We start from the raw sequence: 86,425 nt of genomic DNA, 5'->3' as shown, positions 1-86,425 counted from the left end.
ATCCTCATCTGCTACAAGCATCTGGCCAAGCACAGCGAGGACTTTTGAGATGAGCTCTAAGAGTTCACGGGCTCTGGTGTTCGGGAAGTTCTTGCTTCTGCTTCCTTACGGACGTGTTTGGCCCACCTCCGGTTCGTGTTGGGCACACCGTAGGCCTTACACAGCTCCCGTTCGGAGCGCCGTGGGCCGCCTGCACGGAGCACCGCCTTCTCTTCTTCGACAGCACGCTCGAAGATCCTCGGGTCCCGGGCCGGAGGAATCAGGACATCAGCCAGGGTGGAGTCCTGCTCCGCGCGTTCCTTGCTCTGGTTCTCGGCAATGACGTCGTCCACCATGTCGGCGGCCTCAGGGATCCGGCCCCCGGCGGAGACGGATTGAGACGGTCGCAGGTACCTTCCACGCCCAGAAGAGTCCGAACTCTCGGCGCAGACGGTGGATTGCTTCGAGGCGGATCATGTGCAGTTCCAGGGCATTCTCCCAGTCGGCACGGCCCAGAGCTGCTGGCGGCGGGTGATACCGGCTGAACCGAGGGGGTCCCACAACCACCGTGCTCGGGGAACGGAGCATCCGGTAATCGCCTCCTGGGCCTGCTTCCACGTCTTCCCGTGGGAGACAAGGAGGGTTTCCAGGAGTAGGGCGGTGATGAGGCGGATAAGGAGGAGGGGGATGAGAGCTACCCCGGTGAGAAGGGGGGGTGAGGCCCAACCAGGGGATTGTGGTGGCCGTTTCGAGAACAGCGACGAACGATTGTTCATGCTCGTTCCCTGCGCGTGTGGATCGGATGGGGCAGGGATCATCGGAGGCGACATCAACCACGGTCGTTCCCTGCGCGTGTGGGTCGGACTCCTCGGCCTTCTCCACCGTCCGCGCGTAGGTCGGTCGTTCCCTGCGCGTGTGGATCGGACCTTGCTCTGTGGCGAAGAGGAGCTGCTGATGCCGGTCGTTCCCTTCGCGTGTGGGTCGGACGCCGCCGCTGGTCGGCATCCTCGACCACGCAACGGTCGTTCCCTTCGCGTGTGGATCGGACGATCGAGGATCCGACCTCCACACACCTAGGCACGGTCGTTCCCTTCGCGTGTGGGTCGGACCTGGCCCGGCTGGTCGACCGCACCATCCGCCGCGGTCGTTCCCTTCGCGTGTGGGTCGGACGGAGTTGTTCGCGGAGTTGCCTCCGGGCTCCTCGGTCGTTCCCTTCGCGTGTGGGTCGGACAGGAAATGACCTGCGACAACGCAGCCCGTTATCTTCGCGAGATGTGGGCTAGGGGAACGTCGGCGGGTCGCCCCGCCGAGGTGGCGCTGTCCCCGAGGAGACAGCGCCTTCCCGTTTCAATGGCAGCGGCCCGGGCTCTCGAAGGAGCCCAGGAGTTACGCCTCCTCCACGGGCATTCACGGATTCCCCTCTACCAGGGGCACCGGCGCCGCTATCCGGCGCTACCGCATGAGCGGCGATGTTGTCGGCCGCGTTCAGGTCACGGTCCATCCGCAACCCGCACTCAGCACACACGAACTCCCGCTCGGAGAGGGCCAGGCTTGGGTTTCGCCACCCGCACCCCGAGCAGGTCTTACTGGAAGGGAACCAGCGGTCCAGGATCGCGACCTCGGATCCGTACCAGGAAGCCTTGTATTCCAACTGACGACGCAGCTCAGCCGGGGCCGCGTCCAGAATCGACCGATTCAAACCGGCCTTGGAGCGCACGTTCCGCCCCGGCTTCCGCACCGTCCCCCGAGCGCTCCGGGTCATGCCCGACACGTTCAGGTCCTCGATGGCCACACACGCGAACGTCGTGGTCAACCGCTTGGAGAGAGTGTGCAGGAACGTGGCTCGTTGCTCGGCCACCCGATGATGAAGCCTGCCCACCCGTACCGCGGCCTTACGGCGACGAGCCGAACCCTTCTGGGTCCGCGACAAAGCACGCTGGGCCTTGAGCAACCGTTCGGAGGCCTTACGCAGATGACGAGGGTTGTCCACCAGCCGACTACCGTCCAACGGCTTGGACAACGCGGCCAGATGACCGAGCCCCCAGTCGAGTCCCACACGCCCGTTCGCCTTCTGCCGACGGGTCGGTGTGGACGGATCGACCTCGACCTTGCACAGCACGCTGGCGTACCACCGGCTCCCGCCCCGAGAGACCGTTACCGACTGCACCACGGCCCTGCCTGAAGAGACCAGCCGGTGCAGCGTCTTCGCCGATCCGTGCAAACGCACGGTCTGGAGCGCACCACCCAACCGAAGCCGCCGATATCCCTCCAACCGGAGAGCGGGCTTGGGCTTCTTGGCGTCATGGTGCAGGCGGAAGGAATCACGAGAGCGGAACTTCTTCTTGAACCTGGGGTAGCCCACCCGACGACCGGCCCGTTTACCGGTGTAGGAGTCGAGCCAGTTCTTCCACGCCCGATCCGCGTCATCGAAAGCGGACTGGAACACATAGGTGGAGACCTCAGCGTGCCAGGGAGCGATCCCGTCGATCCCCTTGGCCTCATCGCCGCGCACATGCTGGAAGGCCTTGTACACCGCGGGCTTGGTGGGGATCTTGTGCGTGCCCTTGAGACGGGCACGCGCCTCCTTCGCCTCCAGCCCCTGGGCCAGGAGGGTGTCGAGCTCATCGCGCCAACGCTGGTGGGCGTCCTGTTTCATCGCGAGCGCGAAGTTGAACGCCAAGCGGGAGTTACCAGCCCACCGCCGCAGGAGCTCGACCTGGGCCGAGGTGGGGTCCAGCGCGTAGCGGAACGCTTTGAGCACCTGCGCCATGACCCACCCCTCTCTGAAGTCGCACCGCGGTTCGACGTGTTCGAACCCAGCAAGGACGACTCTAGATCAGGGCTACGACAAACCAGCGACCGTCCGAAGAACGGGGCACTCTCATGGACTGGCGAAGATGCTTCGCGGGCGGATAGGACCGTCTACCGGTGAGCGCCGGAGCAGCTCTACTCGACAGCACCATAGAGGTCGGTCCCCAAGAGGTCTGCGATCTCGCAAGCGCCTTCAGGGCCGACCTCACGCAGGAGTTCTGCCAGACAGGAAGCCTTGGATTCAGGCGAACTGCCTACTCACGCCACCCCATTCCTGCATCATGATCATGGAAGGGATGTGCCCCATGGCCACCACTTTCTTGGAGCCCTACGTCCACTCATCGGAGGAGCTGACCATGACCGCATCTTGCAGTGTTTACCTGTACGGCACACTGCCTGAGAACGTTCGTCTGCTGGCTGACTGGGCACCACGGCTACACGATGGCACCCCGGTGGCCGTCTACATCGAGCCCACCGATGACAGATTCGCAATCTCGGTGGAAGTCGATGACGTGGACAGCGGGATCGCTGTCATCCATGAGCTACGCCGAGTGTGGCAGCAAGCCCGCCAGGTCTTGGGCCCCAACAGCTTGCCGCTCACCCAGGTCATCATCGAGCACGAAGATTCTCACCAACATTGGAAGGCCATGGACTCATGGCGTCAGGACAAACGCCTGGCCGACTTGCACGCGGATGGGTTCAACGGCATGACCGAAGCCAGCCGTCGTGCCCAAGATTCGTAAGTGCGGTCGCAGGTTCGAATCCTGTCGAGTTCGCCACAAAACCCCAGTTCAGAGGGGTTGCTTAGCCTCACCTGAAATGGTCTCCTCTGTTGATGGGGCCAGGGTAGGACCGAGGTGGGGCCAATTCGTCCCTTATGCCTCGCAAATGCCCTTGTTGATGGGCTCTGCCAGCATCCTGCGCCGTCCCCAGAGGTTGGCACGGCTTCAGAGGCGGTTATCTCCTTGGTGTCCTGCTGTGAGTGGTCATCAACCACTGTGTCCCTTTCCTCTTGCGGCGCTGCCCTGCGGACAGGGTAGTGGCGAGTACCGACATGCACGGGCGTTTCCCCTGGTTCTCATCGGTGTTGTCAGTATTCCCTGCAATGGCCGTCCCTTTCTGCTGCTTCCTCGAGGTGCCGTTGAGCACCGAGTGCTTCCGGGTGACCCAAGGCGGCTGACAGCTGGAACCGTTGTGCGCTGACGGAGCACACACGCAAGAGAACGAGAGCCATCACCCGAAAACCTCGCCTTCGTCCATCGGATGCTTTACCGACTTGTGTGCTCCGTTCGTGCTCTGCAGTTTTGGACCGGGACGTCAGCAGACGACACAGCGCGGCACGAAACGACATCCGGATTCGGATGGTGCGGGACGGAACGGCACGTAGCGACACGTGGTGGTACCAGGGCGCCGGACTTCTAATCCGACGGTCGCGGGCACACCATGATGTCCTGCACCGCAGGCCTCAGATTGTCTGCACTTCGGAAGGCCACATCGCTTCGACGATGAGCGCGCCGTGGCCTTCTTGGAGGCCTTGAACGGCATGGCCAGCCGATCCCAGGGGGTGGTGTTCACCCACCACGCCGACCTGGCCGAGCGGTTGCGCTCCTGCATGCGCTGCTTCTCTTCGAGCCTCCGCTACGCAGCGTCGCCGCTCTTGGAGGTGGAACATCGGTGATGACAGTCGGGCCAACACCCCCGTCCGCGGTGGCCACTGCCTCCTCCCAGGTGAACACACCTGCCGTGACTGCGGCAGCACGTTCATCCACCGCAAGCGTGGTCACCCGCTGGTTCTGTGCCCGAAGCGCCGAGAGAACGCCTGAGAAGCAGGGGATCTGAGGACAACGTGAGTGACACACCATGAAATTCAGACCATTCAGCGGGCACACCCGCGAGGGTGCACCAAACCGACTAAGAGCGCGCACCCTGAGGCTGCACGCTGCCCAGTGGAACGCAGGGCAACCAGGTGAACACCTCCCCCACGACCTGCGAATTCTCGCATCATAGCAGGTCATCCCACTTCCCCATCAGCAATTGCCTCCCGTCACTCGAGGTACCGGAACACGATCATCTGTAGGCGGACCAGCAGGTGATGTCTCCGATTTGCCGGAAGTGGAGTTCTCGTTTCCACCGGGAATGCCTCACCGGGGCTCATCCGAGGCATCGGCGTCTTCGGGAGCCTCGGTGTTGACCGTCCGAAGCCGGCGCGACTGGTACAGGTACGCACCGATGAGGCGGATGAACTCGTCAGCGCGATCACTCTCCCCAGTGAGCGCACCGGTCAGCTTGCCGAACGCCCCCTCGTTCAGCACTGCTGCGTCGGTCAGGGTTTCTCGCAGCACGGGAGAGGCCATGAACTGATCGAGCGCATTGTGGTCGATCTGATCAGCGATGCGCGAGTCCTCCTCAGCCATGCCGGCCGCCGCGACCACGAACCCCTCAATCTGCGGATCGGCAAACTCCGATCCGAACAGCGCGTTGATCCGAGCTACCACATCCGAGAGCAATTCCTGTTGTGGATCCTGCCGCGACATCCCTGTTCCGACCCCGGAAATGCCAGCCAAACTCGGTGTGTCATGGTCCCCGGACAGTCCGATATCGGCTTTGCCTTGATCAATCTGCCGGACCCTGCGCAGCTCGAGCCCGGACACGTCGGCGTCCGCGCTCGGCTCGTCGACCGCGAGTAGCCGGACCAGCTGACGAAGGAACTCGGCCAACTTCTCCAAGTGGCTGGTGCCGTAGTCGACTACCTGGGACATAAAGTCGTACAGGCGCACGTAGGAGCCACAGTCCTTGCGGAAGGTCTGCAGCTCACCGAGCGCCTGGCCATCGTTCCGCTCGGTCGCATCCGCCCATCGGTTCAAGAACTCATCCCGCGCTGGTGTGACCGCGGCAGCGAGAGCTGCATGGGACTGGGCCGGTGCCCACCAGGCCTCGGCGTAGCGTTCAACGTCCGCTGACGTGTAGATTCGCGCCTGGGCCAGCTTGGTCGCGAGCCGGTGGACGAGGTTCGGGTCCGTCGCTGTCTCAACATGCGCCTCGAGGTAATAGGTGAGGAACGCCTCGCGGATCTCTTCCGGATCGTTAACGAAGTCGAGCACGAACGTCCGGTCCTTCACCTCACCCGAGGGCGCTCGGTAGATGCGGTTAAGCCGCGACAAAGTCTGCACCGCGTGCACGTCGGGAAGCCGCTTATCCACGTACATGGCGCACAGCAGCGGCTGGTCGAAACCGGTCTGGAACTTATCGGCGACCAGCATTAGCCGGTACTCCGGTCGACGGAATTCCCGCGCCAGGTCCGAGCCCAAGTTGGGATTCATAGATGCCTCGGTGGCATCGGCCAGTCCGTAGACGTCGTCGCCGATCTTCCCGGAGAACGCCACGATGGTCCGGTAACCGTAGCGCTTCTGCGCCAAGTATTTGTCAATCTCCATTTTGTAGCGGACGGCGGCTTGGCGCGAGTCGGTCACGACCATGGCCTTCGCGTGCCCGTCAAGAAGGGGGGCAACGTTAGCGCGGAAGTGCTCGACGATAATCTCGACCTTCTGCCCTACGTTGGTTGGGTGGAGGTTCGCGAACCGCATGATCTTCCGCGACGCCACTTTCGGATCGACAAGCCGATCTGATCCGTCATCGGCTCCTTCACTCCCGGCAATACCGGCGACGACGCCGCTCTCGCCGTGCAGCTCGATCTCGAAGGCGGTCCTGTAAGTCTGGTAACCACGCAACACGTCGAGAATGAACCCCTCCTCGATCGCCTGCCGCATCGGGTAGACGTCGAACGCGACTGGCTTCCCTTCGTCGTTATCGCGCCCGAAAAGCGTCTTCGTCTTCGTCTTGGGGGTCGCCGTAAAAGCCAGCAGCGACACGTTGCGAGCCCTGACCCGCGCAGCAGTCTCGGCAGCGATCCGCTGTTCGCGGGCGACACCAGCCTCCACCACTTGGTTGACAATGTCTTGGCTGTCGAGCTCGTCCTCGTCAGTGACCTGTCCCCCCTCGGTGAGGACCTTCTTCAAGTCAGCAGCCGTCTTACCCGATTGCGAGGTGTGCGCCTCGTCGACGATCACCGCGAAGTTCTGATCGCTTAACGTCGTCTCTAGGAGTCCCTTGACGTAGGGGAATGTCTGGATAGTGACGACCACGATCAGCTCCGAGCCGGTCAGCGCGTCCAACAGCGCTCGCGACTTGGAGCCGCCGGATCGGCGTACTGCCGCGGAGTCGATGACCGCGACAGTGCCGACCGTGTCATCGACTTGCTCGACCGCCTGCTGCAGCTGTGCGTCCAGGACGCGGCGATCCGAGACAATCAGGACCTTGTCGAACACTTTTTCGTTCGACTGATTGTGGAGCCGGGCCAGGCGGTGCGCTGTCCAGGCGATCGTGTTTGTCTTACCCGAGCCGGCCGAGTGCTCGATCAGGTATCGGCGACCGGGGCCCTCCTCAGCGATCGTGCCGACGAGCTTGTTCACCGCGCGCCACTGGTGGTAGCGCGGAAACATCAGTGCCGTGGACCGCTTGATCTTGCCTGTTATGGGATCCTCGTCGGCCTCGGTCTTGAGGAACATCTGGGACCCGAGGATCGCAAGCCAGTTGTCGCGCTGCAGGACCTGTTCCCACAGGTACGACGTCGCAGCACCGTTCGGGTTGGGCGGGTTCCCAGCTGCACCGGTGTCCTCATGGCCACGATTGAAAGGCAGGAAGTACGTCTTCTCACCGGCCAGCTTCGTGGTCATGTGGACTTGGTTGTCGTCGACAGCAAAGTGCACCAAGGCACGGGTGCCGAACCCAAGTAGCGGCTGGCCCGCCGGGTTGCGGTCGTTGCGGTACTGGCTGACTGCTGTGCGCCACTCCTGCTTGAAAAACGACTTCAACTCACATGTGGCTACAGGTAGGCCGTTGACGAAGAACACCAGGTCGATCGACCGCGAATCGTTTCGCTTTGGTGAGAAGTGCACCTGCCGGACCACACGCATCCGAACCTTCCGGTACTGCTTGCTGACGTCCCGGTTCAGCGTCGTAGCTGGCTTGAATTGGCACATCCGCAGGTGCGCTGTCGCCCCTCGGGTGTGGGAGAACTTTCTTCGCAGCACGTTCAGTGTGCCACCACCGGAACTCATAGGCGTGTCCAGGCGGGTAACGAGGGAAGCCAGCAGTGCCTCGCGGTCAGCGGCTTCGGCAGGGGTGCCGACTCGCACGACCTTGGCATACTCATTGGGCTGCGTCTCTGTCAGCCACCAGTGCACGTCATCGGGCCAGATCGCCCGCTCGGCGTCGTAGCCGTCGTCGGTCTCGCTGTACTCCCAGCCGTGCGCGGCGAGGTACTCGGCGATTTCGATCTCGAAAGCCTTCTCGTGTGTCCCGTCAGGTGCAGCCAACGTTCTCAGCTCGCCTTTCTCGCCGTGCGTACGTCGATCTGTCCAGTCACCGCCGCTGCGATCAGCGCAGTACGCCGCTCCTTGGCCAACGTGATGTGTTCCTCAGCCTTGGCGATAAGGGCATCGATTTGCGTTGTCTGTTCGTCAAGCTCGCCGAGGATCAACTTCTGCTCCTCAACATCAGGGAGGGGCATCGGAAGGTTCGCGATGTCGTCTTGGCTGATGTTCAGCATCGATGAACTCGCGCCTGTGGCCTTCATCTCGATGAGCTCCCGCCACCGCCGACTTCCGAGTACTGTCGCGACAAATCGCGGCAGAGCCTGGCTGCGGTCTAGGTCGAATGCGTAGAGCTTGTCGCTGAGCATGAGACGGGGAAAGTTGCCCTGTGCTACAGCCGCGCTGCCGACAAGGTCACGAGTATTTGCGCGAGAGACAATGAGGTCTCCGGAGCGCACAACGGTTCTCGGGCGAGGAGCCTCACCGGCAGGCAACTCCTTGTTTTCGAATGGGCGGAAGACACCTCCGTTCGCAGCTCCCGCCTTCAAGACGGCCCAGCGTTCTACCCCATCGGTTGACCACGTGTAGCACTGAGGGCTCCAACCTTGGCGAATCGACCGAGTGATGTGCTTCAGCCTCCGACCACGGACTTCGAGTCGAGATACCGCCAGCTCATTCGCTGTTTGTCGTCGCTCCCGCAGTAGCCCGATAAACTCCTCCTGCTTCGCCACGAGAGAGTCGATCTGGCTCGTCTCCTTGTCCAGGTAGTCGGCGATGACCTGCTGCTCGTCGAGCGGCGGGAGCGGCATCGTGACCTTGTTCAGATCAGTGCTTCGAATGCCGACACGGGTCACACCCGCCGCTATGACGCCCCACTGGCGTGCAATGGGATCAGAGTTGAGCACCCAGTACAGGTACTTAGGAAATACCCTTCGCAGATCGGGTCGGACAATGGCCAGGTGGTACCCGCAGATCAGGTCATCAGCTTCATATTCTACGAAGGCTGGGATGCCGATATCGTCTGCAGTTTCGGAGTCCTTGGTGATGAGCGTATCGCCGACATGGATTCGGAACTTCTTGATCTGCTCGCGCGTAGCTGTAGCTGTCATGAAGTCGAGCGAGCTGACGATGGAGTCGTTCTTGTAGACGTCTACGTAGTTGCAGAGCCTGACGGGTGGCTGTCCCTCGACAGTGTGTTTGTCTGCGTTGCTTGGCCAAGCATCTGCGACCTCGAACAGACGAGCACCTGTCCATCCTGACGGGATGCCCCCGAGCCACTTGCCGACCCGCACTGTGACCGGGTCTGCAGCTTCGATACTCACGACTCCACCTCCCGCAACAAGGTCATGATCTCGCCAACGACACGCTCGAGATCCGTGTCGATCTCCTCGAGCGACCGAGGAGGCTCGTAGGTGTAGAAATGGCGGGTGAACGGGATCTCGTAGCCGGTCTTGGTCTTGTCCCAAGCGATCCAGGCGTTGTTGACGTGTGGTTTCACCTCGGCATCGAAATAAGCCTGGACGGTCTTCTCGAGAGCCTCGTGCGTCTTGGGGAATCCGCCCCATCCGAACGGGACGTTTTCGGTGTCACGCAGCGCCGGATTCGGTTCTATCTCGCCCTTCCGAGCACCCGAGGTGTACCGACAGATGTCGGCGGTTTCATCGTGAACGCCGATGGTCTGCCACAGCGCCTTGCGCTGCGCTGTCGTCAGGCCGACACCGTGATCACGGAGGTGTCCGGAAAATTCCTTAATGAACTTCTCACGGTTCAAGTACGGCTGATCTCCGAATGACTCCAGTGCCTCGGTGAGGCCAGTGATCTGGCTGAGATTCTTGTGCTCGGCAACCGCTCCGATGGTCTCCGGTGTGCAGTCGAAACGGAGCTGTAGCGGGCGTTCGACCGTGATGGTCCAGTATGCGAAGTCACGGTTCGCGAACACCTTGACCGGCAACATTGCCTCGTCGAGTCCGGTCTCGTCACCGACAAAGGCCCGCACGATGTCCTTACGGTGCGCCTCGGAGATCTCGATCCGCTTCGATCCGATCGACTTCCGCATCTTCGCCCCCAGCCTCTTGGCGTCGATGAGCTGCACCGTGCCCTTACGCTCGGGAGACTTTGAGTTCGACAGGATCCACAGATACGTCGGGATTCCGGTGTTGTAGAACATGTCCTTGGGCAATGCCACGATAGCCTCGACAAGGTCGTTCTCCAACATGTGGCCTCGGATATTCGACGGGCCGGAGCCTGCACCGCCGTTGAACAGCGGAGAACCGTTGAGGACGATGCCAGCCTTACCGCCACGGCCCGTACTGTCGACGTCGCGCATCTTCGACGCAGCATGTAGTAGGAATAGCATGGCTGCGTCACTGACGGCTGGCAGACCCGGGGCGAAACGGCCCTGGCCGCCACGGGCGTGCTCGTTCTTCACGTTGGATTCGACAGCTTTCCAGTCGGTCCCGAACGGCGGATTGGACAGTACGTAGTCGAAGCCCTGCTTTTCGAACCGATCGACGACGAGCGTGTCACCCTGACGGACGTTGGACGGGTCTTGGCCCTTGATGAGTAGGTCAGCTTTGCAGATCGCGTAGGTACGCGGATTGATCTCCTGGCCGAACAGAGCCGTCGAGGCGTCGGGGTTGAGCCCGTGCAGGTGCTCCTCGGCGACGGTGAGCATCCCACCGGTTCCGACCGTGGGGTCGTAGATCGACCGCACGGTGCCGCGATCACGTAGCGCCTTGGTGTCCTCCGCATAGACGAGGTCGACTAGGAGCCGAACGACGTCACGCGGCGTGTAGAACTGGCCAGCACCGTCGTTGGCAGACTCGGCGAACCGGTAGATCAGGTTCTCGAACAGGTCACCCATGTCGGCGTTGGACACCGCGTCCGGCGATAGGTCGATTTTCTCGAAGTGGCGGGCGACCTGGGCAAGACGCTCGCGGGCATCGAGCGTACGGATCACGGTCTCGAAGTTGAACGACTTGAACACGTCCAAGTTCGCGGAGAACCCGCCGACATAGTCGATGAGGTTCTCAGCCAGGTTGTTTGGGTCCTGCAATGCCCTCTTGAGTGTGTAGTCACTCGTCGTCCAGAAGGACAGCCCCGCGCTGTCCGCAGTGCGAGTGTTGAGCTTCAGGTGCGTGCGCCGCTGTTGCTCCCCTGGGTACTGCATCATGATTTCGGCCATCACCTCGCGGTGTGGGGCCATAACGCACTCGAGACGGCGCAGCACTGTGAAGGGGAGGATGACCGAGCCGTACTCGGCCTCGGCGTACGGGCCTCGCAGGGTGTCGGCGACGCTCCATACGAAGCTGGACAGGACTGACACGGCGGAAAGTTCTCCTGGTTTAGGAAGGGAGTGGACGGCTCGCCTCAGCCTATCGGCGCGCTCCGACAGCCAAGAGACGTTAAGGGATATGGGCTCCTGACCTTGTCACGTGCTCACGGAGGGGCGTGTAATAACCGTTGGCTGTCGTCAGCGCGAGACATTCGGCCTGTGCACGCTGTTCGTGGAGGGGGATGGGCCTGCGGCCTGGCTGGTGGGGTTAGAGCTCATCTTCATTTGGTGAGTCGGCGGTAGCAGATCAGCGTGCAGGCGATGCCAGCGAAGGCCAGGAAGTGGTCTGCCTTGCGCTCGTAGCGGCGGTGCAGACGGCGGCACCCGGCCAACCAGGCCATGGTGCGCTCGACCTGCCACCAGTGCCTGCCCAACCACTGCGAGGACTCCACGCCCCGGCGGGCCAGGCGGTGCACGACCCCCCGGCGCCGGAGCCAGCGCCGCAGGTGCGCGTAGTCATAGCCCTTGTCGCCGTGCAGCTTGCCCGGTTTGCGCCGCCGGGGCCCACGACGGGAGCGAATCGGAGCGATCCCTCCCCAAGGGCTGCAACGCTTGGCTGTCATGGGTGTTGGCCCCCGAGATCGCCATGGACAGGGGCAAACCTCGCCGGTCGGTGATCAGGTGGATCTTCGACCCCTTCTTGCCCCGGTCGACAGGATTCGGACCCGTCAGGTCCCCCCTTTGAGGGCCCGCATGTTCACCGAGTCGATCGCGCACCGCGACCAGTCCAGCTCGCCACGGGAACCGAGCTCGTCCAAGACCAGGCGGTGGAGCTTGGCCCAGACCCGGGCCCGGGTCCACTCGGTGAAGCGCCGGTGCGCGGTGGGCCCGGAGGGGCCGAAGACCGGCGGGAGCTGGGCCCAGGTACACCCGCTGGTGGCCACGAAGATGATCGCGTCCAGCACCTGGCGGTCGCCGTGTCTGCGCCGCCCGCCGCCTTGCGGGCGGGTGGGCGCCTCGGACACCACCCGCTGGAACAGTTCCCACAGCTCGTCCGGCACCAGCCGTTCCACCATCGACACAGGAGCAGGCTATCGAGAACCCAAATGAGATGAGCTCTGAGACAATTCAGCGGGTGCACCAAACGGGCTGAAGGCGTGCACCCTGAGGGTGCACGCTGCCCAGTGGAACACGGGGCAGCCCAGCGCAACCAGGTGAACGCCTCCCCCATGACCTGCAAATTTTCGCATTACCGCAGGTCAGACCACTCCCCCACCAGCATTCATATCCCGTCACTCACTCCAGAATCCCAGAGCTTTGACCTGGGAAAACGTGGCACTTCGAGGATCTATTTCAGATTGGGGTGCACCGGTATCCCCACAGCGAAGACCTTGCCATAGGACGCACCCCACCCCTCTGATCTCATCGCCAGTCAGCAGCCTCGTGGGGCCCCTCGACTCCCGCCGAGAGGCCCCCACGTCACCCGTCAGAAGAGGGCCATCTGCTGTGACTCTTCATCGTCACTGAGGTCGACGGCTGTATCGTCCTCCGCGTCCTCGTATGGGATGGCGTACTCGTTGGCCTTGCTCGCCAGGTGGAGGAGGACGGGAAGTTTCAGGTGCTCCCGGTAGTCATCACCTTCCCGCTGCTCATGCAGGAAGCGTGCCCACGCCGCTGGATCATCATCGGGAAGAAGCCCAGTAAGGGTGAACTGCACCAGCTGCGGAGTGCGAGCCTCGGCCGAAGGAACGTGAAGGTCGCGTGTCTTCGGAGTCCCGTCCTCAGCGAACTTGCCCGTTTCGACGGTGCGGGACGTCAGCTTGGCGACTCCCTTGGGCGTCTGAGCGCTGCTGGGCTTTCGGCCCGTGCTGTAGAAGACCCGGCCTCTGGTATCGTCCCCGGCCCGCCACAGTCCTTCGGTGAAGCCCGAGTCCTTGCCTTCAACGGGCGCCCACCACTGCGGTACCTCAGCCCGATCAGATGAAGCGACCCGGATCACGCGCATCCGCTTTCCGAGCACAGCCAGACGCTGGTCCGGCCCGTGTCCCAGCTTGATCCGATCCTGGAGAAGCCCGGCGTTACCCAACCACGGCCACCGGTTCCGGGAGTTCTGCGCGTGCAGAAGGACCAGCGTGTCCGTGAACTTGTACGGTTGGAGTGTCGTCCGGACAAAGGAGGCGACGGCGGCGATCTGATCCTGCTCATTACGTGGCGACTCGACCTGTCCGGTCAGGTCACACAGCAGGTCTCGGTAAGACACCCAGCCCTGGGTGTCGGGGCTGCACCCCATGATCTGCCCCTTGCCCCGGTTGAGTAGGGCGATGGGGGTGAACTGGGAGAAGCTGCTCTTACTCGCGACGTTGCGGCGTACCATCCAGAACGCGATTTGCGTGAGGTTCGCCGGGATGGCCCCGCCCTCTCCGGCACGCGGGACGAACGTGGCCCCGAGCTGACGCAATCCGTCGCTCCATGCCGACTCGATACGGTGCCGTGCCTTTTCTTCCCGCTCTTCTGGCGCGTCTTGTGGGTCGTAGGGCTTGGCGAACTGGCTCACGATCCGCGCTTGAGCAGCACCTGCCCGGATGGCGCCCTTTGGGTCCTGGGTGGGGGCGAAGATCCGCTTACCTGTGGAGGTCTTTACCCCGTCCAGCTCCACGTAGGCGACTTGAACGCCCCCACCGCTGTCGGAGAGGATCTCCTGCACAGTCTCCTTCACCAGGTCACGACGTTTGGCGGCTTCCTCCTTGAACTCGCCCCCTCGCTTCGGTGCGGTGGCCTCACCCAGGGGTCCTGTGATCTCGCCGGCCAGGCGAGCGGTGATTCGGACCGTTAGGTCGGGTGCCCGCCAGACCCAGGTGTCGGGTCCCTGGCCGTCCCGGTGGCCAGCGAGGTCCAGCGAATCCTCCGCGGCCTGGATCATCTGATCGCGGATCCCGGAATTCTGGTACAGAACCATGGCCGATAGGTCCGCGCCCTTGAGAACCTCGGCCAGATGGGCCCTGCGCTGCCGGGCGTTGCGGCTCTCGAGCCGGCGGTTCTCCTCCGCCAGCGCCATCTTCTTCGCCTCGTCGCCGGTCAGCTTCTTGGGCTTCTCCAGGGCTCGGTCGATGACGACCGTCCCCTTTGGCGGCTCCGCCCTGACCAGAGCGGGGATGGGCACGAACTCCGGCTCTAGGGCAGCGGCCACCCATTCCATGAGGCGACGGCGTTCTTCGGGCATGATGCCGGATCCGACCGAGTGCCTGCCCATGGTCGTGTGGTAGGTCAAGGCGAACTGTGGCCCTTGCCCCACGGTCAGCCACTGTGTCCCGTCCTTGACCAGACTCTCCGGGTCCGGGAACTCGTCGGTGATCGCGAGGTTCTCCAGCATGTTCATCGGTCCGCCAGTGCGCCACTCCGGGCGTTTGGTGCGCGGGTCCCACTGGAGGTAGGCGACGGCGAGCCGGTCGGGGGTGGGCGCCTGGGGCAGCAGCGTGGCGTCGGCCCTCAAGTAGGCGCTGGCGCCCGTGGTGCCTTGGAGGTTGGCTTTGCCACTGGTCCAGCGTCGGATCCCGGTCTCCACGTGTAGGCGGGGCACCGTAGAGAAGGGTTCGGTGCGCAGGTAGAAGCGCAGGTAGCCGGAGTAGTACCAGGGGTTGCCCGTGTGGTCGCGGCTCTTGGGTGTGTAGCTGAGGACATCCGAGATGAGTTCGGCTTCTTGGTAGCCCGCGGCACGATGCCAGTGAACCTCCTCCCCTGCGAACCGGTAAGGGCCCGAGGCGACGACCCGAGATGCGGCGTACTCGGGCAGGAGCCGGTACAAGGATGAGTCGGGGAGCAGAGTTCCACCCTCCGACACCGTGCCGCGGAGCAGTTCGACGGGCGTTCGCTCCCAGTTCAGGGTGGCTGGGTCCATCGTCCGCAGGGTGTCGAGCAGGGGGCGGTGCGAACCCGCAACGGTCCGTTGCGTCCCCTTCTCCTTGGGGGCCATGTCCTTCAGCCAGGCGCTGACGTAGTTCATCAGGGCCTGGGGGGAGAATTCCTTCTCCGAGTACAACCACGGCTGATCGGTGTTGGTCGGTGCCCACCGCCCGATGGAGACCAGGCCTGGGGCGACAACTCGCAGCAGATGATTGAGGCGCTTTATAGGCACGCTCTGGTGTTCGAGGACCTCGCTGCGTCCCTTTTCGGAACGTGTCTGTGCGTAAAAGTCCAATACGGCTTGACGCCAATGCTCGGGGAAGGTGAGGGTGTTCAGCTCGGTAGACAGGGTGTCGAGCCCGTCAGCGGGGACGAACGCGGCGGTGTGGATTTCCTGGTAAGCCATGGGCCTGGGGACTCCTTCTCGTGGTGACGGGCTCGTCAGTCCAGGTCTTCGAGGGCCCGATAGAGAGGGCCGTAGAGTGCTTCGACCAGTGAGCGGTCGATGGGCTCCGTCGACGGGTCGTCGGCGATGTAGGGGCGCAGGACTTCCCGCATGGCCACGAGAAGTCCGGTCTTGGGGGTGTCGATCAGGTTGCGGGCCTCCTGTGGGTAGAACGCCGAGTCGACGAACACCGCGCGCGCGGGGACGCCGCCACGTACGAGGCGGCCGATGACCTGCCAGATGACCACGAGCTGGTCCCAGGTGAAGGCGACCTTCTCCGTGCTGTTGAGGCTGGTCCAGGACATCCGCCGGGTGAGCAACCTGGTCCATTCCCTGCGGGCCCTGGCTCGGAAGTGTCGTCCCGCCAGGTCGGGGGTTCCGGCCGCTTTGGCCCTCTGGCGGAACTCAGGATCCAGGCCGCGGATCTGGCGGACCGCCCAGTCATGGATGGTCTGGACGGCGAGGGAGATGTCGTCGGGTCGAGGGTGGGGGCGGACCAGGAAGTACACCGTGCCGATGGCGGCTCGGCCGTCGGGCTGGACGATGTTGTGGCCGCGTTCGACGGACAGCAGTGGTGCGATGAGGATCTGTCCGTCTTGCCGGGGGAAGTCGGCGACGTCGCCTCGGCGCAACGTCATGGTGGTGTCGTCCAGGTCGGCATCGTCGGAGACGAGCCGTACTACGCGGCCGCGCCATTCGGGTTTCCGGTTGAGGTGTTCCCATGCCTTCGTGGCCTGGTCGTAGCTACCGACCAGCAGGAGGACGCGTTTACGCCCCTTGGGTAGGTTCTCCAGTTCCTGCTCCAAGAGACTCGGGATCTCTGGGAGCTCGGGGTCTCCGACGGCAAGCCGGTTGAGCATCTGTTCGAGGGTCTTGTCCCGTTGCTGTTGGGAGGGGTTGCCGGACAGCCGGAGCGGCTCTGCTGTGCCCGGCCAGGTCAGGATGAGCTTTTCGAACTCGGTTTGCTCGATGGCGGCGACTTCGTCCCTGTGGGGGCGCAGCACGGCGTGGACAGGGACGTGGAGGTGGTACCGGGTGGACTGCCCTGCCCAGCTCGTACCCGACATCAAGAGGACGTTGGGCCCTGGCCGGTCGTCTACCTCGGGCAGATGCGGTAGGGCTGTGAGGAGTTCACGTCCGACACCGCCGCAGCGGAAGAAGCGCAGTTCTCCGCTGCGGCTGCCGCCTTCCTGGACGCGTTCGTCCTGTTTGAACTGGAAGCCGAGGACGTTGCCCATCGGGGACTCGGGGATGACCGGATCGTAGTCACGCGAGGGCCTGCGAGAGAGGACGTTGGAGGTGCCCTGGAGGTTTAGTGCCGCTTCGACCCGGGGCCACAGGGTGGTCATCGTGTTGAGCCGGTGGTGCAGGACGGCGAGCATGAGGGTGAACTCGAACAGAACGGTGTAGGTGTCGATTTCCGCGGTGACCTCGCCGTCTTCTCCCAGCAGCTCGGTGAGCAGCTGTTTAAGGCGTGGGCGGGCGGTGGTGGACCGCTCAGAGGTCAACAGCTCCAGAGCCAGGTAGACGAGCCTGTTGACCCAAGGTGTGATGGTGTCGTCGTCTCCCGTGGACTCGTGCTCCTCGAGCGGAGCGTCCCGGAAACGATTGAGGATTTTCTCGACGTGCTCCATCGCGGCGGCGCGGGACGAATCGGGTGGTGTCTCCGCCTGGGTGCGGGCGACATCTGGGAACCAACTCCCGATGAGCAATTCGTGAAGCGTGAGGGCGCTGAAGTAGTCCTGGGCGATCCACTCGCGCAGTTCGGGGTTGCGGACCAGGAGTGAGTAGCACCGGTTCGTGGCTTTACTGGCGGTCTCTGAAGCGCTCGTCCAGTCGTCCACATCGCGTTTGGTCAGGTGCAGGCGACCGTTCTGGCCAGCGAGCTCGGATACGCGCCGATGATCGACCTCGTCCAGCCAGGAGTTCGTTGGACTGCCGATCAGAGTGGCTGAAGGCGCGAATGCGTCGTCCAGGCGCAGCTGGACTTGGTCGGCCTCGTCCACGATCATCAGGTCGCTGCGGCGGCAGGTGAGCTCGGCATAGCGTAGGCGCTCGCTGCCGGTCTGTACGGGGACTCCGCTGTGTACCAGCCCGGCGGCGGTGGTGACCCACACCGAAGCGGTAACGAGTGCACGTGAGGAGTGGTGGCGGGGGCAGGCTTTCCACAGTGGGCAGGTGTGCGGTTTCGGGGTTTTCTCGTCCTCGTCCTCGTCCACGGCTTCCGTCAGGGTGAGCGGATCCATGTCCACTGCCGCCTGGCTGGTCCCGACGGGGAACAGGCCTTGGCAAGGTGCTTGACCGATCTCCAACGGGGAAGTGGCGTCGAGACCGCGCAAGGCGTCCACCGGACAGGCGCTGCTCAGGTGGGCGAAGGAGGGGTCGTCATGGTCCAAGAGTGACCCTGCCCCGGCGCTGGCGATCCGGCGGTGCTGCCGGTGCAGGTGCTTGCCTCGGGTGGTCGCGCCGAGCACGGGCGCGGTGGCCACGCCCAGTCGGGTGAAGCGGTCAACGGTGTGCAGTGTCTCGGCGACGTCGGGGACGACGATGGTGACGCGCAGTCCGCGCTCTGTGACGGCCCAGAAGGTGAGAATGTCGCGGAGGGTGGACTTGCCTGCGCCAACCATGCCCACCAGGTGGCACAGACCTTCGATGGTGAAGATGTCCTGCTCCCCCTGTTCTCGGAAGCGGCCCTCGGTTTCGTCGCGCAGGAGCAGTTCCACCCTTTTCAGGCGTGCGACCCACTGTCCGGGTTTGGTGGAGGAATCGAGGGCTTCCAGCTCATCCATGCGATGAGCGGCATCCCTGAGCTGGGCGAGTGTCACCCGGATGGGCTCGCCTTTGCCCGGGGGAAGAGCGTCCAGGTCATGGACCGGGATCTCTTCACCCGAGTTGATCTGCTGCAGGAGGTTCTCATCGAAGGTGACCGCGTGGCGGGTTTCACCGGTACTGAACCGGTAGGATCCGGCACCCGCCACAGGAAGCTTGCGACGGCTGAAGGGGACAGGCGTGGTCAGGACCCGTTCGAATTCGGTGAACCTCTTCGGTGCCCATGACACCTCCTTGCGTTGAGGTGGGCCACCCGTTTCCTCGACCTCGAATCCGCGCAGCTCGACGGGGAGACGCTGGTAGTCCTCGAGGGCGCGAATCCACTCGTGGGGACGGGTGTGCTCGGTCAGGTAGTAGCGGGCCCGGCGAATCCTCATCCGGTTGGCGTCGGTCAGCAAGGGGGCGAAGACGTCGCTGTAGGGGTAGCCGCCCAGGAGCGTCCAGGTGTCGGCGGCGGCATAGCCTGGCACCGTGGTCGTGATCAGGTACAGGCCGAGTTCGACATCGAGCGCTTCAGCACGGCTGAGCGGTGCCTGTTCCGGCCACTTGGATCGGAGCTGAGAGGACAGGTTCTGGCGCCACTGTGTACGGTCACGCATGGGCGTTGATCTCCTCTTTGGCCAAAGTCAGAAGTGCGGTGTCACTGAGCAGCTCGACGCGACCCTTCATGGCATCGTCCAGGTGGTGGTCGAAGACTCTCGCGTAGTCCTCCCGGTCCTTGAACCGGTAGGCGGGAACCACCAGGAAAGCGCGGTCGTGCGGCGGTCGTATGGGAAAGGCGCGTGTTCCCCGACCGAGGAGGGCGGGGTTGGCCCTGTCCTTGACGTCGATGGCCCACACTGGCCCGTGGGGAAAGGTGACGCGCAGGTCGTAGGCGTCGAAGTCGGGCCACATCTGTACGCCCAGATCGAGATCGTGCAGAGCCTGCTCCAGGTCTATCTCGGCCAGTCCTGGTCCTGTGATGAACGTGCGCAGGGGGCGCTCCACCTGGTACACACCCGTGCGTTCCGCTGCGTCAATCGGTTCTGCCGGACGCACCGGCCCACTTCGTGAACATCGGTCGAGTTCGCAGAACCAACCGCCGTCCTCTTTCGGGACCAGGAGCAGTCCGCAGCGCGCGCAGGGCACGTAGGTGCCCTTGTGCAGATGTCGGGGGTTGACCGGTTGCCAGGACTTACGGATCTCGTCGTCCAGGAAGTTGAGGGCGGGATCCGCAATCAGCTCACTTCGACGTTGTCCTGTAAGCACCGGGTCGCTGATGACCGAGCGACGGAAGAGCTCATAGGATTCCGGCGCCTCCCTAGCTCGGGTGAGGTCGAGAACGTTGTACATGATCTCGTTCTCGAACAGCTCTCCCGCTGCGTCTTTGGCCGAGACCGCCCATTCCAAGCACTGCTGAGTGGGTGTCCGGGTATGGGGGTCGAGCAGGAGCGTCTCGGGCGGGACGGATGCGTCGATCTGGATTGGCCAATGCCCCAGAGGGGTGCTCGCCGCCCACCGGACGAGGTCGGGGACGCTGATCGGTGAAGGTGTCCCGGAACGCATGCATTCGAGGACTACGTGGTCGTAGGCCCTTTGGACCGTGGCGTCGTAGACGGGGTCTCGGGGTTCACGTACACGTGACATCCGGATGAGTGCGGTCGCGACCAGCCTGAGCAGACGCTCGCCCGTGAAGAAGTGGTCAGTCAAGCGATGTCCTTCATCTGATCAGGGCACCAGCGGGCCACGGGGCAGGTGGCGCACGCAATGCCGGGGCGCGTGGGAAAGGCCTGCTCGCGGTGCCAGGCCATAGCGAGGTCGTCGAGGACCTCTCGGGCACGTTCGACCTCGGCGGAGTCCCCCGGGTCGAGGGAAAACACGTCGCAGCCGTCGCTGGTGAGGACTTCCAGCTCCACCAGGCTGTCTTCGGGGGTGTTGTTCAGGGCCTTCTGAGCGAGTAGGACCACGGCGAGCGCGAGCTGGGGGAAGCTACGGAACAGCTTGTCGTGGCGAAGTCGTGCACTGTGCAGGGTCTTGGTCTCACGCCAGATCAGGACCCCGTCCACGCTGTAGAGAAGGTCAGGTTTTGCTTGGACGACCGTGTTCGCCTCGGTGTCGAGAAAAGCCAGAGGGGGTTCAGGTTCAGCGTGGGTGACATCTGCGAGCAGGGGGCAGATCTGGGTGTGGTGGCCGATCATGTGCCTGCCCAGCCGAGCTTGTTCCTCGTCCAAGTCGTGACCGGTCTGCTCCCACCAGTCCTCGGGGATGTCCTCGACAGTGCAGGGCGAGCTGTCCACGGCGGCGTGCTGGGCCTCCAACCAGGCGTGGACCGCGTGGCCGCGACGGTTGGCTGGTGTGTACTCGTGCTCCTTGGGAAGCCGCAAGTCCCTGAGGTGTGCCTGAGCCGGGCATCGGGAGATGTAGCGCAGAGCGGATGCCGATACGTGGCGAGGGCGGCCCTCGAGCGGCGGGACGTGCAGGACACCGGTAGTTCTTCGGAGGTCCGTGCACACGTGGAGCCGCTTACACGAAGCGCAGTCCGCCCCCGGCGTGGGCATGATCGTGTTGACGACCTCACGGACCCGCTCTTTCGCGTGGCGCTGATAGAGGGTGTGTGCCTCCTCGGGCGTTCCATCGAAGAGGTCGTCGCGAGAGCCGTCGAGCAGACCGATCTCGGCTATGCGCACTCTGGCCACTGGTGCGTTGGGGCGTGTTACGTGGAACGGCTCACGCCACTCCCTTCCACGAGGTTTGGGAGCAAGCGAGCCGTATGCGGTGACGAGCGCGGCCAGTGCCGTCTCAGCCTTGCTACGCCGTGCCCCATCAGCCTTGCCCATGCGCAGGAAGCGGAATTCACGCACGGTCCCGTCGGGGCTCTCGTACAGACGTCCCCAGTGGAAGGCCTCCCACAGCGTCCCGCCGCTCTCGTTTCCCCCGTGCTCATTGAGCACCCAGTGACCGCGGACCGGGCGCAGGTGCCGGTCCTGAAGTGTCCGTATGTGGGGACGATACGAGGCGACGGCGTGGACGGTGAATCGGGCAAGCCCTGTGTGCCGTTCCGCTTGCGTGGTGAGGTAACCCCGGTTGCGCCCTTGGTCGTGGGGGCTGAACTCGATCAGGTCGATGCCGTCCTGGACGGGCCCCAGAGCGAAGTCTTCGCCGCGGTTGCTGCCCCGAGGGAAGTCGATGTCCGGGACGAGAGCAGGCCTGGCTTTGACAGCGCGAGCAGCCGAGCAGGAACCAGGTGTCTTCGCGAGGTAGGAAGGGCTAACCCGGATGTGCGTGGGGTCTCCACGCAGGCCTGAAAGAATAGATGATTCAGACAAGAGGGACTCCAGGAACATTGGACGCATGTGCAACAGGAGATCCAAGCGCAACACCAGAACCACGTGTTTATGCCACTCAAGGACTGATCCGCGCCGGTTGCCCCTGACTTACCACACATGAAGATTGCTTACGTTGCTTTTTCGCAATCTGGACAAGTGTCCGCATTCGGGCACAGTGGGGATCCCGGGAGCGGGAGCTTGATCAGAGGTCACGCACACGAGGGTGTACGACGCCACTGACATTCTGGCCGCCAAGGCGACGACCTGGGCACTTCGCCGGTACGCCGAAGAGGAACGTGCCCAACGCCCGGGCCAATGGACACCCCGTCCGCAGGTGCTTCGCAACATCAACCCCGACCAACCTGCCCTCGGGTGATTACCGCTAGAACATCTGTCTTCCAAAAGTCCCGAAGCACACAAAACGAACAAGCGGGAACATAAGTCCTCTTCGACCGCTTGATCTATTCCGCTGTATTGGCACTCACTCGCCGTGGTGCACCCGGGAGGGTGCACCAAACGGGTTGAAGGCGTGCACCCTGAGGGTGCACGCTGCCCAGTGGAACACGGGGCAACCCAGCACAACCAGGCGAACACCTCCACCACGACCTGCAAATTCTCGTATCGCCGCAGGTCAGCCCACTCCCCCACCAGCATTCAAGTCCCGTCACTCACCCCAGAGCCGGAGGGCCCTGATCCAGCGGATCAGGGCCCTCCGGCGTTTCCACCCCCTCCGGCCGAAGCGCCCGCCACGCCCCTCCGTCTCGGAAGGCCGGGCTCCCCCTCGTGACATCCCGCGTCCGCCGTCCCTATACTCACCGGATCGGTCGGACCTCGAAATCGCTCGTGCCCGAGCACGGAGCAGCACCGGCGGACGGTTCGGGCTCGAGAAAGAGAAGGCGACCCGAGATACCCCGAACTGAGCGAAGGCGCAGTGCGAACATTTTTGGGAGCGCTTCCATGACGGTGGACCGGCCGAACCCGACGCGAACGGAAGGCATCATGACCGACCAGTCACCGCCCCGGTTCCCCCCGGACTTCCTCTTCGGCACGGCCACGGCCGCCTACCAGATCGAGGGTGCCGCCCGAGAGGGCGGACGAGGGCCCTCCATCTGGGACACCTACTCCCGCACCCCCGGAAAAGTGGCCCGAGGCGAGAGCGGCGACGTCGCCTGCGACCACTACCACCGGTACGAGGAGGACATCGACCTGCTCAAGGAGCTGGGCGTGGACACCTACCGCTTCTCCATCGCCTGGCCTCGCGTCATCCCCGACGGCGCCGGCGAGGTCAACCCCGAAGGCCTGGCGTTCTACGACAGAGTCGTCGACGCCCTGCGGGAGGCGGGCATCGAACCGGTGGCCACGCTCTACCACTGGGACCTGCCCCAGGCCTTGGAGGACGGCGGCGGTTGGAGGGTCCGCGAGACCGCGCACCACTTCGCCGCCTACGCGCGCGTGGTCGCCGACCACCTCGGCGACCGCGTCGAGCGCTGGATCACGCTCAACGAGCCCCACTGCACCGCGTTCGTCGGCCACGCCGTGGGACGTCACGCCCCCGGGACCCGTGAGGGCACACCCGCCCTGGCCGTGGCCCAGCACCTGTTGCTGGCCCACGGGCTCGCGGCGAGGGAACTGCGGGCCTCCGCCGCCGAACACGGACGCGAAGCCGAGGTCGGCATCACCCTCAACCCCGACCGGCTACTGCCCGCGACCGACTCCCCCGAGGACGCCGCGGCGGTCGACCGCGCCGAGACCCTGCACAACCGCGTGTGGCTGGACCCCCTGTTGCGCGGCGTCTACCCCGACAACGAGGAGGCGACCTGGGGTCCGATGGCCGACGGCGGCTACCGCGAGCCCGGAGACCTGTCGATCATCGCCCAACCCCTGGACTTCCTGGGCCTGAACTTCTACCGACCCATCCGGCTCCGCGACGCCCCGGTCCCCGAGGGGCCCGACCGCACCGCCGTGGACATCGGGGTGGAGGAAGTACCGATCGAAGGGGTACGGCACACCACCATGGGTTGGCCGGTGGTCCCCTCCTCCTTCACCGACCTGCTCGTGGACCTGCGCCGGCGATACCCGGAACTGCCTCCGATCCACATCACGGAGAACGGCTCCGCCGAACCGGACGAGCCCGACCCCGACGGGGTCGTGCACGACACGGACCGCATCGACTACCTCCGGGACCACCTCGGCGCCCTCGCGGACGCCCTCGCGGCCGGGGTCGACGTGCGCGGCTACTTCGTCTGGTCGTTGCTCGACAACTTCGAGTGGGCCTATGGCTACGAGCGCCGCTTCGGCATCGTCTCCGTGGACTACGACACGCTGACACGCACCCCCAAGGACAGCTACCACTGGTACCGGGACCTGATCCGGGAGCACAAGCGGCGCCGCGCCTCGATCGGCTGACCCTCACCACGCCGCGCTCCCGGTCGGACGAAGAGCGCGCACGCTCGACGAGGGGACACCGGACCGAGGACCGGCGGCCCTTCGCGCGGACGCGCCGACGGCGGTCCGGAACCCTCCTGTGCGGTGCCCGTGCGCACAGGTGGTTCCGAACCGCTACGGCCTCCCGCGGTGGAGCCCCCACCGGGCTCCGTCACGGGTGTGTCCGGCTTCGGGACGCGCGTCCCTCGTACCGGCGTGGAAACGTGCCGTCTCCGCGTGCGGTCACTGCGCCCTGCGACCGGCGCGCGGTGACGGTACGGCCTCCTCGACCGCCTCCGAGCCCTTCCCACCCTGGGGGCTCGGGGTCGGTCGGCCCGTTCTCGCCTCGGGCCGCCATCGACACGTCGCTCCGCCCGACCGGAGGGCGCGTCGTAGAGGGGGGATGCCGTCATCCGTCGACCGTTCTCCCTCGATCCGTGGATCGGGAGAGGTCTGTGTGAGGCCCGGGTCTCGGGGGGCCTCGTGCACAAGGGGAGGACGGCTCGTCCTGGACCCGCTCCGCCGTCGGAACGATCGGGCCGCCGACCCGTTCGTACCGCCGGAGAGCGGACCCACCGTGCGACCGGCCCTCGTCGGCGACGTCCACGACACGAACGCCGTCGACTCCCCCACCTCTGAGGACGACGACGTCCGAGAGGGCCGGGGACCGCACGGTCGAGGGGGATGAAGGGGTGGAGTGGCTCTCGTGCGAGGCCGCGGCCTGGTGGACGACCGGTGCGGTGTCCACCGCCTCGTCTCGCGTCCTGTCAGTGGCAGGGCCTCGAGGCACGTCATGGTCGACCAAGAGTGTCGGCGCGGCCTCCGCGACGTCGAAGCGGCGCCATGCCTCGCTCCGTTCCTCGTCGCGTTCGCCGAGTCGAAGATGGAGGTGGTCCTCCCCCGCCTCCGCCGCCCGGCGATAGGCCTCGGTCACGTCGAACTCGACGCCGCCGTCCACGGAACAGGCCTTCCGCCCGCCCTGGAGAGTCCGGGTGTCGAGCAGGGTGCGGGCCTCGGGCTGGTCGTTCCAGGTGACCCCGGTGTCGAAGGGGTCGACCCGGTACAGCTCCATGGAAGAGGAGCCCGCGCAGTCGTAGGACCACACCACCTCGGCGCGGAGCACGACCGAGTCCGCCACCGCTCCGAGGTCGGGGTCGACCGGGAAGCGGAAGAGGACCCTGCGTGTGTAGGAGCGGTCCCATTCGAGGTGCCCCACACCCACACTGGAGATCTCGGCGTCCTCGTAGGAGCGGTCGGGAAAGGCGCGGTCCACGTAGGTCCAGGAGGAACTCTCGACCTCGGTCCGGCCGGTCCCGGTGCCCTCCGAGACCGACGTGTCGGCCGCGTGGGCGACGTCGAGGTCATCGGGTCGTTGACCCTCTCCGTGGTGGAGGGAGGTCTTCGTCGTGTCGACGGCCCGGTTCTTCGAGGCCGCCGTGACGTCATCGAGGGTGGATGGCTGTTCGGTCGCCGTGGCGGGGGCGGTCGCCCCCAGCGAGAGAAGCAGGGAGCAGGCCGACAGAACCGCCGTCGCGCGGGTCAGGGAACGACGCATTACGGATGGTGCCTACACATTCAAGCTATGACCGAAAAAGAATTCGGGTGGGGCTCTTCCGCCCCCTTCCAACTGCAAAGAAGTTATCAAATTCCCCCAGCGGACGACAAACGATGGCGACATAAACACCGACCAAAAAACACGATGAGCATCAACAGAAACCCGGACCCATCAAGGCCTCGGAGACGCCGTGAAAAATCGAACACATGAGCGAATTTCATTCGGCGATCGCCAAATCAGGATTCCCATCCGGCCGAAAACCCTCTCCCTCGATCCCTGACCGAACCGCCCGCACAGCGGCGACTCTCGAGTCGATCCGACACGCGAGCTCCCCTCCCACTCGAACGCCGACCCACCTCACCCCCACCCCGACCATGAAGCAAGGGAAATCTCCCCATAACCGACAAAAGCCATCGAATGACACACCCCTATTCCCCACCGACCCCCCATTCCGAGAAGAAGGAAACCCCATCCCCGCGAGAAGGGGGTCGAGCACGCGACCCCCACCCGTGATAGGCACCGAAGGGGAATCGAAGAACGAGACGGGATCCGCCGGTGGACACACGCGCCCGTTTCGACCATGACCCGGACGAGCCCCGACAGGCCGACACGAGGAGCGCCCTCGAAGGACACCACCCCGACCCGGTTATGGACGATTCGTTCCAGAACCGTGTAGGGTGACGCCCATGGCGAGACCACGAGCCTTCGACCAGGCGGAAGTCGTACGCTCCGCGACGCGACAGTTCTGGCGGCACGGCTTCCACTCCACGAGCGCCGAGGACCTCTGTCGAGCCACCGGCCTCGGACGCAGCAGCCTCTACAACACCTTCGGCAGTAAGGACGGACTGTTCGCCGCGTGCCTGGAGGGCTACCTCTCCACCACCGGCGCACGCACCGCCGAGATGTTGGGCGACCCCTCACGGGGCCCGCTCGAACGGATCGAGTCCCTGCTCACGATGATGGCCGAGGAGGAGGCCGACCGCGCCGAGAACGGTGACCCGAAAGGCTGCCTGGCGGTCAACACCGTCGCGGAACTGGCCGACGATCCGGACCGCGCGGCCAGTGTGCGGAGCGTTCGCCAGGACACCGAGACGCGCCTGAGCCTGTTCGCCGACGTCCTGCGCACGGGGCAGGCCACCGGAGAGGTCACCACCGCCTCCTCCCCCGAGGGACTGGCGGCCTACCTCAACGCGGCGATCGCCGGACTCCGGATCTCCTCCCAGGGCGGGGCCTCTCCCGAAGCCCTGCGGGAGATCGTCCACACCACGATCCGCGGCCTGCGCCCCGCCTGACCTCCACTTCGACCACTCGTCCCACATCTCACCCTCGTTCTGGCCATTCCATTCCAGAACCAGGGTGCCCACTTCGCGCGCCTCCGTCGCTCGATTTTGAACCGATCATTCCAGAACTGGGGAACCCCAAGTGACCACCACACCGACCACAGGGCGCGTGCCCACCGCGGTCTACGTCCTCGCCGCCGGCATCTTCGCCATGGTGACCAGCGAGTTCGCCGTCGCCGGACTCATGCCCCAACTCGCCGAGACCCTGGGCACCGGCATCGAACAGATCGGTTACCTCGTCACCGTCTTCGCCGTGGCGATGTCCGTCGGCGGCCCGATCATGACCCTCGTCCTCCTCCGGCTTCCACCGAAGAGCGCCCTCATGGTGATCTTCGGCGTCTTCCTCGCCGGCAACGTCCTCGCCGCGCTCGCCACCACCTACCCCGTCATGGTCATCGCCCGCGTCATCGGGGGCATGGCCTCCCAGGCCTTCTTCGGTCTCTCCCTGTCCCTGTGCGCCCGACTCGTGGACGAGCGCATGCGCGGCCGCGCGGTGGGGGTCGCCATGAACGGCCTGATGCTCGGCACCCTGCTCGGTCTACCCTTCGCGACGTTCATCGGCGGCCGCTTCGGCTGGCAGTCCGCCTTCTGGACGATCTCCCTGCTCACGGTGGTGGCGGCGATCCTGACCCTCGCCTTCGTCAAGACCCCCGCCCCCGACGGCACCGCCGCCCGGCCCACCGCCTCGGTCGCCGAGGAACTCGCCGTACTGCGCCGACCGCGTTTCCTGCTCGCGATCGTCTCCAGCACCCTGATCATCGGCGCGACCTTCTCGGTCTTCAGCTTCTTCACGCCGATCCTCACCCGGGTCACCGGTTTCTCCGAGGGCACGGTGCCGCTCCTGTTGCTGGCCTACGGCGCCGCCACCCTCATCGGCAACACGGTCGTGGGCCGGCTGGCCGACCGGCACACCATCTCCACCCTGGTGATCGGCACCGGACTCAACGTCCTCTTCCTCACCGGGTTCGCCCTCTTCACCGACCTTCCTCCGCTGGCCCTGGCCTTCATGCTCGGTATCGGCCTGGTCGGAGTGACCATGAACCCGGCGATGGCGGTCCGTGTCCAGCGGGCGGGAAGCACCACACCGCTGGTCAACACGGTCCACAGCTCGTTCATCACGCTCGGTGTCATCGTCGGTTCGGCCTTCGGATCGGCGCTGATCCCGCACTACGGCCTTCGCGCGCCCATCGTCCTCGGTATCGGGCTGGCGCTACTGGCCGTCCTGGCCATCCTCCCGGCGCTCGCCGACCCCTACCTGCGCAACGGAACCCGGCGTGAGGAGACCGAGAGCGCTCCGGTCGAAGGCGAACTCGTCGGCCGTTGATCGCTTCGGCGGGGCGGGGACGTTCGCCGTTCGAGGGACCATCGGCCCGTTTCCCCGCTCCGCCTCTCGGGCACCCCCAGCGTCGTCCGTTTCCCCCCGCGCGGGCACCGGACAACCACTCCCCCTCCCCTAGGAAGGCGACGAGAATGTTCGGTGCCGAGCTCCGCCGACGACGGCAGGAGGCCCGGATGTCCCTGGCCGATCTGTCCGGGGTCACCCACTACAGCAAGGGGTACCTGAGCAAACTGGAGACAGGGGCCAAACCACCGACCTCCGAGACCGCCGTCATCTGTGACAACGCGCTCGACGCGGGCGGAGCGCTACGCGCGCTGGCCCCTTCCCGGACCCCGTCCGGCGACCCCGAGCCGAAGGTGCCCTCCCACAGCCAGGAGGTGTGGATCCTTCGCATGGAAGCCGATGGCAGTACCGAATTCAGTGGGATGGACCGTCGTACCGTGTTGTCCGCGGGGGCCGCGTCGTTGGTGACGGCGGCGGCCGGGCCCTCCCCCGTCTCTCCCGCCTCCCCCGAGACCCTGGTCTGGTTCCGCGAGCAGTTCGCGGCGCTTCGCGCCCTCGGGCAGCGGGCCGCGCCCCGGGTCGTCCTTCCTTTGGCGGTGGCTCAGGCCAACGCGTTGCGCCAACTGGCGGCCGGGACGAACGGACGTTCGGCGGAGGAGGCCCTGGGCCTGGCCGCCCGGTTCGCCGAGTACGCGGGTTGGATGGCGCAGGAGGCGGGCGACGACTCGGCGGCGTTGTGGTGGACCGACACCGCGGCGACGATGGCGGCGACCGCCGGCGATCGTGAGATGTGCGCGTATGTGCACGTGCGCCGGGCTCTGGTCGCGATGTACGCCCACGACGGGGCCCGGACGATCGGACTCGCCGAGCGGGTGCGCTCCGAACCGGGGGCCTCGGCGAGGGTCCTGGGGTTGGCCGCCAAACGTGAGGCCCAAGGGCACGCTCTCGTGGGCGACCTCGTGTCGTCCGAACGTGCCCTCGAACGCGCCCGCGAACTGTTGCCGGTACCGAAGGGAACGCCCTCTCCCCATGTCCTCGGCTCCTCCCACGTGGCCGACCCCGTGGGGGTGGCCCGGGGGTGGTGCCTGGTGGACCTGGGCCGTTTCGAGGAGGGCGCGCGGGTCCTGGACGAGGAGGTGGCCCGGCTGCCGGGGTCGGCGGTGCGGGCACGGACCAGGTTCGGGGTACGTCGGGCCCTGGCCCACGCCCTGGCCGGGGAGGTCGACCACGCGTGCGCCCTGACCGGAGAGCTGCTGGACGGTGTGGCGGCCTCCGGTTCGGCCACGGTCACGGCCGATCTCCGCCGGCTGTCCCAGGCGTTGACCCGCTATCACGGGCACGGGGCGGTGCGCGACCTGGGCCCTCGGCTCGTGGCCGCCCTGCACCGCCCCTGAAAGGGGACGCCCGCCCATCGTCGATGGGCGGGCGCGGTCCTCGTCTAGAACGGAGGAACGGACCCCGCCTCCTCCGGAGGGTCGTCGTCCTCGCGAGGTTCGGACCGCTCTTCGTTCCCGGCGGCGCCGGGCAGACCGAACCTCTCGCGCAGCCGAGGCGCCATGGGGCCAGGGGGCTCTGTTCCAGGACACGGGTGATCCGGTCGGCGGTCATGGTGCGCTTGTCATCGTCCTCGATGGAGGAGATCAGATCGACGAGGGTCTCTTCCGGGTCCTCACGGACGACGGTGGTCCCCGGGATCTCCTCCTCGACGTACCAACCTCCGGGGCCCCTGTCCCCCTCCGTCCTGAGGCCCGAGCCCTCCTCCGCTCCGATCCCCTCCAGGGCCGAGGCCAGATCGGGGTCCCATCCGCGCAGCCGTTCACGCAGGTCGTCCAGGTCCTTGCCCTTGCCCGCCTCGGACAGGTGGGCGAGCGAACCCACCCTCCTCATCGTGGTCTCGACGTCGGCGTCGTTGCGCACCAGGTCCCAGATGACCGCGTTGCCCGGCGTGGAGAAGACGTCCTCGGCGAAGTAGGTGCGTTTGGTCCGTTCGACGAAACGCTCCATCTCCCACCGGTTGTTCTCCTTGCGCATGTCGGCGATCCGCCTGAGCCGTTCGGCGTCCTCCTCCATGAGGCCGAGCGTCACGTCGTCCGCCCACACCTCCAAGAGGCCGTTGTAGACCGACGCCGCCTCGCCCAACCTCGCGGCCAGGGAGTGCAGGGCCATGTCCACCTCGTCGGCCCGGTAGCGTCCCACCTCGGCCTGGGCCTTCGTCACGATCACGTTCGCCGCGGCCCGTTCCGGGTTGCGCAGCCTCTCGTCGGGCTCACCGACCCATCGCCATCGCACGTCGGCGGAGAACACGAACTCGTAGTCCTCGGTCAGGCTCGCCATTCGTGTATCGCGTACCCGGATCGACCGGGTCTCCCGCCGTTCGTCCGGGCGGTCGGGTACGGGCGGGGGTCCCATCGTCATGGCCGTCGAGGTCAGGCGGGGGTCCTCTCCGCCGATGGCGGTCATCAGCAGCACCAGGGCGAGGAGCATGAGCAGCAGCGGCGCCCACACCCACGTCCATGGCCCGGCCAGCGGGTGGACGGCGAGGGGGACGACCACGGCCGCCACCACCATGATCAGGAGGCGGTTGCGCGCTTTGGGGCTCACGAGGGGGGTTCCTTTCATGCGAGGGGTCGGGGGGACAGATCGAGCCCTTGTGCCGCGTCGATGTGTCGCAGGAGCGCGTCGGCCCGGGAACGGCGGGAACCGGACTCGCCGCCGGAGGCCCAGCGCAGGGCCGCCGCGTAGAGGGAGGAGAGCCGTCCTGAGTCCATCGCCGCCGTGACCAGCCACCGGGCGAGGATGTCGGCCAGGGCTCCGGGATGTTCCAGGAGCCGCTCGCAGTAGCGGGAGGCCGCCGCGGCATCACGGAAGAGCACGACGGGAAGCCCCGCGCGGGTCCACGCTCCGACGTCGGGTCTCCTCGCCTGCGGTCGAGGACCGTCGACGAGTCTGGCGGGTGTGGTCAGATCCTCGAACAGGTCCCCGTCGATCGGCCTGTTCCTCCGGTCGGGGCCGGCCAGTTTGTTGCTCACCCGGCGCAGCAGCCGTCGGTACAGGAAGGGGTCCTCGGCCAACCGGAGCAGCGCCGAACGGGCGGCCGCCGCGGCGTCGGGGTCCTTGTTGCCCGCCAGGTGGTGCAACCGGACCAGGGCCTGATCGGGGTGGGTGGTGACCAGGACCTCCGAACAGACCGCGACCAGGACGTAGGCCGTGGCGCCCGGAAGGGCCTCGGTCCGCGCCCACCTGTAGATCTGCTGCCGCGCGGCCCCTCCGTGCCGGGTGTCCTCCAGGACCGAGGAGAGCAACAGCGCCGCCTGCGGACCGTGTTCGAAGGACCACTTGTAGACGCGTTCGAAGAGCTCCTCCAGCCGTTGGGCGCGCAACGCCTGGCCCGCCCAGCGTTCGGCGACGGCGTCCCGGTCGACCGGGGACAGCCCCGAGTCGTCCAGGCAGGTGTCGATCCACGCGGCGAACTCGCCCTGGAGGTGCGGATAGGAGTCCCAGAAGGCCTCGCGGACGGCACGACCGTAGCCCGGCGAGGAGAACCCGATCCGGCGTTCCTCGTCCAGGGTGACCCCCACACGGGCGATCTCCTCGGTGAAACCCGCCCTCTCCAGCGGAGGGGTCTCGTTCTCGGGGGTACGGACGATCGGCAGGAGGCGTTCGACGGCGGCGGAGTGGCGGTCGAGCTCGGCTCCTTCGAGGAAGGCGGCGGCCAGCAGGATCGCGCGGCCCCGCCCCTCGGCCTCGGCCACGGCCTTGTCCGCGGCCGGATGACCTTGCCCGAGCGCCCGTTCGAGCCGCTCCCCGAGGCCGACTCTCCCGCCCTCGCTCTGGTGGTCCTCTCCGGCGCGACGCGCCAGACCTTCGATCTCCGACATCGAGGCCCGGCCGAGCCACTCCACCACCGGTCCGGGGAGCAGGGGGAGCTCCAGGGGAAGAACGGTGCTCTCGTGCCGGTGATCGGGCAACAACCCGTATCGGACCAGGTGCCGGTACAGGACCTTCGTGCCGTGGGGACGGCGCAGGGTGACCGACCGTTCCCGCAGCTCGTCGGGGAGGTCGCGGACATCCTCCTCCTCCGCGAGGAGGATCAGCCGCGCCTTCACGTTCTGCGCCTGGGAGGCGAGGGAGACCAGGCTCGTCCGTAGTTCGGAGACCGAGCAGGTGAGCCCGGTCAGCTCCACCATGAGCCGTTCGCCTTCTTGGATCTCTCCGGCGTCGAGGGTGGGACGCGGATCGACCTCCACCTGGACCTCGCGCAGGTCGACGAGGCCTTCGCTCCCCTTCGGCACGAGGGTCAACTGGGCGCAGGTCCGTTTGCCCACGCCGGGAGGTCCGGTCAGGACCAGGACCCCGTGCTCCTCCAGCTCCCTTCGACGCTTCTCCTCGTCGTATCCGGGCGGGGCCACGTAGTGGGCGCGCAATTCCTCCAGGCGTTGCGAGGCGACCACGGTGCGGGGGCGCCGCAGTCGCCCTCGGTCGTCCATGGCGAACCTGGCGGCCTCGGCGGAGCCGGAGAAGTAGTGGTGGTGATTGATGTCGCCGGTGCCGTGGTGCACGGAGGCATCGTTGTACTGAGACCCCTCGCCGGTGTTCACCGCACCGTCGTTGCCCGAGATGATCCTCGTGGGGGGCGTCTCCACCGGTTTCACCCGGCCTCCCCACGGTGACGCGGGGCGTGGAGGTTCTGGACCCCGATCTGGTCACCGGTGCCGTGGTGCACGGTGGAGCCGTTGTACTGGTCGCCGCTTCGGTTGTGCACGGTGGAGCCGTTGTACTGATCGCCGGTTCCGTTGTGCACGGTGGAACCGTTGTACTGGGTTCCGGAGCCGGTGTTCACCGCCCCGGAGTTGCCGAAAACCACGTCGCGGGTCGTCCCGCTGATCTCGTTGACGCCCTGGAACTCGCGGGCCTGGGCGACCGTTCCACCGCTCACGTCGCGCATGGTGTTGGCCACCTCCGCGATCGGAGAGGAAACGGACCCCTCCTCAGCGGGCCGTTCGCCGATCTCGCCGAGCCGGGGCACGACCACCTCCACCGCCTCGATGACCTCTTCCAGATCGCTGTCGACCGAGCGGTGGTGGAACCGGCGGTACTGGCACCGGGCCAGGCCCCGCATGTCCTCGGGCAGATCCGCCTCGCGCAGTCGAGGGGCGTCGTCGAACAGGACGGGGATCACCGGGGTGCCCAGGGACAGGGCGGTGGCGATCTCACGTCGGGTCCAGTCGTCGGGGTCGTCGAGGGCCCGACCCACCCCGTCGGAGCGGTGCGGGCTGTCCAGCCAGGCCGGTCCGATGATCGCGATGAGGACGTCGCAACGGCGTACGGCCGCGTCGAGGGTCCGTACATAGTCCTGTCCGGCCTCGATCGAGCGGCTCGCGCGGAACGCCTCGTCCGGCCCGAAACGCCGGCCGAGCTCGCGGTCGATCAGCGTGGCCACGTGCTCGCCGTCGCCCGTCCTGTAGTTGATGAAACATCCCGGCATGGAGAACCCCTTCCGATCGGTCACCGGGGCACGCGGGCCGCGTACCCCGGTGACCGATCCTGGAGTGCCTTCGGCGGCCGGAAAAGGCCCAGGGACCCGTTTTCCCGAGGCCCGTCCGGTGGGAAACGGGAAACCCCGCGAAAAATCCTTCCGGGGAGCTCGGTTTCACCCGTGAACGGCCACATTCGGCCACCGGAAAAGTTGTGCCCCCGTTCGGAACACGAGATCCATCGAATGCACGTTCGACACGAGAGGGGTAGATGTCTCCAAGAGCATCACCCCTTCGGAGAGGCGACCCCACGGCGTTCATCTCCCGGTTCATCCAGAGGAGAGCCGATCGTCACCGGAATAGTGCGCACTCCCGATAACGCGCCCCTCCGCACCGGCGATCCCGAAAGGGTTTTTCGCCCCCCCGAGGAGGAAACCATCGAACCCTTCACCCGATTCATCGTCGACGCCGTCCACGGGTTCGGGTCGGAACCGGTGGCCCCGCCGTACACGGGGAGAGAATCGCCCTCGCCGGCGGAAAGGAACGTCGATCTCGGGAAACGCCCGCGGGCACCGGGGGCGGTGATGTCATCGGGCTCTCAGGGAACGGGCGATGACCAGAGCCAGAAGGAGCGGCGCGACCCCGAGGAGAGGGAGCGTTCCCGGCCCGAGCGGGCCGGACGAGACCACCCCGCCGAGCCGGCCCGCGGCGGCGATGCCGACGTTGAAGGCGGAGCTGTTGACGGCGAGCGCGAGGGCGGGCGCGATGCCCTCGGCCTTGGTCGCGATCCAGGTGTTCAGGGGCGGAAGGGTGGAGAAATAGGCGAACCCGACCAGTGCCAGACCCATCGCCGCTCCCGGCCCCGTCCCCGAGACGAGGGCCGCGATGACGAGGGCGATCGCGGTCATGGACAGGGAGAGGGTGAGCGCCCGAGGCAGGTTCCGGTCCGCGAGGCCCCCGCCGACGAGGTTTCCCGCCAGGCAGGCCGCTCCTTGGAGCAGGAGGATCGGGGCGACGGCCCGATCGGGCACACCCGCGCCGTCGGTGAGGAACGGGACGGCGTAGGCGAGCAGTGTCATCGCGCCGAGCCCCGCCGCCGCGCTCATCGCCACTCCGCCCAGGACCGACCCTCGGGTCAACACGCGAAGGGAGCGCGGACCGGTGGAACCGCGAGGGGCCTCGTCGCGGGGGAAGGAGATGAACACGAGCACCAGAGTGACGAGGATGGACAGCGTGATGAGACCGAAGGCCCACCGCCATCCCAGGGTCTGGGCCAGCAGGTTTCCGAGCGGAACCCCCAGAACCGTCGCCACTCCGAGGCCCAGGGTGATCCGGCCGACCTCGCGCCCCCTGCGGTCTTCCGGGGCGAGGCGGACGGCGGAGAGCATGAACGTCACGAGCACCGTGGTGTGCAGGGCCCCGGTGATGATCCGCGCGGCCATGAGCGTGGTGTAGGCGGGGGCGATGACCGCCACCACGGTGCCCGCTCCGTACAGGGACAGCGCGAGGAGGGCCAGACGTCGTAGTGGGAGTCTCCCCGTCACCAGGGACAGGAGCGGTCCGGCGACGACCGCCGTGGCCGCGTAACCGGTGACGAGCAGGCCGATGGTGGAGACCGGGACCGCCAGGGCCGTCGACAGGTGGGCGAGTACCCCGGCGATCACGTTCTCCGAGGTCCCCAGGGCGAACGCGCCGAGTACGAAGGCCCCGGCCAGAGGACGGGGCACACCCGTGGCACGGGGTGTATCGAGGGTTTGCGACATGCCGCCGACGCTAGACTCTGACATCGATGTGAGAGTCAAGTCGAAGGGCGGGGTCGTGCGTATCGGTGAGCTGTCCCGACGGTCGGGGGTGAGCGTTCGTTCCCTGCGCTACTACGAGCAACAGGGGCTGCTGCGTCCGGAACGTCTGCCCAGCGGGTACCGGATCTTCGATGAGCACGACGTGGTCCTGGTCCAACGCGTTCGTTCCCTCCTCGAAGCCGGTCTGAGCACCCGCAAGATCGTGCACATCCTGCCGTGCCTGGCTCAACACGAGGACGGGATCGGTCTGGCCTGCGCGGATCTGTACGACGAGCTCGTGACCGAACGGGACGGACTGTTGGAGCGCATCGACACGCTGCGCGCCTCGGTGGAGGCCCTGGAGGCCGTCATCGCCGCGAGCCCGCGAAGGACCGTCGAACCACTGTGAGCGGCCTTCGCCACGCTCGTGAAGACGCCCTGCGGTGGCCTTCGAACGGGGTCAGCGAGGGTCGACGCGTAGTTCCCGGTGGTCGTCCTGGAGCGCGTCGACGAGCGCCCGTACCGCCGGGGAGAGGGAGGTGCCGCGGGTCATCAGGACGAAGGTCGTCTCCGGAAGGACGGGCAGACCGTGCTCTCGGTCGACGAGCCCGTCCGGGGTGAGCGAACGCGCGAACGGCATCACGCCGAGTCCGGCCAGGGCGGCGGCGCGAAGCCCGCTGAGACTTCCCGAGGTGCAGACCACACGGTGCGCGCGCCCGACCGACATCAGCGCGTCCAGTGCCGCGTCCCGGGTCAGGCTCGGCCTGGGGTAGAGCACCAGGGGCACCGGCTGATCCTCCTCGATCTCGACCCCGGGCGCCGAGACCCACACCAGAGGGTCGCGGAACAGGGTGCGCGGCCGAAAGGCGTCCACACCCGTGGTGGCGTTCAGGCGCATCGCGAGCACCGCGTCGAGTTCCCCGGCCCGGAGTCTGCGGTGCAGCATGACGCTGAGCTCCACCGTGAACTCCAGATCGATGTGCGGGTGGCGGGCCCGGAACCGGCGTAGGAAGTCCGGGAGACGGGTCAACGCGAAGTCCTCGGAGACACCGAAGCGTACGCGCCCACGCGGTTGTGAGGAGGCGACCGCGCCGATCGCCTCGTCGTTCAGGTCGAGCATGCGGTGGGCGTAGCCGAGGAAGGTCTCGCCCTCGGCGGTCAGGCGCACGGTGTGGGTGTCGCGTTCCAGGAGGGTGCGTCCGATCTCCTCCTCCAGACGCCGCACCTGCTGGCTGACGGCGGACTGGCTCAGGCCCAGGCGTCGCGCGGCCCCTGAGAAGCTGAGTTGCCCGGCCACCGCGACGAAGGTGCGCATCCGGGTCAGGTCGAGCTCGTTCCGCATGGTCATCACGATAGGTGCAGACAGTCAGTACGGTATCCCCGTTTCCGAATGAACACCCTGCCGGCACAGTCGAAGGATGCTCTCCCGTCTACCCCGTTTCCTGGATCCGTTCCTGCTCCTGCTGGTCCTCCTCCCCGTCGTCGCGACCCTGGTCCCGGCCCGAGGGACGGCGGCCGACGCCCTGGAGTACATCACCGTCGCGGCGATCTGTCTGCTGTTCTTCCTGCACGGGGCGAAGCTCTCCCCGTTGGAGGCGCGTCGCGGTTTCTCCCGGTGGCGGTTCCAGTTGCTCGTCCTCGGCTGCACGTTCCTGGTGTTCCCGCTCCTGGGGCTGGCGATCGTCGCGTTGCCGTCCTCCGTACTGAGCCCGGTGATGGCTACGGGGTTCCTGTTCCTGTGCATCCTGCCGTCGACCGTGCAGTCCTCGATCGCCTTCACCTCGATCGCCCGGGGCAACGTGGCGCTGGCCGTCAGTTCGGCGTCCGTCTCGAACGTGCTCGGCGTGGTCCTGACCCCGCTGCTCGCCGCGATCCTGCTGGGGTCGACCGTCGAGATCACCACCGAGTCCCTCCTCGGGATCTTCGGACAGCTCGTGGTGCCCTTCGTCGCCGGTCAGCTCCTGCACGGCCGGATCGGACCGTGGTTGAAGGAGCACCGCCGGATCGTTTCGGTGGTCGACCAGGGGTCGGTGCTGCTCGTCGTCTACGCGGCGTTCAGTGTGGGCGTGACCCAGGGGCTCTGGCAGGTCGTTCCCCCGACCCAGCTGCTCGTGGTCATCCTGGTCTCGTGCGTGCTGCTGGCCGTCGTGCTCGGGCTGTTCACCGGCCTGGGCCGGCTGGTCCGGATGGAACGGGCCGATCGGGTCGTGCTGATGTTCTGCGGCTCGAAGAAGAGCCAGGTCAGCGGGCTCCCCATGGCCATGTTGCTCTTCCCGTCGGAGCAGGTCGGGATGTACGTGCTCCCGTTGATGATCTTCCATCTGATCCAACTGCTCGTTTGCGCGGTGATCGCCCGCCGGGCGGCCCTCTCCGTTCCGGAGACCGAGTAGGCGGACGAGGCCCCGGCCCGCTGAGTCTCGCCCCGGCCGCCCCCGTCACCGCGGCCCGGGTTCGCCCCGGGCCTAGAGGATCGCCTCCACCAGGGCGGACGGTTCGACGCCGTCCGTGGACAGCGTCCGAGCCTTCGGAAGGCGGGCCTCGATCGAAGCGCCCTCCTCGACACTCCTCGCGATCGCCCGTCGCAACCCCTCTCCGCCGATCCCCTTCCGCGGGTCGCCGGGGAGGGGCGGCCCCACGCCTTCGGAGCGCAGTCGGAGTCGTTCCTCCAGTGTCGCCGGACGGGCTCGCAGAACGACGCTCTCGGTCTCGTCTCCCAGCGACCGCGCCGTGTCGGGGTCCGCACCGACCACGACCGTCCTCGCACCGCCCGCCGTGAGAGTACCGATCAGTGCCCGCGCGTTGTCCGCGCGCAGGCCGGACAGGTGCCTCCCGTGCGGATCCGCGCCGAGCAGACCGAGTTGTCGTGTGTCGACGTAGGCGACCGCGCGCCCCTCCCCGGCCATCCTGGAGAAGGCCCCGAAGCCGATCGTGGACGTTCCGACTCCGCCGGGCCCGGTCACCAGGAGCACACGCCCATCGCTCCTCGCGGTGTCGGCCGCCCTCTCCGAAGGCGCGGCCTCCGCGAGCACGGGTCCCAGGCGTTCGAGTGTCACGGCGGCCAGGTGGTCGACCACCCTCTCCCTGGTCATCCCGCCGGTGTCCAGGTGAAGGTCGACCCGACCCGTATCCACCCGCTCGGCGTACGCGACGGCCTCATCGGCCCGCTCGACCGCCCAGCCGCGGTGGTGGATCCGTTCGCGGAGCGTGGCGGCGTCGGCGCTCAGGTGACAGAGGAGGATCCGTTCCCGGTCCGCCCCGGGCAGAAGGCGGGCGAGATGGCCGGGGCCGTCGACGAGACCGGCGACCAGCAGCAGTCGTGCCCCCGCCTCCCGATAGCGAGGGGCGAGAGCGGCCAGACCCGAGGCGACCAGCTCGGTCTCCTCGGCGAGGACGCCGGCGGCCAGACGTACCTGGTCGGCGTCCACGAAGGCCGCGGTCACGCCCCGTTCCGCCATGGCCCGCAACATCCCATGGCCGGCCGTGGACTTTCCCACGCCCGACGTCCCCGACAACCACACCACCGGCATCATGCCGTCACCCTAGGGGGAGGTTCGGCGGCCCCTCCACCCGTTTTCCCGATCCTCGCGGGCAGGCGCTCCCACCAGGGGTATCCCCAGACAGAGGCGGGTCGATCGCGAATCATAGGATGTCTCGAATCAGGAGAAACGGGACACTTACGTGCTCCCCCGACGCCCGGAGGACCCTTGTGAGCACCGTCGATCCCGCCGCCGCGCGGGAGGCCCGCCTACGGCGACTGATCGGAAGTCCCAAGGCCCTCGTCCTCACCCTCATCGGCGGGCTGACACTCGTCCTCGCCGGCGGCGCCGTCGGTTACGCCGTCGCGGCGATCATGGACCGGGTCCGGGTGTCGACGGTCAACAGCGTCTTCTCCGACACCGAGTCGACGATGGCCTACTGGGTCACCCCGATCGCCGCCATCGGCTCGATCATCGGTTTCCTCGCCTACAGCCACTGGAGCCACCGATATTCGGGCGGGCGTTCCATCCACCCCCGCCCGGTGACCCTCTGGTTCCTGGGTATCGCCGTGACGATGTGGTGGGCGACGACCTACCTGTGGGCTCCGGTCGACATGGTGGGCACCGCGGTCGATCCGGTCTTCGGTGAGCACGAGGCCTGGGGCGCCGGCGCCTGGTTCTCCTACGCGATGCGCTGGTGGGCGCCGGGCCTCGCGACGATGCTGTTCGTCCTGTCCCTGCTCTTCGGGGTGCTCTCACGGGTCCGGGAACGAAGAGGGCGGGAGCTCCTCGATCGGCTGCTGCGCGAGGGGACCCGCACCAACGGTGAGGTCACCGAGCTCACCCTCCCCGTTTCGAACGACTCCGGCCCCTCCGTGACGCATTGGACGTTCTCCTTCACCGACCTTCAGGGACAACGCCGTTGGGTCCAGCGGATCCAACGTCTCCCCCGGGGCCGTGTCCTCTCGATCGGCGGCCCGGTGACCGTGCTCTACGACCCGTCCCGGCCGCACGACACCTCACGGATCTTCGTCGCCCTCGAAGGCGGGGACCGGGCCGAGGACTATCTCGGCCCCGGCCTCCGCCCCTAGGAACACGGCGAAGGGCCCGGCCGGCGCTGGAAGGCGCCGGGCCGGGCCCCGGGTGACCCGTCCGGAGAGGGAGGACGGACCCTCCCGGACGGACGCGGCGGACGGTGCCGCTGGGAAGGGTCAGTCCGTGGGGGCCACACCCACGGCGACCGCGAGGTCCTGCCAGGACATGCCCGATCCCTTGAACACGTTGGGTCGGTCGGTCCGTCGTGAGAACTCCCCGCGCACGAGCGGGGCGAGGCCGAGCAGATCGTCCTCGGTGAGGGTGCCCTCGTCGATGGCGATCACCACGTCTCCGCATTCGCGCAGCGCGGCGCTCCGCTCCTCGACCACGACCTGGGAACGCCCCATGAGGGCGGCGTCGAGTTCTCGGCGGTCCGGTTCGTGCGAGCCGATGGCCACGACGCACGCCCCGTCGCGCACCATGGACCCGTCGAACAGCGGGTCGGCGCTGGAGGTGGCGCACACGACGAGGTCGGCCTCGGCTACGTCGGTCGCGGTCCCCGCCTCGACGGTGACACCGCGTCCGGCGAGTTCCTCGATGGCCGCCCTCACTTTGTGCGGGGTGCGGCCGACGAGTCTGATGTCGGTGAACTCGCGGATCCCGGCCATCGCGACGGTGTGCTCCACGGCCTGGGGTCCGTTGCCGAACACCACCAGGCGGGAGGCCTCCGGCGCGGTGAGGTGGTCGGCGGCCACGGCCGAGGTGGCCGGGGTGCGCAGCGAGGTGAGGCTGACACCGTCGACGAACAGGCGCGGGGTGAGGGTGCGCGCGTCCATCAGCACGTAGGTCGCCTGGATACGCGGCAGTCCGAGTTCGGGGTTGCCGGGCGCCACGGAGGCGACCTTGACCCCGACCCAGTCGCCCAGGGTCGAGGGCATGAGCAGCAGATGGCCCGATCCGGCGTTCGCGTGGGAGCGGGCCGGGTCGTCCGCCGGGTCGAACCCGTCTCGCAGGGCCTGCTCGATGAGCCGGCGGGCGCGGTCCGGGTCGATGCGGCGGTGGACCTCCTCCGCGTCGACGAACGGAAGTCCGTTCACGGTCGGCGGCGTGGTCTGGGCCGTCGTGTTCGTTTCGATGCTCATGCGTCGACCTCGGTCTTCTCGGTTCCTTCACGTCGGGCGATGGCCGCGGTCTCCTTGCGGACGACGCGTCCCGAGACTGCGACGGCGGCGAAGGAGATGACGGCCAGGACGACCAGATAGGAGGCGATGGGCCACCAGGCGCCGTCGAAGCGGGCGAGCAGCCAGGTCGCCAGCAGCGGGGCGGTACCACCGGCCAGCGCGGCACCGATCTGGTAGCCGAGGGTCACACCGGTGTAGCGGACCCGGGTCGTGAAGATCTCCGAGGTCAGGGTGCCCAGGGTGGCGGTGACCGGGGGCCAGGCCACGCCGAGGCTGATGACGACGGCGGCGTACACGGCCCAGTTCATGCGCAGGTCGAGCAGCAGGAAGAACGGGGCGGCGAAGGCGGCGATGAGGACCACGCCGCCGAGGAAGACGGTGGTGCGGCCGAGACGGTCCGAGAGCGATCCCATGAGCAGGATGGAGATGGTGCTGACGAGGGCACCGGCGCTGACCGCGTTGAGGACCACCGACTGCTGCATGTCCAGGGTGCCGGTGGCGTAGCTGACCACGAAGGTCGCGAAGATGTAGAACGGCGCGGTCTCGACGACCTTGGCGCCGACCGCCACGAGGACCGAGCGCCAGTGGTCGCGCAGGGTGTCCTTGATCGGCAGTTTGGCGATGTTCCCGCTCTTCTTGGCCTCTCGGAAGGCGGGGGTGTCGGCCAGTCCCTTGCGGATCCAGAGGCCGACGAAGACCAGGACGAGGCTGGCGATGAAGGGCAGCCGCCATCCCCAGGCCTCGAAGGCTCCGTCGGGCAGCAGGCTGACGAGCGCGAAGGCGATCGTGGACAGGAGCATGCCGATGGTGACGCCGGTCTGGGGCACCGAGCCGAAGAAGCCGCGACGGTTCTTGGGCGCGTACTCGTAGGCGAGCAGCAGCGCCCCGCCCCATTCGCCGCCGATGGCCAGTCCCTGGACGACCCGGCAGAGGATGAGCAGGATCGGGGCGAGGACGCCGACCTGGGCGTAGGTGGGCAGGAGACCGATCGCGACGGTGGCGCCGCCCATCATCGACAGGGTGATGACGAGGGTCTTCTTCCGCCCGATGCGGTCACCGATGTGGGAGAAGACGATGCCGCCGAAGGGGCGGATGAAGAAGGTGAGCGACAGCGACAGGTACGACAGCATCAACGAGATGACGGGATCGTCGTTGGGGAAGAACTGCTTGTCGAAGATCAGCGCCGCGGCGGTGGCGTACAGGAAGAAGTCGAACCACTCGATGGCACTGCCACTGAGGCTGCCGATGAGCACACGGCGGTTGGTGGCCGGTTGGCCGACCGCGGACTGCTGGGAGGACACGCAGTACTCCTCGTGTCATGGCCCACGTGACGCGGGCCTCATGATGTGAACTTGTGCAACGTACAATTTTACGTTGCACAAAGCAAGACCACTTTCCAGGTCGATCAAGCCGTGACCTGCGCGGGACCGTCCCCGAGCGCGCTCTCGGCAGCGTTCCGAGGCCCTTCGAACCCGCCCCTGGAGCCCTTTCAGACCTCTTCGCGTCCCGCCCACACACCGCGCACGTGACCCAGGTGCCGCCGCATGAGCTCCTCGGCCCCGGAGACCTCGCGGGCCTCGATGAGGTCGAGCAGATCGTGGTGCTCCTGAGCGGTGGCCCCGAGCCGGTCCTCCTCGTACAGACGCCTCAGCGCCGACAGTCGGGACATCCCGCGAAGACGGCGGATCTCCTCCACCAGACGCCCGTTGCCCGCGATGGCCAGCAGCCGCAGATGGAAGTCGGTGTCGGTGGCGATGAACTCCTGGAGTTCACCGGCGGCGGCGGTCGCGTTGAGTCGATCCGCCAGCGGTCGCAGGAGCGCGACCTGCTCGGACGTCGCGATCCGCGCGACCCGACCGACCGTGGGCACCTCGATGAGCGAGCGCAGTTCGATGATCTCGTCGAGGACCACGTCCCCCACCTCGACCACGCGGTAGCCGCGGTGCCTCAGCGGCTCCACCAGCCCCTCCTGGGCCAGCTCCATCATGGCCTCGCGCACCGGGGTGGCGGAGACGCCGAGACGTTCGGCCAGCGTGGGGGCCGAGTAGATCCGTCCCGGTTCGAGTTCGCCGGCCACCATGGCCTGACGCAGCACGTCCGTCACCCGGGACCGCAGGCTGCTGTTCTCGGCGAGCGATCCGATGACCGATGCCGACCGCCCCCGCGGCGCGTCGATGCTCATGTGCTGTCGTTCCTCCCCGCACGGACTTCCGGAGCTCCCAGGATGTCATGCCCGACGCACACGTCATCGCCGGTCCGCGCCTTCGTGGTACCGCCATCGACCACCCTGTCCTACAATCCAGATGTCGTCATCATCTGAATGATGACGACATCCGAAACGTGACCGGAACCCCCGGACCGGACCCACGAGACGACGCACGGCACGGAAGGCACGCCCATGAGACCCGTGACGACCCCCATCGACCTGTTGATGCTCCGCGGCCTGCGCTGTGTCGGACTCGGCCCTCCGGAACGGTCGCCCTCTCCCCGAGGCGGTCCCGACGTCGACACGGAACCGTCCGCCCCCTCGCACGAGGACGCGACCGTCCACACCGTCGGGCCTATCGAGGGGCGGGTCTCCGCCCGCGCACACCGCCGCCCGAACGGCTCACGCCCCGCCCCGAGCGGCGATCATCGCGCGCACCCCGGGGCAGACGTGCCTCCGCACGAAGACGCACTCCTCCAACCGCTCGGCGTCGCCCGTCGCCACCTTCAAGCGAACACCCCGCGCCACCCGGTAGGGACGCGAGGTCAGCACCGAGCCCAGGGCCCGACGCAGCCGGGAGATCTCCGCGCGCACGCTCACCACGTGCTCCTCGTCCCCGTACAGGACACGGCTGAGCGCGGCGGCTCCGATCCCCTCCTGCCCGACCAGATGCATCAGGAGAAGGATCTCCGCGTGCCTGGTGGTGAGCCGGGAACGCCAGGAACCTCCCCCCACGACCTCCACCGTCGGTTCCCCCGATAGATCCAGTCGTAGCTCTACGAGATCGCGTCGAGGGACCGATGGCGGACGCAACAACCACCCCTCCCCCACCCGCTCGGGCATGCAGAGCCCCATCCCCGGCACCGCGAGCGCGCGCCCCTCGGCGGGGGCCGCGACCCGGTCCAGGGTCGGCGGCCCGGTGCCCTCCGCCACCCACCCGTCGTCGTCCACGAGCAGGTACGGCCCCTTCCTTCCCGCGGAGCGGACCCCGGAGGCGACCCTCAGGCGTTCCAGCCGGGCCCGATGGTGTTCGGCCAGTCGCAGCTCGACCAGGCTCGCGGCCCCCGCGACGAGGGCGGCGACCATGGGGTGCAGGGTCAGAGCGGGACCGCTGACGTCGACGACCCCGAGCATGCGCCCCGTCCTGGGGTCGTGGATCGGCGCCGCCGTGCAGTACCAGGGGAGTTGGCACTGCTCGAAGTGCTCGGCCGCGAACAGCTCCACCGGCTGGGCCTCGGCCAGGGCCGTGCCGATCGCGTTGGTGCCCACCGCGGACTCGGTCCACCGGGCCCCCTCCGCGAAACCGAGCCGGTCGGCGCTCATCCGGACCCCGGTGGCCCCGTCGCGCCACAGGACGATCCCGTCCGCGTCGGTGACCACCATCAACGACCGGGAGAGCCGGGCCGCGGAACCGACCATCCGGTGCAGTTCGTCGACGACGGACGACAGAGGCGATTCCCTGCGCCTGTGCTCGACCTGATCGGCGGGGAGCACCGACCGGAGGTTCCCGCCGTCGGGATCCAGCCCCATCTCCAGGACCCGCGACCACGATCGGGCCACGAGGATGCGCGGTCGTCCCACGGCACGGGAGCCGCCGATGACCTGGTCCCGTGTTCGACTCAGTGCCCGGGCGTGGGAGGGCAGATCGGTTCCGGGGGAGATCGCGTGGAAGGTCGTCACTCTTCACCGTCCTCGTCGGCGCGTCGGGGGCGGTGGATCCGGGACGGTCGCGCAATCGGCCGCAACCCTTGTGGGGCCTCCACCGAACGAGTTGTGATGGCGATCACGTTACGCCAAGGAGGCCGTCTCATGACAGAATCCGCGAAATCCGGGGCGGGGGAACGGGAACCGACCGCCGTCCGCCATCGTGCGGAGACCTGGCTCCACGCCTTCGAGGAGGCGCTGACCGAACGCGACACCGCGCGGGCCACCGGAATGTTCGCCCCCACCTGCTACTGGCGCGACCTGGTCGCCTTCACCTGGAACCTGAAGACCGTCGAGGGCCACGAGGAAGTGGAGACGATGCTGCGCTCCGTCCTCGACTCCGCCGACCCCTCCGGCTTTCATCTCACCGAGGAACCCACCGAGACCGATGGCGTGATCGAGGCCTGGATCGCGTTCGAGACGGCCGTCGGCCGAGGCCGAGGACATCTGCGTCTGCGGGACGAGGGCGCCTTCACCCTGCTCACCACCCTCTATGAGCTCAAGGGCCACGAGGAACCCGAGGGGGAACGGCGCCCTATGGGGGCCGAGCACGGCGCGCGTCGCGACCGCGTCACCTGGGCCGAACGACGCGAGGCCGTCCTGGAGGGGATGGGACGCTCCCACCAGCCGTACGTGGTGGTGGTCGGCGGCGGGCAGGGCGGCATCGCGCTCGGCGCCCGGCTGACCCGGCTCGGAGTCCCCTACCTGGTGATCGACCGGCATGAACGCCCCGGCGACCAGTGGCGCGGTCGCTACAAGTCCCTCTGCCTGCACGACCCCGTCTGGTACGACCACCTCCCCTACCTCGACTTCCCTCGGAACTGGCCGGTCTTCGCCCCCAAGGACAAGATCGCGGACTGGCTGGAGATGTACACGAAGGTCATGGAGGTCGACTACTGGTCCTCCACCACCTGTCTGAGCGCGAAGCACGACGAGGAGACCGGGGAATGGACGGTCGTGGTGGACCGGGCAGGCGAGGAGATCGTGCTGCGCCCCCGACATCTGGTCCTGGCCACGGGGATGTCCGGCAAGCCGGTGGTCCCCGAACTTCCGGGGCGTGACCGCTTCCTCGGAGATCAGCACCATAGTTCGCGGCACCCGGGCCCCGACGCCTATCGGGGGAAGAAGGCCGTCGTGATCGGGTCGAACAACTCGGCCTTCGACATCTGCGGAGCGTTGTGGGAGAACGACGCCGAGGTGACCATGGTGCAGCGTTCGTCGACGCACGTGGTCAAGTCGGATTCGTTGATGGACCTCGGGCTCGGCGACCTCTATTCCGAACGGGCCCTGGCCGCCGGGATCACCACGCAGAAGGCGGACCTGACCTTCGCCTCGATGCCCTACCGGATCATGGACACCTTCCAACGTCCCGTCTACGACCGGATCAGGGAGCGCGACCGGGAGTTCTACGACCGCCTCGAACGCGCGGGCTTCCTCCTGGACTGGGGCGACGACGACTCCGGGCTGTTCATGAAGTACCTGAGGCGCGGTTCCGGGTACTACATCGACGTCGGCGCCGCCGATCTGATCGCGGACGGACGGGTGCGCCTGGCGCACGGTCAGGTGACCGGGCTGACCGAGACCTCGGTGGTGTTGGAGGACGGCACCGAACTGGAGGCCGACCTGGTGGTGTACGCGACGGGATACGGATCGATGAACGGTTGGGCCACGGACCTGATCGGACGTGAGGTGGCCGACCGGGTCGGCAAGGTGTGGGGGCTCGGCTCGGACACCACCAAGGACCCGGGGCCCTGGGAGGGGGAACAGCGCAACATGTGGAAACCGACCCGCCAGGAGGGGCTGTGGTTCCACGGCGGCAACCTGCACCAGTCACGCCACTATTCGCTGTATCTGGCGTTGCAGCTCAAGGCCCGCTACGAGGGGATCCCCACCCCCGTCCACGGACTTCAGGAGGTGCACCACCTGTCCTGAGACCGAGAGGCCGACACCACCGGCCCGGGAGGGCTCCCATTCCACTTCGTCCAAAGTATTGACGAAGTGGAACGGCGCCGGCAACGTACCCGGCAACGGCCATGGGACGACGGATCGGAGACCCACCGTGCATGACGACCGGCGGCTGATCGAGGCACGACTGGAAAGGGCCCTGCGGGAACGCGTACGGCCCGCCGTGTACGGGGAGTCGATCCCCTTGGAGGTGGCGCGCTGGGACGTCCCGGGCGAGCCCGTCCCGGTCGCGGAGGGCCTCGCCGCGCCGTACGGGCCGGCCCGGGTGGGCGACGCCTGGGGTCCGGCCTGGGGCACCACCTGGTTCCGACTTCGAGGACGGGTCCCGCGGGAGTGGACCGGTCGCCGGGTGGAGATCGTGTTCGATCTCGGCTTCGACCGGGCCATGCCGGGTTTCCAGTGCGAGGGTCTCGTCCACCGCCCCGACGGGACCGTGGTCAAGGGGCTCAACCCGCTCAACGCGTGGATCCCGGTGGGCTCCCCCGTCGAGGGGGAACAGGACGTGGAGTTCCACGTGGAGGCGGCCGCCAACCCGATCATCCTCGGAGATCCGCCGTTCACCCCCACCGATCTGGGCACGGCCCCCGGCCCCCGGGACGAACCGCTCTACCGGCTGGCCCGCGCCGACCTCGCGGTGTTCGAGGAACAGGTGTGGGAGCTCGCCCTGGACCTGGAGGTCGCCGGTGGACTGATGCTCGAACTCGACACCGGCGACCCCCGTCGGTGGGAGCTGCTGCGCGCGCTCGGCCGGACCCTGGACGCTCTGGACCCGCAGGACGTCCCCGGGACCGCCGAGCGCGCCCGCGAGGTCCTGGCCCCGACCCTGAGTTCCCCCGCCTCCGCCAGCGCGCACCGGGTGTCCGCGATCGGGCACGCCCACATCGACTCGGCCTGGCTGTGGCCGCTGCGCGAGACCGTCCGCAAGGTGGCGCGCACGAGCGCGAACGTCGTCGGGTTGACGGCCGACCATCCGGAGCTGGTGTTCGCGATGTCTCAGGCCCAGCAGTGGGCCTGGCTCAAGGAGCACCGTCCGGAGCTGTTCTCCCGTGTGCTGGAGGAGGTGGCGGCCGGCCGGTTCGTCCCGGTCGGCGGGATGTGGGTGGAGTCCGACACCAACATGCCCGGCTCCGAGGCTCTGGCCCGCCAGTTCACCTTCGGCAAACGCTTCTTCCGTGACGAACTGGGGGTGGACACCCGAGAGGTGTGGCTCCCGGACTCCTTCGGGTACTCGGCGGCCCTGCCCCAGCTGGTGCGCCTGTCCGGGTCCCACTGGTTCCTCACCCAGAAGATCTCCTGGAGTCGGACCAACCGGTTCCCGCACCACACCTTCTGGTGGGAGGGGCTGGACGGCACCCGGGTGTTCACCCACTTCCCACCGGTGGACACCTACAACTCCGAACTCACCGGTGCGGAACTGGCACACGCCTCCCGCAACTTCAGGGACAAGGGCGACGCCACCCGCTCCCTCGTACCGTTCGGCCATGGCGACGGGGGCGGCGGCCCCACCCGGGAGATGCTGGGCCGGGCCGCCCGGCTGCGCGACCTGGAGGGTTCGCCCCGGGTGACGATCGAACACCCCGAGGAGTTCTTCGCTCGAGCCCACGCCGAGTACACCGACGCCCCGGTCTGGTGGGGCGAGCTCTACCTGGAGTTCCACCGAGGGACCTACACCAGCCAGGCCGCCACCAAACAGGGCAATCGACGTTCGGAGCACCTGCTGCGCGAGGCGGAGCTGTGGTCGACGACGGCGGCGGTCCGGGCGGGGGCCGACTACCCGTACGAGCGTCTGGAGCGGATCTGGCGGACGGTCCTGCTCCACCAGTTCCACGACATCCTCCCCGGGAGCTCGATCGCCTGGGTGCACCGTGAGACGGCCGTCGCCTACCGGGAGGTCGCCGAGGAGCTGACCGACGTCATCGCGCGGGCCCAGACCGCACTGGTCCCCGAGGGCTCCGAGGCCGGGGACGGCGTGCTCTTCAACCCCGCCCCGCACGAGCGTGACGGGGTCCCCGCGCTGGGCGCGCTCCCCCGCTCCCGGGTCGCCCGAGACGACGTGCCCGAGGCGCTCGTCGCTCCGGACGAGGACGGATTCGTCCTCGACAACGGCCTGTTGACGGTGCGCGTGGACCGGCGGGGCCTCGTCGTCTCGATCCTGGACCTTTCCGAAGGGGAGCGGGGACGCGAGGTGCTCGCCCCCGGGACGACCGGCAACCTGCTCCAGCTGCATCAGGACGTCCCCAACGGTTGGGACGCCTGGGACGTGGACGAGTTCTACCGGAACAACGTCACCGACCTCACCGAGGCCGACTCCGTCGCCGTCCCCGCCCCGGAGGAGAGGGCGGAGGCGGGTCTCTCCTCCACCGCCGCCGCCGTACGCGTCAGGCGCTCCTTCGGTTCCTCCTCCGTCGTCCAGACGCTCTCCCTGGAACCGGGGGCACGAAGGCTGGACGTGGCCACCGAGGTCGACTGGCACGAGCGGGAGAAGCTCCTCAAGGCCGCGTTCCCCTTGGACGTGCACGCCCGGCGCTCCCGCTCCGAGACCCAGTTCGGCCACATCGAACGTCCCACCCACACCAACACCTCGTGGGACGCGGCCAAGTTCGAGATCTGCGCGCACCGTTGGGTGCACGTGTCCGAACCCGGCTACGGGGTGGCGGTGCTCAACGACTCCACCTACGGCCACGACGTCACCCATGACGCGCGCCCCGACGGTGGGACCACCACGACGGTGCGGCTGTCCCTGCTGCGGGCGCCGCGTTTCCCCGACCCCCTGACCGATCAGGGGGTCCACCGTCTCCGCTACGCGCTGGCCCCGGGCGCGGAGGTCGAGGACGCCGTCCGCGAGGGCTACCGGATCAACCTTCCGGTCCGGGAGCTTCCGGGCGCCGCGGTGGTGGAGCCGCTGGTGACCGTGGCCGACCCCGGCGTGGTCGTGGAGGCCGTCAAACTCGCGGACGACCGCTCCGGCGACGTGGTGGTGCGCCTGTACGAGGCACGCGGCGGACGCGCTCGAACCGCCCTGACCACCGGCTTCCCGGTCCGCGGGGTGAGCGCGGTGAACCTGTTGGAGGAGGACTACGAGGAGGCCCCGGAGCTCCTCTCCACGGCCCTGGCGGACGAGGGCGAGAAGGACGCGGGGAGCCCTCATCGGGTGGAGCTGTCCCTCCGCCCCTTCCAGATCCTCACCCTGCGGTTGATGCGCTAGCCCTTCATCGCGCCGCCGAGGGCGAAGCGACCGCCCATGGCGCGGGAGACCGCCATGTACAGCGCCACGACCGGGAGCGTGTAGAGCAGGGAGTAGGCGGCGAGCTCTCCGTAGCGCACGCTTCCGTACTGGCCGAAGAAGGTGAACACCCGCACCGCGGCGGGCATCTTCTCCGGGCTGCTGAGCAGGATGAAGGGGACGAAGAAGTTGCCCCAGGTGGTGACCAGGGTGAAGATCCCGACCACCGCCAGGCCCGGCGCCAGCAGCGGTGCCACGAGGTGACGCAGGGACTGCCAGGCGGAGGCCCCGTCCACCCAGGCGGCCTCCTCCAGGGCGATGGGGATGCCGTCGATGAAGTTCTTGGTGAGCCAGATCCCGAACGGCAGGGTGCTCGCGGCCAGGAACAGGGTGGTGGCGATCAGCGAGTCGAGGAGACCGACCTGTACGAACATCCCGTAGACGGGGACCATGATGGCGGTGATGGGCAGGCCGGTCGCGAACAGGACCGTGTACAGGAACGGTCTCCGGAACCGCAGGTTGTACCTGGACAGCGGGTAGGCGGCCAGGACCGAGCAGACCATGGTGATCAGGGCCGCTCCCCCACAGGTGAGGAGGCTGTTCCAGAGCGGCCGATAGACGATCTCCTCGGTCATGATCGCGGTGAAGTGGTCGAGTGTGAGCGAGGTCGGCGGTCCCGCCCTCAGCGAGGGCTCGGAGTCGACGGCGGCGAACACCATCCACAGGGTCGGGGTCAGGAACAGCACGGCCAGCAGCCCCAGGAGAAGATGGGCGAGCAGGCCTCCGGCCACCCGGCTCGGGGCGCTGACCACCATGCGCGCCCCGCGACGGGTCCTCCGTGTCCGGTTCATCGCCGCTCCTCCTTACCGAGCATGCGCACGTAGACGATCGAGAACAGGCCCGCGACGACCAGGAGCGCCAGGGCGATGGCGGTGCCGTAGCCGAGATCGCCCATGCGCAGAGCCTCCTGGTACATCAGCAGCGGCAATGTCGTGCTGCGGGCGCCGGGACCGCCCGAGGTCATCACGAAGATCAGCGTGAACACCTGGACGGTCTGGAGGGTGATGAGCAACAGGGTGGTGGCCAGGGTGCGGCGCAGCAGCGGCAGCACCACGTGCCACAGCACCTGGAAGGGAGAGGCGCCGTCCACCCGAGCGGCCTCCTCGAGGTCGTCGGGCACCTCGGACAGCCCCGCGGAGTAGGTCATCATCGAGAAGGCGGTGCCCTTCCAGACATTGGCCAGGATCACGGCGAGCAGGGGCGCGGTGAACAGCCAGTTCTGCTCTCCCGCCCCGAGGAACCCCAGGACCGCGTTGAGGGTCCCCTCCCGTTCCAGGAACGCGTACCAGACGAACCCGGCCACGACCTCGGGGACCACCCACGCCCCGACGACGATCGCGCCGACCGCGGCCCTGACCGCCCCGTGGCGGGCGCGCGTGAGCAGGGCCAGGACCAGGCCCAGCACGGTCTGCCCGAACACGCTTCCGATCAGGAAGAGGGCGGTGAGGATCGTGGCGTCGCGGAAGCGGACGTCGGTGAGCAGGCGTTCGAAGTTGGCGACGCCGACGAAGTCGGTCCGCGCCGCGCGGGCCCCGGTCAGAGCGGCGTCGGTCAGCGAGGCCCACACGGTCCACAGGATGGGACCGGCGAAGAAGGCCAGCAGGAGGAACAGGGCGGGGCCCATCGGGACGGCCCAACGGGCCGCCCTCGACCAGGTCCGCCCCGGCCCTCCGGAGCGTTCGGCGCGAGGTCGGGAGAGGTCCCCTCCTCCTCGCTCCAGGTCACCGGAGGCGCCCACCGGTCAGGATCCGTCCGTCACGTTCTCGGGACCCACGATGGACTCCAGCTCCCTCGTGTAGGTCAGCGCGGCCTCCTCCGGGGTGGTCTCGCCCAGCATCACGCTCTCCGTCGCCTCCTGGATCGCCAGGGAGACCCTCGGGTACTCGCTGTAGGCGGGACGGAAACCGGTGACGTCCACCAGCGCGGCGAACCGTTCGGCCATAGGCGCCCCCTCCAGGAAGCCGGGGTCCTCGGCGACGTCGGAGCGGACGGGGATCTGTCCGCCCTCGACCGCGAACCCGACGGCGTTCTCCCTTCCGAGCGCGTAGGTCATGACCTCCCAGGCCAGGTCGGGGTCGGTGGCATGGGCCCCCATGGACAGGGCCCAGCCTCCGGACATGCTCGTCACCCCCTCGCCTCGACCGTCTCGGGTGGGCATGGGGGCGAACTCCATGTACTCCTCCCACTCGGGCCAGGGCCGGTTGGCCTCCTCGATCCACGATTGGGTGGCCCAGGAGCCCTCCAGACTGATCGCCATATCCCCTGCGGGGAAGCGTTCCTCGTTGTTGACGGTGCCGATGTTGGCGTCCAGCGCGTCCTGTGGGGCGTGGGTCAGTTCCTCCTCGAAGAGGGTCCACACGAATTCGAGCGCGTCGGTGAACCCGGGCCCGGCGGCGACCCACCGTCCCGAGTCCTCGTCGAAGAGCGTGTCCTCGGTACCACCGAGCAGCATCTGGAAGCCCTGGAGGGAGGCGACCTCCCCCGCCGGAGTGCCCGCGTAGACGTTGAGCGGCACCACGTCCGCTCCGTGCTCGGCGCGGACCGCCCGTGCGGTGTCGAGTACCTCGTCCCAGGTGGAGGGCTCCCAGGGAAGCGGGACTCCGGCCTGTTCGAGCAGGTCGGAGCGGTACCACAGGCCTCGTACGTCGGTTCCGAGCATGACCCCGTAGCGGGTCCCGTCCAGAGAGGTGACCGCCTCCGCCTCCTGTTCGCCGAAGTACTCGGAGTCCTCCCAGGAGTCGAAGTATTCGTCCAAGGGCGCCAGGTACCCGGCGTCGGCGTCCTGGTTGATGGTGAAGGTGTCCTCGTAGATGAGGTCGGGCGCCTCGCCGGGGGAGCCGTTCATGAGGTTCACCTGGGTCTGGTAGTCCTCGGCGGGGGCCTCGATGGGGACGAGTTCGATGGTGACGTCGGGGTGGTCGGCCTCGAACTCCTCCTTGACGCGGTTCATCAACGAGTCCATCGCGATGAAGGTGCCGTACCTCTGGTAGGCGATACGGACCGTGTTCTCGTCCCGTTCGGCCGGGGAGGAGCAGCCCGCGGCGATCAGGGTCAGGAGTGAGGCGGTCGCCGCCGCCCGGATCGTGTTCCGTCGAGTTCCCCTCATCGTCTACCCCTCGCACAGCGGTGGTGTGGAACGCCGGACGACCCCAAGCAGTGAGCCGTATCACATGCTTACTCAAAACCTTGGATAAAGGCAATGGGGCAAGTCGGATATACAGGCGGTTACCCTCGTGATCGGGGCGGGCCCCGTACCCCGCCCGCCGGTGAGGCGGAGAGAAGGCGACGTATGCGCACCAGCACGAACCTGCTGTGGCTGGGAGACCTCAACCAGAGCAGGGTGCTCGACGCGGTGCGCCGGGCCGAGGGGATCAGCCGGGTCGACCTGGCCGCGCAGACCGGACTGACGGCTCAGACCGTGTCCAACATCGTCCGCCGTCTCCTGGAGGACGGCCTGATCCTGGAGGACGGTCGCGCCACCTCGCGCGGGGGCAAACCCGCCACCCTGCTGCGCCTCGACCCCGGCGCCTACTACGCGGTGGGCATGCACATCGACCCCGCGTCCACCACTCTGGTCGTCACCGACCTGGCCGGACGCGTGGTGGTCCGGGCCCGACGACGCACCCCCTCCTCCCAAGGCCCGGAACGGGTCATCGCCGCACTGTCCCGCTCGGTCCACGCCCTCGTGGCACGGGCCCCCGCACCCGACCGGATCCTGGGGCTGGGGGTGGCCGTCCCGGGACCGATAGACCGAGGCGACGGGGTCGTCACCCCGCCCCACCTGCCGGGCTGGAGATCGGTACCGCTGCGCGAGGCGCTGGCCGAGCGCACCGGACTACCGGTGGTGATCGACAACGACGCCACGGCGGCGACCATCGGCGAACGGTGGGCCGGCGGGGGCGAGCGCTCCGAGGACATGGCGTTCGTGTACGTGGGGACCGGTGTGGGCGGCGGTCTGGTGCTGGACGGTCGGGTCTATCGGGGCGGCACCTCCAACGCCGCCGAGATCGGTCACGTGACCGTCGACCCTCGGGGCCCGTGGTGCCCCTGTGGCGATCGGGGCTGCCTGGAGACCTACGTGTCCCCCCACGCGGTCGCCTCCGAGGCCGCGCGTCTACGCGGGGACGACGCGGCCGACTTCGAGCGCGGACAGGCCCGCACGGTCGCCGCCTACCGGAAGGTCTGCCGTGAGGCCCGCACCGGGGACCCGGTCGCCTCACGGGTGATCGAAACCGCCGGAGAACGGCTGGGAGAGGCCGCCGTCACCCTGCTCAACCTGATGGACGTACCGATGGTGGTCCTGGGCGGCTGGGGGATGTCCCAGGTCGGCGACCTCTACGCGCGAAAACTGGCTCGGGCCGTCGCGGAGCGCACCATCGCCCGTTCGGCGCGCCGCCTCCGGGTGGAGCCCTCGCTCATCGGCGAGGACGTCGGCGCCATCGGCGCGGCCACCCTGGTCCTGCACGCGGCCTACTCCCCCAGCGTCGGCGGGGTCTGACCCCCTCGACGGGGTCAGCGTTCGGGGTAGACCGCCAGGATGCGCTCGGCGACGTTCGGGAAACCGCTCTGCTCCAGCAGGCGCACCTGCTCCCGGACGAACGCGGCGCGCTCGCCCTCGTCCTCGACCGAGTCGATCAGCCCCCGGAGGATGGCGACCTGCACGTCCTGCTGCATGGCGTGCTCGTCCTCCTCGTCCTCGGCGGGCCACCAGTAACTCTCGTATCCCTCGTCGTCGATCCCGCTCCCCGGCCCGGCCGGTGCGTGATCGGGCAGGTGCTCGATGATCTGCCCGGACAACTCCTCGGAGGGCTCGGGCTCATAGCGGGGTGTCCTCGGCGGCGCCGAGGGCGAGGGGCCATCGGCCGCCAGGGTCCGACGGACCCGTTCCGCCTCGTGTTCGGCCTCCCAGAGGGCGCGATCCTTGCGCAGATCGACGACGCGGCGCAGTCGCTCCTCGTCCTCGTCGGCCAGTTCGACCCGGATCTCGTCGGCCCACACCTCGACGACGCCCTCGGCGATCGGGGACTCCGCGGCGAACAACGCGGCGAGCTCGGCCTCGACCAGGCCACGGTCCTCGGGCCCCGTCCTGCCGAGCACCTCGCGAGCGCGCAGCAGGATCGAGTACGAGGCCGGCCCGGCCGGGGCGCGCAATCTCAGGTCGACCCGGCGGGCCCAGCGCCAGTGCACCCGCGCGGAGAAGACGAAATCGTAGTCGGGCAGGGCGCTGGGCAGCTCGGTACGGCGCAGACGCACGCCTCGGGTCCCGCTCTCTCCACGCGGCGCGGGGACCGGTTCGGGCTCGTCCCCCTGATCCGAACGGTCCCGGGACGCCTTCTCCACGTCGGTGTCCACGACCGCCTCCTCCGACGTTCCGGAGGCGCGGCCTCCTCGTCCTCTCGACAGGTCCGCCACACGCCCGGCGATCCGCTCCAACGTCTCGGGCCGCGCCAGGGAGACACCGAGGAGCATCAGGGCCACCGGCAGCCACACGAAGGTCCACACCCCGACCAGCGGGAACAGCACCGCGGGGACGATCAGTACCACGATGAGTACAAGGAGGCGCGTGCGGGCGAAGGTGGCCACGGGGTCTCCTCGAGCGGGGCAGGGGCTGCGGGCGGGGGAAGGTCCACTAGCCAGTCTGCCCGAGAACCGGCGTGCCCGCGCCACCGACGTCGACTCCGTACCCGCTCGCCCGCTTTTTCCTCCTGTCGGGAAAGGAACGAACGCTTCGATGACGGGGGTGTCAGGACCGCTCCACACAGGGTCAACGAGTCGGGAAACAGTGGCTGAAGCCTTGTCGTGTCGTCTTCTCCGGTCCTCGAGAGAGGGTCACCATGGCCGAATGCGACCACCCGCTCTTCCAGCGCAGCCCTCCGTCCCTCCGGGCGGCCGGCCATCGGTCGGTGGGGCCTCCGCGCGCGCTTCGACCCGATTCCGTCCCGAGGTCCAGGGCCTGCGGGCCCTCGCCGTGATGCTCGTGCTCGTCTACCACCTGTCACCGGGGCTGATACCCGGCGGCTACGTGGGCGTCGACGTGTTCTTCGTGATCTCCGGATTCCTCATCACCTCGCTGTTGCTGCGCGAGGTCGAGCGGAACGGGAGGGTGTCGCTCTCGGGGTTCTACGTACGGAGGGTGCGCCGTCTGCTGCCCGCGGCGACGGTGGTCCTCCTGGTCACCGGTGCCGTGTCGCTGGTGGTGCTGCCGGTGACCCGCCTGGGCGACACGGCCTGGCAACTGGCCGCCTCGGCCTTCTACGTGGAGAACCTGTACCTGGCGGACCAGGCCCTGGACTACCTGGCCGCGGAGACGCCGCCGAGCCCGGTCCAGCACTTCTGGTCGCTGTCGGTGGAGGAACAGTTCTACCTGGTGTGGCCCCTGTTGTTCCTGCTCTGGGGGCTGGCCGCGCGCCGGTGGCGGGCCGGCACCGGGACCCTGGTGACGGTCCTGGCCTCGGTGTTCGTGGTCTCCCTCGTGCACTCGATCCTGGCGACCGCCTCCGATGCCCCGTCCGCGTACTTCATGCCGTTCACCCGTGCCTGGGAGTTGGCGACGGGGGGACTGCTCGCGGTCCTGATGGCCCGGGGCTCGCTCCCGAACGCGGTGCGCCTCCCCCTGGGCTGGATCGGGCTGGCCGCGATCGTGGCCTCCGCCCTGCTCTACGACTCCGGGACCCCCTTCCCCGGTTACACCGCGCTGCTACCGGTGCTGGGCTCCGCGGCCGTGATCGCCGCGGAGCGCCCTTCCGGCCCCGCCGCCTCGAGGTTGCTGAGCACCGGGCCCGCCCGCTTCCTCGGCGACGTCTCCTACGCCCTCTACCTGTGGCACTGGCCGATCATCATCTTCGCCCTGGTCCTGCTGGAGCGGGACTCCCTCGGACCGCTCGGCATGATCGTGGCCGCCACGCTCTCGATCCTGTCCGCGTGGGCGACCAAGGTGTGCGTGGAGGACCCGGTGGCCCGGCGAGGGCTGATCCGGACCGGACGCGCGGCCCTGCTCGTGGCGGTGACCGGAATGCTGACGGTGGCGCTGGTGGCGGCGGTGGCGTGGTTCCGCACCGAACGGATCCGCACGGTCGAATTCGACCCTGCCGTGCACCTGGGACCGGGTGCGATCGGTTCCTCGGAGGTCTCCTCCGGAGCGATGATCTACCCGTCCCCCATCGACGCCGAGGACGACATGCCCCGTACCTACGACGACGGCTGTCAGGCCGGGTTCGACGAGGACGACCCCTCCGATTGGTGCTCGTACGGTTCCGACGACCCCGAGGCGACGGTCGTGATCACCGGGGACTCCCACAGCGCGCACTGGTTCCCCGCCTTGGAGGAGCTGGCCGAACAGCGCGATTGGCGTCTGGTCGTCTTCAGCAAGTCCGCGTGCGCCTTCACCGGGGTGATGGTCGGTAAGGAGGGCGGCGCCTACGAGGAGTGCATGGACTGGAATCGGGCGGTGGTCGACGAGGTGGTCGAGATGGACGCCGATCTGGTGTTCACGAGCTCCTCGGCGAAGGGCTCGCCGTACGGGCTCGGGGACGCGGGAGCGGAGGAGTCCCGCCAGGCGATGTCGGAGGGGATGGCGGAGCTGTGGAGCGAGGTGACCCGGGAGGGGATCCCCGTCATCGCGGTGCGCGACACCCCTCGGACGGAGTCGAACGTGTTGGAGTGCCTCGCCGCGAACACCGAGGACCTCTCGACCTGCGACCGTTCCCTCGAGGAGGCCCTGGAACCGGAGGACCCGCAGAAGGAGGCCGCGGAACGGGTGGACGGGGCCGAACTCGTCGACCTCACCGACCGGTTCTGCGTGGAGGACGCCTGCCCCGCCGTCGTCGGGAACGTGGTGGTCTACCGGGACTCCCACCACATCACCAGGACGTACTCGCGCCTGCTCGCCGACGATCTCGGCGAACGGATGGACGAGGCCCTGGCCGGAACGCCCGGAGGCCCTCTCCCCTGACCCGGGGAGGACGGACGAAGGGGCGGGCCGCCGTGATCGGCGACCCGCCCCTTTCACGTTCGGACGGTTCGGGGTCGCGGACGCCGCTCAGCGCGGCCCGGCGGGACCCTGGGGGCCCTGGGGGCCGTGCGGTCCGCCTCGGGGCCCCTGAGGAGGTCCGGCGGGCCCCCACGGAGCTCCAGGCTGCCCCGGAGGTCCTTGCGGGGGTCGAGGACCGCCCGTTCCCGGAGGCGGAGGACCGAAGGAGGGCGACCCGCCCCGGCCCGGCGGCCCGGGGGGAGGAGGGAAGGGCCCCTGGGGCGGGCCGCCCTGGGCACCGCCGCCGGGGACCGGGCCGCGCCGTGTGAGCACGAGGTCGACCACCGCCCAGACCATCACCGCGATCAGGACGAACGACAACAGTACGATCCCGACCCCCGAGGATGTCTGGATGTCGGCGTACGCGACCTGCCCGCCCGAGGCGGATGCGATCTCCTCCTCGGCGGAGGAGGCCATGACGATCTGGTTCACCCCCGCGGTCACCAGGGCGAGACCTCCCGAGGCCAGGGCTCCGATGCTTCTGGCCAGGGGGTTCGGGAGTCCGACGCTCAACCCGACCCCGACCAGCAGGGACACCAGCGAGACCAGGAGCAGCGGGTTCGCGTCCACGCGCAGATCTTCGAGGTCGCCACTCCCCAACTGGGAGGCGAGACTGCCGTCGAGCGAGGGGGTTCCGCCGAAGGTCAGTGACATTCCGCTGTACGTGATCCGGAGATCGCCGGCCATACCACTACAGGAAAGGGAGAAGAAGGGGAAAAGGAAACAGAGGACGGCGAAGGCGAGCCCGCTCGGGCTGATCAACCTTTTCGGCCATGACGTGGACAACAGTCTTTTTCCTCTCACAGTGCGCACCGACGCCATCGCGAACGCACCGGACGGGGGGATGTTCCGGGGCGCCACCGTTCCGGGGCTCCGGAGCACCATGGTGACACACCCTCGGGTCGTCGAACCCACACGAATAAGTCATCGAGGGAGGAAGGGATCTCCAGGCGAGTTCGCCACCCCATGACCACATTCGGCCAGAGTGGAAAGAACAAGGAAGAATAAATCACGACACACCATCACAAGACGTACCGGCCATCCTCGTGGAAACCCCTGTGAAAAGGCGTTTCACACGGTCGCCGTACGTTATCCGCAGTATGCTCGTGAAACCTCCTTCCGGCGTGGCCGTTTCCATCCGCCGTTCCCGGCCTCCGCCGGAGCGCCCAGGCAAGGCCCACGAGGAAGGCCCCAATGACCACCCACGGAATCGACCTCGGCACCACCTACTCCCGCTCTTCGAACGGGACCCGTCCCACTCCCGTCGGCACGTCGGCCATCTCGTCCACACCGACGACCCCCTCCCGGCCCCGGCGGACCACCCCTTCCGAATGCGCTTCCACCTGACGGAGGCCGGCCTGCTCCGAATCCGAGCCCGAGAACCCGAGAGCGGCCACGAGGCCGACTTCGGCATCAGGATCGGAGGGATGAGCCCCGAGCAGGTGGAGGAGGCCCGCCAGACCCCGGGCATGATCCGCGCCGGCGGATGAGGGTTCCCCACGTCCGGCCCGCACGGACCGGGACCGGCTCTCGCCGGCCCCGTACCCGCGGGCGGGCGAACGCGAGGACAGGGAGGTCCGGGCGACAGACGGTCCGGACCGTCGACCGACGGGAGCGACGATGGCCTGGAACCGGGGTGCCCGGAGCGAGCACGAACGGCGGGTGCCGACCCCCGCTCGACACGACGAGACGCCCGCGGACCCGTTCGTCCGCCACGGCATCGACGACGACCTCCGTGAACGGCCGAAGGAGGAGGCCCGGACCGACCTGCCCGCCCGAGGGGCGCGTGTGGTGGACCGGCTGCCCGAACTCCCGATCCTGCCTCCGTTACGGGACCACCGGGCGCTCGGCGACCACCTTCGTAGACGCGGCGCCCTCTTCTCACCGGTGGTGGTGTTCGGCGAGGAGCGGCTGTCCCGGGGGTTCACCGTGCTCGATGGTCTCCGGCTGCGGGATGGCGGCCTCCCGGAAGAGGGCGGGTACGTCACCCTCGACGACGAGGCGCTCGACGCGGCCGGACGCCGTCTCCAACGGGAACCGATGACCAAGGGCAAGGCCGCCGCCGAGCGGGTGATCGCTCTGCTCCGTTCGGCCGGGTCCCGCGAGGCCCGCGATCGGATCGTGCTGTGGGAGATCGTCTCCCACATGTCCTCGCCGCCCCCGGTGGTGTCGGAACGTGCCCTGGCCGAGCCGTGGACGGCGGCGGGGTTGGACCCGGACGAGGCCTCACGGATCGCCGCCGCCCTGCGCCGCGGCGAACGGGGCGCGGGACGGACCGGGGCGGCCGAGCGGGAGGTGCGCGCGCTGCTCGCCGATCGCTGTCTGCGCCAGGCCGAGGCGGCCACGGCCGAGCTCCCCCGAGAGCACCCGCTCCGGAACGAGGTGTCCGATCTCGCCGAGCGGGTCGCATCATTGGTCCGCGACGCCGACCTGGCCCTGCGCGAAGGGCGGGCGGAGGACGCCGCCCGTGACCTGGCCGTGGCGGTGGAACTGGCCGTGGACGACGAGCGACTCCCGCTCCGGCTGGGAGCGATCCCGCCCGAGCCCGTCCAAGAGGTGACGGCCCGTGTCGACGGCCGCCGAGTGGTGGTGACCTGGCGCCCGAGCACCAGCACGGCCGGGACGGTCAGCTATCGGGTGACCCGCCGGACCGGGAGCGGGGGAAGCGCGAGGGAGACCCCTCTGGGCGAGGTCACCGGTACCGAGGCGGTGGACGACCATCTCTGCGTGGGCGGTGACGCCCACTACGCGGTGGTGGCCGTACGCGGTGGTCTGGGGGTGTCCCCGGAGGCGACGAGTACGCCGGTGATGATCACCCCGGACGTCGCCGAACCGAGGACGGTGTCGGACGAGACCGGGGTGACGATGTCCTGGCGACCCCCTCCGGAGGCGATCCGGATCGAGGTGCTGCGCGGTGAGGGGACGCCGCCGCACGGCTCCTCTCCGGGCACGATCGTGGTGGAGCACGACGGTTCCCGCTTCCACGACGCGTCCGTACGTCCGGACGTGGAGTACTTCTACCGGGTGCGCGCGGTCTACCTGACCTCTCGGGGCAGAACGCGCACCTCCCAGGGGCGGGTGATCAGGGTCGTCCCGGGCCCCAGGGCCATTCCGGTGCGCGATCTGCGGGTGTCCCCCGACCCGCGCGGCTTCACCGCCTCTTGGACGCCTCCGGAGCGCGGCCGGGTCCGGCTCTTCACCGACCGACGCGAGCCCTCCGTCCCCTTCGGCTCCGAGGTGGACACGGGACCGGAGGCCCTCCCTTGGGTCCCCGTCCCGGGCACGCCCGTTGTCGACGCCGACGGACGCGCACGACTTCCGCTCTCCCTGCCGGCGGGGATCACCCACGTGCTGGCCGTGACGATGGCCGGGGAGAGCACCGTGATGGGAGAACACGTCCGGGTGACCGCCGCCCCTCCCGTCACCGACCTGCGCGCCGAACGCTTCGACACGGCGGTCCGGCTGGGGTGGACCTGGCCGGAGCACACCGCCACCGCCCTGGTCTCCTGGCGACCCGACACCCCCCGGGAGGACGAGCTCCCGATGTCGGCCGAAGAGGATCGGGAGGTGTTGGGCACGGAACGCCGCTCACGGCGACGGTACGACGCCGAGGGTGGGTTCGAGGCCCGGATGGGGGCGGGCCCCCTGCTGGTGACGGTCCGCACCGTGGTCTCCACCGGTGACGACGAGGCCTTGAGCGTCCCGGTGACCGTACGTGTCCCCGGACGGGTGGTCATCGACTACAGGGTGGAACCGGCGGGGCTGCTGCGTCGGGAGCGGGTCGTGCGGCTGAGCTCGGAGGTCTCCTGTCGTATGCCGGAGATCGCCGTGGTCTACACCCCCGGCCGGATCCAGCCGCACACCGGGGAGCGGGGGCGGGTGCTCTCGGTTCTACCGGCCCGCCTCCTGGAGCCCGGTGAACGGGTGTCCGTCCGGGTCCGACCGCCTCGGGAGGCCGAGCCCGGCTGGTTGATGTGTTTTCCGGTGGAAGGGGGCGAGGACGTCCGTCTTCGTCAGCCCCCGGTGAAGGAGCTGCGCCTTTGAACCTCCAGGTCCCCTACCCGCTGTCCCCGTTGGAAGGGCCGCGTCTGGTGTGCCCCTACTGCTACTCCGACTTCACCGAACGCCGGATCCTCTTCCGCTGTACCGGACGTCCCGGCCCCACCGGGGCGATCTGTCCGTCCGTTGAGGACGGCGCTCTGCGAGATCATCTGGGGCGGCGGGAGCGGCTGCCACCGGTGTTCGCGGCCGACGGTCGACGCCCCAGGGCGAAGTGCCCCGAATGCTCCGCGGCCACCGATCGCCAGGTGTGCGCGGTCTGCCACTCCCGGCTGCCGGTGAACTTCGGGCGGATGCGCGGTCGCATGATCGCCCTGGTCGGAGCGCGCGAGTCGGGCAAGACCGTGTTCATGACGGTGCTCGTCCACGAGTTGAAGAACAGGGTGGGAGAGCGTTTCGCGGCGTCGGTGGGGGGCGCCGACGACCACACCCGCCACCGCTTCGCCTCCGACTACGAGTCGCCGCTGTACGAGGAGGGCCGACTACTACGGGCCACGCGAAGGACCGGGACGACCCGTGAGCCACTGGTCTTCAGGTTCACCGGTCGACGACGCGGCCTGGTGCGGACGCGCCCTCGTCACACCCTCCTGTCGTTCTTCGACACCGCCGGAGAGGACCTCAACGACACACGGAGCGTGGAGACCGGCCTGCGCTACCTGGAGAACGCGGACGGCGTGATCGTGCTGTTGGATCCGCTTCGGATGGAGGGGGCCCGTAGGTCGGCCGCGCCCGGAAGCAGGTCGCCCTCTCCCGAGGACCCCCGGCACCGCCCCATCCACGCGCTGGAACGGGTCACCGAGGTGTTGATGCGCCGTCAAGGGACCCCGAACCGGCTGATCCCGGTCCCCATCGCGGTGTGCCTGACCAAGATCGACACGCTGCTTCATGGGTTGGACGAGGGATCGCCCCTGCACCGCCCCCAACCGGACGGGCCGTTCTTCGACGAGTCCGACAGTCAGGACGTGCACGCCCAGGTCCAACAGCTCCTCCACCGCTGGGACGGGTCGGGGGTCGACAACCACGTGACCAACCACTATCGCGACGCCCGTTACTTCGGGGTCTCGGCTCTGGGCGACGACCCCGGCGAGGACAACCGTGTACGGGGCGGCGTCCGCCCCTACCGGGTGGCCGATCCGTTCCTGTGGCTGCTCTCGCGGTTCGGGGACGTCCCGGTCGGCGGTGCGCCCCGCCGGTCGCGTTGAACGGCGTCGGGCCGCGCACCCACCTCCCGGACAGGTCCGCACGACACCGCAGGCACCACGAAAGGGCACGTCAGGCGATGAGTTCACCCCAGCTCTACTACACCTCGTGCGAACGGGGGCTGTCCGGCTGCACCGGCTACCAGTTCAACGCCGCCACCCCCGGTGTGGACACACGGGTGCTGCGCGAGGTGGAACGCTTCACCGTCTACGAGCCTCCCCGGGCCCTGCCACCGGATGAGGTCCATCGACATCCGATCAACCTGTGCTACTCGCCCGACCTGGGCGGCGCTCCGGTCCTGAGCCGGGTGGTCTCCAGCGGTGACGACCCCTCGGGGCGACCGGGCAACTACTTCGCGCACAGTCTCGTCCTGGACGAGGGATCCGAGACGCTGCCGGCCGAACTGTGGGGGGCCTCCTTCTGGACCGACCGACCGGTGACCGACCCCCGCCTGCCCGGGATCACGCTCCCTCCGGGACCGCTCGACCGGCGACGGACCTCGGCCTGGCTCCGCGACCGGGCCGAGGAGACGATCCGTGGGCTTTTGGTGTCGGTGGACGCCGCGATCGAGGGCGGCGCCCCCGTTCTGCTGCTCGCCGACGACGAGGCCACCGCTCACTGGGTGGCGGCCCTGTCCCACCTGCTTCCGCCCCCACTGGCCCGGCGGATGTCGTTCGCGACCTACAGCGGGAACCCCGAGGAGACCCTCGTGCACGTGATGGGCGTCCCTCCCGGCACGGACACCCGCGGTCTCCGAGGCCGTTTCGTCGTCTTCGACCCGGACCGGCCCGTGTCCATCGCCCCTCCGCCCGTCCACACGGCCTCCTCGGCGCACCGATCCTTCACGGGGGCGGAGTCCGCACCCCTCCACGAGGCACTCGACACGTTCGAAGAGGGGCCGATACCCGAGGCCTGCCCGGAGACCCTCACCCTCGTCTCCCTGCTGGTCCACGCGGGCGTGGAGGGCACCCCCACGTTGTGGGCCGCCTCCCTGCCCTACTCCTCGGGTCGGGAGGGCCCGCTCTCCGAATGGCGTCCCCTGTCCGCCGCCGCCTTCCTGGCCGACGGCTCCTTTCCCGCCGCCGACCCCGATCTGCGGGCGGTCAGGGCCTGGCTTCCCGACGCCGTCGCCTGGTTGGCCCCGGGGCAGAGTCGCCATCTGCTCCACAGGCTGCTCGACGCCGACCCCGACACTCCGCACGACGATGACCTGGCACGGCTCAGGGAGGTGGCGCACCGGGCCGGAGATCCGGAGGCGACCGAGCGTCTGGAGGGCCTGATCCTGCGCCGCGCCCTGGACGGGATCGCGGCCGGGGCCTCCGCACCCGCCATGGTGCCGATGCGCTCGGCGTGGGCCAAGGAGGAGGCCGGGGCACGGATCGGCGCCCTCCTGGAGGGCGGGCTGGGGATCGTTCCGACACCGGATCGCGCCGTCGAGCTGCTCCGTTGGGCCGGTTCGGGCGGGGTCCCGCTCCCCCGGTCGGCCCTGGAACGCTACGGGGCCGGCCCGGTCGCCCACAGGATCTCGGCCTCGCCCCCCGAGGCCGAACCCGACCGGTATCTGACGGAATTGCTCGCCGCACACTCTCCGATACGACGTGGGGTCGCCCACGGGCTGGCGGTCCTGCCCCGCAGGAACCTGGCCAGGCTGGCGGCGGGACCGACCGGCGCCTTGATGGCGAAGGACCGGGAGCCCGCGACGGCGCTCCTACGAGAACTGCGCATGCTGGAACTTCGTGAGGACGACCCGCCGGAACTGTTGCGCGCGGTGATGGACTCGCGCAGGGAGGCCAGACCCTGGGCCCCGCCTCGGCTGGCCGACCATGACCTGGATCGTGAACTGCTGCTCCGTGTCTGGGGGCCCGCCCCGGGGCCGGAGACGGTGACGGCGGCGCTGTCACTGGTCGACGGTCGGACACGGATCGCTCCCGACGTCGGTGACTGGTGTGCCCGGATCCTGGCCCGGGTCCCTCCCCGAGGGCTCGAGGAGGAGTGGCACCACGCCCTGACCCTGGTGGGCCGGCTGATGCTGCGTCTGCCCGAGTCCTGTAGGGGGTTGGTCGAGGAGTGGGCTCCGGTCGGCGCGAAGGTGGCCGCGCTGCGTCGGGCGCACGGCGAGGAGGGCGCTCGACTGTTGGTGTCTCTGGCGGCTCTGCTTCGGGGCTGCCGGCCGGTGGTGGAGACGGTGGCGCTGCGGCGGGTCTGCGACCGTGTTCTGGACTGGGATCACCGTCTGTGCGCCCGGGTGATGGCCGACTGTCCTTCGAAGGTGTTCGACTCCTATTGTGAGGAGGTCGAGGAGCGTCTGGGCCCCATCGAGCGCGCCCACGGCCGCTCCGTTCCCCCTCTGGAGGCGGACCTGGCCGTTCGGGTGTTCCTGACGGCGCTCAGGTTGGGCGCCGAACCCGGTACGTCCGGAGAGCCCGGCGTCAAGGGCGCCCGGGTCGGCCGTCCCCGTGGCGGCGAGGGGGGAGAACGTTCGGCCGAACGAGGTAGGACGTTGCTCGACGAGGTGATGGGACCCTCGACTCTCACGTGGTCGCGACGGGAGGCCGCGTCGGTTCGCAAGGCCTTCGACCGCCTGCCCGAGGGGCAGGTCTTCGAGTCGTGGGCGCGCGGGTTCCGCGACCGGCACGGTCAGGGGGGCCTGTTCGGCCGGTTCCGGAAGGGGGCGCGCAGAGCGTGACCGACGACCCTTGGGAGCCGTTCCTGTCGACCGTGCGGACCGTGTTCGCATTCCTGGTGTGCGCGGTGATCGTGTTGGCGGCCCTGGCCCTGGTGGTCGGGCTGCTCCTGTTGGTCCGCATCCACCTGCGGCGGATCCACGAGGTGCTGTACCTGGGCGATCATGCCGGAGTGGGGTCTCCCGGCCCCGAGGACTTCGCCTGGCTCGGGTATCACGGTGGCCCGGTGTGGTGGGACCTGGCCGAGGTCTATCGGAGGGTCCGGCTCGACACCGGTCTGTTCGTCGTCTTCCTGTACCCGTTCCTGGCGGTCCAGGCGGTGGTCGCGGCGGCCCATCTGGCCCTGGCCTGGGCGGGGGTCGTGGTGTCGCGGCTGGTGGACGCGGCGTTGTTGGCGGCGCGACGGATCCGTATGGTCTGCCCGAACTGCTTCGAGGCCATGTCCTATCCGTCCTACGTCTGTGACGGCTGTGGGCGGACGCATCGGGACGTGCGACCGGGGATGTGGGGCGTGTTCCGACGCCACTGTGTCTGCGATCGGGCCCTGCCGACGCTGCTGTTGTTGGGCAGCGCCGACCTGGACACCCGCTGTCCCCACTGCGATCACGCCTTGGAGCACAGGCCGGGTGAGGCGCGCGAGTTCGTTCTGCCGTTGTTCGGGGCGGCGGGCGCGGGCAAGACACGGCTGGCCCACGGTCTGTACCTGAGTCTGGAGCACGGGGCCGAACTCCATCCCGAGACCCTCTCGGTGGAGCTCATGGGAGAGGAGACCGAGCGTCGGCTTCGGGAGAGCCGCACCGTGCTCTCACCCCGCCATCGGGTGGCCCCCACGCCGCCCGGTCGGCGGGCCCACGGGGCGACCCTGCGGGTGGCGGCGGGACGCCGGACCCTTCTGGTCCAGATGTACGACACCGCAGGAGAGTGGTTCAACACCCACGAGCGAACGGAGGAGCTGTCCTACCTGGGCCGGGCGACGACGTTCCTCCTGGTGCTGGACCCGCTCGCGGTACCGGCGGTGTGGGAGGCCCTCGACGCCGAGGAACAGCGCAGGCTGGCCGGAGACCGCTCCGGGGCCCGTGACCCCGAACGGGCCTATCTCCAGGTACGGGACCAGGTACAACGGCAGTACCGAACACTGGGTGCGGCCCCGGGGAAGGGGCGACTGGCGGTGGTCGTGACCCGGGGCGACCTGCTCGCGGGCACCTCCGTCGATCCGCGCGGGACACCGCCCGAACGGTGGCTGGACGAGGTCGTGGGGGCGGCCAACCTCCTCAGGGCGGCGCGCGTCGACTTCGGGTCCGTGGAGGTCTTCGTGACCAGCGCCGTCACCGGGCCGAGCGGCGCTCCCGATCCGAGCCTGACGACGCTGTCCCGATGGGTACTGGCCCGGGACGCCGGGGCGCTCGGGGCGACGCTCCGCGAACCGTGCGATCCCCTCTCCGACGCCGGAGAGGAACGTGTGCCCGTGTCGGCCGGAACGGGAGGCCCCTCATGATCGATCCGAGACACCGTTACCGGACCGTCCGACGTTCCACGGCGTTCCTGTTGTACCTGATCGTCGCCGTGCCGACCCTGATGGCCCTGTTCCTTCTCACCGACCGGACGATCCTGCTGGTCCGCTCGGTCTGGGAGACCCTCGTGCCCTGAGACCGCGCACGACATGGCCCGTTCGGATTGCCGGGGCCCATCCGAGAACTCTTCATGGGCATTACGGGTGATATCAGGAACTCTGTCATGACTCCAACGGATATGACCCGAAAGGACTAGGGAGTGTTTTTTGGATGCTTTCGTTCGGCATCGGCGGAGCCGATCCTCGGCGAGCGGCCGCCGGGCGATCTCTCGCCAGACGACGAGCGAAGGTCAGCCCGGGTTTGGCTGTCCGAGTGATGTCGGCGCCGCGAGAGGAAGCCCGGCCACGCGAGCGCGGAATGATCCACAAAAGCGCGACCTAGGTGCGGAAGAGGCCACGGGGACGGTTCACGAGACGGACTCCGGGACCCTCGTCGGAGGTGGACTGCCCCCACAGGACGAAACCCAGAGCGACCACCAGGAGGGCCACCACGCCCAATCCATGACCGGTGCCCAACAGCCCCGTACGCGCCAGGACCCCCGCGTAGCCGACGGCGGCCACCACCCCGAGGGCACCGAGGAGGATCCCGGTCCAGGCCCGATCGGTGAACCGACGCTGGTGGCCGCGTACCACCTCCACCATCGCCGCGACGGCGCGACGGGACCCCTCGTCGGGGGCGGTCACCCGCACGAAGCACTCCCCCGCCAGGACCACGGTGATCCGGGTACGGCCGCGTCGACCGGAGATGAACAGCGCCCCGATCCGGCTCTCACCCGAGACCCGACGGTGTTCGGCGAGGGCCTCCACCCGTCGCCCCACCTCGACGCCTCCCTCGGTGAGCCCGATCTCCAGGTCGCCTTCGCACTCGTCACGGACGATCTCGGCGAGCGCGATCATCTCCTCACGACGCAGGGCCGGATCGCCGAGCCCGGTCGTCTCCTCACGATCGGCGGGTCGGCCTCGCTCTTCTGGGGACATGCCTCCATTATCCGGGCACGCCCACGCGCGCGGCACCCGTCGGCGAGAGCCGGGGCGACGCCTCTCCGGCCGGCCACCACGAGTGCCCGCGGTGCCGGGCTCCGGCGATGGCTCAGTGCCCCCGGCCGTGGCGACCCGCCGCCGTCGAGGCGGTCTCGGTGCCCACGCGCTCCTCGCTCCGGGTCTCGCCCCGAGCGGCCCCCGACGGATTCTCGTTCTGGAAGGCCTCCTGGGCCCGCTGCTCACGCTCCCACAGGACGAAGCGCTCGCTCTCGCCCAAGGCCATCGTGGTCAGCCACACCGCGACGGCGATGTCGTCGACCAGGCCCAGCACGGAGAAGAGCAGCTCGGGGATGAAGTCGATCGGGGAGATCACGTAGCCGACGAGCACCACCATGGTGAGGAGCTTGCCGCTGTTCAGCTCGGGGTAGCGACCGCTCAGCTTGGCCCCGACCATGCGCGGCAGCGCGCGGACGCGCTGCCAGACGGAGACCCTGCCGTCGGTGTTCTGGATGACCTGCCACGCGGCCGCCCCGGCCGCGGCACGGTTTGTCTTGCGCATCGTTCGTTCTCCTCAGGGGGCGTACGGCTTCTCGAGATATGACGCGAAACCTGCTCTCATCGTTCCCCCGGATCCGCCGGTCAACCCCGAACGAGACGCACACGACACCGGGGCCCGATCGTGACCTTCGGGTTTTCGACCGTGTTCTCTCCCAGGTCACGGACGTGGTTCCGGCTTCCGTCCACAATGGCGACGATGGCACTGGTGGCGTGGATCCGGAAAAGGCATGCTTGTTGATGCGGCGTCACCTTTCCCCGTCCGTATCGGCGCGGGCCCGAGCCGATACACCGCGCAGAAGGGATCACCGGAGAGAACCCCTGGCCAAGGGTGGTCGGAAACGGCCACCGGAGTCCACTCCCCCTTGGAGAGGCCCGACATGCACGTGTGGAGCATCAGCCCTTTCGGACCGCGTCGAACTCCCGAAAACAGCACGGCCCGTCTCGGGGCGACGGCGACGGAACGGCACCATCGATCACCTCTCTCGGCCCGAGGTGACGAATACCGACCCTCCCACTGTGAGCCTCCCATTCGTTACGATGCGTCCGAGTGGTACCTGAGATGTGGGACACCGCTCCGTTTCAGAAACCGCGCACGTGCGTAGACCCGATGGAGCTCTCCCAGTGTCCAATGCCCAAGACCGGTCGGCGACGACCGTGACCCTGCTGGCGGATATCCCCAGTACGGGCCACGTGGGCGAGGCCGGGGCACGGCGTTTCCCGCTCCGAGGCGATGACGTCGGCGAGCGCAGTTCCGCCTTCGTCTCCTTCGCCGTGGACGAGGTGCGATCGGGCCGCAAGGTCGTCGCGCTCTACCCGGCCTGGCGCGCGGAGGACGCCCGACGCGCGGTCAACTTCGCCCGAGGGGCACTGCGCACCGACCAGATCGCCGGGATCGCCGTCGACCTGTCGCCGTTGGCCCTGTCCCTGGTGGCCGATCAGCTCGCCTACCTGGCCCCCTATCTTCCACCCGGGATGATCGCCGCGCTCTGCGACGAACTGCCCAAACACCTGCTCGCGGGGGCCTGGCTGCGTACCGTCTCGGGTCTGTCCACGTTGCCCACCAGCATGCGCCAACACGTGGGTTCCTATGCCCCTTCCGTCTCCTTCCTGGCCCTGTGCGCCCCCACCGCCCAGGTGGGCCGACTGCGCCCGGACGAACTCGACGCCCGGTTGCCGTTCCGCCCGGTACAACCCGTACAGCTCCTGTGCTCGGCGCCGGAGCAGATCCCCACCAGGGCGTTCGACGAGAACCTCCCCCGCGTCATCCGGCCGGTGTCCACTCGCAGACTCCCCGCCCAGCCCCTGGGGGCCACCTACTGGGGCACCGGCAAGTACGTGGAGTTCGTGGCCCTGAGCGCCCACCCCCAGGCGCTGGCGTACGCGGCCGGTTCCATCCGAGCCTCCGCCTGCGCCTGGTGCGGCGAACCCATGGCCACCCGCCCCTGCCCGTTCTGCGCGGCCGGTTCCACCGGCCGTCCGGTCCGTCTCACCACCACCGCGACCCCGGTCCCCCCGCCGGAGGAGCCGCGGACCATGTCCACGCGCCCCTCCCCCTTCCCGACCGGCTCTCCGTCACCGGCCCCACCGCCGAACGGGGAACCATCGCCGCACCGCCCGCCGCCGGCCCCGGGCTCCCCCGTGGAGGGAGCGCCGAGCCGCGTCACCGGGCCCGAATCACGGACCTACTCCCGATAGCGGCCCTCCTCCCGCCCCGACCCCGTCGCGCCTCCCGGCCGAGGGCCCTCGACGACACCGAAACGGAAACCACCCCCTATGAACCCCCGTCAACGACGCGGAGTCCTGCTCATGGCACTGGCCGCCGTCGGCGCCGTCGCCGTCTTCGTGTCCGTCTTCACCTACCTCGACGACCAGCAGGAGCGGTTCGGTGGTTCCGCCACGGTCCTGCGGTTGACCGAGGACGTGGGCGCCTATCAGCCGATCGGTCGTGACTCGGTCGAGCAGGTGGAGGTCCCCTCCATGTACTTCGACCCGGAGGTGTTCATCACCGACCTGGACGAGGTCGAGACGCCCGAGGACCAGGAACTGGTCGCCTCCTCCCGGTTGGAGAGCGGCGTCTACCTCCAGCGGGGCATGGTGGAACCGCAGCCCACCCTGACCACCGGCGAGCGCGAGATCGCCATCATGGTCAACGCCGAGACCGGAGTGGCCGGCAAGGTCAGGCCGGGCTCGACCGTGGACATCTATGGCACCTTCCAGGCCCGGGACCACGGAGAGGCCTGCGCCACCCGGGTGATCACCGAGGTGGAGGTCCTCGACATCGGGGAGCTGCGCAGCCAGGAGACCGACGCCGGCGGGGTGGCCGGGGTCGTCCCCGTCACCTTCCGGCTCGACCCGGACGCCGCGCTCCGTTTGGCCTACGCCGAGGAGTTCTCCACCAAGCTCCGGCTGGCTCTGGTCAGCGCCCAGGGCAACGGCCAGGTCGGCGACCAGCAGTTCTGTAGCGGCGACTTCGACGACCTCATCGAGCGGATGGCCGACCAGGACTCCGACGAACAGACCGACGAGCGGCGTGCGCCGCATGGGGGGTAGAGACCGGTGAACTTCCGCGTTCTGGCGGGGATGCCCACGTCCGAGACCGAGATGGTGCTCGCCGCGCGCTTCGAGGAGCTGCCCTCCACCGATCTCGTGGCGATACGGAACTCGGGCACGGCGCTGATCGACGCGGCCGGGGAGTTCCCCGAGCTGGACGTGGTCCTCATCCATCAGGACCTGGGCCCGGCGTCGGTCCTGGACACCATCCGCGACCTGTCGCACCGCCACCCCCAGTTGGCGATCCTGCTGATGTCGCCGTCGTTGGATCCGGAGACCTTCACCGTCGCGATGGAGGCGGGGGCCCGCGGCGTGCTCTCCGCCGACTCCGGGATGAGCGAGCTGGAGTCCCGGATCGCCAAGGCCGCCGAATGGTCGCGTACGCTCCGTCGGCACCTGGAGTCGGCCGCCCACGAGCTGCCCGCCTCCGGGGTACGGGGTCGGATCGTCACGGTCAGTGGGGCCAAGGGCGGCGTGGGCACCACCACCTGCGCCGTCCACCTGGCGATGGCGGCCGCCCGCCGTGACCGGGTGGTGTGCCTGGTCGACCTCGACCTGCAATCCGGCGATCTGCCCGCCTTCCTCAACCTGCAACACCGCCGTTCCATCACCGACCTGGTGGACGCCTCGGACGACATCAGTCCGGGGATGCTCGCGGAGACCCTCTACGTGGACCCACGAGGCCCCCACGTGCTGCTCGCCCCCGAGCACGGCGAGCGCGGTGAGGACGTCAACGCCCGCGCGGCCCGCCGGATCCTGAGCGCTCTACGATCCCGCTACGAACTGGTGATCGTGGACTGCGGCTCCAACATGAACGAGGCCACCGCGATGGCGGTGGAGCTGGCCGACAGCGCCGTGGTGACGGTGACCCCCGACGTCCCCGCGCTGCGCGGGGCCCAACGGCTGATGGCGATGTGGGAGAGGCTCCAGATCCGAGCCCACGACAACGTCCACTCGCTGGTCACCCGGCACAGCCGCAAGAACGAGATCCAGCCGGACTTCCTCCGCCAGCTGTTGGGGACCAAGGTGCTGCGCACCCCGGTCCCGGCCGCCTACCGTGCGTTGGAGCCGGGTGAGAACAACGGCGACCCGACGAAGGTGACCGACGAGGGTCTGCGCAAGGCCTTCGCCCGGCTCGCCGCCGAGCTCGACCTGTTCAGCGCGCCCTCCGCCCCGGGGACCGGCGGCCGGAGCGGCGGCACCACCCCCTCCGGAGGCATGCCCCCGATGGTGGCGGCCCTCTCCGGCCGTTCGGGATCCTCCCCCTCGACCAAGGACGTGTCCGGATTCCTCGGATCACCCTCCTCGGGGACCGGTGCCTCTTCTCCCGGCTCGGGCCCGGGCGGGCACGGCGGCTGGAATACGGGGCCGTCGGGGCGGGGGCTCGGTGGCTGACCGGCGGGGGCCCGCGATCGGCCCCGGGGCCGGCCGAGGCGTCGGGCGTCCCCGTGACGACCGAGGCTCGGTCATCGTGGAGTTCGCCGCGGTGGTCCCCTTCCTGTTGATGGCCCTGGCCCTGATCTGGCAGGTGCTGTTGATCGGCCTCACCTCGATGTACGCCTCGCACGGGGCGTCGGAGGCGGCGCGGCAGGCCGCCGTCACCCCCGACGACATGGAACGCATCGACGAGGAGGCCCGTAAGAGGGTGCTCTCGCCCTGGGACTCCCCGGAGGTGCTGACCACCGAGATCGTCGAGCGCGACGGGGGACGCTACGCGCGGGTGACCGTCGCCGTCCCGGTGTTCCTGCCCGGGACCGAAGGCCCCTGGGACATCTCCGGCGAGGCCAAGGTCGTCACCGAGGTCGCTCCACGCGGCGGTCATGGCCTCCCGGACGAGGAGGTGGACCCGTGACCGAACGTCGCGGGCCCGGCCCCCTCCGCGGCCTCTTGGCGGGCTCCCGTCCTCGCCGGGACGCGGACCGGGGCGGTCCGATCCTGGAGTTCGCGGCGGTTCTGCCCCTGCTGCTGCTCACCGTGGTGGTGGCCTTCGAGGCCTTCCTCGCCTTCGTGGCGATCGAACGGTTGGAGTCGGCCGCCAGAGCCGGGGCCCGGGTGGCCGGGACCCGGCAACTCGACGGGGCCGAGGCCGCCGCCCGCGAGGCGCTCCCCGACTGGTTGGCCGACGCGAACGTCACGAGCGGCGCCAACGACGAGAACGGCTACTACGTCGAGGTCTCGCACCCGCTGCCCATCGTCTTCTCGGTGGACATCGATCTGACGTTGACCCGACGGGTGGACATGCCCGATGTGTGAGGTGCCGGTCCCGCACGGAGTCCACCGAGGGAGGAGACGAGGAACATGGGGCTGAAGGACCGTCTGGAGGAGGACCGTTCCGGTGAGGAGCGGGCCGATCGGAGCAGTGTGACGCACTGGCGCCGACGTCTCCTCGCCGAGATCAACCTGGAGGATCTGACCCGACTGACCCTGGCGCAGCGACGGGTGCGGTTGGAGAAGGTCGTCGGGCACATCCTGACCCGGGAGGGGCCGGTCCTGTCGGACCGGGAGCGATCGATCCTCATCCGTCGCGTCGTGGACGAGGCGCTCGGCCTGGGCGTGCTGGAACCGTTGCTGGCCGACGAGAGCATCACCGAGATCATGGTGAACGGGCCCGACAACGTGTTCGTGGAGCGGGCCGGCCGTATGGAGCGGATCGACGCGACCTTCAACGGCGAGGAACAGCTCTACCAGACCATCGACCGGATCGTCTCCCTGGTGAACAGGCGGGTGGACGAGTCCTCCCCGATGGTCGACGCCCGACTCCCCACCGGCGAACGCGTCAACGTCATCATCCCGCCTCTGTCGCTCTCGGGACCGGTCCTGACCATCCGTCGCTTCCCCAAGCCCTACCCCATCGAGGAGCTGGTGCGGATGGGGAGCCTGGACCAGGCCACCGGCGTGCTGCTGTCGGCGATGGTCCGGGCCCGGTTCAACATCGTGGTCTCCGGCGGTACCGGCACCGGTAAGACCACCTTCTTGAACGCCCTCTCGGCGTTCGTTCCGGCCACCGAGCGGATCGTCACCATCGAGGACTCCGCCGAGCTTCAGCTGATGCAGGACCACGTGGTCCGGCTGGAGTCACGACCGGCCAACATCGAGGGTCGGGGCGAGATCGCCATCCGCGACCTGGTGCGCAACGCGCTGAGGATGCGACCGGACCGCATCATCGTGGGCGAGGTCCGCGGCCCCGAGACCATCGACATGCTCCAGGCCATGAACACCGGCCACGACGGTTCCCTGGTGACGGTGCACTCCAACTCCGCGGAGGACGCCGTCCATCGGATCCAGACCCTGGCCACCCTCGGCGACGGTCGGGTCCCCTACGCCGCGTTGCGCGATCAGATCAACAACGCGGTGGACGCGGTCGTGCACCTGGGCCGCTGGCCGGACGGTTCGCGCCGGATCTCCGAGGTGTCCGTGGTCTCCTCCCGCCGGAGCGAGGAGTTCCGGTTGGACCGTCTCTTGGAGTTCGTATCGATGCCGCAGGGGGGCGACCGTGCCGTGACCGGGGAGTTCCGTCACCACCCCCTGCCCCGCCATGTGGCCGCCCGGATCCTCCACGTCGGAGAGAGCGTCCCGGCGGTGTTCGGCGTGGCCCCCGACCTTCCTCCCGGAGGCCGACGATGAGCTCGCGAACCGTATCCGCCACGTACTCGTCGGCCGCCTCGCGTCCGACCCGAGGGGAGTCAGGTTGAACTGGCAGATACCGGCGATCATGGGCGGGCTGGCCCTGGTCCTGGCCCTGATGTTGTGGGCCCTGTGGGAGTTCGTCGCCAGCGCCCGTCAGCGCAGGATCATCGCCGCCCGCAGCGCCCTGGCCCAGGCCGAGTACGACGCCTCCACACCGATGGCCCGGTTGGACGTCGCCCTGCACCGGACCCGTTGGGGCGCCCGTTTGAGCCGCCGTCTGGCCCGGTCCGGAACGGAGGTGCGCCTGTCCACGTTCCTGGTGTCCCTGTCGGCCGGTTCCCTGCTGGCGGTGATCGTGGTCTGGCAGATCCTGGCCCCGTTCTTCGGCCTGCTCGCCGCCGCCGGGGTGGCGTTCCTGTTCTTCTCGTACCTGAGCCGCGCCGAGGCCAAAAGGCGCGAGGAGTTCACCGGACAGTTGCCGGACCTGGCCCGGGTCCTGGGCAACGCCACCTCCGCCGGGCTCGCGCTGCCCACCGCGGTGGCGATCGCCGCCGACGAACTGGACGGGCCGGCCGGTGAGGAGCTGGGACGGATGGCGGAGTCCATGAAACTGGGCGCCTCCTTCGAGGAGGCCGTCGCCGAACTGCGCGAACGTATGCCCTCTCGCGAACTCGGGGTACTGCTGTCCACTCTGGTCGTGGCCTCCCGCTCCGGTGGTTCTCTGGTCGGCGCGCTGCGCAACATCTCCACCACCCTGGAGAACCGCAAGGAGACCCGTCGGGAGGTGCGCACCGTCCTGAGCGAGACGACCAGCACCGTGTGGGCCCTGGGGTTCATGTCGGTGGGCGCGCTGTTCCTGCTCAACATGGTCCAACCCGGGGTCATGCGCACCATGACCGGCAGCGTCGCCGGTATCTCGGTCCTGTTGCTCTCCGCCTCCCTGTTCGCCGTCGGGTTCGTGGTGGTCTCCCGGATCACCAAGTTCAAGATGTAGCCCCGGCCCTCCCTCTCCGAAGGAACACCGATGAACCTCCTGCCCCTCCTGGTGGCGTCGGCCGGCGCGTCGATCGTGCTGCTCGGTTTCTACGGTCTGTACCTGACCCTGTCTCAGACACGTGTGCCGGTGGACGAGTCCCTGACGAGCCGCCCCCTCGTCAAGAGCGACGGCACCTTCTTCCTGCACAGGATCACCGAGGCGATCGGACGCCGTTTCTCCCGAACGGTCCTGGAGTCCCTGAGCGAACGTCAACGGGCGTCGATCGCCGAACGCATCGAATCCTCGGGACGGGTCGACGGACTGACCGTGGAGCGGTACATCCGACGCAAGATCGGCGAGGTCTCCCTCTACGGGGCGCTGGCGTTGGCACTGCTCGCGGCGAACGAGCCCGTCCTCGCCCTGTTGATGTTCGGATTCGTGGGTCTGACCGACCTGAGCATGTACGTCAAGTCCCAGGAACGCGCCGACGAGGTGCAGTCGCAGCTCCCCGACTTCCTGGACGTGCTCGCCGTGACCGTGAGCGCGGGCATGTCGTTCCGGGCGGCGGTGGGCCGGGTCGCCGACTCCATGCCCGGGGTGCTCTCCGACGAGTTCACGATCGCGCTGCGCCAGATGGAACTGGGCATCTCCCGACGAGAGGCCTTCGAGGCCCTGCGTCGGCGCAACCGCAACGAGTCGTTGAGCAAATTCGTCACCGCGATCCAGCAGGCGGAGGAGTTGGGGGCTCCGTTGAGCGACACCCTGGTGAACATCAGTCAGGACATGCGTCGTGCCGACGCCCAGTACATGCGGCGTAAGGCCCAAAGGCTCAACCCGAAGGTGACGGTGGTGACCGCCACGACCCTGCTTCCGGGGCTGCTGATCCTCATCGTCGGTTCGATGATGTTGGGCAGCGACGTCGACTTCGGCGCCCTGATCGGCGGCTGACCTCGATACTCCGGCCCCGCCCCACCACCTCGGCCCGCTCTGGTGGTGGGGCGGTGCCTACCCGATGTCTCGGTCACGCCCCATGGGTTCGGTGAGGGCCCGTCTGTAGCTTCTCGTACAGGCCTTTCCCCTCCCCTGAAGGAACCCGTTCCATGCCTGTTCCGAACACTCGGCGGTCGCTCGCCCCCGATCTGGCGCGCGGCTTCATGCTGCTCTTCATCGCCCTGGTCAACGCGCGTTTCTTCCTCACCCACGACGACACGGTCCGGGACCTGGGCGACCGATTGCTGACCCTGGTCCAGCTCGTCCTCGTCGACGGGCGCGCGATCCCGCTCTTCTCCCTGCTCTTCGGCTACGGCGCGGTGTGGATCGCCCGTCGGGTCACCGAGGCCGGTGGTGGCCGGGTGCACGTCCGCACGGTGCTGCGCCGCCGGGGCCTGTGGCTTCTGCTGTTCGGCCTGGCCCACGGGGTCCTGTTGCTGCCGGTGGACATCCTCGGCGCCTATGGGCTCGCGCTGTTGCTCTTCACCGGGTTCCTCTGGGCACGGGACCGGACCCTGCTGTGGTCGGCCGGGGTGTTCGCGGTCCTCTCCCTGACCCTCAATGTCCTGTTGAGCGTGTCCGAGGCCGCGGGAGAGGGAGACACGGCGATCTCCGGTGGTTCCGAGGTGAGCGCGACGGCGGTCCCCTCCCTCGTCGAGCCCGGTTTCGTGGCGGCCTGTATCGAGCGGTTCCAGGAGTGGACGTTGTACACACCGGTGACCCTCCTGCTCGTGGTGATGCCGCCCCTTCTGCTGGGGATGTGGGCCGGGCGCCGTCGTGTCCTGGAGCGGCCCGAGGAACACCGCCGTCCATTGGTGATCACCGCCGTCGTCGGGCTGGGCGTGGCGGTGATCGCCGGTCTTCCGGACGGCCTGGTCTCCGCCGGTCTCCTACCGACCCCCGACCCGGTGGTCGAGGTCCTGCTGTGGATCGCGCACGACGCGGCCGGGTGGGCGGGCGGCCCCGGATGGGCCGCGCTCATCACACTGCTCGCCCTGCGCCTGAACACCGGTGGCCCGACCGATCACCCCCTGGTCACGGCGATCACCGCCGTCGGGGAACGCTCCATGAGCTGCTACCTGTTCCAGGCCGTGATCTTCACTCTGGTGTTCGCCCCGTACGGGCTGGGGTGGGGCGCCACGGCGAGCGTCTCGACCGCCGCGCTGGTGGCCGTGGGGACCTGGGGAACGACCGTGGTGGCTGCCTTCCTGTGCCGCCGTGCCGGCCTTCGCGGCCCGGCCGAGGCCCTGCTGCGTCGCCTCGTCTACTCGGGCGTCCACCTGTCGGGGCCGGCGAGGGAGACGGATCCGTCCGGACCCCGTTGACCCCTGTGGCCGGTCAGGTCGGGCAGTCCATCATGTCGTTGTCCGTCAGCGAGGTGTCCGGGAGGGCGAAGAAGCCCGACCCCAGCCGCTCCCGGTCCCGCCACCCCAACGTGCCGTCCACGTCGTAGCAGTGTCCGCTCAACTCGTGCACCAGGGACCCGGAGTGCGCGGTCGGACGGTAGGCGACGCCCCCGCGTTCGGGGGAGCCGGGGATGAGGACGGTCAGCCGTTCCGACGGGTGTTCCGGACTCAACACCGCCAACGTGGTCAAGGGAGAACCGAACTCGTATCCGCCGCCGCCCCTGAGGGTCAGCTTGTCGACCCCGCCGTTCTGCTCCGGATCGAGCGGGGTGAGGGCCATGAAGTCCTCGGCGTACACGTTGTACGAGCCCATGTTCGGGTGATAGGTCACCTCGACGGTGAACTCCGCCCCCTCGGGGGTGCCCCGCACCTGGGACATGCACACGCTGACCACGGGAAACGCCGGGATCTCCGGGGTTGCCAGACCGAAGTCGACGGTGTCGTGATCCACCGGGTAGGCGAACGGCCAGATCTCGGCGTCGGCCACGGGGACGCCCTCGGGCCCCGGGGTGAGCAGGGGTAGAAGGCTCTCACTCGAGCCCGCTTCGGGATCGAAGGGGCGCCAGTGCGCCAGTGACTGTTGGGCCTGGACCCGTTCGGTGTCCGAGCAGTCCAAGGGCACGGGTTCGTCGGAGGCCATGGCGCCCTCCCCCGAACCCTCCTCCGGCTCCGACCCGCCCTCCTCGTCCGCGGAGACCCCCGAGGATTCCCCCAAGGCGTCGAACAGCACGTAGCCGCCGCCCAGCAACAGGAGCAGCGCCGCGCCGGCCGCGCCGAGGAGAAGCCCCGTACGTCGCCCGCCCCCGCTCCTCGCGGGCACGCTCTCGCCGGGCTCCGGAGCCGGTTCCGATCCTCCGCTCCGAGCGCCGCCGAACAGGTAGTCCGCGGCCTCTCCGTCACGGCGCGCGCCGGCGGCTCCGGAGGCGGTGATACCGGGGACCGGGACGTCCGCGCCCCTCTCCGGCGGCTCCGGGTCGGACTCCATCGGGTTCCCGGGGCCGGAGTCCGGGAGGCGGTCCTCTCGCCCCCGCCCTTCCGGGGTCAGGGCCAGGTCGCTCCACCGGACCGGATCGTAACGGTCCAGGTCCAACACGGGCCAGTGCCCGGCGACCAGTTCACGTAGTCGATCGGACCAGGTGTCGGCGGTGGCCTGCTCGTCGATGCCGAGCAGCAGCAGGCATTCCAGGTAGACGTCCTCGGCACCGGGGCGAAGCGCCGGGTCCGCGGAGAGCGCCCTGGAGACCAGGGGGCGCAGGGTCTCGGGGACCCGATCGAGATCGACCCGCACCTCACGCGCGCGGGCCGCCATCTCCCAGACGATCTGCCCGGGGACACGTCCCGGAAGATGCCCGGCGGGGGAGGTTCCGAAGGGCGGACCTCCGGTGGCGGCGGCCACGACCAACCCGGCCCAACCGTGCACGTCGGTGGCGGTGGAGGCGACGGCCCCCTCGTAGCGTTCGGGAGCGGACCAGCCCAGGCAGTCGGCGTTCTGGGTCGGGGTCACCGAGTCGATCCGCCGGGTGAGACCGAAGTCCATCAGACGGGGCCCGTCCGCGGCGATCACCACGTTCACGGGGCGCAGGTCCCCGTGGACCAGGCCTTTGGAATGGAGGGAGGAGAGCGCCTCCGCCAGGCCGGCGGCCAGAGCGAGCACCCGCCCCTCGTCCGGTCGGCCTTCGACCCACAACCCCTGGGGGAACTCCAGCCCGGGCACATGGTCGATCGCGGCCCAAGGCCGTCCCTCATGGACCCCGCCGTCGCGCACCCCCAGGCCGCACACCCCGTCGAGGCGTTCCCCGATCACCTCCCCACCCGTGTCGTCGCCCCCGGCCGTCCATTCCGGCGCCGCGATCTTCAGGGAGACCGCCTCGTGGTCCGGCGAGACCCCCGCGTACAGGGTGCCCAGACCGTCGGCGCCGAGTCGCCCGACCAGCCGGTAGCGGCCCACCTGGAGCGGGTCGCCATCGGTCAGCGGGGTGACGTTCGGCGGCAGAGCGGGGGAGGAGGAGTCCATGAGGGGGAGCTTTCCACACGGCAGGGGCGGTTGTGGTGGGCTGTTCCGGGATGGTGCTTTCGAACCCGTGGTCCTGCGAATCTACCCAATGGGGGGAATGGGCCTAGCCCCGCACCCACCCCTCGAACACCGTTCGAAGGCCCTTCCGAGACCGTTCGGGAGCGTTCCCGAAGACCGCCTCATAGCCTTCCGAGGAGACGGTATCCGCTGTTCAAAGCGGCGATGGCCGCCCTTTCCCCACGCCGAGGACAGGCGATGCGACCGGCATCACAGCATCCGATCCCCCTTCTTCGCGTCCCCGCTCCGTTATCAGGTTGTTGGGGTGGCACCGCCCTTCGGCCTCACTCGGGGAAGTCGAACAGATGACGGAGCAACTCCGCACGCCGTTCCTCGTCCCCCAGAGGAGCCTCGTCCACGGGGCTCTCCCCCGCCGTTCCGGCCTCCGAGCCGTGCTCTCCCCGTTCCTCGCCGGTCAGAGCCTTGCGGTGGTCCTCCAACAGGACCCGCCCGATCACGATCAAGGCCGCCCCCGCCCCGGTCGCCATCAACGCGAGCAGGGTCAGGTCACCCCAATAGAGCGCCCCGAGCACCACGCCGGCGACCACCAGGATCGCCCCGACCGCCCAGAGGAGACGGGAGAGCCCGCGGGGTTCCCGCCCCACCGGCCCCCGGCGTCCGCGCCCGCCCCCCTTCCTCCTCCCGTGATCGACCGCCGGCCTCGGCCCCGGGCGTTCGCGTGGACCCGCCGACCTCTCGGAGACCCTGCGCAGATCGTCTCGGCACGCGTACAGCGCCACCGCGGCCGGCCACGGGTCGTCCGCCTCCCGTACGACCCTGCGCGCCCTCTCGCGCAGTTCGCCCTCCGGAAGCCCCTGGGTCGCCCACACCGCCAAGGCCGGCGCCTCGCCGTTCCGCCGCTCGTGGGTGCCGAGCATGTGGACCAGGTCGCCCTTCTCCACCGGGGAGAGCCGCTCCCGGTCGAATCCGGCGGTCGCGGCCGCACCTCGCAGCCACCCCTCCAGCGCGCGCAGCCTCTCGAAGAGGTCGGAGGCCTGGCGGGCGACGTGCACATAGCGAGAACAAGGACGTTCCCGTCGACAGGAATGGTCGCTGCCGATGCAGTGGTGACCGCTGAGCGCCTTCAACAGGCCATGGCGTTCCACCAGATCCATGAGCCGCTCGTGCTCGGGCTCCCGATAGGGCCAGGCACGCCCGTCCTTGGTGCTGAACAGGGCACCCCAGGACATGTCCAGGTCACGGAAGAGGGCGGGCAGGTCGGGAGAGAGTTCGGCGACCAGATTGGCGGCCTGGACGTCGGCTCCTCCCCAGGCCTCGGGCAGTACCCCCACGATCTCGCGCGCCTTGCCCTCCTCTTCGGGGAGCCACCGCAACAGTTCCTGGCGTTTGTGCGCGTCCCGGAGCATCCCGTGGGCCTCCGGCCATCTGCTCTGCACCCCGCGGGCGAGCTCGGCCACCGTCCCGTAGAAGGTGCCGGCGATCTCGAACGTCCCCTCGCGGTCGGGCCCGGCCACCGTGGGGAAGCCGCTCATCCCCATGGTGATGCTGCGCCAGAACGCGGCCGCCCCCTCGTCCAGGAGGGTCCGGCTGTCCCTCTGGGTGGCCTCCCCCTCCTCCTCGATCGACGAGGTCTCCTTCCCCAGGAGTCGGGACAGCAGCCGGTGCGAGGTGGGTCGTAGTTCCGGATCCTTCTCCAGGCACCAGGACACGACCCCGACGAGTGCCTCGGGCAGCCCCCGCAGATCGGCCTCGCCGTAGAGGATCCGCTGACGTGTCTCCCAGGCGCTCCCACCGTCGAAGACGTCCCGGCCCGTGCCCGCGAACGCGATCACCGCGCCCCAGGCGAACACGTCGATCGCCGGGCTGACCTCGGTTCCCAGGATCTGCTCCGGGGCCATGTACCGCAGGGTCCCGGTCGAGCCGCTGGCCATCGTCGGGGCCTCCTCGACCGCGCGCGCGATCCCGAAGTCGATCACCCGGACCCCGTCCCCGGTGACCATGATGTTGGAGGGGGTGAAGTCCCGATGGACCACGTCCGCGCTGTGGATGGAGACCAGGGCGGTGGCCGTGGCGACCGCCGTACGGTGGAGGTCGTCCTCTCCCAAGGGCCCCTCGTCACTGCCGTCGCCCATCACGAGCTTGCGCAGTGTCCGACCCTCGACGTACTCGGTCACCACCCAGGCGGGTTCCTGATCGGGCTCCGGGCGGGCCTCGGGATCCCCCGTCTTGAGCACCCGGGCGATGAAGTAGGGCGGGATGTCCATACTGAGCATCGCCTCGGCCTGGAAACGCCGACGGAACTCGGGGGTCCCCGCGATGTGGGGATGCAGAACCTTGACCGCCCCGGGCTCGCCGTCCTCACGACGACCGAGGTAGACCGTCCCGTAACCGCCTTCGCCCAGTTTCTTCTCGAGTCTGTAGCCGCCGAGCGTGTCGCCGATCATCACGAGGGGACCTCCAAGGCCGGGGGGTGAGAGCGCGCAGCACCGTACCCGAGGTGTGATGTCCTTCACCACCTCATGGTGCTGTGAAATGCCCGCTTCTGACTGTTCTGCACTACTTGCCCGAGCCCGGAACCGGCCATCCCTCCGGAGAACGACGGGCTCGCCCCGATCCTCCCGCCCGGTCGGTGAACCTCCCGGTACGCCGCCGATACCCCGGTTCTCACCTCCGATCCGTTTACCGCCCGAGACGCCCGTCGACCCGCGTCGGCCCTTCGGGAAAACCGTCCCCCCCTCTCCCCGAAAGGGACACTCGAAAGCGCGGCCCGAACGACCGGATCGAAAGTCGGGATTCACGTTCGACCTTCGACCCCGATGGGTTCGACCTCCGCTTCACCACCTCCGAACGCTCTTGAAGGGCGCGGGCGCGTTCCCTTCTCCATCACACCGGAACGGAGGAGAGCGAACCTTCCACTCGCCTTGTTATGCAACGTCGAGCAACCTTTTCGAGGACGGCACCCATTTTCGGGAACCCCGTCTCCGAACGGACTTCGCATCGCGCCCATCACGGGCGTTCACAAGCGACTACTTTAAGGACAAACGGACTCGCCAAACGTGCCCAAGGTCCCGCAACGCCAACATTCCACCCCCCGACACCGCCCCACACCCCTCGATTCGGACAAACCACCGGACGCGCGCCGATCATTAACTCCGAATCCCTGCGGGCGACCCCTGTTCTCAGGCATACTCGGAGTCGTCGGTCGGACGACAGGAGCGGACTCCGCACCCGAGAACCGGTTCTGTCGTGCTGTCCGAACGATGTACAGGGCGTTCCACGCGATCATCCGTTTCGGATACCCCGATGGGCGAGAGTCGGCCACGACACGCTTCCCATAGGAGGGTCAAGAATGGTCCGAGGAGGCGCTAGAGTACATCACAGGCCCGGCTTTTCAGCGTTTGTCACACGAGGTCAGGCGGGGCTCACCCGAGAAGGAGACCGAAAGCTCGTCATTCCCGGGAAGATCTTTCGAGGATCCTTTTCTCACAAGGTGGAGCGAGGTTTTCGGGGGAATTCACGTTCTTCACGCACGTGGATACCTCGCCGACCACCGCGGGTCTCTGGTCCGACCGCCCCTCCAGCCGTACGGCACTTGGGAGGGAAAGGGGATCGGCAGGTTCAGGGACCCTGTTCCGTAAGGGGATGGAGGCCCGGCGACCTCTCATAGGGGGAGAGAGTCGCCGGGTCTTCGCATGTGCCCGACCTCTCCGCCATCCCGGCATCGACGGGCCGTCACGCTCCGCAGCGGACCGGAACAAGAAAACCCCTCGACCGGGAACTCACCCGGGGGCGGCCTCGTTGGTCCCAACGTGAGCGCGGACGAAGCGGTATCGACACGAGTGGCACGACCCACTCGTCCTTCTCGCGTCCCCTCCCCCGGGCTCGACGAACCGCGAGGAGCGGCGACGCGCCTTCGCGCCCTACCGGTCCCGACAGTGCAGGACCGTCTCCAGCAACCCGGGGAACCGACCCTCCATCTCCTCCTCGCGCAACGAGACGAAGCAGCGCGTCCCTTCGGTCCGGTTGCGCACCAGGCCGGCGTTGCGCAGGATCTTCAGATGGTGGCTGAGCGTCGACTGCGCGATCGGCAGGTCGATGTCCTTCCAGGCACGCTCGCCCCCGGGCTCGGAGAGCATGGCCACGATCCGCAGTCGTGTGGGTTCGGCCAACGCGGACAGGACCGTGACCAGTTCCACGTCGCACAGCGCCGGATGCCCCGCCCCCTTGGACACTCCCTTGGCCCCCAAGGCCCCACCTCCGATTCCGCCGCCACCCGGCCGTTTCCGCACGGACCGACCACCGGCGTGAGCATGCGAAACGCCCCACGATGTCCCGAATCGGATTTGGCCCGTGTTCAGGCGCGAGTGTACCGTCACTGTTCGATGATCGTCGATCATCGAACATTCGAGGTCAGTGGGGGTAACTGAGATGTCGAACAGCAAAGAGGCCGACGAGACCGTTTCCGGGGACGCGACCCCCGGTACCCGGCCCGCCCTGTCCGTCCTGGACCACGCGGGCATCGTCGAGGGCTCCGACCCGGGACGGGCCCTACGCGACGCGCGCGAACTCGCCCAGAACCTGGAGCGCCGGGGCTACCACCGCTTCTGGCTCTCCGAGCACCACAACATGCGGGCCATCGCCAGCGCCGCCACGTCCGTCTCCCTCGGATTCATCGCCGAAGGGACCTCCACCATCCGAGTGGGCTCGGGCGGCGTCATGCTCCCCAACCACTCCCCCCTGGTGATCGCCGAACAGTTCGGCACCCTGGAGTCCCTCTACCCGGGGCGGATCGACCTGGGCCTGGGACGCGCCCCCGGCACCGACCCCCGCACCATGAGAGCGCTGCGCCGCGACCAGACCTCCTCCTCCACGTTCCCCAACGACGTTCAGGAGCTTCAGGCCTACTTCGAACCGGCCGTTCCCGGACAGCCCGTGCGCGCCGTTCCCGGCGAAGGCCTTCGGGTACCCCTGTGGATCCTGGGTTCCAGCCTGTTCGGCGCCCAACTGGCCGCGCACCTGGGCCTGCCCTACGCCTTCGCCTCGCACTTCGCCCCCAGCGCCCTGTACGACGCGCTGGACGCC

58 protein-coding genes, 1 pseudogene and 1 CRISPR repeat array (1 of these 60 only partly in view) are annotated in these 86,425 nt (G+C 68.4%); of the genes and pseudogenes, 29 read left to right on the top strand and 30 right to left on the bottom strand.

The genetic code is table 11. The features are described 5' to 3' along the window. Positions 1–754: 754 nt before the first annotated feature. A CRISPR array of direct repeats spans positions 755–1,210; the repeat unit is 29 nt; unit sequence CGGTCGTTCCCTTCGCGTGTGGGTCGGAC. A 48-nt stretch (positions 1,211–1,258) separates the two neighbouring features. Then, complete coding sequence (locus D451_RS0119550; RefSeq protein WP_017535666.1) at positions 1,259–2,749, bottom strand: RNA-guided endonuclease InsQ/TnpB family protein; 1,491 nt, start codon at positions 2,747–2,749, stop codon at positions 1,259–1,261. Positions 2,750–3,095: 346 nt separating this feature from the next. Between D451_RS0119550 and D451_RS0119545 the strand changes: the two genes are divergently transcribed. Together D451_RS0119545 and D451_RS28090 are read left to right on the top strand one after the other, a co-directional pair. Next, positions 3,096–3,533, top strand: coding sequence for a hypothetical protein (locus D451_RS0119545; RefSeq protein WP_026125197.1), 438 nt, complete (start codon positions 3,096–3,098; stop codon positions 3,531–3,533). Positions 3,534–4,306: 773 nt separating this feature from the next. After that, positions 4,307–4,468: a hypothetical protein gene (locus tag D451_RS28090; protein ID WP_017535664.1), complete on the top strand. Its 162-nt coding sequence runs from the start codon at positions 4,307–4,309 to the stop codon at positions 4,466–4,468. A gap of 463 nt (positions 4,469–4,931) precedes the next feature. Here the strand turns inward: D451_RS28090 and D451_RS0119535 are convergent, their stop codons facing one another. The 8 genes and pseudogenes from D451_RS0119535 to D451_RS27410 all read right to left on the bottom strand — a co-directional run bounded on the left by D451_RS0119535 (position 4,932) and on the right by D451_RS27410 (position 21,933). Next, the gene (locus D451_RS0119535) at positions 4,932–8,165 is read right to left on the bottom strand and encodes a type I restriction endonuclease subunit R (protein WP_017535663.1); all 3,234 of its coding nucleotides are present in this window, start codon (positions 8,163–8,165) and stop codon (positions 4,932–4,934) included. A gap of 5 nt (positions 8,166–8,170) precedes the next feature. Then, positions 8,171–9,484 (bottom strand): restriction endonuclease subunit S, encoded by a 1,314-nt coding sequence (locus D451_RS26690; RefSeq protein ID WP_152472932.1) that lies wholly within the window; start codon positions 9,482–9,484, stop codon positions 8,171–8,173. Beyond that, complete coding sequence (locus D451_RS0119525; protein WP_017535661.1) at positions 9,481–11,487, bottom strand: type I restriction-modification system subunit M; 2,007 nt, start codon at positions 11,485–11,487, stop codon at positions 9,481–9,483. The genes D451_RS26690 and D451_RS0119525 overlap by 4 nt, the downstream gene beginning before the upstream one ends. A 230-nt stretch (positions 11,488–11,717) precedes the next feature. After that, positions 11,718–12,512, bottom strand: a pseudogene (locus D451_RS27695) (IS5 family transposase). 410 nt (positions 12,513–12,922) lie between these two features. Further along, positions 12,923–15,742: a pPIWI_RE module domain-containing protein gene (locus D451_RS0119505; protein WP_017535658.1), complete on the bottom strand. Its 2,820-nt coding sequence runs from the start codon at positions 15,740–15,742 to the stop codon at positions 12,923–12,925. Positions 15,743–15,777: 35 nt separating this feature from the next. After that, a complete protein-coding gene (locus D451_RS0119500; protein ID WP_017535657.1) occupies positions 15,778–19,209 on the bottom strand; it encodes a pPIWI_RE_Z domain-containing protein in 3,432 nt (1,143 codons plus the stop codon). Then, on the bottom strand, positions 19,202–20,299 hold the full coding sequence (locus tag D451_RS0119495; protein ID WP_017535656.1) for a pPIWI_RE_Y domain-containing protein: 1,098 nt from the start codon (positions 20,297–20,299) through the stop codon (positions 19,202–19,204). The genes D451_RS0119500 and D451_RS0119495 overlap by 8 nt, the downstream gene beginning before the upstream one ends. Further along, positions 20,296–21,933 carry a PD-(D/E)XK nuclease family protein gene (locus D451_RS27410; protein WP_081616100.1) on the bottom strand — a complete coding sequence of 546 codons (1,638 nt, stop codon included), beginning with the start codon at positions 21,931–21,933 and terminating at the stop codon, positions 20,296–20,298. Before D451_RS27410 ends, D451_RS0119495 begins: the two co-directional genes overlap by 4 nt. 981 nt (positions 21,934–22,914) lie before the next feature. Between D451_RS27410 and D451_RS0119485 the strand changes: the two genes are divergently transcribed. After that, the gene (locus D451_RS0119485) at positions 22,915–24,321 is read left to right on the top strand and encodes a GH1 family beta-glucosidase (RefSeq protein ID WP_017535654.1); all 1,407 of its coding nucleotides are present in this window, start codon (positions 22,915–22,917) and stop codon (positions 24,319–24,321) included. A gap of 427 nt (positions 24,322–24,748) precedes the next feature. On the opposite strand, the gene D451_RS0119480 is transcribed toward D451_RS0119485, so the two are convergent. Continuing rightward, positions 24,749–25,894 (bottom strand): DNRLRE domain-containing protein, encoded by a 1,146-nt coding sequence (locus tag D451_RS0119480; RefSeq protein ID WP_017535653.1) that lies wholly within the window; start codon positions 25,892–25,894, stop codon positions 24,749–24,751. A 686-nt stretch (positions 25,895–26,580) separates the two neighbouring features. Between D451_RS0119480 and D451_RS0119475 the strand changes: the two genes are divergently transcribed. From D451_RS0119475 to D451_RS0119465, 3 genes are all read left to right on the top strand, one after another. Continuing rightward, positions 26,581–27,186 (top strand): TetR/AcrR family transcriptional regulator, encoded by a 606-nt coding sequence (locus tag D451_RS0119475; protein WP_017535652.1) that lies wholly within the window; start codon positions 26,581–26,583, stop codon positions 27,184–27,186. A 130-nt stretch (positions 27,187–27,316) separates the two neighbouring features. Then, positions 27,317–28,558, top strand: coding sequence for an MFS transporter (locus D451_RS0119470; RefSeq protein ID WP_241463352.1), 1,242 nt, complete (start codon positions 27,317–27,319; stop codon positions 28,556–28,558). Positions 28,559–28,704: 146 nt separating this feature from the next. Continuing rightward, the gene (locus tag D451_RS0119465) at positions 28,705–29,970 is read left to right on the top strand and encodes a helix-turn-helix domain-containing protein (RefSeq protein ID WP_017535650.1); all 1,266 of its coding nucleotides are present in this window, start codon (positions 28,705–28,707) and stop codon (positions 29,968–29,970) included. Here the strand turns inward: D451_RS0119465 and D451_RS26675 are convergent. From D451_RS26675 to D451_RS0119445, 4 genes are all read right to left on the bottom strand, one after another. Further along, positions 29,864–31,177: a hypothetical protein gene (locus tag D451_RS26675; RefSeq protein WP_017535649.1), complete on the bottom strand. Its 1,314-nt coding sequence runs from the start codon at positions 31,175–31,177 to the stop codon at positions 29,864–29,866. The genes D451_RS0119465 and D451_RS26675 overlap by 107 nt on opposite strands. Positions 31,178–31,191: 14 nt before the next feature. Beyond that, a complete protein-coding gene (locus D451_RS0119455; RefSeq protein WP_234305876.1) occupies positions 31,192–33,228 on the bottom strand; it encodes a hypothetical protein in 2,037 nt (678 codons plus the stop codon). Continuing rightward, the gene (locus D451_RS0119450; RefSeq protein WP_017535647.1) at positions 33,225–34,061 is read right to left on the bottom strand and encodes a TIR domain-containing protein; all 837 of its coding nucleotides are present in this window, start codon (positions 34,059–34,061) and stop codon (positions 33,225–33,227) included. Before D451_RS0119450 ends, D451_RS0119455 begins: the two co-directional genes overlap by 4 nt. Positions 34,062–34,637: 576 nt before the next feature. Further along, entirely contained in the window at positions 34,638–35,813 is a 1,176-nt protein-coding gene (locus D451_RS0119445) for an MFS transporter (RefSeq protein WP_199806152.1), read from the bottom strand. 55 nt (positions 35,814–35,868) lie between these two features. Here D451_RS0119445 and D451_RS0119440 point away from each other — a divergent pair, with 55 nt between their 5' ends. Beyond that, entirely contained in the window at positions 35,869–36,240 is a 372-nt protein-coding gene (locus tag D451_RS0119440; protein ID WP_017535645.1) for a MerR family transcriptional regulator, read from the top strand. A 51-nt stretch (positions 36,241–36,291) separates the two neighbouring features. On the opposite strand, the gene D451_RS0119435 is transcribed toward D451_RS0119440, so the two are convergent. Beyond that, entirely contained in the window at positions 36,292–37,173 is an 882-nt protein-coding gene (locus tag D451_RS0119435; protein ID WP_234305875.1) for a LysR family transcriptional regulator, read from the bottom strand. 76 nt (positions 37,174–37,249) lie between these two features. Here D451_RS0119435 and D451_RS0119430 point away from each other — a divergent pair, with 76 nt between their 5' ends. Further along, positions 37,250–38,221 (top strand): bile acid:sodium symporter family protein, encoded by a 972-nt coding sequence (locus tag D451_RS0119430; RefSeq protein WP_017535643.1) that lies wholly within the window; start codon positions 37,250–37,252, stop codon positions 38,219–38,221. Between the two features lie 72 nt (positions 38,222–38,293). Here the strand turns inward: D451_RS0119430 and D451_RS0119425 are convergent, their stop codons facing one another. After that, positions 38,294–39,361, bottom strand: a complete 1,068-nt coding sequence (locus D451_RS0119425) for an adenylate kinase family protein (protein ID WP_026125195.1) — start codon at positions 39,359–39,361, stop codon at positions 38,294–38,296. A gap of 176 nt (positions 39,362–39,537) precedes the next feature. Here D451_RS0119425 and D451_RS0119420 point away from each other — a divergent pair, with 176 nt between their 5' ends. Beyond that, positions 39,538–40,398: a DUF3592 domain-containing protein gene (locus tag D451_RS0119420; RefSeq protein WP_017535641.1), complete on the top strand. Its 861-nt coding sequence runs from the start codon at positions 39,538–39,540 to the stop codon at positions 40,396–40,398. 120 nt (positions 40,399–40,518) lie between these two features. Here the strand turns inward: D451_RS0119420 and D451_RS0119415 are convergent, their stop codons facing one another. The 4 genes from D451_RS0119415 to D451_RS0119400 all read right to left on the bottom strand — a co-directional run bounded on the left by D451_RS0119415 (position 40,519) and on the right by D451_RS0119400 (position 45,409). Then, complete coding sequence (locus D451_RS0119415) at positions 40,519–41,484, bottom strand: ornithine cyclodeaminase family protein (RefSeq protein WP_017535640.1); 966 nt, start codon at positions 41,482–41,484, stop codon at positions 40,519–40,521. Next, positions 41,481–42,824, bottom strand: a complete 1,344-nt coding sequence (locus D451_RS0119410) for an MFS transporter (protein WP_017535639.1) — start codon at positions 42,822–42,824, stop codon at positions 41,481–41,483. Before D451_RS0119410 ends, D451_RS0119415 begins: the two co-directional genes overlap by 4 nt. A gap of 188 nt (positions 42,825–43,012) precedes the next feature. After that, entirely contained in the window at positions 43,013–43,705 is a 693-nt protein-coding gene (locus tag D451_RS0119405; protein ID WP_017535638.1) for a GntR family transcriptional regulator, read from the bottom strand. A gap of 426 nt (positions 43,706–44,131) precedes the next feature. Then, the gene (locus tag D451_RS0119400; RefSeq protein WP_017535637.1) at positions 44,132–45,409 is read right to left on the bottom strand and encodes a GAF domain-containing protein; all 1,278 of its coding nucleotides are present in this window, start codon (positions 45,407–45,409) and stop codon (positions 44,132–44,134) included. A 129-nt stretch (positions 45,410–45,538) separates the two neighbouring features. Here D451_RS0119400 and D451_RS0119395 point away from each other — a divergent pair, with 129 nt between their 5' ends. After that, a complete protein-coding gene (locus D451_RS0119395) occupies positions 45,539–47,365 on the top strand; it encodes a flavin-containing monooxygenase (protein ID WP_017535636.1) in 1,827 nt (608 codons plus the stop codon). Positions 47,366–47,492: 127 nt separating this feature from the next. After that, on the top strand, positions 47,493–50,603 hold the full coding sequence (locus tag D451_RS0119390) for an alpha-mannosidase (RefSeq protein ID WP_017535635.1): 3,111 nt from the start codon (positions 47,493–47,495) through the stop codon (positions 50,601–50,603). On the opposite strand, the gene D451_RS0119385 is transcribed toward D451_RS0119390, so the two are convergent. Genes D451_RS0119385 through D451_RS0119375 form a run of 3 tightly spaced genes read right to left on the bottom strand, consistent with a single transcriptional unit; the run spans position 50,600 to position 53,787 of the window. Beyond that, positions 50,600–51,472: a carbohydrate ABC transporter permease gene (locus D451_RS0119385; RefSeq protein WP_042284216.1), complete on the bottom strand. Its 873-nt coding sequence runs from the start codon at positions 51,470–51,472 to the stop codon at positions 50,600–50,602. The genes D451_RS0119390 and D451_RS0119385 overlap by 4 nt on opposite strands. Continuing rightward, positions 51,469–52,419, bottom strand: a complete 951-nt coding sequence (locus D451_RS0119380; RefSeq protein WP_014913297.1) for a carbohydrate ABC transporter permease — start codon at positions 52,417–52,419, stop codon at positions 51,469–51,471. The genes D451_RS0119385 and D451_RS0119380 overlap by 4 nt, the downstream gene beginning before the upstream one ends. Before the next feature lie 3 nt (positions 52,420–52,422). Next, positions 52,423–53,787, bottom strand: coding sequence for an extracellular solute-binding protein (locus D451_RS0119375; RefSeq protein ID WP_017535633.1), 1,365 nt, complete (start codon positions 53,785–53,787; stop codon positions 52,423–52,425). 183 nt (positions 53,788–53,970) lie between these two features. Between D451_RS0119375 and D451_RS0119370 the strand changes: the two genes are divergently transcribed. Further along, the gene (locus tag D451_RS0119370; RefSeq protein ID WP_014912512.1) at positions 53,971–55,179 is read left to right on the top strand and encodes an ROK family transcriptional regulator; all 1,209 of its coding nucleotides are present in this window, start codon (positions 53,971–53,973) and stop codon (positions 55,177–55,179) included. A gap of 14 nt (positions 55,180–55,193) precedes the next feature. On the opposite strand, the gene D451_RS0119365 is transcribed toward D451_RS0119370, so the two are convergent. Then, the gene (locus D451_RS0119365) at positions 55,194–56,264 is read right to left on the bottom strand and encodes a hypothetical protein (protein ID WP_014909328.1); all 1,071 of its coding nucleotides are present in this window, start codon (positions 56,262–56,264) and stop codon (positions 55,194–55,196) included. A 259-nt stretch (positions 56,265–56,523) separates the two neighbouring features. Here D451_RS0119365 and D451_RS0119360 point away from each other — a divergent pair, with 259 nt between their 5' ends. Continuing rightward, positions 56,524–58,632 (top strand): acyltransferase family protein, encoded by a 2,109-nt coding sequence (locus tag D451_RS0119360; RefSeq protein ID WP_267880662.1) that lies wholly within the window; start codon positions 56,524–56,526, stop codon positions 58,630–58,632. Between the two features lie 87 nt (positions 58,633–58,719). Here D451_RS0119360 and D451_RS27060 read toward each other — a convergent pair whose 3' ends face one another. Then, entirely contained in the window at positions 58,720–59,397 is a 678-nt protein-coding gene (locus D451_RS27060; RefSeq protein ID WP_152472930.1) for a hypothetical protein, read from the bottom strand. Between the two features lie 644 nt (positions 59,398–60,041). Here D451_RS27060 and D451_RS28320 point away from each other — a divergent pair. The 6 genes from D451_RS28320 (at position 60,042) to D451_RS28315 (ending at position 68,300) form a co-directional block, all read left to right on the top strand. After that, positions 60,042–60,200 (top strand): hypothetical protein, encoded by a 159-nt coding sequence (locus D451_RS28320; protein WP_014912470.1) that lies wholly within the window; start codon positions 60,042–60,044, stop codon positions 60,198–60,200. A gap of 130 nt (positions 60,201–60,330) precedes the next feature. After that, positions 60,331–62,754, top strand: coding sequence for a hypothetical protein (locus tag D451_RS0119340; protein WP_026125192.1), 2,424 nt, complete (start codon positions 60,331–60,333; stop codon positions 62,752–62,754). Further along, positions 62,751–63,971, top strand: coding sequence for a TRAFAC clade GTPase domain-containing protein (locus tag D451_RS0119335; protein ID WP_017535629.1), 1,221 nt, complete (start codon positions 62,751–62,753; stop codon positions 63,969–63,971). The genes D451_RS0119340 and D451_RS0119335 overlap by 4 nt, the downstream gene beginning before the upstream one ends. A 77-nt stretch (positions 63,972–64,048) precedes the next feature. Next, a complete protein-coding gene (locus D451_RS0119330) occupies positions 64,049–66,655 on the top strand; it encodes a GTPase-associated protein 1-related protein (RefSeq protein ID WP_017535628.1) in 2,607 nt (868 codons plus the stop codon). After that, positions 66,652–68,148, top strand: a complete 1,497-nt coding sequence (locus D451_RS0119325; RefSeq protein ID WP_017535627.1) for a TRAFAC clade GTPase domain-containing protein — start codon at positions 66,652–66,654, stop codon at positions 68,146–68,148. The genes D451_RS0119330 and D451_RS0119325 overlap by 4 nt, the downstream gene beginning before the upstream one ends. Beyond that, positions 68,145–68,300, top strand: a complete 156-nt coding sequence (locus D451_RS28315; protein ID WP_014913095.1) for a hypothetical protein — start codon at positions 68,145–68,147, stop codon at positions 68,298–68,300. Before D451_RS0119325 ends, D451_RS28315 begins: the two co-directional genes overlap by 4 nt. A 301-nt stretch (positions 68,301–68,601) precedes the next feature. Here D451_RS28315 and D451_RS0119315 read toward each other — a convergent pair whose 3' ends face one another. Both D451_RS0119315 and D451_RS0119310 read right to left on the bottom strand, forming a co-directional pair. Further along, positions 68,602–69,201 (bottom strand): hypothetical protein, encoded by a 600-nt coding sequence (locus tag D451_RS0119315; protein WP_017535626.1) that lies wholly within the window; start codon positions 69,199–69,201, stop codon positions 68,602–68,604. A gap of 112 nt (positions 69,202–69,313) precedes the next feature. Continuing rightward, the gene (locus tag D451_RS0119310; protein ID WP_014909906.1) at positions 69,314–69,763 is read right to left on the bottom strand and encodes a YkvA family protein; all 450 of its coding nucleotides are present in this window, start codon (positions 69,761–69,763) and stop codon (positions 69,314–69,316) included. A 620-nt stretch (positions 69,764–70,383) separates the two neighbouring features. On the opposite strand from D451_RS0119310, the gene D451_RS0119305 reads away from it, so the two are divergent. The 9 genes from D451_RS0119305 (at position 70,384) to D451_RS0119265 (ending at position 79,230) form a co-directional block, all read left to right on the top strand. Then, positions 70,384–71,457 (top strand): hypothetical protein, encoded by a 1,074-nt coding sequence (locus D451_RS0119305; protein WP_026125191.1) that lies wholly within the window; start codon positions 70,384–70,386, stop codon positions 71,455–71,457. Positions 71,458–71,535: 78 nt separating this feature from the next. After that, positions 71,536–72,312 carry a Flp pilus assembly protein CpaB gene (cpaB, locus tag D451_RS0119300; RefSeq protein ID WP_014911075.1) on the top strand — a complete coding sequence of 259 codons (777 nt, stop codon included), beginning with the start codon at positions 71,536–71,538 and terminating at the stop codon, positions 72,310–72,312. A 6-nt stretch (positions 72,313–72,318) separates the two neighbouring features. Beyond that, positions 72,319–73,707 (top strand): AAA family ATPase, encoded by a 1,389-nt coding sequence (locus D451_RS0119295; protein WP_017535624.1) that lies wholly within the window; start codon positions 72,319–72,321, stop codon positions 73,705–73,707. A gap of 76 nt (positions 73,708–73,783) precedes the next feature. Next, positions 73,784–74,164, top strand: coding sequence for a TadE/TadG family type IV pilus assembly protein (locus D451_RS0119290; protein WP_014909885.1), 381 nt, complete (start codon positions 73,784–73,786; stop codon positions 74,162–74,164). Further along, positions 74,161–74,565, top strand: a complete 405-nt coding sequence (locus D451_RS0119285; RefSeq protein ID WP_017535622.1) for a TadE/TadG family type IV pilus assembly protein — start codon at positions 74,161–74,163, stop codon at positions 74,563–74,565. Before D451_RS0119290 ends, D451_RS0119285 begins: the two co-directional genes overlap by 4 nt. Before the next feature lie 45 nt (positions 74,566–74,610). Beyond that, on the top strand, positions 74,611–75,936 hold the full coding sequence (locus D451_RS0119280) for a CpaF family protein (protein ID WP_017535621.1): 1,326 nt from the start codon (positions 74,611–74,613) through the stop codon (positions 75,934–75,936). 64 nt (positions 75,937–76,000) lie between these two features. Continuing rightward, complete coding sequence (locus tag D451_RS0119275) at positions 76,001–76,933, top strand: type II secretion system F family protein (RefSeq protein ID WP_014911382.1); 933 nt, start codon at positions 76,001–76,003, stop codon at positions 76,931–76,933. Between the two features lie 30 nt (positions 76,934–76,963). Beyond that, positions 76,964–77,863: a type II secretion system F family protein gene (locus D451_RS0119270; protein WP_014913071.1), complete on the top strand. Its 900-nt coding sequence runs from the start codon at positions 76,964–76,966 to the stop codon at positions 77,861–77,863. Positions 77,864–78,015: 152 nt separating this feature from the next. Next, a complete protein-coding gene (locus D451_RS0119265; protein ID WP_014913481.1) occupies positions 78,016–79,230 on the top strand; it encodes a DUF418 domain-containing protein in 1,215 nt (404 codons plus the stop codon). Between the two features lie 13 nt (positions 79,231–79,243). On the opposite strand, the gene D451_RS0119260 is transcribed toward D451_RS0119265, so the two are convergent. The 3 genes from D451_RS0119260 to D451_RS0119250 all read right to left on the bottom strand — a co-directional run bounded on the left by D451_RS0119260 (position 79,244) and on the right by D451_RS0119250 (position 85,590). Beyond that, complete coding sequence (locus D451_RS0119260; RefSeq protein ID WP_014908554.1) at positions 79,244–81,325, bottom strand: serine/threonine protein kinase; 2,082 nt, start codon at positions 81,323–81,325, stop codon at positions 79,244–79,246. A gap of 341 nt (positions 81,326–81,666) precedes the next feature. Further along, on the bottom strand, positions 81,667–83,787 hold the full coding sequence (locus D451_RS27055; RefSeq protein ID WP_051018305.1) for a serine/threonine protein kinase: 2,121 nt from the start codon (positions 83,785–83,787) through the stop codon (positions 81,667–81,669). 1,476 nt (positions 83,788–85,263) lie between these two features. Beyond that, positions 85,264–85,590: an ArsR/SmtB family transcription factor gene (locus tag D451_RS0119250; RefSeq protein ID WP_014910216.1), complete on the bottom strand. Its 327-nt coding sequence runs from the start codon at positions 85,588–85,590 to the stop codon at positions 85,264–85,266. 181 nt (positions 85,591–85,771) lie between these two features. Between D451_RS0119250 and D451_RS0119245 the strand changes: the two genes are divergently transcribed. After that, a protein-coding gene (locus D451_RS0119245) for an LLM class flavin-dependent oxidoreductase (RefSeq protein ID WP_014912442.1) crosses the window boundary here: on the top strand, positions 85,772–86,425 show its 5' portion. Its footprint extends 411 nt past the window's final position; 654 of the gene's 1,065 nt are visible here — the first part of the coding sequence; its start codon is at positions 85,772–85,774; its stop codon lies beyond the right edge, outside the window.

The sequence above is a fragment of the Nocardiopsis alba DSM 43377 genome (genome assembly GCF_000341225.1).
Lineage (GTDB): Bacteria > Actinomycetota > Actinomycetes > Streptosporangiales > Streptosporangiaceae > Nocardiopsis > Nocardiopsis alba.
Note: the sequence above shows the minus strand (reverse complement) of the source record. Positions and strands in the feature narration are given on the sequence as shown.

Bases quoted from the DNA above. Each gene is read 5' to 3' on its own strand.
- D451_RS0119465 (WP_017535650.1), top strand. From the start codon at position 28,705: ATGTTCGGTGCCGAGCTCCGCCGACGACGGCAGGAGGCCCGGATGTCC.
- D451_RS0119395 (WP_017535636.1), top strand. From the start codon at position 45,539: ATGACAGAATCCGCGAAATCCGGGGCGGGGGAACGGGAACCGACCGCC.
- D451_RS0119370 (WP_014912512.1), top strand. From the start codon at position 53,971: ATGCGCACCAGCACGAACCTGCTGTGGCTGGGAGACCTCAACCAGAGC.
- D451_RS28315 (WP_014913095.1), top strand. From the start codon at position 68,145: ATGATCGATCCGAGACACCGTTACCGGACCGTCCGACGTTCCACGGCG.
- D451_RS0119375 (WP_017535633.1), bottom strand. From the start codon at position 53,787: ATGAGGGGAACTCGACGGAACACGATCCGGGCGGCGGCGACCGCCTCA.
- D451_RS0119270 (WP_014913071.1), top strand. From the start codon at position 76,964: ATGAACCTCCTGCCCCTCCTGGTGGCGTCGGCCGGCGCGTCGATCGTG.
- D451_RS0119280 (WP_017535621.1), top strand. From the start codon at position 74,611: ATGGGGCTGAAGGACCGTCTGGAGGAGGACCGTTCCGGTGAGGAGCGG.
- D451_RS27055 (WP_051018305.1), bottom strand. From the start codon at position 83,787: ATGATCGGCGACACGCTCGGCGGCTACAGACTCGAGAAGAAACTGGGC.
- D451_RS27060 (WP_152472930.1), bottom strand. From the start codon at position 59,397: ATGGCCGGCGATCTCCGGATCACGTACAGCGGAATGTCACTGACCTTC.
- D451_RS27410 (WP_081616100.1), bottom strand. From the start codon at position 21,933: ATGTTCCTGGAGTCCCTCTTGTCTGAATCATCTATTCTTTCAGGCCTG.
- D451_RS0119315 (WP_017535626.1), bottom strand. From the start codon at position 69,201: ATGTCCCCAGAAGAGCGAGGCCGACCCGCCGATCGTGAGGAGACGACC.
- D451_RS0119415 (WP_017535640.1), bottom strand. From the start codon at position 41,484: ATGAGCATCGAAACGAACACGACGGCCCAGACCACGCCGCCGACCGTG.
- D451_RS0119265 (WP_014913481.1), top strand. From the start codon at position 78,016: ATGCCTGTTCCGAACACTCGGCGGTCGCTCGCCCCCGATCTGGCGCGC.
- D451_RS0119260 (WP_014908554.1), bottom strand. From the start codon at position 81,325: ATGGACTCCTCCTCCCCCGCTCTGCCGCCGAACGTCACCCCGCTGACC.
- D451_RS0119545 (WP_026125197.1), top strand. From the start codon at position 3,096: ATGGCCACCACTTTCTTGGAGCCCTACGTCCACTCATCGGAGGAGCTG.
- D451_RS0119340 (WP_026125192.1), top strand. From the start codon at position 60,331: ATGGCCTGGAACCGGGGTGCCCGGAGCGAGCACGAACGGCGGGTGCCG.
- D451_RS0119485 (WP_017535654.1), top strand. From the start codon at position 22,915: ATGACCGACCAGTCACCGCCCCGGTTCCCCCCGGACTTCCTCTTCGGC.
- D451_RS0119330 (WP_017535628.1), top strand. From the start codon at position 64,049: ATGAGTTCACCCCAGCTCTACTACACCTCGTGCGAACGGGGGCTGTCC.
- cpaB (WP_014911075.1), top strand. From the start codon at position 71,536: ATGAACCCCCGTCAACGACGCGGAGTCCTGCTCATGGCACTGGCCGCC.
- D451_RS0119500 (WP_017535657.1), bottom strand. From the start codon at position 19,209: ATGCGTGACCGTACACAGTGGCGCCAGAACCTGTCCTCTCAGCTCCGA.
- D451_RS0119550 (WP_017535666.1), bottom strand. From the start codon at position 2,749: ATGGCGCAGGTGCTCAAAGCGTTCCGCTACGCGCTGGACCCCACCTCG.
- D451_RS28320 (WP_014912470.1), top strand. From the start codon at position 60,042: ATGCGCTTCCACCTGACGGAGGCCGGCCTGCTCCGAATCCGAGCCCGA.
- D451_RS0119360 (WP_267880662.1), top strand. From the start codon at position 56,524: ATGCGACCACCCGCTCTTCCAGCGCAGCCCTCCGTCCCTCCGGGCGGC.
- D451_RS0119310 (WP_014909906.1), bottom strand. From the start codon at position 69,763: ATGCGCAAGACAAACCGTGCCGCGGCCGGGGCGGCCGCGTGGCAGGTC.
- D451_RS0119450 (WP_017535647.1), bottom strand. From the start codon at position 34,061: ATGCCGGGATGTTTCATCAACTACAGGACGGGCGACGGCGAGCACGTG.
- D451_RS0119430 (WP_017535643.1), top strand. From the start codon at position 37,250: ATGCTCTCCCGTCTACCCCGTTTCCTGGATCCGTTCCTGCTCCTGCTG.
- D451_RS0119505 (WP_017535658.1), bottom strand. From the start codon at position 15,742: ATGGCTTACCAGGAAATCCACACCGCCGCGTTCGTCCCCGCTGACGGG.
- D451_RS0119385 (WP_042284216.1), bottom strand. From the start codon at position 51,472: ATGAACCGGACACGGAGGACCCGTCGCGGGGCGCGCATGGTGGTCAGC.
- D451_RS0119435 (WP_234305875.1), bottom strand. From the start codon at position 37,173: ATGCGGAACGAGCTCGACCTGACCCGGATGCGCACCTTCGTCGCGGTG.
- D451_RS0119475 (WP_017535652.1), top strand. From the start codon at position 26,581: ATGGCGAGACCACGAGCCTTCGACCAGGCGGAAGTCGTACGCTCCGCG.
- D451_RS0119445 (WP_199806152.1), bottom strand. From the start codon at position 35,813: ATGTCGCAAACCCTCGATACACCCCGTGCCACGGGTGTGCCCCGTCCT.
- D451_RS0119425 (WP_026125195.1), bottom strand. From the start codon at position 39,361: ATGATGCCGGTGGTGTGGTTGTCGGGGACGTCGGGCGTGGGAAAGTCC.
- D451_RS0119405 (WP_017535638.1), bottom strand. From the start codon at position 43,705: ATGAGCATCGACGCGCCGCGGGGGCGGTCGGCATCGGTCATCGGATCG.
- D451_RS0119480 (WP_017535653.1), bottom strand. From the start codon at position 25,894: ATGCGTCGTTCCCTGACCCGCGCGACGGCGGTTCTGTCGGCCTGCTCC.